The 115,343-nt window shown below is 61.4% G+C and carries 92 protein-coding genes, 1 tRNA gene and 1 other annotated feature (2 of these 94 running past the window's edge); of the genes, 71 read left to right on the top strand and 22 right to left on the bottom strand.

Annotation, left to right across the window (positions count from 1 at the left end):
- The 8 genes from ACOX7T_RS02085 to rpoD all read left to right on the top strand — a co-directional run.
- A protein-coding gene (locus ACOX7T_RS02085; protein ID WP_433439429.1) for a flavin reductase family protein crosses the window boundary here: on the top strand, positions 1–4 show its 3' end. Its footprint begins 503 nt before the window's first position; the window shows 4 of its 507 coding nt (coding positions 504–507); its start codon lies beyond the left edge, outside the window; the stop codon is at positions 2–4.
- A 40-nt stretch (positions 5–44) separates the two neighbouring features.
- Entirely contained in the window at positions 45–1,337 is a 1,293-nt protein-coding gene (hflX, locus tag ACOX7T_RS02080) for a GTPase HflX (RefSeq protein WP_433439426.1), read from the top strand.
- 4 nt (positions 1,338–1,341) lie between these two features.
- Entirely contained in the window at positions 1,342–2,112 is a 771-nt protein-coding gene (locus tag ACOX7T_RS02075; protein WP_433439423.1) for an AAA family ATPase, read from the top strand.
- On the top strand, positions 2,109–2,642 hold the full coding sequence (locus ACOX7T_RS02070) for a GNAT family N-acetyltransferase (protein WP_433439421.1): 534 nt from the start codon (positions 2,109–2,111) through the stop codon (positions 2,640–2,642). The genes ACOX7T_RS02075 and ACOX7T_RS02070 overlap by 4 nt, the downstream gene beginning before the upstream one ends.
- Positions 2,639–3,271 carry a YigZ family protein gene (locus ACOX7T_RS02065; RefSeq protein WP_433439418.1) on the top strand — a complete coding sequence of 211 codons (633 nt, stop codon included), beginning with the start codon at positions 2,639–2,641 and terminating at the stop codon, positions 3,269–3,271. The genes ACOX7T_RS02070 and ACOX7T_RS02065 overlap by 4 nt, the downstream gene beginning before the upstream one ends.
- Positions 3,272–3,447: 176 nt before the next feature.
- Positions 3,448–4,452 carry a deoxyguanosinetriphosphate triphosphohydrolase gene (locus ACOX7T_RS02060; RefSeq protein ID WP_433439416.1) on the top strand — a complete coding sequence of 335 codons (1,005 nt, stop codon included), beginning with the start codon at positions 3,448–3,450 and terminating at the stop codon, positions 4,450–4,452.
- A gap of 58 nt (positions 4,453–4,510) precedes the next feature.
- Positions 4,511–6,301 (top strand): DNA primase, encoded by a 1,791-nt coding sequence (gene dnaG, locus ACOX7T_RS02055; RefSeq protein ID WP_433439413.1) that lies wholly within the window; start codon positions 4,511–4,513, stop codon positions 6,299–6,301.
- Positions 6,302–6,336: 35 nt separating this feature from the next.
- Positions 6,337–7,662, top strand: a complete 1,326-nt coding sequence (gene rpoD, locus ACOX7T_RS02050) for an RNA polymerase sigma factor RpoD (RefSeq protein ID WP_433439410.1) — start codon at positions 6,337–6,339, stop codon at positions 7,660–7,662.
- A 53-nt stretch (positions 7,663–7,715) separates the two neighbouring features.
- On the opposite strand, the gene ACOX7T_RS02045 is transcribed toward rpoD, so the two are convergent.
- Together ACOX7T_RS02045 and ACOX7T_RS02040 are read right to left on the bottom strand one after the other, a co-directional pair.
- Positions 7,716–8,603, bottom strand: coding sequence for a DMT family transporter (locus tag ACOX7T_RS02045; protein ID WP_433439408.1), 888 nt, complete (start codon positions 8,601–8,603; stop codon positions 7,716–7,718).
- Between the two features lie 50 nt (positions 8,604–8,653).
- Complete coding sequence (locus ACOX7T_RS02040; RefSeq protein ID WP_433439405.1) at positions 8,654–9,538, bottom strand: glycosyltransferase family 2 protein; 885 nt, start codon at positions 9,536–9,538, stop codon at positions 8,654–8,656.
- A 129-nt stretch (positions 9,539–9,667) separates the two neighbouring features.
- On the opposite strand from ACOX7T_RS02040, the gene ACOX7T_RS02035 reads away from it, so the two are divergent.
- The 11 genes from ACOX7T_RS02035 to ACOX7T_RS01985 all read left to right on the top strand — a co-directional run bounded on the left by ACOX7T_RS02035 (position 9,668) and on the right by ACOX7T_RS01985 (position 19,883).
- Entirely contained in the window at positions 9,668–10,249 is a 582-nt protein-coding gene (locus ACOX7T_RS02035) for a sugar O-acetyltransferase (protein WP_433439403.1), read from the top strand.
- Between the two features lie 144 nt (positions 10,250–10,393).
- On the top strand, positions 10,394–10,705 hold the full coding sequence (locus tag ACOX7T_RS02030) for an ArsR/SmtB family transcription factor (protein ID WP_433439401.1): 312 nt from the start codon (positions 10,394–10,396) through the stop codon (positions 10,703–10,705).
- On the top strand, positions 10,695–11,561 hold the full coding sequence (locus ACOX7T_RS02025) for an NAD(P)/FAD-dependent oxidoreductase (protein ID WP_433439398.1): 867 nt from the start codon (positions 10,695–10,697) through the stop codon (positions 11,559–11,561). Before ACOX7T_RS02030 ends, ACOX7T_RS02025 begins: the two co-directional genes overlap by 11 nt.
- A 54-nt stretch (positions 11,562–11,615) precedes the next feature.
- Positions 11,616–11,933, top strand: coding sequence for a thioredoxin (gene trxA, locus ACOX7T_RS02020; protein WP_433439395.1), 318 nt, complete (start codon positions 11,616–11,618; stop codon positions 11,931–11,933).
- A gap of 150 nt (positions 11,934–12,083) precedes the next feature.
- Positions 12,084–12,169 (top strand) — tRNA-Leu (locus tag ACOX7T_RS02015).
- Between the two features lie 415 nt (positions 12,170–12,584).
- Positions 12,585–14,492, top strand: a complete 1,908-nt coding sequence (locus tag ACOX7T_RS02010; RefSeq protein WP_433439392.1) for a heavy metal translocating P-type ATPase — start codon at positions 12,585–12,587, stop codon at positions 14,490–14,492.
- A gap of 166 nt (positions 14,493–14,658) precedes the next feature.
- Positions 14,659–15,996 carry a type I glutamate--ammonia ligase gene (gene glnA / locus ACOX7T_RS02005; RefSeq protein ID WP_433439389.1) on the top strand — a complete coding sequence of 446 codons (1,338 nt, stop codon included), beginning with the start codon at positions 14,659–14,661 and terminating at the stop codon, positions 15,994–15,996.
- Positions 15,997–16,106: 110 nt separating this feature from the next.
- On the top strand, positions 16,107–16,649 hold the full coding sequence (locus tag ACOX7T_RS02000; RefSeq protein ID WP_433439387.1) for an ANTAR domain-containing response regulator: 543 nt from the start codon (positions 16,107–16,109) through the stop codon (positions 16,647–16,649).
- A gap of 86 nt (positions 16,650–16,735) precedes the next feature.
- The gene (gene dapF / locus ACOX7T_RS01995; RefSeq protein ID WP_433439384.1) at positions 16,736–17,539 is read left to right on the top strand and encodes a diaminopimelate epimerase; all 804 of its coding nucleotides are present in this window, start codon (positions 16,736–16,738) and stop codon (positions 17,537–17,539) included.
- 115 nt (positions 17,540–17,654) lie between these two features.
- Positions 17,655–18,872 carry an LL-diaminopimelate aminotransferase gene (locus ACOX7T_RS01990; protein WP_433439381.1) on the top strand — a complete coding sequence of 406 codons (1,218 nt, stop codon included), beginning with the start codon at positions 17,655–17,657 and terminating at the stop codon, positions 18,870–18,872.
- 396 nt (positions 18,873–19,268) lie between these two features.
- Positions 19,269–19,883: an NUDIX hydrolase N-terminal domain-containing protein gene (locus tag ACOX7T_RS01985; RefSeq protein ID WP_433439378.1), complete on the top strand. Its 615-nt coding sequence runs from the start codon at positions 19,269–19,271 to the stop codon at positions 19,881–19,883.
- Positions 19,884–19,937: 54 nt separating this feature from the next.
- Here ACOX7T_RS01985 and ACOX7T_RS01980 read toward each other — a convergent pair whose 3' ends face one another.
- The 4 genes from ACOX7T_RS01980 to ACOX7T_RS01965 form a co-directional block, all read right to left on the bottom strand.
- The gene (locus ACOX7T_RS01980; protein ID WP_433439376.1) at positions 19,938–21,320 is read right to left on the bottom strand and encodes a TrpB-like pyridoxal phosphate-dependent enzyme; all 1,383 of its coding nucleotides are present in this window, start codon (positions 21,318–21,320) and stop codon (positions 19,938–19,940) included.
- Positions 21,321–21,759: 439 nt separating this feature from the next.
- Positions 21,760–23,037: a helix-turn-helix domain-containing protein gene (locus tag ACOX7T_RS01975; protein ID WP_433439373.1), complete on the bottom strand. Its 1,278-nt coding sequence runs from the start codon at positions 23,035–23,037 to the stop codon at positions 21,760–21,762.
- A gap of 176 nt (positions 23,038–23,213) precedes the next feature.
- The gene (alr, locus tag ACOX7T_RS01970) at positions 23,214–24,362 is read right to left on the bottom strand and encodes an alanine racemase (protein WP_433439371.1); all 1,149 of its coding nucleotides are present in this window, start codon (positions 24,360–24,362) and stop codon (positions 23,214–23,216) included.
- Between the two features lies 1 nt (position 24,363).
- On the bottom strand, positions 24,364–24,894 hold the full coding sequence (locus tag ACOX7T_RS01965; RefSeq protein ID WP_433439368.1) for a MarR family transcriptional regulator: 531 nt from the start codon (positions 24,892–24,894) through the stop codon (positions 24,364–24,366).
- 315 nt (positions 24,895–25,209) lie between these two features.
- Between ACOX7T_RS01965 and ACOX7T_RS01960 the strand changes: the two genes are divergently transcribed.
- The 6 genes from ACOX7T_RS01960 to ACOX7T_RS01935 all read left to right on the top strand — a co-directional run bounded on the left by ACOX7T_RS01960 (position 25,210) and on the right by ACOX7T_RS01935 (position 33,221).
- Complete coding sequence (locus ACOX7T_RS01960; protein WP_433439366.1) at positions 25,210–25,908, top strand: isochorismatase family protein; 699 nt, start codon at positions 25,210–25,212, stop codon at positions 25,906–25,908.
- A 5-nt stretch (positions 25,909–25,913) separates the two neighbouring features.
- Positions 25,914–26,630: an isochorismatase family cysteine hydrolase gene (locus ACOX7T_RS01955; RefSeq protein WP_433439364.1), complete on the top strand. Its 717-nt coding sequence runs from the start codon at positions 25,914–25,916 to the stop codon at positions 26,628–26,630.
- 5 nt (positions 26,631–26,635) lie between these two features.
- A complete protein-coding gene (locus ACOX7T_RS01950; protein WP_433439362.1) occupies positions 26,636–27,796 on the top strand; it encodes a mandelate racemase/muconate lactonizing enzyme family protein in 1,161 nt (386 codons plus the stop codon).
- A gap of 106 nt (positions 27,797–27,902) precedes the next feature.
- On the top strand, positions 27,903–29,345 hold the full coding sequence (locus ACOX7T_RS01945; protein ID WP_433439359.1) for a Na+/H+ antiporter NhaC family protein: 1,443 nt from the start codon (positions 27,903–27,905) through the stop codon (positions 29,343–29,345).
- A 112-nt stretch (positions 29,346–29,457) separates the two neighbouring features.
- Complete coding sequence (locus ACOX7T_RS01940; protein WP_433439358.1) at positions 29,458–32,193, top strand: molybdopterin-dependent oxidoreductase; 2,736 nt, start codon at positions 29,458–29,460, stop codon at positions 32,191–32,193.
- 161 nt (positions 32,194–32,354) lie between these two features.
- Positions 32,355–33,221: a DMT family transporter gene (locus tag ACOX7T_RS01935; protein ID WP_433439356.1), complete on the top strand. Its 867-nt coding sequence runs from the start codon at positions 32,355–32,357 to the stop codon at positions 33,219–33,221.
- Between the two features lie 94 nt (positions 33,222–33,315).
- Here the strand turns inward: ACOX7T_RS01935 and clpB are convergent, their stop codons facing one another.
- Both clpB and ACOX7T_RS01925 read right to left on the bottom strand, forming a co-directional pair.
- Positions 33,316–35,946, bottom strand: coding sequence for an ATP-dependent chaperone ClpB (gene clpB / locus ACOX7T_RS01930; RefSeq protein ID WP_433439353.1), 2,631 nt, complete (start codon positions 35,944–35,946; stop codon positions 33,316–33,318).
- 183 nt (positions 35,947–36,129) lie between these two features.
- The gene (locus ACOX7T_RS01925) at positions 36,130–36,558 is read right to left on the bottom strand and encodes an Hsp20/alpha crystallin family protein (protein WP_433439350.1); all 429 of its coding nucleotides are present in this window, start codon (positions 36,556–36,558) and stop codon (positions 36,130–36,132) included.
- Positions 36,559–36,963: 405 nt separating this feature from the next.
- Between ACOX7T_RS01925 and ACOX7T_RS01920 the strand changes: the two genes are divergently transcribed.
- Together ACOX7T_RS01920 and ACOX7T_RS01915 are read left to right on the top strand one after the other, a co-directional pair.
- Positions 36,964–38,355, top strand: coding sequence for an MATE family efflux transporter (locus ACOX7T_RS01920; RefSeq protein WP_433439347.1), 1,392 nt, complete (start codon positions 36,964–36,966; stop codon positions 38,353–38,355).
- A gap of 84 nt (positions 38,356–38,439) precedes the next feature.
- Positions 38,440–38,742 (top strand): hypothetical protein, encoded by a 303-nt coding sequence (locus ACOX7T_RS01915; protein WP_433439344.1) that lies wholly within the window; start codon positions 38,440–38,442, stop codon positions 38,740–38,742.
- A 76-nt stretch (positions 38,743–38,818) separates the two neighbouring features.
- Here ACOX7T_RS01915 and ACOX7T_RS01910 read toward each other — a convergent pair whose 3' ends face one another.
- Positions 38,819–40,126: a sensor histidine kinase gene (locus ACOX7T_RS01910; protein ID WP_433439342.1), complete on the bottom strand. Its 1,308-nt coding sequence runs from the start codon at positions 40,124–40,126 to the stop codon at positions 38,819–38,821.
- Positions 40,127–40,178: 52 nt separating this feature from the next.
- Positions 40,179–40,856, bottom strand: coding sequence for a response regulator transcription factor (locus ACOX7T_RS01905; RefSeq protein ID WP_433439340.1), 678 nt, complete (start codon positions 40,854–40,856; stop codon positions 40,179–40,181).
- A gap of 242 nt (positions 40,857–41,098) precedes the next feature.
- On the opposite strand from ACOX7T_RS01905, the gene ACOX7T_RS01900 reads away from it, so the two are divergent.
- The 17 genes from ACOX7T_RS01900 to ACOX7T_RS01820 all read left to right on the top strand — a co-directional run bounded on the left by ACOX7T_RS01900 (position 41,099) and on the right by ACOX7T_RS01820 (position 63,248).
- Entirely contained in the window at positions 41,099–42,925 is a 1,827-nt protein-coding gene (locus ACOX7T_RS01900; protein ID WP_433439338.1) for an efflux RND transporter periplasmic adaptor subunit, read from the top strand.
- A 19-nt stretch (positions 42,926–42,944) separates the two neighbouring features.
- Positions 42,945–43,688, top strand: coding sequence for an ABC transporter ATP-binding protein (locus ACOX7T_RS01895; RefSeq protein WP_433439335.1), 744 nt, complete (start codon positions 42,945–42,947; stop codon positions 43,686–43,688).
- Positions 43,685–44,866, top strand: coding sequence for an ABC transporter permease (locus tag ACOX7T_RS01890; RefSeq protein WP_433439333.1), 1,182 nt, complete (start codon positions 43,685–43,687; stop codon positions 44,864–44,866). The genes ACOX7T_RS01895 and ACOX7T_RS01890 overlap by 4 nt, the downstream gene beginning before the upstream one ends.
- Before the next feature lie 28 nt (positions 44,867–44,894).
- Positions 44,895–46,940 (top strand): S-layer homology domain-containing protein, encoded by a 2,046-nt coding sequence (locus ACOX7T_RS01885; RefSeq protein WP_433439330.1) that lies wholly within the window; start codon positions 44,895–44,897, stop codon positions 46,938–46,940.
- 153 nt (positions 46,941–47,093) lie between these two features.
- Positions 47,094–47,588, top strand: a complete 495-nt coding sequence (locus tag ACOX7T_RS01880; protein ID WP_433439579.1) for a COG2426 family protein — start codon at positions 47,094–47,096, stop codon at positions 47,586–47,588.
- Between the two features lie 85 nt (positions 47,589–47,673).
- Positions 47,674–48,009 carry a hypothetical protein gene (locus ACOX7T_RS01875; RefSeq protein ID WP_433439577.1) on the top strand — a complete coding sequence of 112 codons (336 nt, stop codon included), beginning with the start codon at positions 47,674–47,676 and terminating at the stop codon, positions 48,007–48,009.
- Between the two features lie 47 nt (positions 48,010–48,056).
- Positions 48,057–50,273 (top strand): SF1B family DNA helicase RecD2, encoded by a 2,217-nt coding sequence (gene recD2 / locus ACOX7T_RS01870; RefSeq protein ID WP_433439328.1) that lies wholly within the window; start codon positions 48,057–48,059, stop codon positions 50,271–50,273.
- Positions 50,274–50,362: 89 nt separating this feature from the next.
- Entirely contained in the window at positions 50,363–50,536 is a 174-nt protein-coding gene (locus ACOX7T_RS01865) for a hypothetical protein (RefSeq protein ID WP_198286291.1), read from the top strand.
- Complete coding sequence (locus ACOX7T_RS01860; RefSeq protein ID WP_433439325.1) at positions 50,533–51,195, top strand: ComF family protein; 663 nt, start codon at positions 50,533–50,535, stop codon at positions 51,193–51,195. The genes ACOX7T_RS01865 and ACOX7T_RS01860 overlap by 4 nt, the downstream gene beginning before the upstream one ends.
- Before the next feature lie 180 nt (positions 51,196–51,375).
- Positions 51,376–52,398, top strand: coding sequence for a rod shape-determining protein (locus tag ACOX7T_RS01855; RefSeq protein WP_040647421.1), 1,023 nt, complete (start codon positions 51,376–51,378; stop codon positions 52,396–52,398).
- Positions 52,399–52,622: 224 nt separating this feature from the next.
- On the top strand, positions 52,623–53,540 hold the full coding sequence (gene murB / locus ACOX7T_RS01850) for a UDP-N-acetylmuramate dehydrogenase (RefSeq protein ID WP_433439322.1): 918 nt from the start codon (positions 52,623–52,625) through the stop codon (positions 53,538–53,540).
- A 31-nt stretch (positions 53,541–53,571) separates the two neighbouring features.
- Positions 53,572–54,432, top strand: coding sequence for an RNase adapter RapZ (gene rapZ, locus ACOX7T_RS01845; protein ID WP_433439319.1), 861 nt, complete (start codon positions 53,572–53,574; stop codon positions 54,430–54,432).
- A 12-nt stretch (positions 54,433–54,444) separates the two neighbouring features.
- On the top strand, positions 54,445–55,464 hold the full coding sequence (locus ACOX7T_RS01840) for a gluconeogenesis factor YvcK family protein (RefSeq protein WP_433439317.1): 1,020 nt from the start codon (positions 54,445–54,447) through the stop codon (positions 55,462–55,464).
- Between the two features lie 42 nt (positions 55,465–55,506).
- A complete protein-coding gene (whiA, locus tag ACOX7T_RS01835) occupies positions 55,507–56,436 on the top strand; it encodes a DNA-binding protein WhiA (RefSeq protein WP_433439314.1) in 930 nt (309 codons plus the stop codon).
- A gap of 208 nt (positions 56,437–56,644) precedes the next feature.
- A complete protein-coding gene (locus ACOX7T_RS01830; protein ID WP_433439311.1) occupies positions 56,645–60,130 on the top strand; it encodes a DNA polymerase III subunit alpha in 3,486 nt (1,161 codons plus the stop codon).
- 46 nt (positions 60,131–60,176) lie between these two features.
- Positions 60,177–61,715 (top strand): cardiolipin synthase, encoded by a 1,539-nt coding sequence (gene cls, locus ACOX7T_RS01825; RefSeq protein WP_433439575.1) that lies wholly within the window; start codon positions 60,177–60,179, stop codon positions 61,713–61,715.
- Between the two features lie 69 nt (positions 61,716–61,784).
- Entirely contained in the window at positions 61,785–63,248 is a 1,464-nt protein-coding gene (locus tag ACOX7T_RS01820; RefSeq protein WP_433439309.1) for an aldehyde dehydrogenase family protein, read from the top strand.
- Positions 63,249–63,312: 64 nt separating this feature from the next.
- Here the strand turns inward: ACOX7T_RS01820 and ACOX7T_RS01815 are convergent, their stop codons facing one another.
- Positions 63,313–64,638, bottom strand: a complete 1,326-nt coding sequence (locus tag ACOX7T_RS01815) for a sodium-dependent transporter (protein ID WP_433439307.1) — start codon at positions 64,636–64,638, stop codon at positions 63,313–63,315.
- A gap of 296 nt (positions 64,639–64,934) precedes the next feature.
- On the opposite strand from ACOX7T_RS01815, the gene ACOX7T_RS01810 reads away from it, so the two are divergent.
- Positions 64,935–66,164 carry a helix-turn-helix transcriptional regulator gene (locus tag ACOX7T_RS01810; protein ID WP_433439305.1) on the top strand — a complete coding sequence of 410 codons (1,230 nt, stop codon included), beginning with the start codon at positions 64,935–64,937 and terminating at the stop codon, positions 66,162–66,164.
- Between the two features lie 121 nt (positions 66,165–66,285).
- On the top strand, positions 66,286–68,745 hold the full coding sequence (locus ACOX7T_RS01805; RefSeq protein WP_433439303.1) for an ATP-dependent helicase: 2,460 nt from the start codon (positions 66,286–66,288) through the stop codon (positions 68,743–68,745).
- Between the two features lie 77 nt (positions 68,746–68,822).
- Here the strand turns inward: ACOX7T_RS01805 and ACOX7T_RS01800 are convergent, their stop codons facing one another.
- The gene (locus tag ACOX7T_RS01800; RefSeq protein WP_433439300.1) at positions 68,823–69,452 is read right to left on the bottom strand and encodes an HAD family hydrolase; all 630 of its coding nucleotides are present in this window, start codon (positions 69,450–69,452) and stop codon (positions 68,823–68,825) included.
- 59 nt (positions 69,453–69,511) lie between these two features.
- Here ACOX7T_RS01800 and ACOX7T_RS01795 point away from each other — a divergent pair, with 59 nt between their 5' ends.
- The 4 genes from ACOX7T_RS01795 (at position 69,512) to ACOX7T_RS01780 (ending at position 73,759) form a co-directional block, all read left to right on the top strand.
- Complete coding sequence (locus ACOX7T_RS01795; RefSeq protein WP_433439297.1) at positions 69,512–70,435, top strand: DMT family transporter; 924 nt, start codon at positions 69,512–69,514, stop codon at positions 70,433–70,435.
- 499 nt (positions 70,436–70,934) lie between these two features.
- On the top strand, positions 70,935–71,969 hold the full coding sequence (locus ACOX7T_RS01790; RefSeq protein WP_433439295.1) for an ABC transporter substrate-binding protein: 1,035 nt from the start codon (positions 70,935–70,937) through the stop codon (positions 71,967–71,969).
- 40 nt (positions 71,970–72,009) lie between these two features.
- A complete protein-coding gene (locus tag ACOX7T_RS01785) occupies positions 72,010–72,957 on the top strand; it encodes an ABC transporter permease (RefSeq protein WP_433439293.1) in 948 nt (315 codons plus the stop codon).
- A gap of 1 nt (position 72,958) precedes the next feature.
- Entirely contained in the window at positions 72,959–73,759 is an 801-nt protein-coding gene (locus tag ACOX7T_RS01780; RefSeq protein WP_006574012.1) for an ABC transporter ATP-binding protein, read from the top strand.
- Positions 73,760–73,806: 47 nt separating this feature from the next.
- Here ACOX7T_RS01780 and ACOX7T_RS01775 read toward each other — a convergent pair whose 3' ends face one another.
- The 3 genes from ACOX7T_RS01775 to ACOX7T_RS01765 form a co-directional block, all read right to left on the bottom strand.
- A complete protein-coding gene (locus ACOX7T_RS01775) occupies positions 73,807–74,922 on the bottom strand; it encodes an SLC13 family permease (protein ID WP_433439291.1) in 1,116 nt (371 codons plus the stop codon).
- An 80-nt stretch (positions 74,923–75,002) separates the two neighbouring features.
- The gene (locus tag ACOX7T_RS01770; protein ID WP_433439288.1) at positions 75,003–75,251 is read right to left on the bottom strand and encodes a TIGR03905 family TSCPD domain-containing protein; all 249 of its coding nucleotides are present in this window, start codon (positions 75,249–75,251) and stop codon (positions 75,003–75,005) included.
- A 119-nt stretch (positions 75,252–75,370) separates the two neighbouring features.
- Complete coding sequence (locus tag ACOX7T_RS01765) at positions 75,371–75,751, bottom strand: hypothetical protein (RefSeq protein ID WP_433439285.1); 381 nt, start codon at positions 75,749–75,751, stop codon at positions 75,371–75,373.
- Between the two features lie 153 nt (positions 75,752–75,904).
- Positions 75,905–76,119 (top strand) — a binding site (T-box leader).
- A gap of 69 nt (positions 76,120–76,188) precedes the next feature.
- Here ACOX7T_RS01765 and ACOX7T_RS01760 point away from each other — a divergent pair.
- The 5 genes from ACOX7T_RS01760 to ACOX7T_RS01740 all read left to right on the top strand — a co-directional run bounded on the left by ACOX7T_RS01760 (position 76,189) and on the right by ACOX7T_RS01740 (position 82,236).
- Complete coding sequence (locus ACOX7T_RS01760) at positions 76,189–78,879, top strand: valine--tRNA ligase (protein WP_433439282.1); 2,691 nt, start codon at positions 76,189–76,191, stop codon at positions 78,877–78,879.
- Between the two features lie 446 nt (positions 78,880–79,325).
- Positions 79,326–80,576 (top strand): hypothetical protein, encoded by a 1,251-nt coding sequence (locus tag ACOX7T_RS01755; protein ID WP_433439279.1) that lies wholly within the window; start codon positions 79,326–79,328, stop codon positions 80,574–80,576.
- A gap of 128 nt (positions 80,577–80,704) precedes the next feature.
- Positions 80,705–81,010, top strand: a complete 306-nt coding sequence (locus tag ACOX7T_RS01750) for an anti-sigma factor antagonist (protein WP_433439276.1) — start codon at positions 80,705–80,707, stop codon at positions 81,008–81,010.
- A 72-nt stretch (positions 81,011–81,082) separates the two neighbouring features.
- Positions 81,083–81,529 carry an anti-sigma F factor gene (gene spoIIAB / locus ACOX7T_RS01745; RefSeq protein ID WP_433439274.1) on the top strand — a complete coding sequence of 149 codons (447 nt, stop codon included), beginning with the start codon at positions 81,083–81,085 and terminating at the stop codon, positions 81,527–81,529.
- Complete coding sequence (locus ACOX7T_RS01740) at positions 81,529–82,236, top strand: sigma-70 family RNA polymerase sigma factor (protein ID WP_433439271.1); 708 nt, start codon at positions 81,529–81,531, stop codon at positions 82,234–82,236. Before spoIIAB ends, ACOX7T_RS01740 begins: the two co-directional genes overlap by 1 nt.
- On the opposite strand, the gene ACOX7T_RS01735 is transcribed toward ACOX7T_RS01740, so the two are convergent.
- Complete coding sequence (locus ACOX7T_RS01735; RefSeq protein ID WP_433439268.1) at positions 82,166–82,513, bottom strand: hypothetical protein; 348 nt, start codon at positions 82,511–82,513, stop codon at positions 82,166–82,168. The two genes, ACOX7T_RS01740 and ACOX7T_RS01735, sit on opposite strands and share 71 nt — an antisense overlap.
- 121 nt (positions 82,514–82,634) lie before the next feature.
- Here ACOX7T_RS01735 and ACOX7T_RS01730 point away from each other — a divergent pair, with 121 nt between their 5' ends.
- The 8 genes from ACOX7T_RS01730 (at position 82,635) to ACOX7T_RS01695 (ending at position 94,328) form a co-directional block, all read left to right on the top strand.
- Positions 82,635–82,838, top strand: a complete 204-nt coding sequence (locus ACOX7T_RS01730; RefSeq protein ID WP_006574002.1) for a helix-turn-helix domain-containing protein — start codon at positions 82,635–82,637, stop codon at positions 82,836–82,838.
- Positions 82,831–83,793 (top strand): glycosyltransferase family 2 protein, encoded by a 963-nt coding sequence (locus ACOX7T_RS01725; protein WP_433439266.1) that lies wholly within the window; start codon positions 82,831–82,833, stop codon positions 83,791–83,793. The genes ACOX7T_RS01730 and ACOX7T_RS01725 overlap by 8 nt, the downstream gene beginning before the upstream one ends.
- Before the next feature lie 85 nt (positions 83,794–83,878).
- The gene (locus ACOX7T_RS01720) at positions 83,879–84,595 is read left to right on the top strand and encodes a LytR/AlgR family response regulator transcription factor (RefSeq protein ID WP_040647402.1); all 717 of its coding nucleotides are present in this window, start codon (positions 83,879–83,881) and stop codon (positions 84,593–84,595) included.
- 2 nt (positions 84,596–84,597) lie between these two features.
- Positions 84,598–85,962 carry a GHKL domain-containing protein gene (locus ACOX7T_RS01715; RefSeq protein WP_433439263.1) on the top strand — a complete coding sequence of 455 codons (1,365 nt, stop codon included), beginning with the start codon at positions 84,598–84,600 and terminating at the stop codon, positions 85,960–85,962.
- A gap of 168 nt (positions 85,963–86,130) precedes the next feature.
- Positions 86,131–87,006 (top strand): glycoside hydrolase family 16 protein, encoded by an 876-nt coding sequence (locus ACOX7T_RS01710; RefSeq protein WP_433439260.1) that lies wholly within the window; start codon positions 86,131–86,133, stop codon positions 87,004–87,006.
- Between the two features lie 23 nt (positions 87,007–87,029).
- Entirely contained in the window at positions 87,030–90,119 is a 3,090-nt protein-coding gene (locus tag ACOX7T_RS01705) for a glycoside hydrolase family 3 N-terminal domain-containing protein (protein ID WP_433439257.1), read from the top strand.
- A 205-nt stretch (positions 90,120–90,324) separates the two neighbouring features.
- Positions 90,325–93,012: an NYN domain-containing protein gene (locus ACOX7T_RS01700; RefSeq protein ID WP_433439254.1), complete on the top strand. Its 2,688-nt coding sequence runs from the start codon at positions 90,325–90,327 to the stop codon at positions 93,010–93,012.
- A gap of 944 nt (positions 93,013–93,956) precedes the next feature.
- Positions 93,957–94,328, top strand: a complete 372-nt coding sequence (locus ACOX7T_RS01695) for a serine proteinase (protein WP_433439252.1) — start codon at positions 93,957–93,959, stop codon at positions 94,326–94,328.
- Between the two features lie 80 nt (positions 94,329–94,408).
- Here ACOX7T_RS01695 and ACOX7T_RS01690 read toward each other — a convergent pair whose 3' ends face one another.
- Together ACOX7T_RS01690 and ACOX7T_RS01685 are read right to left on the bottom strand one after the other, a co-directional pair.
- A complete protein-coding gene (locus tag ACOX7T_RS01690) occupies positions 94,409–95,323 on the bottom strand; it encodes an SH3 domain-containing protein (RefSeq protein ID WP_433439249.1) in 915 nt (304 codons plus the stop codon).
- Between the two features lie 82 nt (positions 95,324–95,405).
- Positions 95,406–95,696, bottom strand: a complete 291-nt coding sequence (locus tag ACOX7T_RS01685) for a hypothetical protein (protein WP_433439247.1) — start codon at positions 95,694–95,696, stop codon at positions 95,406–95,408.
- A 223-nt stretch (positions 95,697–95,919) separates the two neighbouring features.
- Here ACOX7T_RS01685 and ACOX7T_RS01680 point away from each other — a divergent pair, with 223 nt between their 5' ends.
- Positions 95,920–96,354, top strand: a complete 435-nt coding sequence (locus ACOX7T_RS01680; protein WP_433439244.1) for a DUF3842 family protein — start codon at positions 95,920–95,922, stop codon at positions 96,352–96,354.
- A gap of 3 nt (positions 96,355–96,357) precedes the next feature.
- Here ACOX7T_RS01680 and ACOX7T_RS01675 read toward each other — a convergent pair whose 3' ends face one another.
- The 3 genes from ACOX7T_RS01675 to ACOX7T_RS01665 all read right to left on the bottom strand — a co-directional run bounded on the left by ACOX7T_RS01675 (position 96,358) and on the right by ACOX7T_RS01665 (position 99,813).
- A complete protein-coding gene (locus tag ACOX7T_RS01675) occupies positions 96,358–97,752 on the bottom strand; it encodes a conjugal transfer protein TraL (RefSeq protein ID WP_433439242.1) in 1,395 nt (464 codons plus the stop codon).
- Positions 97,753–97,894: 142 nt separating this feature from the next.
- A complete protein-coding gene (locus tag ACOX7T_RS01670; RefSeq protein WP_433439239.1) occupies positions 97,895–99,292 on the bottom strand; it encodes a DUF4179 domain-containing protein in 1,398 nt (465 codons plus the stop codon).
- Entirely contained in the window at positions 99,289–99,813 is a 525-nt protein-coding gene (locus ACOX7T_RS01665; RefSeq protein ID WP_433439237.1) for an RNA polymerase sigma factor, read from the bottom strand. The genes ACOX7T_RS01670 and ACOX7T_RS01665 overlap by 4 nt, the downstream gene beginning before the upstream one ends.
- 270 nt (positions 99,814–100,083) lie before the next feature.
- Here ACOX7T_RS01665 and ACOX7T_RS01660 point away from each other — a divergent pair, with 270 nt between their 5' ends.
- Together ACOX7T_RS01660 and ACOX7T_RS01655 are read left to right on the top strand one after the other, a co-directional pair.
- Positions 100,084–100,461 (top strand): metal-dependent transcriptional regulator, encoded by a 378-nt coding sequence (locus ACOX7T_RS01660; protein ID WP_433439235.1) that lies wholly within the window; start codon positions 100,084–100,086, stop codon positions 100,459–100,461.
- A 78-nt stretch (positions 100,462–100,539) separates the two neighbouring features.
- Entirely contained in the window at positions 100,540–103,704 is a 3,165-nt protein-coding gene (locus tag ACOX7T_RS01655; RefSeq protein ID WP_433439233.1) for a UvrD-helicase domain-containing protein, read from the top strand.
- Here ACOX7T_RS01655 and ytvI read toward each other — a convergent pair.
- A complete protein-coding gene (ytvI, locus tag ACOX7T_RS01650) occupies positions 103,701–104,780 on the bottom strand; it encodes a sporulation integral membrane protein YtvI (RefSeq protein WP_433439231.1) in 1,080 nt (359 codons plus the stop codon). The two genes, ACOX7T_RS01655 and ytvI, sit on opposite strands and share 4 nt — an antisense overlap.
- 172 nt (positions 104,781–104,952) lie before the next feature.
- Between ytvI and ACOX7T_RS01645 the strand changes: the two genes are divergently transcribed.
- The 5 genes from ACOX7T_RS01645 to rpoC all read left to right on the top strand — a co-directional run.
- Entirely contained in the window at positions 104,953–105,393 is a 441-nt protein-coding gene (locus tag ACOX7T_RS01645; protein WP_433439229.1) for an ACT domain-containing protein, read from the top strand.
- A 45-nt stretch (positions 105,394–105,438) separates the two neighbouring features.
- Positions 105,439–106,653: a homoserine dehydrogenase gene (locus ACOX7T_RS01640; RefSeq protein WP_433439227.1), complete on the top strand. Its 1,215-nt coding sequence runs from the start codon at positions 105,439–105,441 to the stop codon at positions 106,651–106,653.
- Positions 106,654–106,774: 121 nt separating this feature from the next.
- Positions 106,775–108,001 carry an aspartate kinase gene (locus ACOX7T_RS01635; protein WP_433439225.1) on the top strand — a complete coding sequence of 409 codons (1,227 nt, stop codon included), beginning with the start codon at positions 106,775–106,777 and terminating at the stop codon, positions 107,999–108,001.
- 501 nt (positions 108,002–108,502) lie between these two features.
- On the top strand, positions 108,503–112,219 hold the full coding sequence (rpoB, locus tag ACOX7T_RS01630) for a DNA-directed RNA polymerase subunit beta (RefSeq protein WP_433439573.1): 3,717 nt from the start codon (positions 108,503–108,505) through the stop codon (positions 112,217–112,219).
- A gap of 21 nt (positions 112,220–112,240) precedes the next feature.
- Positions 112,241–115,343, top strand: the 5' portion of a protein-coding gene (gene rpoC, locus ACOX7T_RS01625) for a DNA-directed RNA polymerase subunit beta' (protein ID WP_433439223.1). The gene runs 647 nt beyond the window's last position; the window shows 3,103 of its 3,750 coding nt (coding positions 1–3,103); the start codon lies at positions 112,241–112,243; its stop codon lies beyond the right edge, outside the window.

Genomic DNA, 115,343 nt, shown 5'->3' with positions numbered 1-115,343 from the left:
ATAAGAGAAAAACGCCGGACTGACGTTCCGGCGGCGGAGGTTCTATGACGGAACATACCACAGAGGAAAAGCGGAACCGGGCGGTGCTGGTGGGCCTCAACGCCTCCTGCCTGAGCCGGACGGAGAATGCCGACGAGGAGTCCATGGCGGAGCTTGCCGCCCTGCTGGAGACGGCGGGAGGCCAGTGCGTGGGCGAGGTGCTCCAGAACAAGGACGCCCCCGACCCCCGCACCTTTATCGGCGAGGGCAAGGTGCGTGAGGTCAAGGAGCTGGTGCAGAGCATGGAGGCGGACATGGTGGTCTTTGACAACGCCCTGTCCCCCTCCCAGCAGCGGGCCCTGACCGACGATCTGGGCGTGTCGGTGCTGGACCGGTCCGCCCTGATTCTGGACATCTTCGCCCAGCGGGCCCGGACCAAGGAGGGCCGTCTCCAGGTGGAGCTGGCCCAGTACAAGTACCTGCTGCCCCGTCTGCTGGGCATGTGGACCCACCTGGAGCGGCAGGAGGGTGCCATCGGCACCCGCGGCCCCGGTGAGACCCAGCTGGAGACCGACCGGCGGCACATCCGCAAGAAGATTGCCAAGCTGGAGGAGGACCTGGAGCAGGTGCGCCGGGTGCGCGCCACCCAGCGGGAGCGGAGAATCAAGAACGAGGTACCGGTGGTGGCCATCGTGGGCTACACCAACGCGGGCAAGTCCACCCTGCTCAACAAGCTGACCGGGGCGGACATCCCCGCCAACAACCGTCTGTTCGACACTCTGGACACCACCACCCGCACCCTGGAGATTTCCGATACCTGCACCGTCCTCATCTCGGACACGGTGGGCTTTATCTCCAAGCTGCCCCACCACCTGGTGGAGGCCTTCAAGGCCACCCTGGAGGAGCTGAGCTTTGCCGATTTGCTGCTCCACGTCATCGACGCATCCAACCCGGAGTGGCGGGAGCAGGCGGCGGTGGTGGAGAAGCTGATTGTGGAGCTGGGCGCAGCCCAGACGCCCCGCATCGACGTGTTCAACAAGTCCGACCTGTACGTGGGTGACATCGTGCCCCACGGAGAGGACATCGTGTCCATCTCCGCCAAAACCGGCGCGGGGCTGGACGAGCTGCTGAAGAAGATCGGCGACCGGCTGGACACCGGCGCTCACCGGGTGGTGCTGCGCATCCCCTACGACCAGGGGGGCGTGCTGGACATGCTCCACCGGGAGGCCAAGGTGGAGCGGGTGGACTACGGCGAGGCCATTGAGGTGGAGGCGGTGTGCACCCCCATCCAGCTGGGCCGGCTGAAGGACTTCATCGTCTCCGGCTGGACGCCGCCCAAGGAGTTCTGGGAGGACTGAGCATATGGAAGCGGGAAAGGGCGTGCTGTACCTGCGGGGCGTGGAGAAGCGTTCTGTGGAGGGGGAAGTGGAGGACTACGCCTTTTGCATCCCGGCCATCGCCCGGCTGAAGCGGCTGGAGTTCCGCCGACCCGTCACCTTTTTCGTGGGGGAGAACGGCAGCGGCAAGTCCACGCTGCTGGAGGCCATCGCCGTAGCTTGGGGCTTCAACCCGGAGGGCGGTTCCCGCAATTTCCGCTTTGCCAGCCGGGATACCCATTCCGGCCTGTACAGGGCCCTGCGGCTGGTGCGCAGCCCGGAAATCCCCGAGGATGGGTATTTTCTCCGGGCGGAGAGCCTGTACAACATGGCCAGCTATGTGGACGAGATGGAGGACGACCCCCTGACGCCGTCCTATCTCCAGTATGTGGGCGGGAAATCCCTCCACGGCCAGTCCCACGGGGAGAGCCTGCTGGCCTTGGCCAAGAACCGCTTCTGGGGAAGGGGGCTCTACCTGCTGGACGAGCCGGAGTCCGCCCTGTCGCCCATGCGGCAGCTCTCCTTTCTGACGCTGATGCACGACCTGGTGTCCCGGGGCGGCCAGCTGCTCATCGCCACCCATTCCCCCATCCTGATGGCCTATCCCCAGGCGGATATCCTGCGGTTTGACGGTCCGGACGGGGTGGAGCGGGTGGACTACCGGGACACGGAGCACTACCGGATTACCAGAGAATTTCTCAATGCGCCGGAGCGGATGCTGGACATTCTCCTGGCGCAGGAGGAGGGAGAGAAATGAGACAGCTTGAGACCCGGCGGCTGATTCTGCGGCCCTTCCGTGACAGCGACGCGGCGGATGTCTTTGATTACGCCAGGGACCCCCGGGTAGGCCCGGCAGCGGGCTGGCCGCCTCATAAGAGCCCGGCGGAGAGCTTGGAGATTATCCGAACCGTGTTTGCCGCGCCGGGCACGGCGGCGGTGGTGCTGAAGGAGACCGGCCGCGTGGTGGGCTCCGCCGGGTTTGTGGGCCGGCACCGCACCGAGCTGCCCGGCCCGGACGATGAGATTGGCTACGCCCTCCACCCCGGCTGCTGGGGCAGGGGGTTGATGCCTGAGGCGGTGGAGGAGCTGCTGCGGTACGGCTTTGAGGAGCTGGACCTGCGCACCATCTGGTGCGGGCACTACGACTTCAATGACAGGTCCCGCCGGGTGGTTGAGAAGTGCGGTTTCCGCTGGCGGCTGACCGACCGGACCTGGGTGGAGCTGATGGGAGAGGAGCGCACCGAGCTCCACTACGCCCTGACAAAAGAGGAGTGGCAGGCGAGATGACGGAATATTTCATTCCCACCGCACCCGCCGAGGCGGAGCTGGTGGAGAAGCGGTCCCGGTTTATCGGGCAGGTAAAGCCGGTGGAGACCGAGGAAGAGGCACGGGCCTTTGTGGAGCAGGTGAAGAAGAAGCACTACGACGCCCGGCACAACTGCTGGTGCTACCGTCTGCGGGACGGGGGCGTGGAGCGGTACTCCGACGACGGAGAGCCCCAGGGCACGGCGGGACAGCCCATGCTCAACGTGTTCCAGCGGGAGGAGGTCACCAACGTGGTGTGCGTGGTGACCCGGTACTTCGGCGGCGTGCTGCTGGGTGCGGGCGGACTGGTACGGGCCTATACCCAGAGCGCCAAGGACGCCCTGGACGCAGCCGGCATCTCCGTGGTGCGCCGCTGGGTGGAGGCAGCGGTGCCCTGCCCCTACTCCTTCTTTGACCGGGTGCGGCTGGAGGTGGAGGCCCACGGGGGCGTGCTGGGGGAGACCGAGTACGCCGCCGACGTGACCGTCCACGCCCTGCTGCCCGAGGGGCAGGTGGAGGCCTTCTCCGCCCGCATGACCGAGCTGACTGCCGGCGGTACGGCGGTACAGATTCTGGGCGAGGCTTTCAAGGCCGTGCCCATGGCCCGATAACAGGACATACCGGGGCTTGCCCCGCCGGTTTCCGGCAGGACAGGCCCCGATTTCTGCCCGGCAGAAAGAGCCTGGGGAGGAAGAAAAATTTTTTTGTTTTTTTGAAGGGTTTTTGAAAGGAACGGCGTATACAGTATACAGGCAGAATTCATCGGCGGATGAAGGAGGCGGCGGCTATGACGGTAAGAGAACAGACCGAGGCCATGGAGCGTCAGTTCCTCTCGCCCCACGCCTGTCTGGCGGCGGAGTCCAGAGGACGGGCACGGCCCATTGAGGAGTGCCCCATCCGCACCTGCTTCCAGCGGGATATGGACCGGATTGTCCACTCCAAGGCCTTCCGGCGTCTGATGCACAAGACCCAGGTTTTCCTCCAGCCCGAGGGAGACCACTACCGCACCCGTATGACCCACACCATCGAGGTGGCCCGGATTGCCCGGACCATCGCCCGGGGCCTGCGGCTCAACGAGGATTTGACCGAGGCGGCCGCCTTTGGCCATGACCTGGGCCACACCCCCTTCGGCCACGCCGGGGAGCGGGCCCTCAACGAGCTGATGCCCGGCGGCTTTGAGCACAATGTCCAGTCCCTCCGGGTGGTGGACGTGCTGGAGAAGGACGGCGAGGGGCTGAACCTGACCTGGGAGGTGCGCCGGGCCATCCTGTGCCACACCGGCCCCGACCGGGCCGAGACCCTGGAGGGGCGGATCATCCGCCTGGCCGACAAGATTGCCTACATCAACCACGACATTGACGACGCCATGCGGGGACAGATTATCTTCCCCACCGATATCCCCATCCACATCTCCCAGGTGCTGGGGTTTACCCACTCTGAGCGCATCAACACCCTGACCACCGACGTGATTGCCCAAAGTATGGGGAAGAATGAGATTGTCCAGTCTCCCGCCTGCGGCGAGGCCATGGCGGAGCTGCGTGCTTTCATGTTCGACTCTGTGTACACCAACCCCCGTGCCAAGGGGGAGGAGACCAAGGCCCAGGACATGCTCCGGCGGATGTTTGAGTACTATGTCCGACAGCCGGATGAGCTGCCGGCGGAGTATCAGGACATCCGGGTGAAGGAGGGCGTGGAGAGGGGCGTCTGCGATTACATATCGGGTATGACCGACAAGTACGCCGTGGAGAAGTTCGGGGCGCTGTTTATCCCGGCGTCCTGGAGCGTGAAATAGGGCAGATTCCGTATGACAGCAGAAAACTCTGGCAATCATAGGGGAAAGGAGGGCTACCGTGCCGATTCCGGAACAATTCATTGACGAGCTGGTGGCCCGGAGCGAAATCTCCGACGTGGTGTCCTCCTACGTGACCCTGAATAAAAAGGGGAGCAACCTGTGGGGGCTGTGCCCCTTCCACAACGAGAAAACACCCTCCTTTTCCGTCAATCAGGACAAGCAGATCTACCACTGCTTCGGCTGCGGCAAGGGCGGCGGGGTCATCTCCTTTATCATGGAGATAGAGAACCTCTCCTTTCCCGACGCGGTGCGGTTCCTGGCCAAGCGGGCAGGGCTGGAGGTGCCCGACACGGGCAGCGACGACGCCGGGCGGAAAAAGCGTGCCAGGGCCCTGGAGGCCAACAAGGACGCCGCCCGGTTCTACCACGACTATCTGAAGGGTCCCGGGGGCCAGCGGGTGCGGGAGTACATCGCCCAGCGGCAGATTTCACCCCGGACGGCCACCCGCTTCGGTCTGGGCGCCGCCCCCGACCAGTGGGATGCCCTCACCAAAGCCCTCACCGCCAAGGGGTACAGCAAGATGGAGCTCATCGACGCGGGCCTGGCGGTGGCGGGCAAGAACGGCGGCATTTACGACAAGTTCCGCGCCCGGCTCATGCTCCCCGTCATCGACGTGCGGGGGGATGTGGCCGGATTTACCAGCCGCATCCTGCCGGGGGAGGAGGGAGCCAAGTACCTCAACACCCCGGAGACCGTGGTGTTCAAGAAGGGACGGCTCATCTACGCCCTCAACTTCGCCAAGAACACCAAGCGGCCCAATCTGATTCTGGTGGAGGGAAATATCGACGTCATCACCCTTCATCAGGCCGGGTTTGACAACGTGGTGGCCACCATGGGTACCGCCCTCACCGAGGAGCACGCCCGCATCCTGGCCCGGTACACCAAGGAGCTGGTGCTCTGCTACGACAACGACCCGGCGGGCAAAAAGTCCACCGACCGGGTGCTGGGCATCCTGAAGAACGCGGATTTGAATGTCCGGGTGCTCCAGCTGCCCAACGCCTACGACAGCGAGGGCAAGCCCCTCAAGCAGGACCCGGACGACTTCATCAAGCGCTTCGGCGCGGCTGCCTTTGAGAAGTGCCTCAATGGCAGCGCAGGGCAGAATGACTACCGGCTGGAGTCCCTGCTCCAGAAGCACAGCCTGGCCGACGAGGAGGGGCGCATGGCTTTCCTCCGGGAGGCGGTGGAGACGGTGGCGTCTTTGCAGAGCCCCATTGAGCGGGAGATCTATGGCAACAAGGCCGCCGCTGCCGGGGGCATTTCAGCCGCCGCCTTCGCCCAAGAGGTGGAGCGGTACCGGAAGAACCGGGCCTGGCAGGCCAAAAAGAAGCAGACCCGGAAGGACCTGACCCCAGCCGCCCAGCTCCAACCCAGAGAGCGGGAGCTGCGGTATGAGAACATCCGCTCCGCCCGTGCGGAGGAGGGGGTGCTCCGGCTGATGCTGCTGGAGCCGGGACTGTTCCAGAGCGCGGGCGCCCTGGAGCCGGAGCAGTTCTCCTCGCCCCTGCTGGGCCGGGTGTACGGCATGCTGCGCAAGCGCTGGCAGGAGGGGAGAAGCACCCAGCTTCCTGCCCTGACCGGAGAACTGACCGCCGATGAGATGAGCCATCTGGTGCACGTGTTGGACCAGCCTGAATCCCTGGCCCACAGCCAGAAGGCACTGGCGGATTACATAGAGATTATCGCCACCGAGTACGCCAAGCGCTCCGGCGGGACCCAGGCGGACCCGCTTATGGCCGCCCGTGAAAAATTCCGGGAGAAAAAGGCGTATAACGGACAGAATACCTGAGATACAGAAAGAAAAAGCATATGGAGGATGACCGCATGAGCGAGAAAAAGAAGAACGACGCCAAGGGCAATATGGTGGAAGGAAAGACTGTCCTTACCGGCGCTGACAAGATGGAGCAGGTCAAGGCTGAGATCCTGAAGATTGTGGAGGGCGTCCAGGGATCTGAAAAGCTCAACGAGCTGTTTGAGAAGGGCAAGAAGAAGGGTAGTCTGTCCGTCAATGAGCTGATGGACGTCCTGGAGAGCATGGAGCTGGAGTCCGAGCAGATGGACAAGATCTACGATGTCCTGGAGAACCTGGGCATCGAGACGGTGAGTGAGTACTACCTGCCCGAGCTGGACGCCGACATTGTACCTCCCATGGAGGAGCTGGAGGAGATCCCCGAGGAGGAGATCGTAGACCCCAACACCCTGGTGGACTCCTTCGGCATCGACGACCCGGTGCGTATGTATCTGAAGGAGATCGGCAAGGTCAACCTCCTGAGCCCCGATGAAGAAGTCCAGCTGGCCCAGGACATGGGCGCGGGCGACGCGGCCAAGGCACGGATGGCCGAGATTGAGGAGGCGGAGAAGCGGGGCGAGCCCATCACCCTCACTCCTGAGGAGGAGAAGGCCCTGAAGAAGGACATCAAGCGGGGCGAGGCCGCCAAGCAGCGTCTGGCCGAGGCCAACCTCCGTCTGGTGGTGTCCATTGCCAAGCGGTACGTGGGCCGGGGCATGCTGTTCCTGGACCTGATCCAGGAGGGCAACCTGGGCCTTATCAAGGCCGTGGAGAAGTTCGACTACACCAAGGGCTACAAGTTCTCCACCTACGCCACCTGGTGGATCCGCCAGGCCATCACCCGTGCCATTGCCGACCAGGCCCGTACCATCCGTATCCCCGTCCATATGGTGGAGACCATCAACAAGGTCATCCGCGTCTCCCGCCAGCTGCTCCAGGAGCTGGGCCACGACCCCAGCCCCGAGGAGATTGCCGAGGAGATGAACATGCCCGTGGACAAGGTGCGGGAGATCCTGAAGATTGCCCAAGAGCCCGTCAGCCTGGAGACCCCCATCGGCGAGGAGGAGGACTCCCACCTGGGCGACTTCATCCCCGACGAGGACGCCTCCGAGCCCTCCGAGGCCGCCAGCTTCACCCTGCTCAAGGAGCAGCTGGTGGACGTGCTGGGCACCCTGACTCCCAGAGAGGAGAAGGTGCTCAAGCTGCGCTTCGGCATTGAGGACGGCCGCACCCGCACTCTGGAAGAGGTGGGCAAGGAGTTCAACGTGACCCGTGAGCGCATCCGCCAGATTGAGGCTAAGGCCCTCAGAAAGCTGCGTCACCCCAGTCGCAGCAAGAAGCTGAAGGACTTCCTGAACTAATATAAAAAAGCCCCGGCGCACTACGGTGCGCTGGGGCTTTTTTATGTAGACAGTCAGGCGCCTGCCTGCTTCAGCTTGGTGAGGAACAGTCCGCCGATGATGAGCACTGCGCCCAGCAGGGCAATCCAGGTGATGGAGTCGCCCAGCATGGCGGCGGCCACCGCCATGGTGACCAGGGGCTCCAGGTAGATGTAGGTGGTGGCCCGTACCGAGCCCAGCCGGTGAATGGCGTAGTTCCACAGCAGGTAGGACACCGTGGAGCCCAGAAGGCCCAGATAGGCCACGGAGCCCAGCACATCCCACCGCACCAGCTGCTCCGGCTGAACCTGTACACCCTGGAACAGCAGCAGGACCACCGAGAAGAGCAGGGCGTACACAAACATTTTCCGCACCGAGGGGATGAGCGGGTGGCCGAAGGAGCTGATTTTCTTGCTGACGATGGCGTACAGGCCCCACACCACCGCGTTGAGCAGGGCCAGCACATCTCCCCGCGGGTTGAGCTGAAGCACGGCGCTGCCGTTGTACACGGTCAGGGCGGACCCGGCGGCGGCCAGCAGGCAGCCGAAGTAGAACAGGCCGTGAGGCCGGGGCGTGCGGAGCAGGAGCGGCGCGGCCAGAGCGGTGACGATGGGCGCCAGGGCGCACAACACCGACACATTGGAGGCGCTGGTGTAGGTCAGGGCGGCGTTTTGGAGGTAGTAGTAGAAGAAGATGCCCAGCAGTCCGCCCAGAACATAATACCCTTCGGTCTTCCAGCCCAGCCAGCCCAGCGGCCGGGGATGGATGATGGTGGTGGCGATAACGGCAATGGTGATGCGCAGGAACATCAGCACGGTGGGGCTCATGGCCTCCAGTGCTATCTGTGCAGCCACAAAGGCGCCGCCCCAGATGGTGATGGCGCACAGGGCCGCCAGGTGTCCGGAACCATTCTGTTTGGACATACAGCATACCTCCTGTCAGTTCGCCGTTTTCCCGGCGGCTGGGGGGAAACTCAATCCAACTTTTTCTCCTTGCGCCGGACAGGGGGCTTTTCCTTGGGCGGCAGGGAGAGGGGGCGGCCCAGAGGCCCCACGGAGCCGTCCACAGCGGAGGAGATGAGATAGCGGTAGACCCGGACCTTCCGGCGCTCATAGAGGTCCAGCTGCTGGTAGAAGTCCTTGTATTCGTTGAAGGTGAGCCGCTTGGTCTGGATGGTCTTGCGCAGGGTGGCCTGGGTACTCACCAGGCTGCCCTCCCGCTTGCGGTAGTAGTACACCGGCCTGGGCACCGCCGCAATGAGGCGGCAGCAGGCGATATAGTCCAGATTGAACAGGAAGTCCTCGCACCAGGCCACGTCTGCGGGACACTCCAGATGATTTGCCTCCACAATGGCCCGGCGGTAGAGCTTGTTCCACATAACGCCGTAGTAGAAGTTGGCGGGGGCCTTGACCATGTGGTCGGCGTACTCTGTCCGGGTCATGACGCACGCTTCACGGATATGTCCCCGGGCGGCGCAGCGCTCCCCGGCTACCCGGTAGAAGTGGGCCACCGTCAGGTCGGCGCCGGTGGACTCGGCGGTGTGGAGGAGAATCTCCACGCTGTCGGTGGGAAGCCAGTCGTCCCCGTCCACAAACTGGAGATACCGCCCGGCGGCCTGGGTCATGCCCAGGTTCCGGGCTGCTGACGCGCCGGCGTTGGCCTGCTCCAGCAGGCGGAAGCGGCTGTCCAGTGCCACATACGACCGGCAGATATCCGCGCTGCCGTCGGTGCAGCCGTCGTCCACCAGCAGGACCTCAAAGTCCCGGCAGGTCTGGAACCGGATGCTGGACAGGCATTTCTCCAGATAGGGCTTTACGTTGTAGACCGGGATGACGATGCTGACTGCGGGACCTTCCATGGGCGCACCTCGCTGAGATGGTATTTATATCATTATAGCAGGCAGCAGTCTTTTCGCCAAGAGTGGGGTTGACAAATACCGGGAAAACCGGTATGTTGGACCGGAGAAAACCGGAACGGAGGCGTGACTATGACGGAAAAGGAAAAGATGCAGAGCGGCCAGCTCTATGCGGCGGACACCGACCCGGAGCTGATTGCCGACCGGGCGGCCTGCAAGGACAAGTGCTGGGCCTACAACCAGATGCGGTACACCGACTGGGACAGCCGGAACGCCCTTCTGCGGGAGCTGCTGGGCAGCACGGGGGAGAAGTTCTGCATTGAGCAGCCCTTCTGGTGCGACTACGGCTATGGCATCTCCATCGGAGAGAATTTTTATATGAACCACGGCTGTGTCATTCTGGACGGCGGCGGCATCACCTTCGGGGACAACGTGTTCATTGCCCCCCAGTGCGGCTTCCACACCGCCGGGCACCCCATCGACGCGGACACCCGCAACAGCGGCCTGGAGTACGCCAAGCCCATCAAGGTGGGAAACAACGTGTGGATTGGCGCCGGGGTGACGGTGGTGCCCGGCGTGACCATCGGGGACAACGTGGTCATCGGCGCGGGCAGCCTGGTCAACCGTGACATCCCTTCCGGGGTGGTGGCTGCGGGCAACCCCTGCCGGGTGATCCGGCCCATCACCGAGGAAGACAAGAAAAAGCCTGTCTGATAATAAAAATGTGAGCCGCCGCGCACACTGCGCGGCGACTTTTGTTTTGCCGTGACAGGACAAAAAATTTTTTCAAAAACCTGTTGACAAATTAGAATATTAGAATATAATAATATTAGAAAAAATGAATATGAGGTGAACGACATGACGGACGCAACCGGGCTCTACGAGGAGAAGGCGGCCCTGCTGAAAGCCCTTTCCCATCCGGTACGGCTGCAGATCGTCCGGGGGCTGCTGCGGTGCGGCTGCCGCAACGTGGGCTGTATGGAGGCCAATGTGGGCCAGTCCCAGTCCTGCATCTCTCAGCATCTTATGCGCCTGAAGGCGGCAGGGATTGTCAAGGCATCCCGCTCCGGCAATGAGGTCTATTACGAGATTGACGATCGGGCGGGGGTCACGGCAATAATCGCGGCGCTCTTCGGCGACAGGGAGGAGGATTACCGGCATGATTTATGATATCGCGGTCATCGGCGGCGGCCCGGCGGGGCTGTCCGCGGCGGTGCAGGCCAGACAGCGGAACCGGACGGCAGTGGTCATCAGCGGCGACGACCGGGACGGCCCCCTCAGCAAGACCGAGCAGGTGGACAACTACCTGGGCATCCACGGCGTCACCGGACCGGAGCTGCTGAAGCGGTTCAAGGACCACGCTGAGACGATGGGCGTGGAACGAGTCACCGGCCGGGCGCTGAATATCATGTCCCTGAGCGGTACATTCTACATCAGTGCAGGCAGTGAGCTGGTCCAGGCCCGGGCGGTAGTGCTGGCGCCCGGAGTAGTCCGCCGGGCCAAGTTCCCCGGCGAGGCGGAGCATATGGGCGCAGGCGTCAGCTACTGCGCTACCTGCGACGGCATGCTCTACCGGGGCCGTGACGTAGTGGTGGCAGGCCGGTCTGCTGAGGCACCCGAGGAGGCCAACTACCTCCACGGCCTGGGGTGCCGGGTGACCTATACCGCTCCCGTCAGACCGGAGGAGCTGAATCCGGAGATCCCCTTTGTCAAGGCGGCAAAAATTGAGGTCTGCGGCGACGGAAAGGTGACCTCCGTAAAGGCGGACGGCCGGGAGATTCCCTGTGACGGCGTCTTTATCCTGCGCTCGGCGGTGGCGCCCAACGACCTGCTCCCTGCACTGGAACTGAAGGACGGGTATATCGGGGTGGACCGGGACATGGCCACCAATATTCCCGGCGTGTTCGCCGCCGGAGACTGCACCGGCCAGCCCCTCCAGATTTCCAAAGCGGTAGGGGAGGGCCAGGTGGCGGGACACCGGGCAGCAGAGTATCTGGACCGGCTGGACCGGGAACAGAAGGCATAAACAAATCCATTTTTAATAGAAAAATAACCAGACGAAAGAAAGGAAGTATTGATTATGGCGACCATTCACTTCAACAAGGAAGGCTTTGACAAGGCGATTACCTCCGGCGGCATTACCATGGTGGATTTCTGGGCCTCCTGGTGCGGTCCCTGCCGTATGCTGGCTCCCGTGATTGACGATCTGGCCGGCAAGTACGAGGGCAAGGCCATTATCGGCAAGGTGAACGTGGACGAGGAGCAGGCCCTGGCCATGCAGTACGGCGTGATGAGCATCCCCACCGTCATCTTCTTCAAGGACGGCAAGGAGCTGGATCGGAAGGTGGGCGTCATGCCCGCTGAGGCCTATACCGCTATTCTGGACGCTAACATCTGATTGATGCAGTGAAACAAGCGGGCGGAGCACTCTGCTCCGCCCGCTTGTTTACATAATCGCAAAATGAAAAAATATAAAAAATTTGGTTGACAAAACGGGAGGCAGTGGATATAATAAGCAAGTGACCTCCAGTGAGGCACTGATAAATATGCGGATGTGCTGGAATTGGTAGACTGGCTAGCTTGAGGTGCTAGTGGCCCACGGCCGTGCGGGTTCGAGTCCCGCCATCCGCACCAGCTCGTCGCAAGCGGTTATCGCTTGCGACGAGCTTTTTTATTTCATTGCAAAGCTCATTCTGCTGCTCCTCTCTTCCAAACCACAACCGCTGTGCCGGGTTGCGATTTGGTTTTGGGTGTGAACCTGAAGACTGGGGCGCCTATATTGTTGCGATGTTCTGCGTCGGAGCAAAGTTTGCTTTGCTCCGACGTTTTTTATACTCAGTTGGTTTTCTGCTGGCCGAAAACCATGGTTGATATCGATACCGATTGGATATTTCAGATCACCCCAAGTGGCTTGCCGCTTGGGGTGAGCACTTAATATTTTGGCCCGGCCTCTGGCGGAGGTTCTCTCCGTAACTCTCTTGACAGCATATACCCCTATGGGTATAATATACCTATACCCCAATAGGTATAAACGAGAGAGGTGTGGAGCATGATAAAGGGATTGGAGGCATTTTTGGAGTGGGGCGGCACGAAGCGGGAGATCGTGCTGCTGGTGCTCTCAGGTGCGGCGCTGCTGGTCAGCATTTTTTTGCCCGATGTATTGCCGGTAGACCCGGCATGGCTGGCCATCGTGCTGTGCGGGGTGCCCATTCTGCTGGAGGCATTCATTGGACTGGTTACCGCCTTTGACATCAAGGCGGACGTACTGGTATCTATCGCGCTTATCGCCTCGGTGCTAATCGGGGAGATCTTCGCCGCCGGTGAGGTGGCCTTTATCATGCAGCTGGGCGCGCTGCTGGAGGACCTGACCGTGGCCCGTGCCCGTGCAGGTATTGAGAAGCTGGTCCGCCTGACGCCCCGCACTGCCCGGGTGGTAACGGAGGCTGGAGAGCGAACTGTACCTGCAGAAGAGGTGCGGGTGGGGGATCTGGTGCGGGTGCTGCCCGGAGAGACCATCCCGGTGGACGGGGTCATACGGACCGGACAGACCTCTGTGAACCAGGCGGTAATGACAGGAGAGTCCCTCCCGGTGGACAAGGGGCCGGGGGACCAGGTATCCAGCGGAACAGTGAACCAGTTCGGCTCCTTTGATATGGAGGCATCCCGGGTGGGGGAGGACAGCACCTTCCAGCGCCTGGTCCGCCTGGTGCAGTCCGCCGATGCGGGCAAGGCCAAAATTGTGGGCTTGGCCGACCGGTGGGCCACCTGGGTGGTGGTGGCCGCCCTGACGGCGGCGATAATTACCTTCCTGATTACCGGGGAGATCATCCGCTCGGTGACCATCCTGGTGGTGTTCTGTCCCTGCGCTCTGGTGCTGGCCACCCCCACGGCCGTCATGGCCGCCATCGGCAACGCCACACGCCACGGCTTTCTGGTCCGGGAGGGGGACGCCCTGGAGCGGCTGGCTTCTGTGCGTCGGGTGGCTTTTGACAAGACTGGTACCCTCACCAGCGGCATGCCCCAGGTCACAGCGGTGGAGCCGCTGGCAGCGGACTTTGACGGGTCCACACTCTACACCCTGGCCGCCGGAGCGGAGCTGCGGTCAGAGCACCCGCTGGGCAAGGCGGTGGTGAACGGCTTCCGGGCCGGGGGTGGGGAAGTGCCCCCGGCGGAGAAGTTCACCATGCTCCCCGGTTTGGGCGTGGAGGCAGTGGTGTCCGGCCACCGGGTGACGGCGGGAAACCTGTCTCTGATGGCCCGGAATGGGATTGCGGCGGAACATGGAGAACAGGCCGCAGCCCGCTATCTGGACCAGGGCTGTACGGTTATCTACCTGGCAGTGGACGGCGTGCTGGCCGGACTGGTGGCTCTGGCGGATACCCTGCGGACCGACGCCGCCCGTATGATTGCGGAAATCCGGGCCCAGGGGGCTGAGCCTGTGCTTCTCACCGGTGACAACCGCAACGCCGCCCGGCATATCGCCGGACAGCTGGGCATCACGGAGATAAAGGCCGGATGCCTGCCGCAGGACAAGCTGGACTACATGGACCGCTGCCGGGAGGAGAAACAGCCTGTCTGTATGGTGGGTGACGGCGTCAACGACGCCCCCGCCCTAAAGCGGGCCTGGGTGAGCATTGCCATGGGCGGCATGGGCAGCGATATCGCGGTGGATGCCGCCGACATCGCTCTGGTCAGTGACGACCTGGGGGAGCTGCCTCACCTGATGGCGCTGTCCAAGCGGATGATGCTGACCATCCGGTGTAACCTGGCGTTCTCCATGGGACTGAACTTCCTGGCGGTGGCCCTGGCCATTGGGGGAGCACTGAATCCTGTGGCAGGTGCCCTTGTTCACAACGCGGGATCGGTGCTGGTGATCGTCAGCTCGGCGCTTCTGCTGGGGTGGCGGAGCAGAAAGCGGGGGAGCTTGTCAACAAAAACGGAAAATTCAGACATTTGACGGAAAAACCAGATGATTTTGCCGATTGACAACCGGTCCGGAAGTAAGTATACTCAAAACAATGGCTGAGAACAAAGGCGTTCCGCCCCTCAGGGGATCGGAGCGCCTTTTTTCGACGGAACACAGAGAAAACGATTTTTTTGGAGAATGAAAGGGGACGCACGCCATGACCCACCTTCACACGAAGGAAGACATCATTCGCATCGTCAGGGAAGACGACATCGAGTTTATCCGCCTCCAGTTCACGGACATCTTCGGCCAGCTGAAGAACGTGGCCATCACCGCCTCTCAGATTGAGAAGGCGGTCAACAACCAGTGCATGTTCGACGGCTCCTCCATTGACGGCTTTGTCCGTATCGACGAGTCCGACCAGTATCTCTACCCCGACCTGCGGACCTTCCGCGTGTTCCCCTGGCGGCCCGGCCACGGCAAGGTGGCCCGACTCATCTGCGACGTGTACAACACCGACGGCACTCCCTTTGTGGGCGACCCCCGGGACGTGCTGAAGCGGGCCATCCAGAAGGCCCACGACATGGGCTTTGACACCTTCAACGTGGGTCCTGAGGCGGAGTTCTTCCTGTTCCAGACCGACGACGAGGGCAAGCCCACCACCAAGACCAACGACGAGGCGGGCTACTTCGACCTGGGTCCCCTGGACCATGGCGAGTCCACCCGCCGGGAGATCTGCATGGCCCTGGAGCAGATGGACTTTGAGATCGAGGCCAGCCACCACGAGTGCGCCCAGGGCCAGCACGAGATCGACTTTAAGTACGCCGAGGCACTCCACGCCGCCGACAACATCATGACCTTCAAGCTGGCGGTCAAGACCCTGGCCCAGAAGAACGGCCTCCACGCCACCTTCATGCCCAAGCCCATCTTCGGCGTGGCCGGCTCCGGCATGCACACCAACATGTCCCTGTTCCGGGATGGCAAGAACGTGTTCTACGATCCCAACGACGAGCGGGGCCTGTCCCGTGAGGCGTACAGCTTCATCGCCGGCCTGCTGCGCCATGTGCCCGGCATGGCTGCCATCACCAACCCTCTGGTCAACTCCTACAAGCGGCTGGTGCCCGGCTACGAGGCCCCCTGCTATCTGGCCTGGTCTGCCTCCAACCGCTCCGCGCTCATCCGCATCCCCGCCTCCCGCGGCCAGTCCACCCGGGTGGAGCTGCGCTCCCCCGACCCGGCCTGCAACCCCTATCTGGCCTTCGCCGTGTGCCTGGCCGCCGGCCTGGACGGCATCGAGAAGGGGCTGACTCCGCCCGCGGAGATCACCAAGAACATCTACGCCATGGACGAGGAGACCCGGAAGGCCCACGGCATCACCAGCCTGCCCAACTCTCTGGAGGAGGCCATCCGCCTGATGGAGGCGGACACTCTGGTGCTGGAAACCCTGGGCGAGCACGTTGCCCACAACTACATTGAGGGCAAGAAAAAAGAGTGGGATGAATATCGTACCCGTGTGTCCTCCTGGGAGCGGGAGAAGTATATTATTAACTACTAAGCAAAACCAAATGACAGCTCCGGCACTGTCGGCAAAACCGGGGGGACGGGGCGGAACAGACGCGCCGTCCCCCCGGCGCATACTCCTCACAGGAAGGAGCAGAGCGGAAGATGGAAAAGATTATCGTGGCCTTTGCCAAAGAGGAGAGCGGCCGGCGCATCCGGGAGATTCTGGAGAGCTCCGGCACTGCCTCCTGCATAGTCTGCCACAGCGCCGCTGAGGTCAAGCGGGTGGTGAGCAAACAGCGCATCTCCGCTGTGGTCTGCGGGTATAAATTCCATGACGAGTCCGCCGAGCACCTGTTTGAGGACCTGCCTCCGGCCTGCGCCATGCTGATGATAGCCGCTCAGAGTATGCTGGAGATGTGTGAGAGCGACGATATCTTCAAGCTGGCCTCCCCGGTGTCCCGTGGGGACCTGATTGCCTCGGTGCGGCTACTGCTCCAGGTGGGGCACCGGCTGGAGAAGATGAGCCGTCCCCGCCGCAGCGAGGAGGAGAAGGCGGTGGTGGAGCAGGCCAAAGCTGTTCTGATGTCCAGCCGGGGCATCTCGGAGGAGGAGGCCCACCGCTATCTCCAGAAGCGGAGCATGGACAGCGGGTCCCGATTGCTGGATACCGCCCGGCAGGTTCTCAGCGAGGACTGCGGCGCATAGGGATAAGGGGAACGGCCCCGCTCCGGGGGACAGCCCCCGCAGGGTGTCCCGCCGGAAATCCGGCGGGGCGGCGGGGGAGAAGAGCCATGCGCTTTACCAAAATGCAGGGTCTGGGCAATGATTATGTGTATCTCAACTGTACCGGCGGCTTGCCGGACAATCTGCCTGAGCTGGCGGTCCGGCTGTCTGACCGCCACTTCGGCGTAGGAGCAGACGGACTGATCTGCATCTGCCCGTCGGAGCGGGCGGACTTCGGCATGCGGATTTTCAACGCCGATGGGTCGGAAGGAGCCATGTGCGGCAACGGCATCCGCTGTCTGGGCAAGTATGTGTACGACAAGGGGCTGACCAGAAAGACCTCCCTTCTGACGGTGGAGACCGCCTCCGGGGTGCGCTACCTGGAGCTCTTCCTCCGGGACGGGCTGGTGCAGTCGGTGCTGGTGGATATGGGGCGGCCGGAGCTGTCGCCGCCGGTGAAGCTGATGGCGGTAGGAAGAACGTGGCAGGCCGTCCCTGTGTCGGTGGGCAATCCCCACGCCGTGGTGTTCTCCGACAGGCTGGACACTCTGAATCTGGCGGAGCTGGGCCCTGCGCTGGAGCATCACCCGGCCTTCCCCGACCGGGTGAACGTGGAGTTCGTCCAGCCGGATGACCGGGGCGGCCTGAAGGTGCGTGTGTGGGAGCGGGGGAGCGGCGAGACCCTGGCCTGCGGCACGGGCGCCTGCGCTGCTCTGACTGCCGCCACCCAAGCCGGTCTGGTGTCCCGCCATACCACCGTCCGCCTGCCCGGCGGCGAACTGGAGATCCGCTGGGCGGAGGAGAATCGTCACCTGTACATGACCGGTCCGGCGGTGACGGTGTTTGAAGGAGAAATTTCCCTGGAACCGTAAAATTACCGTTGTGCCGTGGAGAAAAAAGCGATACAATAGAGTCTGCCAAACTAGCGCTTTACAGCAGAAAATTTCCGCCCGGGTTCCCGGAGCGGAGCAGATACGGAGGATGCATATGACCACCATTAACCGCAACTACCTTAAGCTGCCCGGCAGCTACCTGTTTTCCGAGATCGCCCGCCGGGTGTCTGTGTACGCCGACGCCAACCCGGACAAGAAGCTCATTCGCCTGGGCATTGGCGACGTGACCCGTCCTCTGGTGCCCGCTGTCACCGCCGCCATGCACGCCGCTGTGGACGAGATGGCCACCGCCGAGGGCTTCCACGGCTACGGGCCCGAGCAGGGCTACGACTTCCTCCGGGAGGCCATTGCCGCCCACGACTACCACGCCCGGGGCGTGGAGATCGACCCCTCCGAGATTTTCGTCTCCGATGGCGCCAAGAGCGACTGCGGCAACATCGGCGATATCTTCGGCACCGACAATGTGGTGGCGGTGTGCGACCCGGTGTACCCTGTCTATGTGGACACCAACGCCATGGCCGGCCGGGCCGGTGACTTCAGCGAGGCCACCGGTATGTGGAACCACCTGGTTTACATGCCCTGCGTGGCGGAGAACGGCTTTGCTCCCGCCATCCCTGAGGAGAAGGCCGACCTGGTCTACCTCTGCTTCCCCAACAACCCCACCGGCGCCGTGGCTACCCGTGCCCAGCTCCAGGCCTGGGTGGACTGGGCCAACGCCAACGGCAGCGTGATTCTTTTCGACTCCGCCTATGAAGCCTTCATCTCCGACCCGGATATCCCTCACACCATCTTCGAGATCCCCGGCGCCAAGACCTGCGCCATCGAGTTCCGCTCCTTCTCCAAGACTGCCGGCTTCACCGGCACCCGCTGCGCCTACACCGTGGTGCCCAAGGCTCTGGAGCGGGACGGCGCCAGTCTGAACGCCCTGTGGAACCGCCGCCAGTGCACCAAGTTCAACGGCGTGCCCTACGTAGTCCAGCGGGGTGCCGCGGCCATCTACACCCCCGAGGGACACGCTCAGGTCATGGAGAACATTGCCTTCTACAAGCGCAACGCCAAGGTCATCTTTGACGGCCTGAAGGCCGCTGGCCTCACCGTGTCCGGCGGCGAGAACTCCCCCTATGTCTGGGCCAAGACCCCCGACGGCATGGGTTCTTGGGAGTTCTTCGACAAGCTGCTCCACCAGGCCAACGTGGTCACTACCCCCGGCGCCGGCTTCGGCCCCAGCGGCGAGGGATACATCCGCCTGACCGCCTTCGGCGGCGCGGACGCCACCGTGGAGGCTGTGGAGCGGATCCGCAAGGTGCTTTAAACTTTCGGCTCAGAGAGGCCGGCGCATTCAGCGCCGGCCTCTTTTTTGTTATGCTCATAATCCCGGTATTTAGGCTGTTCCGGTCTTTGCACACAAAAAATTCATGTTCGTTAGCCCCGACTATCATCGCGGAGCACTCCATACCTGTGAAATTTTATGCCTGTGGGATAGATATTGCGACGAAATACCAAAATTAAGACGATTTTTACATAGATATTTCGAGAAGATTGTATTATCATAGAATAAGAAAAAGTTGGTATAGAAATATCGTCTAAGATAGAGCATGCCCCTTGCCCCTTTGGGACAGCTGGCAATGGCGGCAGAAGGACTTCCCGCGCACTGCGGGGGATATTGATTCTATTGATGCCGCGTATTGCGGCGGAATGGGGGATTTTTATGAACGAACCATGGATTGACTGGGCACGGGAACTGCAATTTCTGGCCCAGGCTGGTCTGACTTATTCCAAGGACCCCTACGATCTGGAACGGTTTCAGCGCATTCGTGAGATTGCCGCCGAGATGGTGAGCCATCAGACTGATATTCCGCTCAGCAAAGTGACGGAGCTGTTCTGCTGTGAGACAGGCTTCCAGACCCCCAAGCTGGAGACCCGGGCGGCTGTGTTCCAGGAGGGAAAGATTCTCTTGGTGCAGGAGAACAATGGCCTGTGGTCGCTGCCGGGCGGATGGGTGGACGTGGATCAGAGTATCCGGGACAACACGGAAAAGGAGGTCCGGGAGGAGGCCGGTCTGGCCGTCATGGCGGAGCGGATTATCGCTCTTCAGGACCGCAACCGGCACAATACACCCGCCTTCCTCAACGGCATCTGCAAGGTGTTTGTCCTCTGCCAGCTGGTGGGAGGCGAGTTCCAGGCCAATCTGGAGACCGTGGCCAGCGGCTGGTTTGACCAGGACAGCCTGCCGCCTCTGTGTGAGGACAAGACAACGGCGGAGCAGATTGCCATGTGCTACCGGGCTGCCGAGGACGAGTGCTGGCAGCCGGAATTTGACTGACATGATACATAAAAAGCCCCCGGGCCGCAAAGCGGCCCGGGGGCTTTTCTGTGCTCAGATGTTTTTGTTCTGGGGAATGTCGGGCAGGGTATCGAAGCCCTTCTGGAGCTCTTCATCGGTGGGGACGTGGTCGTTCATGGAGCCGCTGAGGTAGGACTCATAGGCGGTCATGTCGAAGTAGCCGGTGCCGGTGAGACCGAAGAGAATGGTCCTTTCTTCGCCGGTCTCCCTGCACTTCATAGCCTCGACCAGAGCGCCCTTGATAGCGTGGGCCGACTCGGGGGCGGGGAGGATGGTCTCCAGCTTGGCAAAGAGAACAGCAGCCTCGAAGACCTCGGTCTGCCTATAGCTCACTGCCTCCATATACCCGTCGTGGTAGAGCTTGGACAGGATGGGACTCATGCCGTGGTAGCGCAGGCCGCCGGCGTGGCTGGCGGAGGGGATGAAGCCACTGCCCAGGGTGTACATCCGGGCCATGGGGGTGACCCTGCCGGTGTCGCAGAAATCATAGGCGTACTTGCCGCGGGTAAAGGAGGGGCAGGAGGCAGGTTCCACCGCCACAATACGGGGGTTCTTCACGCCGGTCAGCTTATCCCGCATGAAGGGGGCGATGAGGCCGCCCAGGTTGGAGCCGCCGCCGGCGCAGCCTACTACCACGTCGGGGTACTCGCCCAGCTGCTCCATGGCCAGGGCGCTCTCCAGACCGATAATGGACTGGTGGAGGAGCACCTGGTTGAGCACGCTGCCCAGCACATACCGGGAGTTGGGGGTGGAGACGGCGGACTCCACCGCCTCAGAGATGGCGCAGCCCAGGCTGCCGGTGGTGCCCGGGTTCTCGGCCAGGATTTTCCGGCCCGCCTCGGTGGTCATGGAGGGGGAGGGAGTCACATTGGCGTCAAAGACCCCCATTACCGCCTTGCGGAAGGGCTTCTGCTCGTAGGAGCACTTGACCATGAATACGTCCAGGTCAATACCGAAGTAGCTGCACGCCTCGGCCAGGGCGGTGCCCCACTGGCCGGCGCCGGTCTCGGTGGTGAGCCGGGTGATGCCCTGCTCCTTGGCGTAGTAGGCCTGGGCCACGGCGGAGTTGAGCTTGTGGGAGCCGGAGGTGTTGTTGCCTTCGAACTTGTAGTAGATTTTCGCGGGGGTGCCCAGAGCCTTCTCCAGGTTATAGGCCCGGATGAGGGGAGAGGGGCGGTACATCTTGTAGACCTCCCGGACCGGCTCGGGAATATCAAAGTAGCGGGTCTGGCCGTCCATCTCCTGCCTGGCCAGGGCTTCACAGAAGATGGGGTAGAGTTCCTCGGTTTTGAGGGGCTCCAGGGTACCCGGGTTCAGAAGGGGATCGGGCTGTTCCTTCATGTCAGCCCGGAGATTGTACCACTGGCGGGGCATCTGGTCTTCGGTGAGGTACAGGCGGTGAGGAATCTTTGTCATGGTAATCGCTCCTTCTCAGTATTTTTGCTGGTGCTGTTCTGGGAGAAGGCAACAAAAAAGACCCTCGTCCCAGAACTTCTGTTCTCTGGGACAAAGGCCGAAGACCTCTGCGGTACCACCCGGATTGACATACGGTGCGCCGTATGCCCGCTCACTTTCCCACGTCCAAAAACGCAGGCTCCCCTGATAACGGGTGGAGTCCCCGTCGCGCTACTGAGGCCTCGGCCCGTTCGCTGTGCCCTCGGAAGTCCATTCACCCGGCGTCCGCCTGCCGCGATTCCACCATCCGCGGCTCTCTGGGAGGCTTTCTCTCCGGGCTACTCCTCTTCGTCATTGGTTTATCGATTTGCTTTGCTAAATTATAAGCGCAGATGGAGGAAAATGTCAAGCAGAAATTTCAGGGCGGGCGGAAAAATTTTTCCGCCCGCCCATGAGCATTTCAGTTATCAGCGGTGCGCTGACGGACCGGCACTGCCGCGCCCGCCAGATGCCGGAGGGTGAGGGCGGCAGCCAGGAACAGGTCGAACAGACCGATTACCACGACAAAAAGGAAGGTGGTGGAATCAGTGCCGTTCCAGGTTTCGTTCCACGCGCTGTAAAAGGGAGCCAACTTGAACCAAAAGTCAAAGCAGCCAAGCACCAGACCGGGGATAGCCAGATTGGACAGGCCACACACCACGCTGCGCAGGTCCCGCCGCCGGACCATCCAGAACAGGTTGAGCAGAGCACAGACCCCGATGCCGCCGAAGAGTGTGGGAGCCACGCCGGGCAGACCGTACTGAAGGCCGGACACCAGATATTTGAGGTAGTCGAATCCACCATACTGGGGGCTGTCCTCGCCCAGGTCGGGCAGAGGCGGCCGCTGATAAAGCCCCTGCTCCACTGCGTCCCACAGAAAACGGATTAGCAGAAGGGCGGCCACCACAGTCACAAGAGTAGTCAGAAGGGTAACAGCCATCTCCAGCTTGTCCGGACGGTCAGGCCGCCGGTCACCCCAACGGCGGATGGCCAGGTTGGCGGCGGCCAGTACACAGGCGGACACAATGGAGAGATTGATGGTGCTGGATTTGAGAACCACTAGGCTGTCACTCTTAGCATTGAGCACGCTGCTGCCTACCATGGCGTCCAGAGTCAGGCTGGACAGCAGGAACAGCGCGGTGAGGGCGAAGAGCAGAATATAGGGGGAGAGGGTGCGGCTGTCGGTGAGGCCGGACATGGCGTGGTACTGCCGCCGGGAGGCGGAGAACTGTCCGGAGGCCAGGAAGAGGAGCACCGCGCCGCCGATGCCCAGCAGGGCGGCGGCCCCGGGGGCCAGCCAGGGGAAGAGTGCGCCTTCGCTGAGGCTGTTGCCGGAGAAAGCATACTTGACCAAAAAGCCAAATACCACCAGCAGCCAGGCCAGCAGGGCGCTGCGGGCTGCCTTCTCCCGGACATTGTCCATCAGGAGGGGATAAAGGGCCTGCTCGGGGACGCGGACTGGTTCGGGGGCTTCTGCGGGAGCCTGAGGGCGGCGTTCCCCTGCCATCAATTCATCGGCAGTAACACCCAAAATTGCGCCCAGAGCGGGGAACAAGGTAACCTCGGGATAACTCTCGCCGCGTTCCCATTTGCTGACTGCCTTGTCGCTGACGCCTAACAGAGAGGCCAGCTCCTTCTGAGTCATGCCCTTCTCCCGACGGAGGAAGGCGATAAAGCTGCCGGTTCGGATACTGTCCATATGTGGCACCTCCTTCTTTCTGTCTCCAGCATAGCGGAGCGGAGGAAATTTGGCAACCGCTTTGTGGTGGGAGGAGGTAAACCAACGGTAGAATCCCTGTATTTCCAATAGTTTGCGGGGTTAAAAGGGTCAAAACTCTGAGTAATTTTCGACTGGAGACCGAGCCGCAAGAACGCTTATTCTTGTTGGATATATTTCTTGGGAATGCGATCCTTTAGCATGGTAAGTACTTCACAGGGGTGTCCCCCATACAAATCAGCATAGTCCCAAACGGTGGGGCAGTCATCCCCAGAGCCAAAAACTGTTACAACATCCCCAACCTTGGCCTCGGGTACGGATGTAATATCAATTGCGGCAAAGGTCATAGAGAGTTTTCCTACCACCGGGACGCGTTTTCCGCATATGCTCATCTCTGCACCTGACACAAGAGAGCGAATGAGTCCATCACCATAGCCGATGCCTACGATGCCGACCTGCATATCCTGTTGGGCAACATAGCTCATCCAGTACCCGATGCTTGTACCCTTTGGAACGTGTTTGATCTGCAGAAGTCTTGCTTTTAATGCAGCAACACATTGGAGATGGGGACTGGAGGCACCCTTCTGGATACCGAGGAATACAGATGTGAGGCGCACATAATCCATGTGATACTCAGGATGACGAAGGAAGAGCAGACTGCTGGCGCAGTGCTTTTTCAGGTGTCTGCCTTCGTCTCCCAGGCATTGAATAAACCTTTGGAAGAGCTCGACTTGGCTGACATTTAAGTAGTCGAGTTCTGGATCCATCATACCGGAGATATGTGTAAAGATTCCTTCGTTGGTAATGGCGGGAAGAGCCAGTATGCTGCGCACCTCGGATGCTGCATCCGTTTCTCTTCCGGGTACTGGAATGCCCAGCCTGGTAAGGCCGACATCGACTTTTATATGTGTCCGGAGACGCAAACCATGGGATACTGCTGCTGCAGATAAGGCGCGTCCGTGTGGAACATCCACAATGGGGACAATGACGTTTTTCTCTGCGGCAATAGCTACATCAGAGGGCGCAATTGGACCCAGGAGGAAGAGCGGCGAGCAGATGCCTGCCTGGCGTAGTTCGAGAGCTTCTTCCAGATCGGCGACAGCAAAAATAGTACAGCCTGCGGCTTCCAACTCCTGTGCGATTCGTACCGCACCAAGACCGTACCCGTTACATTTTACCACGGCCATGGGTTCGCAGCCTTTGGTACAGAAGGAACGGACGGCTTCCCAATTTTTTCGCAGGCGATTCAGGTCGATTTCCAGCCAGCAGCGGTTTTGCGGACATAATGCTGTCTCGTGTCTGTACATATCAATCTACTCCCTCATCTGTGCACCCTTCCGGTAAGTCCTGGGGCTCCAAATCGTTCAAAGACTTGTTGGCTTGTTCAGATAACTCTGCAACTTTCATCTCCAGGTATCCATTATAGATATTCATGAATTGAAGTGCCGTATCCAACATCTCGCTGCTCAGACTCTGAAAGAACATGCGGTCGCGATCCTCCCAGTTCTGGTGGCGCAGCCGATGCTGCTTAAAGATTTCCTGGCCATAGGGCGTCAAACAGTAATAAATCTCTTTCTGATTGCTGGGCATCTGATAAGACTGTATTGCCCCTTTGGAAACCAGCCTCCGCAGCACCTTGGAAATACCGCTGCGTGTAATGTCCATTTCTTTGGAGATACTGGAGGCGGTGGGGCGTTTTGCGCGACCGATACAGTCAATACAGTTTAACTCTGAGTTGCCATACCCGTTGAGTATTTCAGTGGAGTGAGCTCGGGTAATTAAATCCACGTTGTTGGCATATCGTCGAAACTGCTGGATAAGCAACTGATGCTTTGTCATTTCAACACTTCCTCTATCGTTTTTTTTATCATATCATTCTACTCTGTTGTTTACAAGAAGAAAAGATAATGTAATTTTTAATATTTTCAAGGAAACAAAAAAGAAAGGAATAAAATATAATATAACCAATAAATAATAAATTAAAAACCTTAATATATACATTATACACAAAACATAAAAGAGTGGTTTGTATATAATAAGACATTTTTGAGTCCTAGTTTATAAAATAGTTAACATTTATATAAAGGCGATAGTATATTGGTGTCGGTAAAAGGGCCCTATTCCACGTTCGACTGAAAAAGGAGACAACCGACTATGCCAAAGACAAATTTAACAGCAAAATTTATTCGTGTCCCGGTAGAAGGTGGCCGGATCAAGGTATCTCCAAAGTTTGACGATTTCTTGGATGTGTCACAAATGGTCGTACTAGAACTTGGAATGCAGAAAGGAAACCTGGAAGCAGACTATTTTGACGAAACAACCAGCAGCGAGCTAATTCAAGGTGTCAATCATTTTGAGTCTGAGTGTCGAAAAGATGGAATCCCTATCATTCACGCGGGCTTCTCCTTCCGCAGAGATGGTCTCGACCTGCGCAATGCACAATATCTTCGCATTACGCCCCTGTCAGGGAAGAAGGCATTCCCCAACCCGGCGCTGGAGGCGGGCAGTCCGCTATGCGAGTTTGCCACAGAGGTAGCAGAGGGGGATCTGACGCTCCTTTCTCCAAAGCGGCACAACGCGTTTGAGGGAACAGAACTGGAATTCCTGCTCAAGGTTTTGGGACGAAAGATTATCATTTTGGTTGGCGCGGGTCTGGACTGCCTCGGTATGGGAACCGGCTTTGTGGGTATGTGCAAGGACTTTAAGTGCCTGGTAGTGGAAGACCTGTTCGCCCCCTACTTTGCAGATTTGGGCGAGGAGTGTGCCAAAGCCTGTACAATGTTCATCGGCCTGGTTGTGAAGAGCGGTGAACTGGCCGCGGAAATCTGCGCCAATGTTACAGGAAAGGAGTAAAGGACATGTCCCTTACCGGTATGAAGATTAATATCAACGGAAATATGGTTCCTCTGCCCGAAGGGTTTGAGGATTACATCGACTGGAACTGCGCTGCCATTGTAGAGCTGGATATGCATGGCGGACACCTGGACCCTGAGGCTGACTGTCCGGCGCCCAGCGCCCGCGGCCGGGATATTATTGATGATGTGAATCGATTCAATGCAGCCTGTCGGAAACTGGGGATTCCCGTTATCCATATCGTCAATACCTATCGTGCGGGTGATTTTGAAGGCGTAGAATCTGGCTGGCGGCGGATTACCGAGGGCCACTATTCCATGTTGGGCATGTCCGAGAGCACGAAATACTACGGCAACCTGGGGCTTGAGGGTACAAAGTGGAGTGCTCTTGTGGTGGAAAACAAGCCGGAGGACATTGTAGTCAATACCAAGAAGCGAGTGACTGCATTTGAAACCACTGACCTGCAGATGGTCATGAGTGCGCTGAATAAGGATGTTATGGTTATCACTGGAATTATGACAAACTGTTGTGACCTGTGCACTGCCTATTATGCAGGAAGCAAGGATTACAAAGTGATACTTTGTGCTGATATGACGCGCGGCTCCAACCCCAGCGATGAAGCGGCTGCCGGACTGATGGTATCCCGCTACATTGGACTCAACACAAATGCTGAGGAGCTGCTCCGCGAGTGGCGCGCACAGAAGGCTGCCGGGGAGGCGTGACGGCAATGAAGATAGCAGGGATCAAAACATACTGGCTGAAAGTCCCGTATGAAAAGCCTTTCGAGCCGACTTGGTACCCCGGGAAACTGGAGACGCATCAGCACATCCTGTTGGTTCGGGTTACAACTGATGAGGGGCTGGAGGGGTATGGCTGCGGCGAGTTCCCCTTCGGACTGACTCCCACCTATATGCAGTTTATTCAGGATATGATTGCACCCTGGCTGATTGGGCAAGATCCCATGATGATTGAGCGCCTTGCAAACCGCATGAAAGGGGACGGACGTCTTGCTCCGCGGCCTTGGATTGTGGAGAACGCACTCTGGGACTTGCTTGGCAAGATTTGCGGCCAGCCTACCTACAAGGTCATGGGCGGTTACCGTGATCACATCCCGGTCTATGCCGCCATGTGCGAGATGCGGAGCGATGAGCAGCGGCAGGAGGATGCGCTTCGCCTGCTGGAAGAGGGATTCCGCGCGGTCAAGCTGCGCCTGTTCAAGCCTACGCTCAAAGAGGACATCCACATTGTGGAGAATATCCGCAAGGCTGTGGGCGACAGAATGACCATCATCTGTGACGCCAACCAGGGGCCGGTACGGGATCGGAACTTTGAGGGTGGAGTTCCGTTCTGGACCTATGAGCGTGCACTGGAAACTGCGAAGGAGCTGCATGCGCTTGGTGTCCTGTGGCTGGAGGAACCGCTGGACCACTATGATATCCATGGCATCCGCCGCCTGACCGAGCACACGGATATCGCCATTGCCGGCGGCGAGATTATGAATGGAATTCAGGACATTGCAACGTTGATTGACAATGACTGCTATGACATTTATATGCCCAATATCACACTCTGCTGCGGTATCAGTCAGGTGCGGAAGGTCGCTGCAATGGCAGAAAAACACGGCAATAAGCTGTGCAATATTCACGGGTGGGTTCCCGGCACAGGCGTCGCCGCGGCGTTGACGACCATCTGCTCCTATCCCAATGCAACCTGGCTTGAGCTGCCCCATGATCCGCCTTCCATTGGGCCGGAGAGTTTTCAGGGAATTGTGAAGGAGCCCCTCCGCATCAACAGGGAGGATGGGTGCATGTACTGCCCGGATCGACCTGGCTTCGGTGTCGAACTGGACGAGGACAAGGTCAAAGCATTTACCGTACTGGAAAAATAATGTTTGCTGTCTACCAATGTAATTCTTCTCTGTGGCGTTTTTGAGAAGAGACTTTGGGGACAAATCCAAACGAAGCTGTATCTATTTTGAGAGGAAGGTAGAGCTGATGAAAAAAGAGAAAACTCAAAGGGAAGTTAGGCAAGCTAGCCTTGGCTTCGCTATTCTCACACTTGTGGTTCTTGTCGCAGTCATCGCGGTGCTGCTGACCGCTGCAAATGCGCCGATTGTAGTCGTGATGATGCTTTCCTGGCTGGTTCTGGTTCCTTTTGCACTCTACTTAGGATACAATCTGGATCAGGTGGAAAAATTTGCCCTGGAAATGATTCGCCCCGCAGTCGGCGTCATGGCCCTTATGGTCGCCATTGGCGGTATGATCTCCATCTGGCTGTGCGCCGGTACCGTTCCGTCTATCATCTATTGGGGACTGAAGATTATCTCTCCGAGTGTCTTCCTGCTGGTTGCGTTCATCCTGACTTCCGTTGTCTCCCTTCCCATTGGTACATCCTGGGGAGCGGTGGCCACAATCGGTGTTGCGATGATGGGTGTCGGCCTGGGACTTGGTCTTCCTCCCGGACTGGTAGCCGGTTCTGTCATCTCCGGCGCATATTTCGGCAACGGCCTGTCTCCTGTGTCTGACGCCCCTCTGTTCATGGCTACCGTCACCCATGTCAAGCTTTGGGATCACATTAAGCACATGAGCATCACCGCCATTCTGACGTGGATTATTTCTGCTGTTCTGTATGCGGTCATCGGCATGAACTTTACAGGGCACACCATTGACATGGCCAGTATCAATGATATCCTCACCAGCCTGGAGGCTATTTTCAACATCAGCTGGGTCTCTCTGATCCCCATGGCTGTTGTAATTGTCATGATGGTTCTGCGGTATTCTGCCCTGATGTCCATCCTCTGCGGCAGCGTAGTGGGTATTCTTGTGGCCGTGTTCTTCCAGGGCTTCAGTCTTGCTGAGGTCATTAATTACATGAATAGCGGCTTCACCGCCACAAGTGACAACGCTCTGGTATCTTCCCTTTTGAACCGCGGCGGGTTTACCAGCATGTATGATCTGGTGGCGATTATTATAGGCTCTCTCGGTGTCGGCGGTATCCTGAAGGGCACCGGCGTTTTGGATGTTGTCATCTCTGCGCTGAGCAAGCATATGAAGAGTGTCCGCAGCCTGACGGGTACTACGTGTGTATCCAGCATCATCACGACCATGATGGTAGGCACCTACTACTTCTGCATGACGATTGTCAGCACCATGATGTGCCCCCTTTACAAAAAAGCCGGCTATAAGCCTGAGAACGCAGGCCGCATCATTAACAATATTGCCAATTGCCTTGTGGCGTTCCTGCCCTGGAATGTGGGCTGCCAGTACATGGCCACGCAGACCGGTGTGGATGTGGGCGTCTTTGCGCCGTTCGTTTTCTTCAATATCCTGGTGATTGTGCTCGACTTTATCTTCGGCTTCTTTAATATTAAGGCCAAGATGTATACCGAGGAAGAGATGGAGAAATTTGCGGCAGAAGAAGTTGCGACAAGCCAGTAATCTAGGCTGAGTTTATCCTGTCGCTCCGGCACGAGGATGCGTCTGCTTTCTCGTGCCGGAGCGACAGAGAGTTTTTGAAATATTCTAAATGTGTCAATAAGGACGAATCCACATGAAAAAAGTAACGTTTGAACTGAATGGAAGCATTGTGACAGCAGAAGCAGAAGGGATGACATTGCTGCAGTATCTGCGGGGTGTCGCCTGCATGAAGGGCGCCAAAGAAGGGTGCGGTACCGGACACTGCGGGGCCTGCACTGTTGTCATTGACGGCAAGGCGGAACGCGCCTGTGTTACACGCCTTGACAGGACGGACGGGAAAAAGGTATTAACAATCGAAGGACTTCACGGGGAAAATGGTGCGCTGCATCCCATTCAACAATCGTTCCTGGATATTGGAGCCGTACAGTGTGGATTCTGCACACCTGGCATGATTATGGCGACCAAGGCCCTGCTGGACAGAAATCCGGACCCGACAGATGAAGAGATCTGCGAAGGGCTGAAGAATAATTATTGTCGCTGCACTGGCTATGTGAAGATCATTGAGGCTGTACATCTGGCTGCGGCCAGACTGCGGGGGGAAGACCCCGACCTTGAGAGCATGCGTACCCTGGAACGCATTGAACTTGTCACCTACTCCGACCCTGCTGACGCCACTGCCATCGGCTTGACGGGACGACATGTTGGAAAAAGCAGGACCGACTGTGATGGCGCGCAGAAAGTGCGCGGAACGCTGCCATATACCTGTGACCGCGGTGATGACAGTACACTTTATGGCGCGTTCGTGTGGTCGAAGTATCCCCACGCAAGAATACTGTCCATCGACTGTGGAGAGGCGGAGAATGCCCCCGGCGTGGTCCGGGTGCTTACTTACAAGGATGTACCCGGCCGCAATTCCTATGGCACCTTCAATCCGGAACAGCCTGTTTTTTGTCAGACAGAAGTCAAGTTCCTTGGAGACATCATCGCCATGGTGATTGCGGAGACGGAGTCCGCCGCTCGGGCAGCGGCCAGGCTGGTTAAAACAGAGTATGAGGTCCTGCCTGGTATTTTTGAAATTGAGGAGAGCCGCGCTGTTGGCGGAGAACAGATTATCCGTACCATTGACTTTTCTTCCGGAGACTTCGATGGGGAGATGGGGCGGAATGACCTGATCTCGGTAACGGGAGATTACTACTTTGAGCGGCAAGAGCATGGCTGCCTGGAGCCGGAATGCTGCATTGGAGAATTGGATCCGCTGACAGGCGGCGTGGTGGTTACCAGCTGTACACAGTCGCCTTTTGAGATTCAGCGCATGCTGCTGCCTATTTTGAATCTGCCGACAGAGCGCGTTCGCGTCATTGCCGCACCGCTGGGGGGAGGCTTTGGAAAGAAATGTGACTCCTATCTGGAGCCCCACGCGGCCATTGCAGCAATGGTCACCGGCCGCAGGGTTCAGATTACGCTGAAACGCAGCGAGTCCCTTTTGCTTACGGCCAAACGGCACCGTTATCACAACAAGTACAGCTTCTGGGTGGATAAGGACGGACACTTCAGCGCGCTGAGGGCGGAGATTGCCTCGGATGCGGGACCCTATGCCGGTCTGAGCGGCGGAGTTCTGGAACAGGGGTGCATTTTCGCTTTAGGTCCTTACCGGATTAATGCATCGCAAATCCATGCCTGTACGGTACGGACCAACACGGCCCAGGGCGGTGCTTTCCGGGGGTTTGGTATCAATCAAAGTGCAAATTGTATTGAGACAATGATTGATGAGGCCGCGGAAAAGTTGGGACTGGACCCGTTTGAGATTCGCCTGCGCAACGCGCTTGTTCCCGGCGACAAGACCATAACAACGGAGACTGTGATAGAGAGTGTGGGCATTCTGCGGACCATTCAGGCCTGCCAGGAGAAAGCAAAGCCCATCATTGCACACTACCGGGAAATGTATCGTGAGAAGAACGATCCGGACCTGGTGCTTGGCGTCGGCGTGGCCAGCGGCTTTAAAAATGTTGGCGTCGGAAAGGGCAATCCGGACAACGGCGGATGTATCCTGACCAAACTGCCGGATGGGCGTTATAAAATGGCGCTTTCTGGCATTGATATGGGGCAGGGATTCCGTACAGCAATGGTTCAGATTGCCGCGGAAACGCTGGATGAAGATGAAGATGCCTTTGACCTTGTCAGCGGTGATACTGCTCATACGCTTCCGCACCGCCAGGCTGTCAGTGAGCGGCAGACGCTGGATACGGGCTGTGCTGTGTACAAGGCGGCAGAGCAAATGCGGGACAGCCTTGCAGCAAATCCCTGGCAAGCGGGGGAGAGCAGAGAGACACGATATTATTATGAGGCGCCGAAAACCTATGGCATTACGGGGCAGGAGCAAGCCAAGAAGGACGGAAACCCATATCAGAATTATCGGGGCTATGCATTTCTTACAGGCTGCGTCATTCTTGAAGTGAATAAAAAGACGGGTAATGTACGGATTTTGCATATCATATGTGCCAATGATGTGGGCCGCGCCATTAATCCGCAGATAATTGCCGGGCAAGTAGAGGGCGGCAATTCCATGGGTATCGGCTATGCGCTGTCGGAAGGCTTCTCCTACACAGACGGGAAACCGGATCAGAAGACCTTTGGAAAGTTGGGGCTGCCGAGGATTCATGAGACTCCCAAATACGACATTGTCATTGTGGAAGACCCGCATATTGAAGGCCCTTACGGTGCAAAAGGGTGCTCGGAAGTAGCAACAGTTCCTTCGACGCCTGCGGTACTGAATGCGTTGTATGATGCCATTGGGGTCCGCTTCTACAAGACGCCTGTGCGTCCGGAAGATATCCTTTCCGCTCTCAAAGAAAAGAATGAAAAATCATAAATACAGGCCCTGCCGCCAAATGATTGCGGCAGGGCCTGCGATTCCAAAATAAAGAAGTGTAACCAGGTATTTTACAAACTTGTTCAAACCGATCAACGACGTGATATGCTGGGTACGGGAGAGCTTTCGCCTGCTATCCTTTAATGGAGGGAGGAAAAAGTATGGAACGATATACATTGGCGGCGATTGCATCCGGCCTGCTCATGGGACTTGCCGGTCCGCTGTCCAGAATACTCAACAGCGGAGGCATGAGTGCTGAGGAGATTGCTGTGATGCGCTTTGGCATTGCAGCTTTAATTTTGGGCCTGATGATGGCACGGAGGAGAACAGAACTGCGCATACGCATCAGGGATCTCTGGATATTTTTAGGAGGCGGAGTCCTTGGTCAGTTCTGCTTTGCGTTCTTTTATTTTCGTGCGGTGACGCTTGCACCGCTGGCCGTGGTATCGACGCTGAGCTCTACATATCCATTCTTTGTGCTTGTTTTTTCCTGTGTGTTCTGGAAAGAAAAACTAACAAAAACGAAAGCAGCGGCGCTGTTCCTGGCCCTTTTGGGCAGCGCACTTGTCTCCGGCGCATTTAAAGAAAGCGGTATATCGATTGACGGGATTATGATGGCGGCTATCTCCGGCGTGGCGTATGCGCTTTTCTGTATCTTCAGCCGGATTGCTGTCGGGCGAGGTTATTCCCCCAAAACGGTTAATTTTTACACGTGGGTCGGCGCGTTCCTGTGTGCGCTGATTGTCTGGCCGGATTTGCGGCCTCTTTCCAGCGCGTTTGCTGTGTGGCAAAACATCGTGGCATGTCTTCTTTTGGGCGGGGTAGTGGGATGCGGCGCAAGCTATCTCTTCTCCTGGAGCCTGAAGGTTCTCCCGGCCGGCCGGGCCGCTATCCTGGCATCTTCCTCACCGCTGGTTGCCATGGTGAGCGGCGCGGTTCTGTTTGATGAACAGATTACGATTGACAGACTGCTGGGCGTGATGATTCTGCTGCTTGCCATTTTCCTGTTAAATTACAAGATAAAATGAGAAAGCGGTCTGGCGCATAAGCGCCAGACCGCTTGGAGTTTCAACATCCTTTTTGGGTGGAAACTGTAAATGGGGAAATCTGTTGGCTTGTGGTTTAACCGTCCACAACCTCGCCGGTGAGCACCTGATGGGTGTCCACGGTGAGCTCACCGTTCCGGCAGTCCACGGTGATGGTGTCGCCGGGGGAGACCTGGTCGGCAATGATCTTGCGGCTGATGAGGGTCTCCACGGTGTGCTGCACGAAGCGGCGCAGGGGACGGGCACCGTAGATGGGGTCGTAGGAGCTGTCGATGACAAAGTCCTTGGCGGCCTGGGTCAGCTCCACGGTGAGCTGCTTGTCGGCCAGGCGGCGGTTCAGGTCGGCCACCAGCAGGTCGATGATGTGGGTGATGTTGCTCTTGGTCAGAGGCTTGTAGAACACGATCTCGTCCAGCCGGTTGAGGAACTCGGGCCGGAAGGAGTGCTTGAGCAGGTCGTTGACCTGGTCACGGGCGGTCTGACTGATTTCGCCGTCGGCGTCAATGCCGTCCAGCAGGAACTGGCTGCCCAGGTTGGAGGTGAGGATGATGATGGTGTTCTTGAAGTCCACGGTGCGGCCCTGGCTGTCGGTGATGCGGCCGTCGTCCAGCACCTGGAGGAGCACGTTGAACACATCGGGATGGGCCTTCTCCACCTCGTCGAAGAGGACCACGGAGTAGGGGTGGCGGCGGACGGCCTCGGTGAGCTGACCGCCCTCCTCATAGCCCACATATCCCGGAGGGGCACCGATGAGCCGGGAGACCGAGAACTTCTCCATGTACTCGCTCATGTCGATGCGCACCAGGTTTTTCTCGCTGTCGAACAGGGCCTCGGCCAGGGTCTTGGCCAGCTCGGTCTTGCCCACGCCGGTGGGGCCCAGGAACAGGAAGGAGCCGATGGGCTTGTTGGGGTCGGCGATGCCGGCACGGCTGCGGAGGATGGCCTCAGACACCAGTCGCACGGCCTCGTCCTGGCCGATAACCCGCTTGTGGAGGATGTCCTCCAGGTGGAGCAGCTTCTCACGCTCGCCCTCCATCAGCTTGGCCACGGGGATGCCGGTCCAGCGCTCGATGATGCGGGCGATCTCCTCCTCGGTGACCTTGTCCCGCAGGAGGGAGTTCTCCTTCCCCTGCTGGGCCAGGGCCTCCTCGGCCTCCAGCTGCTTGTGCAGCTCGGGGATGCGGCCGTACTGGAGCTCGGCGGCCTTGTTCAGGTCATAGGTCCGCTGGGCCTTCTCCAGCTCGGCGTTGGCCTTTTCCAGCTCCTCGCGGAGCTTCTGGACCTTGCCGATGGCGTTCTTCTCGTTCTCCCACTGAGCCTTCCGGGCCTTGAAGTCCTCCCGCATGTCGGAGAGCTCCTTCTGAATCTCGGCCAGATGCTCCAGGGAGATCTTGTCGGTCTCCTTCTTCAGGGCGGCCTCCTCGATCTCGTGCTGGGTGATCTTCCGCTGGATGATGTCCAGTTCGGTGGGCATGGAGTCGATCTCGGTGCGGATCATGGCGCAGGCCTCGTCGATGAGGTCGATGGCCTTGTCGGGCAGGAACCGGTCGGTAATATAGCGGTTGGACAGGGTGGCGGCGGCGATGATGGCACTGTCGGTGATCTTCACGCCGTGGTACACCTCGTACCGCTCCTTCAGGCCGCGGAGGATGGCGATGGTGTCCTCCACAGTGGGCTCATTGACCAGCACGGGCTGGAAACGGCGCTCCAGAGCGGCGTCCTTCTCGATGTACTGGCGGTACTCGTTGAGGGTGGTGGCGCCGATGCAGTGGAGCTCGCCGCGGGCCAGCAGAGGCTTGAGCAGATTGCCGGCGTCCATGGCGCCCTCAGTCTTGCCGGTGCCTACGATGGTGTGCAACTCGTCGATGAAGAGGATGATTTTACCCTCGCTCTTCTTCACCTCGTTGAGGACGGCCTTCAGCCGCTCCTCAAACTCGCCCCGGTACTTGGCGCCGGCAATCAGGGCGCCCATGTCCAGGGCGAAAATGGTCTTGTCCTTCAGGCTGCCGGGCACGTCGCCCTTGACGATACGCTGGGCCAGACCCTCGGCGATGGCGGTTTTGCCCACGCCGGGCTCACCGATGAGGACGGGGTTGTTCTTGGTCTTGCGGCTGAGGATACGGATCACGTTGCGGATCTCGTCGTCACGGCCAATGACCGGGTCCAGCTTGTTCTGGCGGGCACGCTCCACCAGGTCGGAGCCGTACTTCTTCAGGGCGTCATAGGTCTCCTCGGGGTTGTCGCTGGTGACCCGCTGGTTGCCCCGGATGGAGGACAGGGCCTGAAGGATGCCCTCTCTGGTGATGCGGTAGGTCTGGAAGAGGTGCTTCAGGCTGCTGTTGGCGCAGTCCACCAGGGCCAGCAGCAGGTGCTCCACGGAGATGAACTCGTCCTTCATGGACTCGGCAATGGACTCAGCGGTGTTGAGGGCCCTGTCCACGTCCTGGGCCACGTAGATCTTGCCCTGCTCCCGACCGGAGCCGGACACACGGGGCAGCTTCTGAACCTCGTTCTTCACAGCGGCGGCAAAGGAGGGCACGGTCAGGCCCATCTTGGTCAGCAGCTGGGGAATCAGACCGTTTTCGGTCTCCAGCAGGGCCAGCAGCAGGTGGGCCTGCTCAATCTGCTGGTTGCCGTATTCGGTGGCCACGGCCTGGGCCTCCTGGATGGCCTCCAGGGATTTCTGCGTATACTTGTTGGCGTTCATATGGTAAGTCACATCCTCTCAGGGTGTAAAACAGATTCTGAATTGGGGTGGGGGAGGGGGAAATTCCCATCCCGCCAATAATCTACTATCTTTTGGACGGAAAGTCCATACCTTTTTTCTAGGAATAATGAAAAGGGAAAGGGAGCCGGTCAGCCAAGGCTGACCGGCTCCCGCAGCGTTCCCTTACTCGATGGCGATTCTCCGCGCCTCGGGGACCACGGGCTGGGCCTTGGGCAGGTTCAGCTCCAGCACCCCGTTGTTGTAGGCGGCGGTGATGCCGGCCTCGTCGATGCCGGTGATGTCAAAGGAACGGGAGAAGGAACCGTAGCGGCGCTCACGACGCAGGTAGTTACCCTTTTCGTCCTTCTGATCGCTGTTCTCCTTGTGCTCGGCGGTGATGGTGAGGATACCATCCTTTACATCCAGGGTGATGTCCTCCTTGTTGAAGCCGGGCAGCTCAGCCTCCAGCACGTACTTGTCGTTGACCTCACGGATGTCGGTACGGAAGGCGGGCAGGGAGGTGTTGCTGCTGCGGAAGAAGTCACGGGCGAAATTATCAAATGTATCGAACATATTGTCATTGCTGCGCTCAAAAGGAAGCATACCAAACATAGAAATCTCTCCTTTGGATTTGGTTTTAAAATTGTGTTTTTGGGAACTGTAGGACTCTGGCAGTCGAACTATCACTCTGCTAATCATGGCGACCACGCATGTTGCAAATCCCCTTTCAGAGGGCTGAACTCTGTTCCGCTCAACCTCTCTATCTCTTTTTCTGTGCTTAGTATACTTCTGGACTGTGAACAAATATACAATAAATTATGTCTAAATTGTAAACGTTAGCACTCGTAAAAATAGAGTGCTAAAAATGAAAGAAAAATAGCAGAGTGATGCCAGAGAGAAAAAGACGGCGGAACAGGGAATAAAATAATAAGGAATTACCCCCTTTACGGCAGGAAAAGGATCGGCTATAATGGGCCGGAATGAGTCTGTCTGACAGACAAAAAGGAGAGAGATAGTGTGCGACATAAGAACGATTTGGGGAAGGATCCCATTGGTCCCCTGATCCTTCGTCTGGCCATCCCCACCATGCTGGCCCAGCTGGTCAGCGTGCTGTACAGTATCGTGGACCGGATGTACATCGGCAATATTCCCGATATCGGCACCGTAGCCCTGGCGGGGGTAGGCGTATGCGGGCCCATTGTGACCCTGCTGTCCTCCTTTGCCACCCTGGTGGGCCTGGGCGGCGCGCCCAACCTGGCCATGCGCATGGGCGAGGGCAACCGGGATGAGGCCCAGCGGGTACTCAACAACGGCTTTCTCATGCTGCTGGTGCTCTCGGGAGTGCTCACCGCCCTGTTCCTGCTGCTGCGGGAGCCGCTGCTCATGTGCTTCGGCGCCAGTGAGGCCACCTTTCCCTACGCCAACACCTATCTGACCATCTATACCGCCGGAACCTTCTTCGCCCTCATGGCCACGGGCATGAACAGCTTCCTCATCTGCCAGGGCCGCTCCGGGCTGGGTATGGCCACTGTCCTGGTGGGCGCGGTGATGAACATTGTCCTGGACCCCATCTTTATCTACCTGCTGGGGCTGGATGTGGCGGGCGCTGCCATCGCCACCGTCATCTCCCAGATGTGCTCCTGCGTCCTTGTGCTTCTCCTCCTGCGGCGGAAGTCCATGCCGGTGCGGCTGGGCTGGGGCGGCTTCCAGTGGCGTGTGGTGGGGCGTATTGCCAGCTTCGGTCTGACCCCCTTCCTGATTATCGCCACCGACAGCGTGCTCCTCATTGTCCTCAACGCCATGCTCCAGCGGTACGGTGGGCCGGGGGAGGGAGACATCCTGGTCACCTGCGCCACCATTGTCCAGAGCTACATGTGCATCATCACCATGCCAATGGGCGGCATCACCGGCGGCTGCCAGAGCGTGGTCAGCTTCAACTACGGCGCCGGGCAGCCTGACCGGATTAAGAAGGCCATCCGGTGCATCTGTGCCCTGTGTCTGGCCTTCACCGCCCTGATGACCGTCTTTACCTACACCCTCTCGCCACTGTTCGTCCGCCTCTTCACGGCAGACGCCGCCCTGATGGCCCGGACGGTGGCCTATATTAAGGTGTATACCTTCGGTATTATCCCCCTGGCGGTGCAGTACACCCTGGTGGACGAGACCACTGCCATGGGTCATCTGCGCCTGTCTCTGTTCTGCTCCCTGTTCCGCAAGGCCACCTTCCTCACCGGAACGGTACTCTTCCCCATATTGCTGACTGCCGACGCGGCATTCTACGCCGAGCCGGTGTGTGACGTGTTCTGCGCCATTGTGACCACTGTGCTGTTCCTGCTCTTCTTCCCCAAGATGATTGCCGGAAGAATGGAGGATCTGCGCCGGCTGCGGGGCGCCAAAGCCGATGGTTGATTTCAATTTGAAAATGTGTTAAAATACACGGCGAATCCGGTCGCAAATCTTTCTTCTGTGTCCGGAACGGGGCAGGAGGCAGATTTGCTGATTCAGGAATGGAGGACGAGCGCGATGGAGGAAACAGAGCGCGTATGCGAAGAACTGCTGGATTATCTGTCGGACAGAAGCGGTTGCGCATATCTCTCTGATTTGCGCCTTCCATCAGTGGCGGTCAAACTGGAACAGGTGATACGGGATGCCCCCCAGGGCGTCTGGTCTGCAGAGGCCTGGCAGGAGGCCGCGAGCTACATTACTGGAGAAGGCAGCGGAACCAGCGAGACAGAGGCACGGAACATTCTGGTCGCCTGGTGCAGAAACTGCGGAAGCCAGTATAGAAAACACTGAGAAAAGGGACATGAAAACAGCGTTCTGAACGCGGCATTGCCGGTTCAGAACGCTGTTTTGCTGTATGGAGAAAAGTTTACCCCAAAAAGGAAGGGTAGAATTGACGCCTGCCCTGGGGCAGCAGAACGGTGAAAACCGTACCCTCCGCTTCGCTGCTGGTGACAGATATCTGTCCCCGGTGGGACTGGACAATGGCCTTGGCGATGGCCAGACCCAGACCGTAGCCGCCCGCCTCCCGGGTACGGGCGCTGTCGGAGCGGTAGAAGCGCTCAAAGAGGTGCTCCAGGTGCTCCGGCGGGATAGCAGGCCCGGTGTTGCGCACGGTGAGCTTCAGACGGTCGGAGGGGCGGCTGAGGGACACCGACACGGTGCCGTCTGTTCCGGCGTATTTGCAGGCATTGTCCAGCAGAATGTATACCAGGCGGCGCAGCTGACCCTCGTCGCCGCTGACGCACAGACCGGGACGGATATCGCTCTCCAGGGTGACACCCGCCTCAAAGGCCACCGACTCAAAGGGCAGCAGACAGCCCTCGGTCAGCTCGCTCATGTCCACCGGCAGCCGGGTGGTGGGCAGCCGGGCGGCGTCGCTCTTGGCCAGAAAGAGCATGTCCTCCACCAGGCCCTTCATCCGCCGGGCCTCCTCCTGGATATATTCAATCCACTTGGCCTGGGCGGCCACCGTGTCCTCCTTGTGGGATAGCAGGATGCCGGAGTTGGCCAGGATGACGGTGAGCGGGGTTTTCAGCTCGTGGGAGGCGTCAGCCACAAACTGGCGCTGCTGCTCCCAGGCCTTGGCCACCGGCCTGGTGGCCAGCTTGGAGAGGAACAGGCTGATGAGGAAGAAGCCCAGCAGAGCCCCTGCGCCCACCAGCAGGGAGGTGAGAAGCAGGCCCTGGAGGTTCTGCCGCTCCCAGCTCCGGTCGGCAAAGGCGATACGGGTCTCACCTTCCCGGTTGATCTCCACCAGGTAGCGCAGACCCAGCTTGTTCAGGACGCCCTCCCGGGTGCCGGATTCCAAAGCCTGGGAGACCGCCTCCTCCAGCACCTCGTCAGACACGGACACGCTCTCCTGGGAGTAGACGGCTTCCACCTGTCCGTCCTCCGTCAGGGAGACGCAGAAGACGGGGATCATCATCACCTGCTGGACAGAGCCGCCGCCCTTGTCCGCCCACTTGTCCGGAATCATGTCGTTGGAGGGGGAGAACTCAAAACGGGGTGGGTCCCGGTCATCGCTCCACTCCAGGGACATGCGCATGGCGGTCATGCTCTGGCCGGCCAGACGCTGGGAAGTGGAGCCCATCAGCGCGGCGAATACCACAAGGAGCACCAGGCTGACCAGAACCATATTGGTGAGGATAAATTTTATTCTCAGCTTGCGGATCAAAATCCCATCACGCTCCCGACGGCGAAGAGCAGCCGCTCCGATTCAGTATCTGTCATGCGGCCGGGTACTCCAGAAAGTATCCCACCTTCCGCATGGTGCGGATCTGGACCACCGAGTCCAGGAAGGCCAGCTTCTTCCGCAGAAAGGATACATAGACCTCCACGTTGTTGTCCTCTGCATCGGACTCCAGACCCCAGACACGGGTGATGATGTCGTCCTTGGGCACCACGGCGCTGGCGTTGGCCAGCAGCAGCTTCATCACCTCGAACTCCTTGAAGCCCAGCCGTACCGACTTCTCGCCCCGGCTCAGGCAGCGGGTGGACAAGGTCAGGGTCAGGTCGGCCACCGACATGGTCTCACCCAGTACCTCGCCCTGGCGGCGGGTAAGGGCCCGGATGCGGGCCATCAGCTCCTCCGGGTCAAAGGGCTTGGTCATGTAGTCGTCCGCGCCGCAGTCCAGCCCGGTGACCTTGTCGGCCGTCTCGTCCTTGGCGGTGAGCATAAGTACAGGGGTGGAGTTGTGGGCGGCGCGGAGCCGCCGAACCACCTCAAAGCCGTTGAGGCCGGGGAGCATCACGTCCAATACAATGACATCATACTGACTGGTGAGGGCGTAGTCCAGCCCGTCGGAGCCGGTGTATACCACGTCGGTCTGATAGCGCTGCTCAGCCATGATCTGAGAGAGGGCCTCCGCCAGCCGCACCTCGTCCTCTACAATTAAAATCCGCATAGGGGTCACACCTTTCTCGCGCCGGAAGCCTGTGACGGCTCCGGCATACTCTGTATTCAGGCACATTGTAAGGCGGGAACCTTTAGATTACCTGAAATTATATCAGGGACGAAGGAAAAATCCAGTTTTGGGCAAAACGTTTACAGAGTGTTCATATTTCCGGTTTGGAAGTTTCAGAGCGATTTCAGCTTTTTCCAGTATACTTGCCCCTGTCAAAAATTTGCTGCAGGGAGGAATGGAATGTGCAGCTTCTGAAACAACGGCCTGCCGTGGAGAGCGGCGGGGACAGCGGGGAAAAACCCCGGAAAAAAGGCCGGTTCCCCATCCGGCGGGTGGTGGCCCTGGTTATCGTGGTGGGCGTGGTGGCCGCCGCAGCGGTGGGGGCCCGGGCTCTCTTTTTCACGGAAGAGGAGCAGGTGGCACTGACTGAGACCACCACCTACGGGACCTTGTCCACCGCCATTGAGGGCACCGCCACAACGATGCCCAATGACAGCGTCACCGTGACCACCGCCTCCACAGCGGAGATTCTGGAGGTGTATGTCTCAGCGGGTGACACCGTAGAGGCGGGCGACCTGCTCTACGTCCAGGATGACGCCCAGCTGGACGAGGAGATCGAGACCTATCAGGACGAGATGGCCGAGCTGGAGGAGGAGCTGGACGGCTACTACGGCCAGCTCTCCGACCTCCAGGAGAGCCTGTCCGCCCTGAGCGTCACCGCGCCCTTTGCCGGACGTCTTACGGAAGTGGATGCCGAGGAGGGGGACACCGTCCAGAACGGCGGTAAGCTGGCCGTTCTGGTGGACGACAGCCGGATGACCCTCACTCAGTATTTCAGCTACGCTTATGCCGATCAGGTCTACGTGGGCATGAACGCCGGCGTGTCGGTGGCGTCTCTGATGCTGAACCTGGAGGGTACGGTGACCGAGGTCCAGATGGTGGAGCGGCTCACCGCTGAGGGTACCAAATGCTTTGCTGTCACTGTGACAGTGGACAATCCGGGCGCCCTCACCGAGGGAATGACCGGCGCGGGCTATCTCATCGCTGACAGCGGCGAGAAGATCTACCCCGCCGTGGAGGGCAGCCTGGAGTACGGCGACCAGGAGACCATTCAGGCCCAGGTGGCCGGCAAGATCACCTACGCCGATGCGGTGCCCTATCAGACGGTGTCTGCCGGACAGACTCTGTTCACCATTGACGGCAGCGACTATGAGGAGCAGCTGGAGACCGTCAACAAGCGCATTACCCAGACTGAGGAGAAGATCGCCTCCACACAGGAAAAGATCGATGAGGCGGAGGAGTCCCGGTCTGATTACAGCGTGACAGCTGAGATCTCCGGCAAGGTCATCTCCGTGGGTGTCCGGGCGGGGGAGAGCCCCCGGATGGAGGGGACCACCGCTGTGACCATCTACAACATGGACACCATGACCATCACCGCCAACATCGACGAGCTGGACATTGACAAGATTGAGATGGGTATGGACGTGACCATCGTGGCCTCTTCCGGTGAGGCCACCTACCAGGGCACGGTGACGGAGATCAGCTATGAGGCCACCAACTCCAGCGGCGTGGCCTATTTTCCCATCACCATTGAGATCGACTCCGCCGGGGAGCTGTCGGCGGGCGTCAATGTGTCCTACTACATCTCCACTGGAGACGACGAGGAGGGCGTCCTGGTCCCCCTGGCGGCCCTGAAGAGTACTGACGAGGGCACCTGTGTCTTTGTCAAGGCGGACACCCGGCCGGACAACGCAATCGACCTGGAGGACGGCGTGGTGCCCGATGGGTTCTACGCGGTACCCGTTGAGGTGGGCGCCACCAACAGCCAGTACGCCCGGATTGTCTCCGGCGTGGAGGCGGACACCGAGGTGTTCACCCGCTACCAGAACGCGGCACCGTCTGGCGGAGACACCACCAGCCAGGGCGTGGACGGCGAGATACAGGAGGGCTTCCCCGGCGGCGACTTCTCCGGCGGAGAGTTCCCCGGCGGCGGTCAGATGCCCGACTTCTCGGGCGGCGGCACAAGCGGCGGCGGTATGAGCAGCGGCATGGGCGGACCCAGAGGCTGAGGGCCGGAAAGGAGATACCATGAGTCTGATTCGACTGGACAACGTCTATAAAATCTACAACGAGGGCAGGGACAATCAGGTCAACGCCCTGGACGGGGTCACCCTGGAAATTGACCGGGGGGAGTTCGTGGCCATCATCGGCACCTCCGGATCGGGCAAGTCCACCATGATGAACATTCTAGGCTGCCTGGACGTGCCCACCCGGGGGGAGTACTACCTGGACGGCGTGCCCATCTCTCAGCGGCGGGAGCGGGAGCTGTCCGCCATCCGCTCCCGGCAGATCGGGTTTGTTTTTCAGGGCTACAACCTGATCCCCGCCCTCGGCGTGTGGCAGAACGTGGCGCTGCCCCTGACCTACCAGCACGTCCGGGCGGAGGAACGGCGGAAACGGGCCATGGAGGCTCTGGAACGGGTGGAGATCGCCCAAAAGGCGGACGCAAAACCCGGCCAGCTTTCCGGCGGCCAGCAGCAGCGCGTGGCCATCGCCCGTGCCATGGCCACACGGTCCCCCATCCTCATGGCCGACGAGCCCACCGGCGCCCTGGACTCCAAGACCGGCGCCCAGGTGCTCGCCCTCATGCGGGAGCTGAACCGGGAGCAGGGCACCACCGTCATCCTCATCACCCATGACAACTCCATTGCGGCCCAGGCCGACCGCACCGTCCGGGTCATGGACGGAAAGATCGTCCACGACAGTCTGTGGGATGGGGTGCTGATTCCCGAGACGGCGGCCTTCCGGGGAGGGCGGGTGGCCGCCCGATGAACGCCATCATTATGGCCCTGGACTCCATCCGGGAGAAGAAGGGGCGCTCCTTTCTCACCATGCTGGGCATCATCATCGGCGTCACCGCTGTGCTGGTGCTGGTGGCGCTGGTGAGCGGATACAACGCCGACATCACCGCCTACTACGAGAAGCTGGGCGTCAACAAGGTGACGGTGGACCTGACCTGGTACGACACCACCCGGGCGGAGGACATTGGTACCCTGCTCTATGAGTACGGAAACGGGGAACTCTCCGACATGGTCACCGGCGTGTCCCCCAGCCTGAGCACCAGCAAGACCGTCAAGCACGGCAGCAGCACCGCCGAGGGTGTGACGGTCTACTTCGGCAGCGACCAGTTCGCCACCTGCAATAACTACACCCTGGACACAGGCCGGGACATCCTCAGCTACGACATTGAAAACCGCAGCCAGGTCTGCGTCCTGGGCTCCTACGTGGCGGATACCCTCTTTGAGTATGCCGACCCCATCGGCCAGACCGTCTATCTCAACGGCGACCCCTTCCTGGTGGTGGGCACCTACTACCAGAAGGACGGCGGGGAGGAGGACTCCATGGACAACATGCTGGTGGTGCCCAGCTCTCTGACCCGCTCCCTCCTGACCAGCGACTACATCACCAGCTACACCGTCAAGGTGGACACCTCCGACCAGGTGGACACAGTCATGGACCAACTGGACAGCTACCTCAGCGAGAACATCTCCTCCAGCGTGGGAACCTACACGCTTACCGACGGCAACGCCGCCATGACCGAGAGCACCGAGGAGACCACATCCATGAGCGTGGTGCTGGGCGGCATTGCGGGCATTGCCCTGCTGGTGGGGGGCATCGGCATTATGAACATCATGCTGGTCACTGTCACCGAGCGCACCCGGGAGATCGGCATCAAAAAGTCCATCGGCGCGCCAAGAAGGGAGATTGTCACCCAGTTCCTGGTGGAGGCCGCCATTCTCAGCGGCCTGGGGGGCCTCATCGGCATCGGCCTGGGCTTTGTGCTCTCGGCGGTGCTGGGCAAGCTGATGTACGATTTAACCCTGTTTCCAAACGCCCTCGTCACCATGGGGGCGGCGGGCTTCTCGGTTGTCATCGGCATTGTGTTCGGCATCTATCCGGCCGCCAAGGCCTCCAGCCTCCAGCCTGTGGACGCCCTGCGGGCGGAGTGAGGCGGAGCATAGAAAGGGAGTATCAACCATGAAAAAACGATTTGTGGCGGCTGCGCTGGCCGCACTTCTGTGCGCCGGGCTGGTGCCCTCCGCCTCGGCGGCCTTCACCGACGTGACCGACCCGGAGATGGCCCAGGCAGTGGAGGTGCTCTCCGGGCTTGGTATTGTGTCCGGCGACGGCACCGGCGCCTACTACCCCGACAGCGGGCTGACCCGGTCCCAGTTCTGCAAGCTGATTGTCCTGGCTGAGGGCCACGGGGACAGTGTGGCCTCCTCGGCCTACAAGACCCTGTTCTCCGATGTGCTCGCCGGCCGCTGGGACGCGCCCTATGTGAACCTGGCCTACTCTGAGGGCCTGGTGGCGGGGTACGGCAACGGCAGCTTCGGCCCGGATGACGGCGTCACCGTGTCCCAGGCGGTGACCATTGCCCTGCGGCTGTTGGGTTACACCGATGCTGATATCGGTCCCTTCTGGCCGGAGGACTATCTGTCCCGGGCGGAGGAACTGGGCCTGCTGGAGGGTATTTCCTCCGACGGGGACCACCTGCTGACCCGGGGGGAGGCCGCCATACTGCTGTATACGCTCCTCACCATGGACACCGTCCAGGGCACGCCCCTCTATGAGGGCCTGGCGGCCCAAACCGTGTCCTCTGCCCTTCTGACGGGCGTGGATGTGACCGCCGACGATGGTACCGCCCACACTGTGGAAGTTTGGACGGCCTCCGGCGGCGTGAAATATTACTCCTATGTCAATGCCCTTTCCGAGGAACTCATTGGCACACGCGGCACCCTGCTGCTGGATGAATCCGGCAGGGCGGCGGGCTTTATCCCCGACGGCACCGTCACCCGCACCGTCACCCTGGCCTCTGCCGACGGCTCCGGCCTTACGGACGGGGACGGGAATACCTTCTCCGTACCCAACAGCGTCTCCGTCCTGCTGAAGGGGGAGACCCTGACCTGGAGCGACAGCTGGTACGACCTGCGCACGGGGGATGCGGTGGTCCTCTGCTACAGCGCCGCCGGCAGTATCGAGGCCCTGTGGGTCAGAGAACGGGAGACTGCCGCCGGGACAGTGCTCACCGGATGGTATGAAGACGCCAGCCCCAACACTGCGGCCCCTGACACCATTACGGTGCTGGGGGCTCAGCTGCCTGTGGCGGAGGAGGGGCAGGACAGTCTGCGGGACTTCTCCATCGGGGATAAAATCTCCGTCACCCTCAGCGGCGACGGGGAGGTAATTGCTGCGGAGGCGGCTTCCTCCGACGCTCCCGTTATGGCGGGTATTCTGACCAGCGGAACCAGCGATACAGTTTCCGTGACCCTGAGCAGCGGCATCACCGTGTCCGGTGAGCTGTACTCTGGCAGCGTCTCCGCCCTGAACGGCTGCCTGGTGCGGGTCACCAGCCCGGCCAGGGGCAAGCTGTCAGTCTCCGCCCTGGGAAATTCTTCTGTCCCGGGCAGCCTGAACGTGGCGGCGGGCACCCTGGGGGAACTGACGCTGTCCACGGACGTGGTGATCTATGACCAGGTCAACGGCAGCGGCGCGGTGGAGGTGGCCCTGAGCGATATTTTGGTGGATACCGTTTCCGCCTCCTCCATCGCCTACGTGGGCACTGACAGCGCCGGGCAGGTGAATCTGCTGGTGCTGGAGGACGTGACGGGCAGCTGCTATGCCTACGGTTTTCTGGAGAAGGGGGAGCAGACCGGCGGCAGCGGCACCATGCAGTATACCAACACCACCGTCACCGTGGACAACGAGGAGAACAATACCGCCTATATCACCGGCCTGAACTTTACGGACGGCGCCGTGGGCGGCGTGGTGGGCACCGGCGAGGGCAAGGTGGCCGCCCTTATGACGCTCACCGCTGTGGAGGACCTGACCCGGGCGGACTTTGACGGCAGCGATACTGCGGCGGGCATCCCTATTGCCGCCGACGTAAAGGTGTACAACGCCGTTACGGAGACCTGGGTTACCCTGTCCCAGGCAAAGGCATTTACCGATACCTTTACCGCCTGGTACGACCGGGACCCCGCAGACGGCGGACAGATCCGGGTGATTGTAGCGGGAGAGTAGGCGGATGGCCGTGCTTTTTTAAAACCGCAAATTTAATAAAAACTTTATTGCCACGCCCTGTCGTTGGATGATAGAATAGCATCTGCGTGGTCGGGCCCTTCGGAGCCCGCCCCGGTATCAACGAAAAAGCAGGGTGATTTGATTTTGGATATCATGCAGTGGCTGACCAGCGTGCCTGCGGGCGAATTTGTGTTCACGGTGCTGGTCTCCATGATTCCCATTGTAGAGCTGCGGGGCGGTATTCCCTTCGGCGTGGCGACTCTGGGCCTGCCCTACGGGGCGGCCTTCACAGCGGCCATCATCGGCAATATGATCCCAGTTCCTTTTATTGTGGTGTATATCCGGCGGGTTTTCCTCTGGATGCGCCGCCGCCTGCCCTGGCTCAACAACCTGGTGGACAAGCTGGAGAAGAAGGCTCACCTGAAAGGACAGAAGGTAACAAAGTATAAATACCTGGGCCTGATGATCTTCGTGGCCATCCCGCTGCCCGGCACCGGGGCATGGACAGGCGCCCTGGTGGCAGCCTTTTTGGATATGCCCCTGCGCAAGGCCCTGCCCAGCATCTTTGCCGGCGTACTGCTGGCTGGATGCATCATGAGCCTGCTCACCGTCTTTGGAGTCAATCTGTTTTCCGCTGTTCTGGCCTGAAAGGACGGAAAAAACGGCCTTTTCTTCCGAACGCCCTTCATCTTCCGCGCATAGGATATGGCGGAGGTGAGGGGCGTTGTTATTCGTGATTGGCAAGACTGTGTTGGCCCTTCTGGCGGCGGCTGGATTGCTGGCCATCGGCTGGCTGTTGCTGGGGGCCATGGTGGCCCCGGTGGGGCGTGGGAGCGTGTACGCCGTGGTGCCCGCCAGCGGGGACGGGGAGCGCTTGGAGCAGGACCTGGCCGGGTTGCGCTGGCTGAGGAAGGGGGGAATGGCCCGGTTTACCGTGGTCATTACCGACTGCGGCCTGAGCGAGCAGGGGCGGCGTCTGGCCGCTCTGCTGGCCGGGCGGGACGGCGGGACGATTCTCTGCGCCATAGAGGACCTTCCCGCTTGCCTTGGGGGAGAAAAACAGGTATAGTATAACATATGTACGAATGAGACCGACAGAATAGGGGAAGAGACGCCATGGAAGAAGAACAGCTCAACTGTATCGAGGGCACCGTTGAGGCCGTCATCTACCAGAACGAGGAGAACGGCTACACGGTTCTTCGGCTGGACGCGGGGGACCAGGGAGGCATTACCGTGGTGGGGTGCATCCCCGGGGCCGCGCCGGGGGAGAGCATCACCGTCCGGGGCAGCTGGATGCGCCACGCCTCCTACGGCGAGCAGTTCAAGGCCGAGACGGTGGACCGGCGGATGCCCGCCGGCGAGCGGGCCATCTTCGACTATCTGGCCTCGGGGGCGGTGCGGGGCATCGGCGCGGCCACGGCCCGGAAGATTGTGGAGGAGTTCGGCGGCGAGGCCCTCACCGTGCTGGAGGAGCACCCGGAGCAGCTGACCAAAATCCACGGCATCACCCGCAAGCGGGCTCTGGCCATGGGGGAGAACTTCCGCCTTCAGCTGGGCATGCGCCGTCTGCTGGAGTTTCTGGGGGACCACGGTCTGCCCCTCCAGCTGGCCATGCCCCTCTACCGGCGGTACGGGGACCGGACCCTGGAGGTGCTGCGGTCCAACCCCTACCTGCTGGTGGACGAGGAGCTGGGAGTGCGGTTTGACCAGGCCGACGAGCTGGCTCTGGACCAGGGCATGGAGGGGGACGATCCCCAGCGGCTGGAGGCTGGCTTGCTCTTTGAGCTGAGCCACAACCTGAACAACGGCCACACCTTCCTGCCCCGGCGGAAGCTGCTTGCCGCCACCGCTCAGCTGCTGGGGCTGGAGGACCTGGACACCCTGGGGGACGGTCTGGAGGCCCTCATTGAGCGGGGCGAGGTCATCCAGGAGGAGACGGCGGGGGAGGAGGCGGTCTACCTCTTCGACCTGTACGAGGCGGAGTGCTTTGTGGCCCAGCGGCTGGCCGAGATGAGCCGGGAGGAGCTGCTGCCCCCGGAGGACATGGACAGGGTGATTGACCGCATCCAGCGTGACCAGGGCATCACATACGCGCCCCAGCAGCGCTCCGCCGTGGAACTGGCGGCCCGGTCCCAGGTGATGCTGCTCACCGGTGGCCCTGGTACCGGCAAGACCACCTCTCTCCGGGGCGTGCTGGCCCTCTTCGATCACATGGGGCTGGACACCGCCCTGGCTGCCCCCACCGGCCGGGCGGCCAAGCGGCTGGGGGAGCTGTGCGGCATGGAGGCCTACACCATCCACCGCCTGCTGGAGACCCAGTTTGACCCGGGCACCGGCAAGCTGGTGTTCGCCCATGACGAGTCCGAACCCCTGAAGGCGGACGCGGTGATTGTGGACGAGACCTCCATGGTGGACGTCACCCTGATGCGGGCGCTGCTGTCCGCCCTGCGGGGGGAGTGCCGACTGGTGCTGGTGGGGGACCCGGACCAGCTGCCCTCGGTGGGGCCGGGCAACGTGCTCTCCGACCTTATCCGCAGCGGGCGGGTGCCCACGGTGCGGCTCACTGAGATTTTCCGCCAGGCCGCCCAGAGTGCCATCGTCATGAACGCCCACAGCGTCAACCGGGGCGAGCTGCCCGACCTGCACAACAGCGCCGCCAAGGACTTCTTCTTCCTCCGCCGCACCGACCCGGTGCGGGTGGCGGACACCATCGTGGAGCTGTGCAAGACCCGGCTTCCGGAGAAGATGGGCATCCCCGCCGACCAGATTCAGGTGCTCTCGCCCACCCGACGGCATACCACCGGCACCGCCTCCCTCAACCGGAGCATCCAGGAGGCGGTGAACCCGGCCCAGCCCGGCAAGGCGGAGCGCCGCTTTGGGGAGTACATCTTCCGGGAGGGCGACCGGGTGATGCAGGTGCGCAACAACTACGACATCATGTGGCGGGGCAAGGACAACACCGATACGGGCATGGGCATCTTCAACGGGGACATCGGCGTCATCGTCAAGGTGGACAACCGGGACGAGGTCATCACGGTGGACTTTGAGGGCCGGACGGTGGAGTACACGCCGGATATGCTCATGGAGCTGGAGCCTGCCTATGCCGTCACGGTACATAAGGCCCAGGGCAGCGAGTACCGGGCGGTGATTCTGGCGGCCCTGGACGGCGCGCCCATGCTGCTCACCCGGGGCGTGCTCTATACCGCCATCACCCGGGCCAGAGAGCTGTTCATCGTGGTGGGGGACGAGGGCAAGGTGGCCCAGATGGTGGCCAACAACCGCCAGCAGCGGCGGTATTCCGGCCTGCGTGCCCGGCTGGCGTCCATTGAATAATGGAAATTTTAAGCCGTAAAAATGCCGTAAGAATTAACTAAGAATTTGTGCAAAAGATATGCTTTGTCTACCGAAAGGAGACGAGGCATATGGAAAAGAATCATCTCAGTATTCGGACAGACAAGGCCATCCACGACAAGCTCCAGTATATTGCGGCCTATGAGGGGCGCTCTATGAGCGGACAGATCCTGTACCTCATCAACACCTGTATCCGTGATTTTGAGAAGGAACACGGGCCTATCCGGCCGGAGGACCTGAAATGAAGGCGGGGCAGATTCTACTGGACCTGCTGTTTCCGCCTCGCTGTGTGTTCTGCGGCCGGGTGCTGGGCACTGGAGAGCGGGAGATCTGCTCCCAGTGCCAGAGCACGCTGCCCTGGCTGTTGGAGGAGACAGCGGAGCGGTCCGGCGAGTTTTTTGACAAGTGCGTCTCGCCCCTGCGCTACGAGAACTTTGTGCGTGACTCCATTCACCGCTACAAGTTCAAGGGCATGAGCCGGTACGCGGGCATCTACGGCATCCTGGTGGCCCAGTGCGTCCATGACCACCTGGCGGGGGAGTACGACCTCATCTCCTGGGTGCCCCTGTCGGACAAGCGCAAGAAGGAGCGTGGCTATGACCAGGCCTTTCTGCTGGCCCAGTCGGCGGCGGTGAACCTGAACGACGCGGCGGTGGAGACCCTGCGCAAGCTGCGGGACACAGAGGCCCAGTCCGGCCTGGAGCACGATGAGCGCCGCAGGGCCAACGTGCTGGGCGCCTACGCCTGCACCGACCCCGAGCTGGTGGCGGGGAAGCGGATTCTCCTCATCGACGATGTGATTACCACCGGTGCCACCATCTCCGAGTGCGCCCGCACCCTGCTGACCGCCGGAGCAGAGCAGGTGGTCTGTGCCACCCTGGCCCAGGCCCGGCGGGGACGCTGACTGGGCAATCTGCCCTATGTGAGCGAAAAATTTCCAATTCCCCCCGGGAAAATGTGAAATATATATAAACTTTGTGAAAAGCGTTGAAAAAACACATCCGCGACAGTATAATGTAGAGGTTAAAGTATGGGATTTTGGTCCAAACTAAAAGAAATGCTAAAAAAGCTTAGAGGTGCGGGTATGTTCAGTAAAGATATCGGAATCGACCTGGGTACAGCGTCGATCCTCGTTTACGTAAAAGGCAAGGGCGTGGTGCTGCGGGAGCCCTCCGTGGTTGCCATGGACAAGGACACGGGCAAGCTCCTGAAGGTGGGCACCGAGGCGCAGCAGATGCTGGGCCGTACCCCCGGCAATATTGTGGCCATCCGTCCCCTCCGTGAGGGCGTGATCTCCGACTTCGACATGACCGAGCGGATGCTCAAGGAGTTCATCCGCAAGGCCGCTGCCTTCCGGTTCTTCAAGCCCCGTGTGGTCATCTGCGTGCCCTCCGGTATCACCGAGGTGGAGGAGCGCGCCGTGGTGGACGCGGGCATCCAGGCCGGCGCCCGCCGTGTGTTCCTGATTGAGGAGCCTCTGGCCGCCGCCATCGGCGCCGGCATCGACATCACCAAGCCCGACGGTCACATGGTGGTGGATATCGGCGGCGGTACCACCGACGTGGCGGTCATCTCCCTGGGCGGCATCGTGGAGTCCACCTCCATCAAGATCGCCGGCGACCAGTTCGATGAGGCCATCATCAAGTACATCCGCCGCAAGCACAACGTGCTCATCGGCGACCGGACCGCCGAGGAGATCAAGATGCAGATCGGCTGCGTGTTCCCCCGGCCTGAGGAGCAGAGCTACGAGGTCAAGGGCCGCTGCCTGATGACCGGCCTGCCCCGCACCTTCACCGTCACCTCCAGCGAGATGATCGAGGCCTTTGAGGAGGTCTCCACCCGTATTCTGGAGGCGGTTCACGGCGTGCTGGAGCGCACTCCCCCCGAGCTGGTGGCCGATATCTCCACCAACGGCATTGTCATGACCGGCGGCGGCAGCCTGGTCTGGGGCTTTGACAAGCTGATTGAGTCCCACACCGGCATCGAGACCCACGTGGCGGACGACGCCATCTCCTGCGTGGCCTACGGCACCGGCAAGACTCTGGACTCTGTGGGCGACATGCAGGACGGCACCATGAACCTGTCCCGCCGCAAGCAGATGAACTGAATTTGTGCGCCCTCTGGGCGAGGCGAACGCCGGAATGCAGCTGCATTCCGGCGTTTCTGCACATTTCCGGGCACTGTCCCTTTTCTGACTTCTGACTATTCTAATCGGCCGGTGTTTCTGCTATAATATATCCATTGGACGGCGTATGCCGTCTGTCGAAAGCTGAAATATTTTGCCGGTACTTTGGCCGGTATTGCCTATAAACTCAACTATTGGAGGTCAAAATGGACATTTTTTCTGCTGTGCGCATGGTGCTGGAGGGGGAGTGCCCGGAGCTGGAGCTGCGTACTCAGGAGCCCATGGCCCGGCACACCACCTTCCGGGTGGGCGGCCCTGCCCGGCTGATGGCATTTCCTAAGGATAAAAAAGAGATCAAGGCGGCTGTCCGTGCCGCCGATCAGATGGGGATCGTCCCCTTTTTCCTGGGCAAAGGCAGCAATCTGCTGGTGGCCGATGAGGGGGTAGAGGCCTTTGTCATCAAGACCGGCGGTCTGGACCAGACCCGGGAGGTCAACCGCCGCCTGCGGGCCGAGTGCGGCATCCCCCTGTCCCGGCTGGCCGTGGCCGCTCTGGGCCGGGGCCTGACCGGCCTGGAGTTTGCCCACGGTATTCCCGGCAGCCTGGGGGGCGCGGTGGTGATGAACGCCGGCGCCTACGGCGGGGAGATGGTTCAGGTCCTCACCGCCGTCACCTACCTGGATAAGCACGGCCAGGAGCACACCGTACCCGCGTCGGAGTGCAGTCTCACCTACCGCCACAGCATGTTCACCGACCACCCGGAGTGGCTGGTGCTGGAGGCAGAGATGGAGCTGGAGCAGGGAGACGCAGAGGAAATCCGGGCCAAAATGGAGGACCTGGCCCAGCGGCGCAAGAGCAAACAGCCTCTGGAGTACCCCAGCGCGGGAAGCACCTTCAAGCGGCCTGAGGGTTACTTCGCCGCCGCTCTCATCGAGCAGTGCGGCCTGAAGGGGCTGACTGTGGGCGGTGCCCAGGTGTCGGAGAAGCACGCCGGGTTCGTCATCAACCGTGGCGGGGCCACCTGCGCCGACATTCTGAAGCTGACAGAGCAGATCAAGGAGACCGTCCTCCGGGAGACCGGGGTCACCCTAGAGCTGGAGGTCCGGACCCTGGGCTGCGGATAAGAGAGAAAAGCATTGGCAGAGGTGTGGAGTTATGGAATTTGTGATTATTTCCGGCCTTTCCGGCGCGGGAAAGAGTAAAGCGGCCTCCTTTATGGAGGATACGGGATTCTATGTGGTGGACAACATGCCTGCGGCGCTGATTCCCAAGTTTGCCGAGCTGTGCATGGCAAGCCCGGGGAAGTACGAGCGGGTGACTCTGGTCACCGACATCCGGGGCGGCCAGACCTTTGACGGCCTGTTCGACGCCCTGGATACCCTCCAGAGTATGGGCTGCGCCTACAAGATCCTCTTTGTGGAGGCCACTACCGAGACCATTATCAAGCGCTACAAGGAGACCCGCCGCATTCACCCCCTGCTCCGGCCCGGCGAGACCCTGGCCGACGCGGTGAGCCAGGAGCGGAAGGATCTGGAGCCGGTGCGCCGCCGGGCGGAGTATATCATCGACACCTCCACGCTCTCCACGTCCAAGCTGCGGGGCGAGGTGCTCCGCCTCTTCGGCGGGGACAGCGCCGTCCCCGCCATGAGCGTCAACGTCATCTCCTTCGGGTTCAAGTACGGCATCCCCCTGGAGGCCGACTTGGTGTTTGACGTGCGCTTTCTCCCCAACCCCTACTACATCGCCGAGCTGCGGCACCAGACCGGGCTGGATAAGCCGGTGTACGACTTTGTGTTCGGCTACCAGGAGACCCGGGACTTTATGACCCATCTGGAGAATCTTATCAGCTTCCTGCTCCCCAAATACGTGGAGGAGGGAAAGACTATGCTGGTCATCGGCATCGGCTGTACCGGCGGCCAGCACCGGAGCGTGGCCATCACAAAGGCCCTGGCGGACTTTATCCAGCAGAAGGGCTACCAGGCCACGGACAACCACAGGGATATGACAAGAGCGTAGGAGGTACGCTGTATGACCGAGCCTTATACCGCCGACCGCCGGTGGGAGTATGAGCCGCGGATCGTCGCCATTGGCGGCGGCACCGGACTGTCCACTATGCTGCGGGGCCTGAAGAGCTATACCCACAATCTGACCGCCATCGTCACCGTGGCCGACGACGGCGGTGGGTCCGGCGTGCTGCGCCAGGACCTGGGCATGCCCCCGCCGGGGGATATCCGCCACTGCATGGAGGCCCTGGCCAACGTGGAGCCCGTAATGGGGGAGCTGCTGTCCTACCGCTTCCCCAAGGACTCAGGCAGCCTGGCCGGCCAGTCCTTCGGCAACCTGATTCTGGCCGCCCTCAACGGCATTTCAGGTTCCTTCGACCAGGCCGTGGCCCGGATGAGTCAGGTTCTGGCCATCACCGGCCGGGTACTGCCGGTGACCAACGCCGACGTGCAGCTGGAGGCCACCTTTGAAAACGGCACCGCCGTGGTGGGTGAGTCCAAAATCAGCGCCTTCAAGAAGGAGCAGGACTGCCGCATCAAGCAGGTGCGGCTGCTGCCCGAGCGGCCTGCCGCCCTGCCAGAGAGCCTGAAGGCCATCGGCGAGGCGGACATGATCCTCCTGGGCCCGGGCAGCCTGTACACCAGCGTTATTCCCAACCTGCTGGTGGAGGGCATCGCCGACGCGGTGTGTCAGGCAAAGACCCTGAAGATGTATATCTGCAACATCATGACCCAGGACGGCGAGACCGAGGGCATGACCGCCTCCGACCATGTGAAGGCCCTGCTGGCCCACTCGGGCCCGGGGCTCATCGACCTGTGCCTGTGCAACTCCGCGCCGGTGCGGCCCCGCCTGGTGGAGCGCTACAAGGAGGAGGACGCGGCCCCCATCGTAGTGGACGCGCCCGCCATCGAGGCCCTGGGGGTGGAGGTCATCACCCGACCCCTGGCCTCCGAGACCTCCAACTATGCCCGCCACTCCATCGCCCGGCTGGCCGCCGCCATCATGGAGATTTACGAGGACCGGGCCCAGACCAGAGTGTTCTGAGCCGCCGGGACGGATATCATACAACAAGCGAGGGAATGTTTCATGTCCTTTTCCAGCCAGACCAAGGAGGAGCTGTGCCGCACCCCCCTGGCCCGGAAGTGCTGCGCCCAGGCTGAGGCCTACGGTGTGCTCCTCTTCTGCAACGCCTTTTCCAACCGGGAAATCCGCATCATCACCGAGAGCGGCAGCTTTGCCGCCCGGCTGCCCCAGCTGTTCCGCAAAGCCTTTCAGCTGGACTTTGACAGCCTGCCGGAGAACGAGGGCGGCAAACGGGTGTTTGCCATCACCGACGCCGGCAAGCTCCGGCGGATTTTTACCGCCTTCGGCTTTGACCCGGCGGACAGCCTGGCCCATCATATCAACTTCGCCGTTCTGGAGGAGGACCACTGCCGTACCGCCTTCTTCCGGGGCGCTTTCCTGGCGGGAGGCTCGGTTACAGACCCGGCCAAGCGCTACCACCTGGAGCTGGTCACCTCCCATTACAGTGTCAGCCGGGAGCTGACCGCCCTGTTGCTGGAGGCGGGCTTCTCACCCAAGGAGACCACCCGCAAATCCAACTACATGACATACTTCAAGCAGAGCGAGTACATCGCCGACTTCCTCACCGCCATTGGCGCGCCGGTGGCGGCCATGGAGCTGATGAACGCCAAGCTGGAGAAAAACCTGCGGGGCAGCGTGAACCGCCGGGTGAACTGCGACGCGGCCAACCTGGACAAGGCGGTGGACGCGGCCATGGAGCAGATCGAGGCCATCCGCCGTCTGGAGGCGCGGATGGACCTGACCGAGCTGGGGGACAAGCTGTATGAGACCGCCCGGCTGCGGCTGGAGAACCCGGAGCTGACCTTGTCCCAGCTGGCGGAGCTGTGCGACCCGCCTGTCACCAAGAGCTGCCTGAATCACCGGCTGCGCAAGCTGCTGGCCCTCTCCCAGGCGGGGGAGGAAGAGCAGGGGAAGCAGGACACACAGCAGTGAGTGGTGCTTGACAAAATTTTTTCGTGCTGTATGATAAACGGTAAGAACACGCGTTCTATAGGGTGAGGCCCTATGGAGCGACCTGCCTGCGGCAGGGCCGGCGGTTTGTGAGAGCTGCTGACCCTGCCGCAGGCGGAATCAGAGACACGGGGCACGACAAGAAGACGGACAGACACAAGATAAGAGAAACGAAAAGGAGAAGTGCCTCATGAGCTTTGTTCACCTGCATGTCCATACCGAATTTAGCCTGCTGGACGGCGCCTGCCGTATCCCCGCCCTGGCCGCCCGGGTCAAGGAGCTGGGGCAGAGCGCGGTGGCCATCACCGACCACGGGGTGATGTACGGCGCAGTGGACTTTTACCGGGCCTGCAAGGCCGAGGGGGTCAAGCCTATCATCGGCTGCGAGGTGTATGTGGCGCCCCGGGGCATGACCGACCGGGTCCACGAGCTGGACGCCGAGGCCCGCCACCTGGTGCTCCTGTGCAAGAACGAGACCGGCTACCGCAACCTGTGCTATCTGGTGTCCCGGGCCTTTCTGGACGGATTCTACATCAAGCCCCGCATCGACAAGGAGCTCCTCTGGCAGCATACAGAGGGGCTGATCGCCATGTCCGCCTGCCTGGCAGGCGAGGTGCCCAGGCTCATCCTGGGTGGCAATTACGAGGGAGCCAAGCGGGCCGCGCTGGAGATGAAGGAGCACTTCGGTGAGGACTACTACCTGGAGATTCAGGACCACAACCTGCCTGAGGACGCCGAGGTGGTGCGGGGCATCATCCGCATCCACGAGGAGACGGGCATCCCCCTGGTGGCCACCAACGACGCCCACTACACCCGGCGGGAGGATGCCGCCATGCAGGACACCCTCATGTGTATCCAGATGGGGCGCACGGTGGACGACCCGGGCCGCATGAAGTTTGAGACCGAGGAGTTCTACATCAAGTCGGAGGAGGAGATGGCTGCACTGTTCCCCGACTGGCCGGAGGCCATTGAGAACACGGCCAAGGTGGCGGAGAAGTGCAATCTGGAGTTTGAGTTCGGCAAGTACCACCTGCCCGAGTTCAAGCTGCCCGAGGGCTGGACCGACCCCGACGCCTACTTTGAGCACCTGTGCTGGGAGGGCTTTGCCCGCCGCTACCCGGAGGGTAGCGAGAAGAACAGGGAGCAGCTGGAGTACGAGATGGGGGTCATCCGGCAGATGGGGTTTGTGGACTACTTCCTCATCGTGTCCGACTTCATCGGCTACGCCAAGAGCCACAACATCCCCGTGGGTCCTGGCCGCGGCTCCGCCGCCGGGTCCATGGTGTCCTACTGCATGAACATCACCGATGTGGACCCGGTGAAGTACGACCTGTTCTTCGAACGCTTCCTCAACCCGGAGCGGGTCACCATGCCCGATATTGACATTGACTTCTGCATCCGCCGCCGCCAGGAGGTCATCGAGTATGTCCAGCGGAAGTACGGCGAGGACCACGTGGCCCAGATTGTCACCTTTGGTACCATGGCCGCCCGGGGCGCCATCCGGGACGTAGGCCGGGCACTGAACATCCCCTACGCCGACGTGGATGCCGTGGCCAAGCAGGTGCCCAGCGGCCCCGGCGCGCTGCACATCACCCTGGACGAGTCCCTCAAGCTGTCCAAGCCCCTGCGGGACGCCTACGAGGGGGACGAGCGGATTCACAACCTCATCGACACCGCCAAGGCCATCGAGGGCATGCCCCGCCACGCCTCCACCCACGCCGCCGGCGTGGTCATCACCAAGCGGCCGGTGTACGAGTACGTCCCCCTGGCGAAAAACGACGAATCCGTGGTGACCCAGTACGTCATGACTACCCTGGAGGAGCTGGGCCTCTTAAAAATGGACTTCCTGGGCCTGCGGAACCTGACCGTGCTGGACGACGCGGTGCAGCTGGTGCGCCGCCGCATCCCCGACTTTGACCTCCATTCCATCCCCGACCACGACCCGGCGGTGTTCAAGATGCTCTCCGATGGCAAGACCTCCGGCGTGTTCCAGATGGAGTCGGCGGGCATGACCGGCGTGTGCGTGGGCCTGAAGCCCCAGAACATCGAGGACATCACCGCTATCATTGCCCTCTACCGCCCCGGCCCCATGGAATCCATTCCCCGGTTCATCGCCTGCAAGCAGAACCCGGACAAGGTCAAGTACAAGCACCCCATGCTGGAGCCTATCCTCAAAGTCACCTACGGCTGCATCGTCTACCAGGAGCAGGTCATCCGCATCTTCCAGGAGCTGGGCGGCTACTCCCTGGGCCAGGCCGACATGGTGCGCCGGGCCATCTCCAAAAAGAAGAAGGCCCAGATTGAGAAGGAGCGTCAGACCTTCATCTACGGCGACAGCGAGCGGGGCATTGAGGGCTGCATCGCCCGTGGCGTGCCCGAGCAGACCGGCAAGGACATCTACGACGAGATCTACGACTTCGCCAACTACGCCTTCAACAAGGCCCACGCCGTGTCCTACGCCATTGTGGCCTATCAGACCGCGTATTTTAAGTGCCATTACACGAGAGAATATATGGCAGCCCTCCTCACCTCCGTGCTGGACTCCAGCGAGAAGGTGGCCGAGTACATCGCCGAGTGCAAGGAGTGCGGCATCTCTCTGCTGCCCCCCGACATCAACGAGTCGGGAGCCAGCTTCACCGTCACCGGGGAGAATATTCGCTTCGGTCTGGCGGCGGTGAAGGGAGTGGGCTGGGGCTTCATCCAGTCCGTCCTGGACGAGCGGGAGCGGGGCGGCGCCTTCCAGTCCCTGTCCGACTTCTGCGCCCGCATGATGGACGCCGACCTGAACAAGCGGGTGCTGGAGAACCTCATCAAGTGCGGCGCCTTTGACAGCACCGGCGCACGCCGCTCCCAGCTGCTGAAGGTGTTCCCCCAGGTGGTGGACTCCATCGCCCAGACCAGGCGGAAGAACCTGGAGGGGCAGTTCGACCTGTTCGGCGGCGGCGGGGACCAGCCCCAGGCCGCTCCGGAGATGGAACTGCCCGATATCCCCGAGTTCTCCCGCCGGGAGCTGATGACCATGGAGAAGGAGACCACCGGCCTCTACCTCACCGGCCACCCCATGGACGAGTACCGGGAGACTGCCCGGCGGTACCACGCCGCCCCCATCGGAGCCATCCTGTCCGACTTCGCCAAGGAGGAAGGCAACATCGACTTCCAGGACGGGCAGAAGGTGAACATCGCCGGCGTCATCTCCTCGGCCAAGACCAAGACCACCCGGAACAACTCTCTCATGGCCTATGTCACTCTGGAGGACGACACCGGCTCCATGGAGCTGCTGGTGTTCTCCCGGGTGCTGGGAGAGAGCGGCAGCTACATCAAGGAGAACATGCCCGTGCTGGCCACGGGCCGCATCTCCGTCCGGGACGAGAAGGCCCCCCAGCTGATGGTGGACTCGGTGCGGCCCCTCCTTCAGGACGGAGCCGCGCCCGCAGAGGCGCCCGACGAGCCCAAAGGGAAGAAGCGGCAGAAGCTCTTTGTCCGTCTGCCCAGCGCCCACGACCCCCGCTGGCGGAAGATCCAGCTGATTCTGGAGCTCTTCCCCGGGGACGAGCCCTTCAAGGCCAAGTTTATGGACACCGAGCAGTGGGCGCCCACCATGCCCTGCGTGGTCCACCCCTCTCTGGTGAAGGAGCTGCGGGAGCTGCTGGGGGAGGAGAACGTGGTCATTCAGTAGGTGCCGTCACAGCGGGAAACAGAATGGAGGAAACACTACGGGATTTCTGAAAAAAGCAGCGTCCATCCTCTTCCACCGCACCGCCCTGGTGGGGCTCCTTCTGGTGCTCCAGGTGGTAATCCTGGCGGTGGTAATGGTGCAGTTTGCCAGCTACTTTATCTATTTTTATCTCTTCTGCGTGGTGGTCTCCATCCTGGTGGTGCTGTGGATTGTCAATGCCCGCACCGACCCAGGATATAAAATCGCGTGGATTGTGCCGATACTTCTGGCCCCTGTGTTCGGCGGACTGGTATACCTCCTCTCGGGCGGCAACCAGCTCTCCGTCCGAATGCGCCGGAAGATGGAGGGCATGGACCGCCGCCTGACTGAGGTGCTCAGCGACGAGTACAAAGCGGATATCCTGGAGGAGCAGTACGGCACCGATGCGGTCAATCAGTCCCACTACCTGGAGAGCTACGCCCACTGCCCCCTCTGCGTCAATACCGACGCCAAGTACTACCCCCTGGGGGACGACGTGCTCGCCGACATGCTGGAGGCCCTGCGGGGGGCGAAGCAGTATATCTTTCTGGAGTACTTCATCATCGACCGGGGCGTGTTCTGGGACTCCATCCTGGAGATTCTGGAGAAGAAGGCCAGGGCCGGGGTGGACGTGCGTGTCATCTACGACGACGTGGGCTGCCTCTACACCCTGCCCAAGAATTACTGGCGGGAACTGGAAGAGAAGGGCATCCGCTGCCGGGTGTTCAACCGGTTTATCCCTGTGCTGTCCGTGCGGCTGAATAACCGGGACCACCGGAAGTTCTGCATTGTGGACGGCCATACCGCCTTCACCGGCGGCATCAACCTGGCCGACGAGTATATCAACCAGCGAGAGCGGTACGGTCACTGGAAGGACAGCGCCATCCGGGTCACCGGCGAGGGAGCCTGGAGCATGACGGTCATGTTCCTCACCATGTGGGAGTATATCTGCGGCGGCGAGGAGGACTACAACAGCTACCGTCCCACCGCCCTGCCGCCCCTTCCCACAGACCGAAACCCGGGGTACGTCCAGCCCTACACCGACAGCCCCCTGGACGGGGAGCCGGTGGGTGAGACGGTGTATCTCAACCTCATCAGCAAGGCCCGGCGCTACGTGTATATCACCACGCCCTATCTCATCATCAGCGACAGCGTGAATACGGCACTGTGCAACGCCGCCAAGTCGGGCGTGGACGTGCGCATCATGACGCCCCACATTCCGGACAAGAAGATTATCTTTGAGGTCACCCGCGCCCACTACGAGCCTCTGCTGGAGACTGGGGTGCGGATTTATGAGTACACCCCCGGTTTTGTCCACGGAAAGAATTTCGCCGTAGACGATAAATACGCCACTGTGGGTTCCATCAACATGGACTACCGCAGCATGTTCCTCCACTTTGAGGACGGCGTCTGGCTGTGCGGTGCCCCCGCCGTGCTGGACGTGAAGCGGGACTTTCTGGACACCCTGGCCGTCTGTCAGGAGATCACTCTGGCCCAGTGCCGGGAGCGGTCCATGCTCCGGCGTCTGCTGCGGGCGGTGCTGCGTGTGTTTGCGCCCCTGATGTAACCTTTGCGGGCAGCTGCCCGCTCTGATACAGTACCACATACGGCGCTTATGCCGGGAAGGAGAGAGACGATGAGAGGACAACAGCCATACTTCAGAGAACACCTGCTCTATATCAACGGGGAATGGGTGCCCCAGACCGACGGCGAGGTGATGGAGGACCGGAATCCGGCCGACGGGTCTGTGATGGCCATGGTCCACATGGGCGGCCGACAGGACGCGGAGAAGGCTCTGGCGGCGGCCTATGCCGCCCGGGGTAAGTGGGCGGCCACAGCCCCCGATGTCCGGGAGCGGATACTGCTCCGGGCTGCCGACGAGATGGAGGCCAGAGCGGAGGGACTGACCCAGCTGATGATCGCGGAGAGCGGCTCCGCCCGGTACAAGGCCTGGGGCGAGGTCATGGGCAGCGCGGGCATCCTGCGGGTGGCTGCGGGAGAGTGCCGTCGGCTCCACGGCGAGGTGCTCCAGCCCGGCGGGCCGGGACAGATGTCCATGGCCGTCCGGTCGCCCCTGGGTGTGGTGCTGGGCATCACCCCCTTCAATTACCCCATGATTCTGGCCATAAAAAAGCTGGCCTACGCCCTGGCGGCAGGCAATACCTTCATCCTCAAGCCGTCCCCCCTCACGCCTGCCACCGGCCTGGCCATCGCGGGAGTCTTTGAGGCGGCGGGCCTGCCTGCCGGTGTGCTCAACGTGGTGCCCGGCCGCAGTGAGGTCATCGGCGATATGCTGGTGGACGACCCCCGTGTGCGGATGGTCACCTTTACCGGCTCCAGCGCTGTGGGGCGGTCCATCGCTGTCCGGGCGGCCCGTGACCTGAAAAAAGTGGCCATGGAGCTGGGCGGCAAGAATCCCCTCATCGTCCTGAAGGACTTTGACCCGGTTCAGGCGGCGGATATCGCGGCCTACGGCGCCTTCTGCCACCAGGGGCAGGTGTGCATGGCCACCTCCCGCATCATCGTGGAGGGGGACGGCTACCAGCCCTTCTGCGACGCCCTAGTCCGCCGGGCGGAGGGTCTGAAGGTGGGCGACCCCAGTGAGGAGGACACCATCATCGGTCCCCTCATCCAGCCGGAGAAGTGGAAGTTTATCGACGGGCAGATTGAGGACGCCCTGTCCAAGGGGGCAAAGCTCCTCACCGGCGGCCGCCATGAGGGGCCCTGGTACTGGCCCACAGTGATCGCCGGCGTGACCCCCGAGATGCGGATTTTCCACGAGGAGACCTTCGGCCCGGTGACGTCGGTGGTGCGGGCCAAGGACCCGGAGGAGGCCCTGGCGCTGTGCAACGACAACGAGTACGGCCTCTCCGCCGCCCTGCTGACCCACAACCTGGAGCTGGCCTGGTCCATGGGGCTGCGGATGGAGGCGGGCATGGTGCACATCAACGACACCACCTTCCTCAGTGGCACCACTGCCCCCTCCGGCGGCGTGAAATTCAGCGGCTTCGGCCGTGAGGGCGGCCGCTACTCCATGGAGGACTTTACCGAGCTCAAGTGGTTGACCATGCAGGTGGAGCCCAAGAAGATGCCCTTCTGAGTATCAGAACATACAAAAGCGCGCCCTGCGGGAACTCCCGCAGGGCGCGTTTTTGCTTTCCAGGTCAACCGATACCGCCGTAAATGATGCCGAAGATGACCACAGCGGCGGAGAGAATGACGTAGACGTATTTCGCAATAAAGTCGAAGGCCTTGCCGATGGGCTTGTCCCGTCCCAGCAGGAGCTCCTTCTTGATGGGGTCCAGGCCCAGCACCCAGTAGATGAACACAGCGCCCAGCACCGCGCCGAAGGGGGCCACATAGATGGTGATGAGGTCCAACCAGCTGCCCATGCCGGACAGGGATTCCAGGAACACGGACACGCCGAAGACCACCACGCCCACGATGGTGGTGGACAGCCACCGGGGCAGCTTCAGGTTGGACTCCAGGGCGGCGCCGCAGGCCTCGAGCATGTTCATCAGGGAGGTGATACCGGCGAAGAACACGGACACAAAGAACAGCAGGGCAAAGAGCTGTCCGCCGGGCATCAGCTGGAACACCTTGGGCAGGGTCACAAACATGAGGGAGGGGCCGGAGGCGGGCTCAATGCCGAAGGCGAACACTGCCGGGATGATGGCAAAGCCGGCCAGCAGGGCGGCCATGGTGTCCAGCAGGGCGGTCACCACCGAGTGATGGATGATATCCTCCGACTTCTTCATGTAGCTGCCGTAGATGAGCATACCGGCGCCGTTGATGGACAGGGAGAAGAAGGCCTGTCCCATGGCCATAATCCAGGTCTCGGGATTGAGCAGGTAGCTCCAGTCCGGCTTGAGCAGGTAGAGGTACCCGTCCACCGCGCCGGGGAGGAAGGCCACCCGCACGGCGATGATGAGGAAGAGCACAAAGAAGGCGGGCATCATGAACTTGCTGATCTTCTCGATGCCGGAGGAGACTCCCAGCACCAGAATGAGCACGGTAAGGGCCACAGCGATGAGGTGCCAGGGCACGGAGCCGAAGTCCACCGCCAGGGCGTCAAAGAAGGCGGCGGAGTCCCCAGACAGGACGGAGCCGGTCACCGACCCGGCAATATACCGCAGCACCCAGCCCACCACCACCGAATAGCCGATGGCGATGCCCAGCACGCCCAGCAGGGGCATGATGCCGATGATTTTTCCGCCCCGCCTGCCCCGGGTCTTGAGGGCGTAGTCAAAGGAGCCGATGGTACCTGTACCGGTGAGGCGGCCCAGGGCGAATTCGCCGGACAGTCCGGCATAGCTGAACAGGGCGACAAAGATGAAGTAGGGGATGAGAAACGCGCCGCCCCCGTACTGGCCAACCCGGTAGGGAAAGAGCCAGATGTTGCCCATGCCGACGGCGGAGCCCACAGCAGCCAGAATAAAGCCGGCGGAGCTGCGGAATTTTCCGCTGTGGGCGGAATGGTGATGCGCCATGCGTAGTACCTCCAGTAAAAAATACCGCCTGGCAGGCAGCTTGTTTGGTCTGCCGTCCCGGCGGAGACTAATGCTCTTTAAAGTGCAAAAGTCAGCCTTAATAGTATACATGCTTTTGATGGAAAACACAAGCAGAAGAAAAGAATGGTGTGTACAGGCGATATATGGTATGCTGAAGGCGGGAATTTTAGTGAAAAACACCGGATGGAAGCTCCGGTTGACAAAAGGGAAAGCATATTTGGTGGACGGCGGGAGAGAAAACCGGGTATGCTGGAGGCGGAAGGAGGGAGTGGACCATGACACTGGGACAGCGGATTGCCGCCCTGAGAAAAGAAAAAGGCCTCTCACAGGAGGGGCTGGGGGAGCTGGTGGGGGTGTCCCGCCAGGCCGTCAGCAAGTGGGAGGCGGACAAGACCGTGCCCGACGTGAACAACTGCATCGCCATGAGCCGGGTCTTCGGCATCTCCCTGGCCGGCCTGCTGGAGGTGGAGGAGCCCCTGGGCGATGGGGCGGAGCGCACCGGCGGCGAACAGCTCAGCGAGGAGCAGCTGGCCATGGTGGAGGCGGTGGTGACCCGCTATCTGGAGCAGCGGAAGCGGCGTATCCGGCCCGGTCCGCTGATTTTGGGCGGTATTCTGGTGCTGACGGTGGTACTGCTGCCTGCATGGGAGTGGCTCACCCAGCTGGAACGGAGAATGTCAAGCATAAGCCAGGAGATGGAGGAACTGGAGTGGAAGATCGTCTCCGGCGTGGGGGACAAGGTCACAGCCACCCTGGAGGCGGAGAGCAGCCTGGTCACGGACTGGAACTGTATCCTGTCGGCAGTGGATCCGGCGGCCAATACCGCCGCCTATGACATCGCCGTCACCATGAAAGAGGTGGGGGAGGATACGACTGTGTCCTTCCTGGCCCGCAGCGGCGGGGAGCAGGTCACAGTCACCGGAGCGAGAGAGGAGCAGGTCTTTACCGCCCAATTGATTTGCCCCCTCAGTGATGATATCCAGATCTATCTGGTGGCAGAGACCGCAGGTGTGAGCCGCACCCAGCAGCTCTATACCGTCATGAGGCTGGCGGAGCGATACTCCGTGCGCCTGGGCGGTACGGTAACCAGCACCTGGCTGTCAGAGAACGGCCTGACTGAAGATGCGTCAGTGATGGCGAATGTGACGGTGGACTGCAGCGATTCCTACGGCGTGGGCACCAGGCCTGAGGTGGTCCGGCTGGAGGTGGGCGTGCTCGTGGGGGAGAAGCTGGTGAAAACCATACCGGTGGACACAGAGGAAGGCGGAATCGTGGTGGAGCCCAACTGGAGCCTGTCCACCTATGTCAATGTGCCGCTGGGAGACGTGTCCGCCAAGGCGGGGGACACCCTGGCCATCGTGCTGTTCAGCGAGGACAACGTAGGCCGCCGGACCTCCCATATCCTGGGTTACTACCGGATTGGGGAGGAGGGCGCGGCAGAGCCTGATCTGCTGAAGATCAGCGAGCTGGATGATGGTACATGGGGCCTGGAGGCGTGGGAGTAGCGCGAAAAAAGACCGCCGCCATGCCTTGACCTGACCGCCATTTTCCGATAAAATAGAACACACAAAACTGGCGGAAGCCGTCCACACCGTGGACGGCTTCCGTATTGCCGAGGAGAAGAACATGCTGAATCGAGAAGAAGAACTGCGCTTCTGCAAGGCCCGCAGAGCCGCCATAGAGCTGGATTATCAGAATCTGAACCCCGAGCAGCGTAAGGCCGCGCTGGCCACCGAGGGCCCCCTGCTGCTGCTGGCGGGTGCGGGCAGCGGCAAGACCACCGTACTCATCCACCGCATCGCCAACCTGATGAAGTACGGCCGGGGCTCCGACTGCGATGAGGTGCCCGAGTGGGTTACCGCCGAGGACCTGGCCTTCCTGGAGGGCTACGTGGCCCATCCCGACCCGGAGAAGAAGGCGGAGCAGGAGCGGCTGTGCCGGGTGGACCCGGCGGTGCCCTGGTCCATCATCGCCATCACCTTCACCAATAAGGCCGCCGGGGAGCTGAAGGAGCGGCTGGAGAGGATGCTGGGCCCCTCGGCAAACGACATCTGGGCCTCCACCTTCCACTCCGCCTGCGTGCGCATCCTCCGGCGGGATATCGACCGGCTGGGCTTCTCCAAGTCCTTCACCATCTATGACACCGCCGACGCCGAGCGGGTCATCAAGGACATCATCAAGGACTTCAACCTGGACGACAAGGCCTTCCCTGCCAAGAGCATCGTGGGCTACATCTCCCGGGCCAAGGACGCCATGAAGCTGGGGGCGGACTACCTGGCCGAGTGCGAGAAGTCCGGGGACTACCGACTCATCAAGATTGCCAAGGTGTACGTGGAGTACGAGAAGCGGCTGCGTGACGCCAACGCCCTGGACTTTGACGACATCATCCTCCATACCGTCCGACTGCTCAAGGAGTTTGACGAGGTGCGGGAGTACTACCAGCGGAAGTTCCGCTATGTGCTCATCGACGAGTACCAGGACACCAACAACCTCCAGTACCTGCTCTCCTCCACTCTGGCGGGCGGGTATGAGAACATCTGCGTGGTGGGCGACGACGACCAGTCCATCTACCGCTTCCGGGGCGCCACCATTGAGAACATCCTCTCCTTCGAGAAGCAGTACAAGGGCGCCCGGGTCATCCGCCTGGAGCAGAACTACCGTTCTACCAAGAACATCCTGGAGGCCTCCAACGCGGTCATCCGCAACAACGAGGGCCGCAAGGGCAAGGAGCTGTGGACCGACCACGGCGAGGGCGACAAGGTCCAGTGTTACACCGCCATGAACGAACACGACGAGGCCCAGTATGTGGCGGCCCAGATTCTGGGCAGCTTTTCCGCCGGACGGCACTGGAAGGACCACGCTGTCCTCTACCGGATGAACGCCCAGTCCAACCAGATCGAGCAGGCCTTCAAGCGCAACGGCGTGCCCTACCGCATCATCGGCGGCATCCGCTTCTTCGACCGGGCCGAGGTCAAGGACATGCTGGCCTATCTGTGCGTCATCAACAACCCCGGCGACGATCTGCGTCTCCAGCGCATCATCAACAACCCGCCCCGGGGCATCGGTGCCACCACCATCGAGCGGGCTCAGAACATCGCCGCCCAGGAGGGCCGTTCCCTGTGGGAGATCATCTCCAACGCCCGGGGCTACCCCGAGCTGCAGAAGGCGGCGGCCAAGCTGGCCTCCTTCACCGACATGATTGCCGAGCTGCGCAAGCTCTCCGGCGAGATGGAGCTGCCCGCCTTCTATGAGGAGCTGGTGGCCCGCACCGGATACGCCGTCATGCTGGAGCAGAAGAACACCATTGAGGACCGCACCCGGCTGGAGAACGTGCAGGAGCTGCTGACCTCCATCAACGGCTACCTGGAGAACGCGGTGGAGCCCAGCCTGTCCGGCTTCCTGGATGAAATCGCCCTGTACACCGACCTGGACAGCCACGACCCGGAGGAGGACTGCGTGGTCATGATGACCATGCACTCGGCCAAGGGCCTGGAGTTCCCGGTGGTCTTTGTGGTGGGCGTGGAAGAGGGCATCTTCCCCGGCATCCGGGCCATCGGCGAGGCCGAGGAGATGGAGGAGGAGCGCCGCCTGTGCTACGTGGCCATGACCCGGGCCAAGGAAAAGCTGTACATGACCTGCGCATCTCAGCGTATGCTCTTCGGCCGGACCAACAACAACCGGCCCTCCCGTTTCCTGGGTGAAATCCCGGAGGAGTATGTGGAGAAGTCGGGCCGCCTGCCCCGCAGCGAGCGGACGGAGGAGCACCAGGACGGGGAGCAGCCCAAGAAGAAGGCGCCCGCCTGGCGCAAGCCCGCCGAGCGCGGATACTCCCTGGGCGGCGGCTACACCACCTACCCCAAGGGCACGGCAGTGGAGCCCAAGATTGGCGGCGGTGCTGCCAAGTCCGCCGCCGGGCTGGCCGACTTCCGTAAGGGCGATATGGTCCAGCACAAGGCATTCGGCAAGGGCATGGTGGTCAACCTGATGCCCATGGGCGGCGATGCCCTTATCGAGATTGCCTTTGACAACGTGGGCACCAAAAAGCTGATGCTCAAGTCGGCCTCCCAGCACATGACCAAGCTGTAAAGAACGCAAAAAGGCGCGCACCCCATGTAAAGGGTGCGCGCCATACAGTGACTGGAACAAAAGGGATGGAGAGAAAATCAGGCCAGAAGCTCTGTAAAGCTGTAAACATAACAGTCGCAGAGCCGGCGCATTTTCTCCTCGTGGGCGGCGTAGAAGCGGTCGTAGACCCCTACCACCGTCAGACCGGCGATTTTGGCCGCTTCACAGGCACCGGGGGAGTCCTCGTACATGGTGCAGGCGCTGCCCGGAACCCCCAGCTGCTCTAGGGCCAGCCGGAAGGATTCGGGGTTGCGCTTCTCCAGCCCCATCTCCTGGACATAGATAACCCGGGAAAAGTATTTGGTCAGGCCGTGGCGGTCCAGAGCCGCCCGGCACAGCTCAGGCACGCAGGCGGTAAAGAGTGCCATGGGCGTCCCCTCAGCGGCGCACTGGGCTAGATACTCCGCCGCACCCGGCTTCAGGGGCACCTGGTGCTCATAGGCGTCCCGGGCCATGGAGAGCCACTCGTCCATGATGGCCTGAGGCTCCATGTCCAGGTGATAGTATTCCCGGGTGAACTGGGCGGCGATAGGGAAGATGGAGTGGCCCACCGTCTCGCAGTACTCCCGGGTGGGGGTCAGCCCGCGGCGCTGGAGAAAGCGGACGTCGATCTCCTCCCAGACGCCGTTGGAGTCCACCAGCGTGCCGTCAAAATCAAAGAGTTTCATAGAGACCTCCAAAGTGAGATTCCCATCTATATTACCACAATCAAAGGAGCAGGACAACCGTGCAGGAACAGAACAGGGAACGGGCACTGGCCCGGTTTGCAACACCTCTTATTATTCTGGCTACCATCATCTGGGGCAGCTCGTTCGTGGTCATGAAGAGCAGCGTGGACGTGCTACCCACCTTCTGGCTGCTGGCCATCCGATTCACAGCCTCGGCCATTGTGCTGGCGCTGGTGTTCTGGAAACGGTGGAAGATAGCAGATAAGCAGTATTTCATCGGCGGCGGCATCATGGGCTTTTTCCTCTTCCTGGCGTACACCTTCCAGACCTTCGGCCTGGAGGGTACAACAGCGGGCAAGAACGCCTTTCTCACTGCTGTCTACTGCGTCATCGTCCCCTTCCTGTATTGGATGGTATCCCATCAGCGGCCCGACCGGTACAATATCATCGCGGCCGTGCTGTGCATCGCGGGCATCGGCCTGGTATCGGTCACCGGCGATAACGCCGCGGCTATCAGCGTGGGCGATGGCCTGACCCTGGTGGGCGGCTTTTTCTTCGCGGCCCACATCGTGGCAGTGTCCCGCTTCTCCAGAGGACGGGATGTGTTTCTCCTCACTGCCATTCAGTTCGGCTCCTTCGCCCTGTTCTCCTGGCTGGGGGTGCTGGTGACCCGGCCCGCCCTGCCTGTGGAGGCCATGGACGGCAGCTTACTGCTCTCCCTGGCTTACCTGGTGATCTTCGCCTCCTGTGGGGCCCTGCTGTTCCAGAACATCGGCCAGAAGTACACTGCCCCCGCCACGGCGGCGGTGCTCCTGTCCCTGGAGGCCCCCTTCGGCGTGGTGTTCTCCATGATCTTTGCCGATGAGCGCCCCACGGCCCTGATGATGCTGGGCTTTGCCCTCATCTTTGTGGCGGTCATCTGCTCGGAGACCAAGTTCTCCTTCCTCCGTCGGGAGAGAGGGAAGAAGGTCCACGCGGAATAACTTTACATGCCCCGGCGGAACACCTCCGCCGGGGCATCCTGCTTTGAAGACGAAAAAAGAGCAGACAGGGGGTTGACAAATGTCCGCTTCCTGCGTATAATGCATTACAACAAAGCAATAAAGCAGAGAAACCTATGACGGAGAGTAGTAGCCGCTGCGGCTGATGCAAAGCGATTCCCGGGCAGTGTGAGCGGGATCTGAGGCGGGCGCGTGAATGGACTCCGGAGGGCGGCTTGAACGGGGCAACCCAAGTAGATGCCGACGGGCTCCCACCCGTTACCCATCGGGCGCGCATGATGGTGCGCGAAGCGAGCGGACGCGCAAGCGTCAATTTGGGTGGTATCGCAGAAGCAGAAGCTTTTGTCCCATGTGGGGACAGAAGCTTTTTTTGTTTCTCAAATCAAGGCCGCTTGGCAGACGGCCCCTCCATCAACCATCCAAACACATTACAGTCCACCGGGGCAGAGACCGCCGGGGACGAGAATTTGGAGGAACTACCATGAAGAAGCTGAATCTGAAGTCCATCGCCGCCCTGACCGCCGCAACCGCCATGACCCTCTCCCTCACCGCCTGCACGCAGTCGACCGGCGGCGACACCGGCGGAGCGGAGAACACCCAGCAGCAGTCCGGCGACACCACCTATAACGTGGCTGTGGTCAAGCAGATGGACCACGCCTCCCTGGACGAGATCGCCAACGCCATCACCGCCCGGCTGGACGAGATTGCCGCCGAGCAGGGCGTGACCATCAACTACCAGGTGTCCTCCGGCCAGAACGACCAGAGCGTGCTGCGGCAGCTGGGTGACCAGACTGTTGCCGACGGCGTGGACGTCATCATCCCCATCGCCACCACCGCCGCCCAGGTCATGGCCGTGTGCGCCGAGGAGACCCAGACCCCGGTGGTCTTCGCCGCCATCTCCTATCCTGAGACAGCCGACCTGACCGGCATCGACTATGTCACCGGCACCAGCGACGCCCTGGACACCAACCTGATTCTGGACATGATGCTGGCCCAGAACCCGGACGTGGACAAGGTTGGCCTGCTCTACTCCCTGTCCGAGCCCAACTCCCAGGTGCCCATCGCCGAGGCCAAAGCGTATCTGGACGGCAAGGGCATCGCCTATGAGGAGGCCACCGCCAACACCAACGACGAGGTCATCACCGCCGCCAGCACCCTTATCGCCGACGGCGTGGACGCGGTGTTCACCCCCACCGACAATGTGATTATGTCCGCCGAGCTGGCTATCTATGAGGACTTTATCGAGGCCGGCATCCCCCACTACACCGGCGCCGACTCCTTTGTCCGCAACGGCGCCTTCGCCACCTGCGGCGTGAACTACACCGACCTGGGCGCTCAGACTGCCGACCTGGCCTACAAGGCCATCACCGAGGGCATGGACGCCATGGAGGAGTGCTACCAGGTCTCCGGCGGCATCATCACCGTCAACTCCGAGACCGCTGAGGCCATGGGCATTGACTACTCCGTGTTCGACAGCATGGGCCAGGTCACCACGGTCACCACCACCCAGGACTAAATTAATCTCACACAGGCTGTCCCCCGGCTGAGGCTGGGGGATGGCCTTGCCTTTGGAAAGGAGCGGATTCCCCGTGCTCTACGTTGCGCAAACGGCCCTGGAGCTGGGCTTTCAGTATGCCCTGGTGGCCATGGCCCTGTTCCTCAGCTACCGGGTGCTGGATATCGCCGATATGACCACCGACGGCTGCTTTGTGCTGGGCTGTGCCGTGTCGGTCACCCTCACCGCCGCCGGCCACCCCTTCCTGGCCATCCCCGCCGCCATGCTGGCAGGTGCCTGCGCCGGATTTGTCACCGCCTTCCTCCAGACCAAGCTGGGGGTGCCCTCCATCCTGGCGGGCATCATCACCAACACGGGCCTGTACACCATCAACCTGATGGCCATGGGCTGGAAGGCCAACCAGAGCCTGCTCAAGCAGGACACCATCTTCACCCTCTTCCGCTCCACCGGCATCGGCGGCGACTGGTACGCCATCATCCTCTCCGGCGGCATCACGGTACTCATGGGTGTGCTGCTGGTGCTCTTCCTGAACACCCGGCTGGGCCTGTCCATCCGGGCCACAGGAGACAACCGGGACATGGTGCGGGCCTCCTCCATCAACCCCACCTTTACCATCACCACGGGGCTGTGCCTGGCCAACGCCCTCACCGGCCTGTCCGGCGCGGTGGTGGGTCAGGCCCAGAAGACCGCCGACATCAACGGCGGCACCGGCATCGTGGTCATCGGTCTGGCCTGCCTCATCATCGGTGAGACCATCGTGGGCCGTGGTGCCATGTTCCGCGGGGCAATTGCCGTGATTCTGGGCAGCATTCTCTACCGTTTTATCTATGCCATCGTGCTCTATACCAAGGTGGTGCCCGTCGACTGCCTCAAGCTGGTCACCGCCATCGTGGTGGCCCTGGCCATCGCCATGCCCTCTCTGAAGCAGTGGGCCGCCCTTCAGAACAGAAAGCGCCGTGCCATGGCGGCAAGAAAGGGGGCGCGCTGACATGCTGGAGCTGAACAACCTGTCCAAGACCTTCAACCCGGGCACCGTCAACGAGAAGAAGGCCCTGAACAACCTGTCCCTGAAGCTGGAGCCGGGTGACTTTGCCGCCATTGTGGGCTCCAACGGCGCCGGCAAGTCCACCATGTTCAACGCCATCGCCGGCGACTTCTTCCCCGACGAGGGGTACATCACCCTGGACGGGAAGGACATCACCTATCTGCCCGGCTACCGCCGCAGCCGGGAGCTGGGCCGCCTGTTCCAGGACCCCATGCGGGGCACCGCGCCCCACATGACCATTGAGGAGAACATGGCCCTGGCCTACCTGCGGGCGGGCAAGAGCCAGCGGGCCTATTTCAGCCGTGTGAGCCGGAAGGATAAAGAGCTGTTCCGGGAGCAGCTCTCCCGGCTGGACATGGGGCTGGAGGACCGGATGAAGCAGCCGGTTGGCCTGCTCTCGGGCGGCCAGCGCCAGGCCCTCACCCTGCTGATGGCCACCATGGTGCCCCCCAAGCTGCTGCTGCTGGACGAGCACACCGCAGCCCTTGACCCGGCCACGGCGGAGAAGGTGCTCCGCCTGACCCGGGAGATTGTGGAGCGGGACCACCTGACCTGCCTGATGATCACCCACAACATGCACCAGGCCCTGGAACTGGGCAACCGGACCCTGATGATGGATTCCGGCCGCATTGTACTGGACGTGAAGGGGGAGGAGCGCAAAGGCATGACCGTGGACGACCTGCTCCGCCGCTTCCGGGAGAACGTGGGCAAGGGTCTGGACAACGACCGCATCCTGCTCTCCTGAACAAGTACATAAAAAACGGCTCACACCGGAGTGTGAGCCGTTTTTTGTTACAGCAGGAAGAACAGGGACACGGCAATCAGAATTACCAGTCCCACCAGATTGGCCAGGGTGAACACACCCAGATAGCGCAGGGGCTTGGCGCCGGGGGACTTGAGGTACAGCCGGAAGGAGATGAGGCTGGCCAGGGAGGCGATGAGGGTGCCCAGGCCGCCTACGTCGGTACCCAGCAGCAGACCCTTCCAGTCCTCGGTGAAGCCGGAGAGGAGCACCGCCGCGGGCACGTTGCTGATGATCTGGCTGGCGCACAGGGAGGTGAGGAAGGTGTTCTCCGCCATGACGGCGGAGAGGAAGTCCTTCACCGCCGGGATATTGCCGATGTTGCCGGCGAAGATGAAGAAGCAGACAAAGGTGAAGAGCAGTCCGTAGTCCACACGGGGGAAGAGGTGCCGGGCGAAGAGGAGCAGGCACACCACCACGATGGCCAGCAACACGGCATAGTGGAGCACGTGGAACACGGACAGCAGGCACAGCAGGAAGAGAACCACCATCAGCCACAGCTGCTGGGGCCGCCGGATAGTCTGCTTCTCGGGGAAGCGGACCTCAATGCCCTCCGGCTTGACGCACAGGGCGGCCACGGACAGGCCCACCAGGCTTACCAGGGTCAGGGGCGCCATGACGGCGAAGAACTCCCCGGCGGGGATGCCGAAGGCGGAGTAGAGGTACAGGTTCTGGGGGTTGCCCACCGGGGTGGCCATGCTGCCCAGATTGGCCGCCAGAGTCTGGAGTACCACCAGGTAGAGGGCACGCTCCAGCCGTCCCACCAGTCCCAGCACCAGCAGGGTGAAGGGGACAAAGGTGATAAGGGCCACGTCGTTGGTGATGAGCATGGAGACGAAGAAGGGGAGGAGCACCAGCACCAGGGAGATGAAGCGCATCCGCTTCTTGCCGGTGAGCAGCTTCTGGGCCAGCACGGCGAAAAGGCCGCAGTCCTGGAGTCCTGCCACCACCGCCATCAGGCAGAACAGCAGCGCCAGCACCCGGAAGTCGATGTATCCCAGGTAAGCCGCCGAAGGCGGGACGAAAATCATGGAAACCAGGGCGCACAGCAGGGCGATGCAGCCCACGGCCTCTCGCTTGACAAAGGAAATAATGGATGAAGCCATAGACAATCTCTCCTCACGGAAAGCGGCCCCACCGGCGCAAAGGCCGTTGGGACCGCTCTTTGGTTATGTACTGTGGCCGGTCAGGCGTTGACGGCCTGCTTGAGGGCCTGGGCCAGCTGGTCGGGGCAGGAGGTGGCTTTGTGACCGCAGCGGATGCCCTCCAGCTTGGAGATGGCGTCGGTGACCTTCATGCCCTCCACCAGACGGGAGATGCCCTGGAGGTTGCCGTCGCAGCCGTTGAAAATCTTTACGGACTGAATCGTGTCGTCCTCCACGTCGATTACCATCCGGGTGGAGCAGACGCCTCTGGTTCTGTAATCAATGGTCATGAAAAAATGCCTCCGCATGCAGCCCCTGAGTGGGGCTCAAAATATCGGGAGATATTATACAGGACCAGACGGAAAAACGCAACAGCTGAATGGAACTTTTTGGGGAAGTGGGTCGGGAATTATTCGCCATACACAATCAGGCAGGTGACGCCGCTGCCGTTGAGATACACGTCCTGGCAGCCCCCCAGGACCCCTGCTGTAAAAAAGCTGACGTCCCACATGTCGGCCTCGCTGTCATAGCGGCAGGTGACGGAGTCGTAGGAGATGGTACACTCCGATGTGGCCCGCTGAACGGCCTCCTCCGCGCTGCTGACTGCAAGGGGAGAGGTGTTTTGAAAACCGTCCCGCAGGACGCCTGGAGCGTTTTCACCATAGGTGTCCTGCACCTCGGCGTAGGAGAAGGAGGGAATTTCGGCGGACGGCGCAGCGGCGTCCTGTCCGCAGCCGGCCGGCAGCAGGGTCAGCGCCAGTGCCAGACCCAACAGAGCAGATTTTTTCATCCTGTCAGCCTCCGTTCCTGTGGCGTTGTGTACCTTTTAGACGCAGGAACGCCGGAGAAGTTCCGGGTATTTCCGGCGGCGAAAAAGCAGGGAAAACCATCTGTTCTCCTTGACAATGTTTTGAAAAATGAATATACTAGAGAGCGTTCATAGTAAAAAGCCGCGAAGGGAAGGAGTACGCATTTTCCAGGGTGCAGAGAGGAGCCGGTTGGTGCAAGGCTCTCCGTTGGGAATGCGGAAGGTGGTCCCGGAGCTCCGCTCCTGAAGCAAGTAGGGGGCGGCGGGTTCTCCCGTTACCGAGACAATGAGTGTTCTCCCACGGGAGAAAATTCAGGTGGTACCACGGACTGCATCGGTTCGTCCTGAGCAAAACGCTTGGGGCGGACTTTTTTGTTGCGCAAAAAAGTTGTTTGCCCCGAAAAGGAGTGTCAGAAAGAATGAAGAAAGAACTTCCCAAGGTTTACGAACCCCAGGAGGTAGAAGGCCGCGTCTACGAGATGTGGGAGAAGAACGGCTGCTTTGAGGGCCACCGTGACCCCGATAAGAAGCCCTTCACCATCGTCATGCCGCCCCCCAACGTCACCGGCCAGCTCCACATGGGCCACGCCATGGACTCCACCCTCCAGGACATCCTCATCCGCTTCAAGCGGATGGAGGGATACGCCGCCCTGTGGGTTCCCGGCACCGACCACGCCGGCATCGCCACCCAGATCAAGGTGGAGGAGGAGCTGCGCAAGAACGAGGGTCTGACCCGCTATGACCTGGGCCGGGACAAGTTCCTGGAGCGGGTGTGGGACTGGAAGCACAAGTATGGCGACCGCATCGTCCAGCAGCAGAAGAAGCTGGGCGCCTCCTGCGACTGGAGCCGGGCCCGGTTCACCATGGACGAGGGCCTGTCCAACGCCGTGCGCCACGTGTTCGTCTCCCTCTATAAGAAGGGCCTCATCTACAAGGGCAGCCGCATCATCAACTGGTGCCCCCACTGCGTCACCGCCCTGTCCGACGCCGAGGTGGAGTACAAGGACAAGCCCGGCAACCTGTGGCACCTGAAGTACCCCATCAAGGGCGAGGAGGGCCGCTATGTTATCGTGGCCACCACCCGTCCCGAGACCATGATGGGCGACACCGGCGTGGCCGTCAACCCCAACGACGACCGCTACAAGGACCTCATCGGCAAGACCTGCGTCCTGCCCCTCATGGACCGTGAGATTCCCATCGTGGCCGACGAGTATGTGGACATGGAGTTCGGCACCGGCTGCGTGAAGATGACCCCTGCCCACGACCCCAACGACTTCGAGGTGGGCCTGCGGCACAACCTGGAGTCCATCCGTGTGCTGGACGACGAGGGCAAGGTCAACGCCAACGGCGGCAAGTACGAGGGCATGGACCGCTACGAGGCCCGCAAGGCCGTTGTGGCCGACCTGGAGGCCCTTGGCCTGCTGGAGAAGGTGGAGCCCCACGCCCACAACGTGGGCACCTGCTACCGCTGCGGCACCGACGTGGAGCCCATCATTTCCGCCCAGTGGTTCGTGAAGATGGGCCCCCTGGCTGAGGAGGCCCTGCGGGTGGTCAACGACGGGGAGGTCAAGTTCGTCCCCGACCGCTTCTCCAAGACCTACACCAACTGGATGGAGAACGTCCACGACTGGTGTATCTCCCGCCAGCTGTGGTGGGGCCACCGCATCCCCGCCTGGACCTGCGAGGAGTGCGGCCACATCACCGTCAGCGAGACCGACCCCACCGAGTGCGAGCACTGCCACTCCAAGCACATCAAGCAGGAGGACGACGTGCTGGACACCTGGTTCTCCTCCGCCCTGTGGCCCTTCTCTACCCTGGGCTGGCCCGATGAGAACAGCGAGGACTACAAGTACTTCTATCCCACCGACGTGCTGGTCACCGGCTACGACATCATCTTCTTCTGGGTGGCCCGCATGATCCTCTCCGCCTGCGAGCACACCGGCAAGCCCCCCTTCCACACCGTGTTCATCCACGGCCTGGTCCGGGACGACAAGGGCCGCAAGATGTCCAAGAGCCTGGGCAACGGCATCGACCCCCTGGAGATCGCCGAGAAGTACGGCGCCGACGCCCTGCGCTTCAACCTGGTTACCGGCAACTCTCCCGGAAACGACATGCGCTTCTACACCGAGCGGTGTGAGGCCATGCGCAACTTCGCCAACAAGATCTGGAACGCCAGCCGCTTCCTGATGATGAACCTGACCATCGACAAGTGCGAGCTGCCCGAGAAGCTGGAGATGGAGGACCGCTGGATTCTCTCCAAGCTCAACAGCCTGATCCCCGAGATGACGGAGAACATGGACAAGTATGAGCTGGGCGTGGCGGCGCAGAAGATCTACGACTTCATCTGGGACTCCTACTGCGACTGGTATATTGAGCTGACCAAGGCCCGCCTCCAGGGCGACGACGAGGAGGCCAAGGTCAACGCCCAGAAGGTGCTCTGCTATGTGCTGACCCAGATTCTCAAGCTGCTGCACCCCTTCATGCCCTTCATCACCGAGGAGATCTGGCAGGCCCTGCCCCACGTCGAAGTGTCCGGTGGACACTTCGATGGAGAACAAGCGAAGCAACCTCATAAATCGGGCGACTACCTGATGCTCCAGAAGTGGCCGGAGCACAGCGTGGAGCTGGACTTCCCCGACGAGGAGCGGGCCATGGAGATGATCATGGACGCCATCGGCGCTATTCGTACCCGCCGCTCCGAGATGAACGTGCCCCCCAGCAAGAAGGCCCACGTCACCGTGGCCACCCTGCACCGGGACGTGTTCGAGCTGGGCATCCCCTTCCTCAAGCGCCTGGGCTACGCCAGTGATGTGACTATCACCGGCGTCACCGATGCTGACCAGGACACCAAGGGCATGGTCACCGTCATCACCCATGCCGCCCGTATCTCCATTCCTCTGGCCGAGCTGGTGGACATGGAGAAGGAGAAGGCCCGCATGGAGAAGGAGCTCAAGAAGAACCAGGCTGAGCTGGACAAGCTGGACACCAAGCTGAACAATCCCGGCTTTGTGAACAAGGCCCCTGCCAACGTGGTGGAGGCCGAGCGGGAGCGGGCCGTCAAGCTCCGTGAGCTGGTGGCCAAGCTTCAGGAAGAGCTCTCCAATATGTAATGCCAACCCCATAAGACCCTTGCCGCCGGAGACGTGAGTTGTCTCCGGCGGTATTTTTATCGCTTGCCGAAGGCAAACGATAAAAACGTCCATAAGGCGCGCTCCGCCGCGCCTTGGACGAGAAATCTCAGCGCGCGGGCGCTGTGCGCCCGCATGCGCAAAAAACAGCGCCAAGCGCTGTTTTTTCATCTGTATGCAGAAAAATATTTATTTTGTTCCAAACGGGCGAAAAAGCGAGAACGAGGGACTTCCCTGGGGCAGAATAGGCTTTGCGGTACCTCACGCCCAAAAAAGTTTACAAATTAGCGTTGATAGAAGCAGGGAAAAAAGGTATGATAACATACCATATAGCAGGGTATGTGTTTTTGCGCTCTTTGGGGCTGTGAAAATATGAAAAGTTGGATACACTGTAACCAGAAAATCAACCGCTGTGGGGAGGGTTCGGCATGAGAAAGCGGGCCGCTTTGCTTACCATATTGCTGCTTGTGCTGCTGGCCGGATGCCGGACACAGCCGGCGGGAGAGACAGGACAGCCTGAGCCGCCGGAGAGCGCAAAGCCTGCCGGCACGCCGGAGCAGACGGCCTCCCCCATGCCCACAGAGGAGCCGGAGGAGACCTCTTCCGTTGAGGAGACAGCCTCTCCCGCGCCCACGGAGAGCCAGCCGCCTGCCGAGACCGGTACGCCGGACTGCCGCGCCCTGGCAGAGGAGCTGTGGGACAAGTATCCCGACAGCCTGTCCAACGGCCAGTGGTATGCCATGGACCGCAGCTACTGGTTTGCCGACTATGTCCCCGGCGAGCCGGTGGACGACCAGGGGGAGGGGACGGACAGTTCTCCGCTCTCCCAGCCTGACGTCTATTTTTATGAGGACACCACCGGAGCTATGGCCCCCGAGGACGTGGCAGCTGAGCTGGTGAACGTGATGCTCCAGTCCGCCGACCCGGAGGGGGAATGGACAGTGGCCACCCAGTCCCTGCTGGACCGGGACGGGCTGTTGGACCTGTGTGCAGACCACATGGCGGCCTATGGCGGCGGCTGGGAGGACCAGAACCGGCTGAAGAGCTGGTTTGATACCTGGGCCGCCGGAATTCCCGGCATCGGGGCGGATATGTGGGTTCTCCACCCCAGCTACACCGGCTCCACCGTAGCCCAGGAGAGCAGCGGCTGGTTTGTCATCATGCGGGAGGGGAATGTGTACCGCATGCAGCGGGACGACGCCTTCGGCGAGTATGTCCGCCAGCCCGAGGTGGAGGTCCGGATTCAGTTCACCCGGGCGCTGGAGGCCTGGGGCTGGTTCAACGGCGCACCCCCGGAGACAACTGCCGACGCCAAGACAGCGGAGGACGGCAGCACCTGGTATCCGGTGAAGGACAGCCGGTTCTCCACGGTGCTGGATCTGCGGATGTACCTGAAGGGCATCTTCTCCGACGAGATTGCGGAGGAGCTGCTGGGCCTGGGGCTGTACCGGGACGTGGACGGCGTGCTCTGCTGTGCCCAGAACAGCAGCACTACCCCCACACTCACCGACGCCCGGGTTCAGGTGGTGCGGGAGAGCGACGTGAAGATCATCTGCAGTCTGGAGGGCGCCCTGACCTGGTCCGACGGCTCCCGCCCGGCACAGGCCATATCCGCCTCCTTCCCCTACGAAAAGGTGGGGGAGAAGTGGCTGTTTACGGATTTCTCGTGGCCTGGATAGGAAATTCGACGGAAAGCGCGGCTCATATGAATTATAATCGCCATATACCAGAAAATGGTATATGGCGATTTTTTTCTGTCCCGCTTTGGGAACGGACGGATATTTTCAACGCACAGGAGGGACAAGCTATGTCAGTGACCTGTACCGGGGAGGACCGGAATCTGCGGCTGACCGTGTCTGGGGAGGTGGACCACCACGGCGCCCGGGCTGTCATGCAGGAGCTGGACCGACAGGTGGACGCGGGGCTGCCTCGACGACTCACCCTGGATTTGAGCGGCGTGACCTTTATGGACAGCTCAGGTATCGCGGTGCTGCTGCGGGCCTACCGCCGGATGGCGGAGCTGGGGGGCGCCCTGACGGTGGCCAACGTGCCGCCTCAGGCCCTCAAGGTGCTGCGGGCGGCAGGGCTGGAGCGGATCATCCGCTTTGAATAGGGAACGGACCGCCGGAGCGCCTCAGGCGCTCCGGCGGCGGGGAACCACCCAATACGGAAGGAGTCTTTACATATGAAACCAATCAACGAGGCGGCCATTTCCTTTCTCAGCCGCTCCGCCAACGAGGGCTTTGCCCGCACCACGGCGGCCTGCTTTGCCGCCCAGCTGGACCCCACCCTGGACGAGGTCAACGACATTAAGACCGCCGTCAGTGAGGCGGTGACCAACGCCATTGTCCACGCCTACCCGGACCGGCTGGGCAAGGTGGCACTGCGTCTGCGGCTGTTTGAGGACGGGGTACTGGAGATTGTGGTGAAGGACTGGGGCGTGGGCATCGAGGACGTGGAGAAGGCCCAGCAGCCCCTGTACACCACCGGCAACGAGGAGCGCTCCGGCATGGGCTTTACCATCATGGAGAGCTTCATGGACGCCCTGCGGGTGCGCTCCACCCCGGGGAAGGGCACCACCGTCACCATGAGGCGCCGGATTTCCCGCCGGTACAGCGGCGGCCTGCGCTGATGGCGGCGGACACCCTGTCCCTGCTGGAGGCTGCCCGCCAGGGGGACAACGACGCCTGTGCCCGGATGATGGAGGAGAACAGCGGCCTCATCTGGAGCATCGTCCGCCGGTACTACGGCCGGGGCGTGGACCCGGAGGACCTGTACCAGCTGGGGTGCATGGGTTTTCTCAAGGCGGTGCGGGGCTTTGACCCGGCCTTTGGCTGCCAGTTCTCCACCTATGCCGTACCCAAAATTGCCGGGGAAATCCGCCGTTTTCTCCGGGACGACGGCGCGGTGAAGGTGAGCCGAGGTTTGAAGGAACGGGCGGGGAGCATCCGCACCGCACGGGACCGGCTTCAGGCCGATTTGGGCCGGGAGCCCACTCTCAGCGAGCTGGCCGAGGAGACCGGCCTGGAGCCGGAGGAGATTGCCGCCGCCGAGGAGGCCAACGCGCCGGTAGCCTCCCTCCAGATGGAGACGGGGGAGGGCTTTACCCTGGAGAGCGTGCTGGGCACCGAGGGCATGGAGGAGGGCATTGTGGAGCGGGAGGCCCTGCGTTCGGCGGTGAGCAGCCTGCCCGACCGGGAGCGGCAGGTGATCGTCCTGCGCTACTTCCGGGGGCTGACCCAGGACAGGACGGCCAGAATCATGGGGGTCAGTCAGGTTCAGATCTCCCGGGTGGAGAAGAAGGCCATGGAGTATCTCCGCCGCAGACTGGAGGAATAGGGGGCATATCCCTGGGCAGACAGTCCAACCCGCCCAGCTCCAGACCCATCTGGAGCCCGGTCAGAAAGAGCTGTTCTCCCTCCATGTCGGAGACAGCCAGACAGGCATCCAGAATTTGCAGCACCCGGGCGCACAGCGCGTCCGGGTGCTCTTTTCGGAATTGGGCCCGGAGAGCTTCTGCCTCCGCTGTCATGGCCCGATACTCCGGGTCACCGGAGAGCGCCCGGCGGCACAGCGTCCGGGCGGTATTCTGCATCAGTTCCACGGTGGGGGTCATATACATCCCTCCGATATAGCTTATGGCTATATTAACGCGAATCGTACAAAAAGTCAATAGCTGAAAGCTATGAGTGCAAAGGGTATTGCTGTGAGCTATAATAAGAAGGCGAGGTGAGAGAATGAAGGACTATCGAACCATAATCCGACAAAAACGCACGGAAAAAGGAATTAGCCAGGGAAAACTGGCGGAATTAGTGCATGTCTCACAGCCTTTTATTGCCGAGATTGAGAGCGGAAGAAAGAAACCGTCACTGGATGTACTGATGCGGATCTGCGACGCACTGGAAATTTCGATGTTTGGTGAGGACAAAGAAGATGAATGATACCCTCTATATCGTAGTCCCCTGCTACAACGAGGAGGAGGTGCTCCCCGAGACCTCCAGGCGGCTCAAGGCCAAGGTGGAGGCCCTGAAGGGGGCGGGAAAGATTGGCACGGACAGCCGCATCCTCTTCGTCAACGACGGCTCCAGAGACCGGACCTGGGAGATGATTTCCGACCTCCACAAGGCCGATCCTGTGTTCTCCGGGGTGAACCTGTCCCGAAACCGGGGCCACCAGAACGCCCTGCTGGCCGGGCTGATGACCGCCAAGGACCGCTGCGACATGGCCATCTCCATGGACGCCGACCTTCAGGATGACATCGACGCCGTGGACGCCATGGTAGACAAGTTCCACGAGGGCTGCGACATTGTCTACGGCGTCCGCTCCTCCCGGAAAAAGGACACCTTTTTCAAGCGCTTCACCGCTGAGGGCTTTTACCGGGTGATGAACTTCCTGGGGGCTGAGACCGTGTTCAACCACGCCGACTACCGGCTCCTCTCCCGCCGTGCCCTGGAGGGTCTGGCACAGTTCAGGGAGGTCAACCTGTTCCTCCGGGGCATCGTGCCCATGATTGGCTACACCTCCGCCACTGTGGAGTACGAGCGGGGAGAGCGCTTCGCCGGCGAGAGCAAGTACCCCCTGAAAAAGATGCTCTCCTTCGCCATGGAGGGCATCACCAGCCTGTCCACCAAGCCCATCCGGTATATCACCGGCCTGGGCTTCCTGGTGTTTCTGGTGTCCATCATCATGCTCATTTACAGCGTGGTCCGCTGGGCCATGGGGGAGACCATCCTGGGCTGGGCCAGCCTGATTTGCTCCGTCTGGGCCATCGGCGGTCTGATTCTGCTGTCTCTGGGCGTCATTGGTGAGTATATCGGCAAAATCTATCTGGAGACCAAGGAACGCCCCCGGTTCATCATCCGGGACGTGCTGGACGGAGAGGATAAGAAGGGCTGAGAGAGAAAGCAAGACCCCCTTTTTTTCAAACCGGGCGTTTCCCGCTCGACGTGTGTGTGCTGCTGATATAAGGGGAGGGGAAGACGTGCGAAACATTGCTATTGTGGAGGACCAGGACAACGCTGCTCAGCGGCTGGCCGGATACATCGACAAATACGCCGCTGAGACCGGGCAGGAATTCCGCGTGACCCGGTTTTGCAATGGGGAGGAGTTCCTGAAGGACTACAAATGCGTCTTTGCCGTGGTGTTCATGGACATCCAGATGCCCAAAAAGGACGGCATGGAGGCCGCGGTGGAGCTGCGCAGAAAAGACAAGAACGTATCCATTATTTTCATCACCAACCTGGTCCAGTACGCCCTGAAGGGCTACGAGGTGGACGCGGTCAGCTTCCTGGTCAAGCCGGTGAGCTACTGCGACTTCTCGCTGAAATTCAGAAAGGCTCTGGACATCTACATCATGAATGAGGACCGGAGCTTTACGGTGAACGCTCCCGGCGGCCTGTGCCGCATCTCTACCGACAAGCTGATGTACGTTGAGATTTCCAATCACCGCCTGTGCTACCACCTCATCGACGACGTGATTGAGATGACCGGCGTGCTCTCCGGCGTGGAGCAGGAGCTGCGGGGCTTCGGCTTCCTGCGATGCAACAAGTGCTATCTGGTCAATCCCAAATTTGTGGTGCGGGTCAAGGGCTGCACCGTGCAGGTGGGGGACTCCGAGCTCCAGATCAGCCGTCCCAGACGGGCGTCCTTTTTGGCGGAGCTGTCCAACTGGTATGCCGGTTCCATGGGAGGGCAGTGAAGATGGATGAGGTCCTCCTGATTTACAGAAACATCATCCTGGAGTTCCTGTTCGAGCTCTATGTGTTCTATGTCCTCACCACCTGGAAGCTGAACCGGGCGCCCCGGTTCTGGCTGAAAGCGGTTGGAGGCCTGTGCGCGGTGCTGGCCGTGGCCCTGGGGACTGCCGGGGTCTACCAGCTCTGCGGGCATACGGTGCTGGGACGGAGCGCGGTGTATCTCTTCCTGTTCGCGGTGACCATCGCCCATATGAAGCTGTGCTTTGCCGAATCCTTCTCCGCCATCCTGTTCTGCTGCAGCGTGGCCTACGCCGCCCAGAACCTGTGCTACAAGCTGTATCTGCTGGTGTGGTGCGGCTGGCTGGTGGAGGTGAGCGACAGCTGGGGGATGCGCTTTAACCTCTATTACCGCCTGACCTACTATCTCATCTTCGCCATTGCGGTGGCGGCGGTGTATGTCTTTTTCATCCGCCGGGTGGTGTGGCACGTGGACAGCTGGCAGCTGGACAAGCAGCTGCTGGCCATCTCCCTGCTTATCCTGGTCATCACCGCCATTCTGTGCTCGGTGGAGGACATCTACTTCGCCCGGCTGAGCGTGGGACGGGAAAATCAGTTTGACATGGTGGAGTACTTTGTCCTGCGGCAGTCGGGCAACCTGATCTCCGTTATGTGCTGCATGATTGTGCTGCTGCTGGCCTCCCGTACCGTGGAGCAGCGGGAGCTGAAGCAGGAGGTGGCCTATCTCCAGCATGCCGTCCGCCAGAGCCAGCGGCAGTATGAGATCTCCCGGGACACCATCGAGCTTATCAACGTCAAGTGCCACGACATCCGCTACCGGCTGTCCTCGCTGGCCGCCCAGGGCGGTCAGGTGCCGCCGGGCGCCATGGAGGATATCCAGAAGAGCGTGGCAATCTACGACGCGAAGATTGAGACGGGCAACCGGCTGCTGGACGTGCTGCTGACGGAGAAGAGCCTCTACTGTGAACAGAACGGCATCACCCTTTCCTGCATGGCGGACGGGGAGAAGCTGTCCTTTCTGGAGGACAGCGACCTCTACTGTCTCTTTGGAAACGTGGTGGACAACGCCCTGGAGGCGGTGAAGCAGCTGGAGGAGCGGGAGCGCCGGGTGATCAACCTGGTGGTGAAGGCCAGAGGGGGCATGCTCATCATCCAGGAGGAGAACTACTACGCCGGAGACTTGACCTTCCGGGACGGCCTGCCGGTGACCACAAAGGCGGACAAGGACTACCACGGCTTCGGCATGCAGAGCATCCGCATGATTGTCCGCAAGTACGAGGGTGAGCTGAACACCTACACCAGCGACGGCGTTTTCCACCTGAACATCCTCTTCACCACAGGGGATTTTTAGGGCCGGAAATACAGAATACGAAAAAATATGATAGTTAAAGGAACACCCATTATCAACGGGTGTTCCTTTTGCTATATTGTGGTCAGCAAGCCGGGGGCGTGGAAATTACCGGGATTCGTGCTCGGACACGCGCACCGCGGCCACATATTTGAGAAGGAGAGAGAACCCATGAAAAAGAACGTTCCTGTACTGGTCCTGTCCGCGGCGCTGGCGCTGACCCTGACCGCCTGCGGCGAAACCCCTTCTGCCAGCGGCACCCCCTCCGGTGAGCCCAGCGCCCCTGCTGTGACCACCCCCGCAGCGACTGCTCCTGCCGCAACCGTGCCCGCTGTCCTCGATGAGGAGCCTCTGGGCGGCGATATGCTGGCCGACTTCTCCAACGGCGCTGTGGAGGCCATGTTCCCCTCTGACGGCTGGTCCAACGGCAGTGTATTCAATGTGTGGTGGACCGGAAGCAACGTCACTTATTCCGACGGCCAGCTGCATCTGGGTATCACTCCCGCCGGGGATGAGGTGGAGCAGGATTACTATGGCAGCGAGATGCGCACCGGCCTCTACTATGGCTACGGCGACTACTCCGTCAGCATGAAGCCCTCCAAGGATGCGGGCACTGCCAGCACCTTCTTCACCTGCACCGGCCCTTATGACGTTGTCGACGGCGAACCCAACCCCTGGGACGAGATCGACATCGAATTTCTGGGCAAGGACACCACCGGCGTGCAGTTCAACTACTATGTGGATGGCCAGGGCGGCCACGAGTACTGGTATGAGCTGGGCTTTGATGCCTCCGAGGAGTTCCACGAGTACGGCTTCCGCTGGGAGGAGGATTCCATCACCTGGTTTGTGGACGGCGAGGCTGTTTACAGCGTGAACACAGAGGATAACGGCCCCATGCCTTCCACCCCCGGCCGCATCCTGATGAACTTCTGGTGCGGGACTGAGGACGCCGAGGGCTGGATGGGCGAGTACACTGCTGAGAGCAGCCAGGCGGACTACCAGTGGGTCAAGACCTCTGCCCAGGGCGCGGAACTGGGCGCAGAGTGAGCTGTTAATCTGGAGGGAATTTCATGGAAAAGAAAAAGAGAAAAAAGCTGAACGCCAAGAAGTTTACTGCCGTTCTTACGCCGCTGCTGGCCGTGCTGCTGGTGTTCTCTGTGGTGCTCACTGTGGTGACCACATCCTCGTTTGATCTGGTGCTCCGGGACATCTTTGGTGAGACCAAGCTCCAGACCAGCGGCGCCCCTGAGGGGGTGGACGCGGAGTACTACACCCGGGACATCACCGACTCCGCCGAGCTTCAGGCCACCGAGCAGGCCTATACCCGCAAGGCCGGCGCCGAGGGCTTTGTACTTCTCTATAACAACACGGAAAGCGGCAAGGGTCTGCCCGTGGCGGCGGGCTCCAAGCTGAGCCTGTTTTCCGCCTCTTCCGTGGACCTGCTGGCCGGCGGCACCGGCTCGGGCGTGAGCACCATTTCCAGCGATATGCGCACCGCCCTCACCGAGCAGGGCTTCTCAGTCAACGAGTCCCTGTGGAAGTTCTACAGCGACAACCACAGTATCTACACCCGCGGCGGCGGCGCCATCATGTACGGCGGCGCTGAGGACTGGTCCATCAACGAGGCACCCATCTCCGCAATCCCCGATGCGGCCAAGCGGGAGGCGGAGGGCACCATCCCCGTCTTCTTCATTGCCCGCACTGGCGGCGAGGGCCGCGACCTGGGCCGCTACATGGGAGACTGGACCGACATTGAAGAGGACAAGGACAAGCACTATCTGGAGCCCGACTCCGTGGAGCTTGGCGTTATTCAGTACCTGAACGACAACTTCGACAACGTCATCCTGGTGGTCAACACCAACAACGCCTTTGAGCTGGGCTGGGTCAAGGACTATGAGAACATCACCGCCGTCCTGTGGGCCCCCGGCGCCGGCGGCGACACCTGCCGCTCCATCGCCGATGTGCTCAGCGGCAATGTGAATCCCTCCGGCCACCTGGTGGACACCTTCGCCTACGATGCCTTCTCCTCTCCCGCCATGCAGAACATGGGCGACATGATGCTGGTGAACAACGGCCAGGACGTGGAGGCCGGCGTGTTCTACGACGAGGGTATCTACGTGGGCTACAAGTACTACGAGACCCGCTATTTTGACAAGATGCTGGACCAGGGCAACGCCGGAGACTATGATTACGGCCAGGTGGTGCAGTATCCCTTCGGCTACGGCCTGTCCTACACCACCTTTGCGTGGTCCGACTTTACCATGAGCGACATGGATGACAACGGCGATATCCAGATCCAGGTCACCGTCACCAACACCGGCGACGTGACCGGCCGGGACGTGGTGCAGGTCTACCTCAACGCCCCCTACACCGAGTACGACAAGACCAACCACATTGAAAAGTCCTCCGTCTCCCTGGTGGGCTTTGAAAAGACTGATGACCTGGAGCCCGGAGCTTCCGAGACCGTGACCATCACCGTGAACCAGAAGGACTTCATCTCCTACGACGACGTGATGGCCAAGACCTACATCCTGGAGGCGGGCGACTACCTGCTGACCGCCGCGGCCAACGCCCACGCCGCCAACAACAACTTCCTGGCCTATGCCGGCCATGAGACCGACGGCCTCTTCGGCCAGCCCGACCCGGACTTTGTGGGCAAGTGGACCTACACCTATCTGGACAACAACGGTGTGGACAACGAGACCTACTCCATTTCCCAGACGGGCGTGACCATCACCAACCAGTTCGACCACGCCAGCTATGACGAGCTGACCCCCAGAGACCAGTACCTGACCCGTCAGGACTGGGTGGGCACCTTCCCCACCACCCACGGCAATCAGGACAGCCAGCGGAAGAGCCCGTACAGCGAGAAGAACGGCTACACCTGGGAGGTGGAGGTGTCCGACACCATCCGGGACGCCATCAAGGCCAAGGGTGCCAGTGCCTCCCTCAACCCCATGACCGAGGAGGAGGCCGCCTCCATGGCCGGTGTGTACGGCCAGGACGGGGACCTGGAGCTTATCGACTTCCGCGGCAGGGACTTTGACGAGGTAGAGGCCGAGGGCGGCTGGGACGCCCTCATCGACCAGATGGAGGCCGCCGAGCTGGAGACCATCATCCGCAACGGCGGCTACCAGACCCTGATGTCCGTCAACATGGGCAAGCCCAGAGCCATTGACTTCGACGGCCCCTCCGGCCTGAATGAGGGCGGCGTCACCCACGAGCCCTACTCCATCACCTACCCCTGCGCCACCAACCTGGCCGCCAGCTGGGACCGGGAGAACTCCTACCTCCACGGCTACTATGTGGGTGAGGACGCCCTGGCCGCCGACGGCAACTGGGGTGACCACGCCTACATCGGCATCATCTCCGGCTGGTACGCCCCTGCCATGAACATCCACCGCACCCCCTTCGCCGGCCGTAACTTCGAGTATTACTCCGAGGATGGCTTCATGTCCGGCGAGCTGGCCCTCCAGGCCGCCACCGCCTGCGCCGAGAAGGGCGTGTACGCCTACATCAAGCACTTCGCCCTCAACGACCAGGAGGACCACCGCAGCCACGTGGCCACCTTCGCCAACGAGCAGGCCATCCGGGAGATCTATCTCAAGCCCTTCCAGACCTGCATTGAGGATCGGCCCATGACCACCATTATGGTCCAGCAGTACGACGAGACTACCGGTTCCTTCACCCAGACGGAGGCGGAAATCCCGGCTGTCATGGCGGTCATGTCCTCCTTCAACCGGGTAGGCTGCACCTGGGCGGGCGGCAACTACAACCTGCTCACCGGCGTGCTGCGCAACGAGTGGGGCTTTGACGGTACCATCATCACCGACTACGACGGCGGCGGTGTCATGGACACCGAGCAGTGCATCCGGGCTGGCGGCGACCTGAAGCTGACCGGCTTCGAGGTGGACGCACCGATGGATCCGAACAATCCCGCCACCCAGTACTTCGCCCGTCAGGCCATCAAGCACATCCTCTACACCACCGTCAACTCCAATGCCATGAACGGCATTGTCCACGGCGTGGCCGTGGAGGCGCTGCCCTTCGCCAATTACTACATCATCCTCATCGTGGAGAACGTTGTAGCCGCGGCCCTCATCATCTGGGGCGTGGTGGCCATCGTGCGCCGCTGGAAGAAGGAGAAGAAGGCTGCCTGAGTAAAGCCAATTTTCCGCATGTACTGACGCAAAAAGAGCGCCCGGAGCCGGAATTTCCCGGCTCCGGGCGTTCTGTCTGCTGAAGAAGGGAAGGGCGTCTCGACTGGGGACGGTTCCTGTGTTATAATGGTGCGTGCCGGGCAGTCCCTGCCCGGCGAAATTTTGAAAACAACGGAGACAGTGTCTCCGTGAGAGGCGGTTTTTTATGGGCCAACAGGCGGAAGAATCAAAAGCGAAGAGAAGGCTCTGTACAGGCCTGTTTGCCCACGTGGACGCGGGCAAGACCACCCTGTCCGAAGGACTGCTCTACACCTGCGGCTGCCTGAAGCGCCTGGGGCGTGTGGACCACCGGGACGCCTTCCTGGACACCGATGCCCTGGAGCGGGAGCGGGGTATCACCATCTTCTCCAAGCAGGCGGTGCTGCCCCTGGAGGATATGGTCATCACCCTGCTGGACACCCCGGGACACGTGGACTTCTCCGCTGAGATGGAGCGCACCCTCCAGGTGCTGGACTGTGCCATCCTGGTCATCAGCGGCACCGACGGCGTCCAGGGCCACACCATGACCCTCTGGCGGCTGCTGGAGCGGTACGGCGTGCCGGTATTCCTCTTTGTCAACAAGATGGACCTGGCGGGAGCGGACCGGGCCGCTCTGCTTGCTGGCCTCAAGGCTCGGCTTGACGAGGGCTGCGTGGACTTCGGGCCGGGACAGGACCGGGACAGCTGGCTGGAGAACGTGGCCGTGTGCGGCGAGGATGTGCTGGAGCGCTACCTGGAGACCGGCGAGGTGGCGGATGAGGACATCGCCGACCTCATCCGGGCGCGGAAGCTGTTCCCCTGCTACTTCGGCTCCGCCCTGCGGCTGGAGGGGGTGGAAGAGCTGCTCACCGGTCTGAGCAAATACGGCAGCAGCCCGGATTACCCGCCTGAGTTCGGCGCACGGGTGTACAAGATCGCTCGGGACCCCCAGGGCAACCGGCTGACCTATCTGAAGGTGACAGGGGGCAGCCTGAAGGTGAAGGCTCTGCTCACCAACCGCCGTGCCGCCTTGGCGGAGGACAAGGTGTGGGAGGAGAAGGCGGACCAGATCCGCATCTACTCCGGCGCCAAATTCACCACAGTAGACGAGGCTCCGGCGGGAACGGTGTGCGCCGTCACCGGTCTGAGCCGTACCGTACCCGGCGAGGGTCTGGGGTGGGAGGCGGAGGGGGAGACGCCGGTGCTGGAGCCGGTGCTCACCTACCGTGTGGTGCTGCCCGAGGGCTGCGACCCCCACACTGCACTCCTCAAGCTGGGGGAGCTGGCCGAGGAGGACCCCCAGCTCCACATTGTCTGGAACGAGCAGCTGCGGGAGATTCACATCCAGCTCATGGGCGAGGTCCAGCTGGAGGTGCTCCGGCGGCTGATTGCGGAGCGGTTCGGCATGGACGTCACCTTTGACGCGGGCAGCATCGTCTACCGGGAGACCATCGCCGAGCCGGTAGAGGGCGTGGGCCACTTCGAGCCCCTGCGGCACTATGCGGAGGTCCACCTTCTGCTGGAGCCGGGAGAGCGGGGCAGCGGCCTCCACTTTGCCTCCGCCTGCGGGGAGGACATGCTGGACCGGAACTGGCAGCGGCTCATCCTCACCCATCTGGAGGAGAAGCAGCACCTGGGCGTGCTTACCGGCTCGCCCATCACCGATATGCGCATCACCCTGGTGGCGGGACGAGCCCACGTCAAGCACACTGAGGGTGGCGACTTCCGTCAGGCCACTTACCGGGCCGTGCGGCAGGGCCTGATGCAGGCCAGGAGCATTCTGTTGGAGCCCTGGTACAGCTTCCGGCTGGAGATTCCCCCTGAGTGCGTGGGCCGTGCCATGACGGATTTGCAGCGCATGGGCGGCGAGACGGACACCCCCGAGACCCTGGGGGAGGAGACCGTGCTCACCGGCTCGGCGCCGGTGGCAGGTTTAAGAGACTACGCCGCCGAGGTCATGTCCTACACCAAGGGCCGCGGCCGGCTCTTCTGCACCCTGAAGGGCTACGAGCCCTGCCACAACCAGGACGAGGTGGTGGCGGCTATTGGCTATGAGTGTGAACGGGATACGGACAACCCGGCCGACTCGGTGTTCTGCTCCCACGGCGCGGGCGTGGTGGTCAAGTGGAATGAGGTGCGGGAGCACATGCACGTGGACAGCGGCCTGCGCTTTGACGACGGGGAGGAGCCGGAGGAGGAAACACCGGTCTACCGTCCCAGCACCACCTATTTCGACGGCGTGGCACAGGACAAGGAGCTCCAGGCTATCTTTGAGCGGACCTACGGCCCTATCAAGCGGCGGGATTTCCTTCCCCAGGAGCCTGTCCGCAAGAAGCACGCCGAGCTGCCCGAGCGGCGGGAGGTGACGCTCCGGGACTCCGGTCCGGAGTACCTGCTGGTGGACGGGTACAACATCATCTTCGCCTGGGACGAGCTCAAGGCAGTGGCCCGCACCAGTCTGGACGCCGCCCGGCAGCTGCTGATGGACATTCTGAGCAATTACCAGGGGTTCCGCAAGTGCGTGGTGATTCTGGTCTTTGACGCCTACAAGGTGCCCCGCAACACGGGAGACGTGAGCAAGTACCACAACATCTATGTGGTTTACACCAAGGAGGCAGAGACCGCCGACGCCTACATTGAGCGGGCTACCTACGAGCTGGGCAAGCACCACCATGTGCGGGTGGCCACCTCGGACAGCGCCGAGCAGCTCATTATCCTGGGCCACGGCGCCCTCCGTGTCTCCGCCCGCATCTTCAAGGCGGAGGTGGAGCAGGCGGAGGGGCAGATTTCCGACATCCTGGCTCGGAACAACCGGCAGGAGAAGTCGAAACCGGTCCGTGCCGCCATGGAGAAGGCGAAGAAACAGAAGAATTGAAGAACAGCAAAGCGCCCCGGGTAGTGATGCCCGGGGCGCTTTGTGTATCAGGACTTGGAAATGACGCCGGCAGAACGCAGAGAGGCCAGCAGGCTGTTGTAAGACTGAATAAGAGTTTGCAGGCTGGCGCTGGTGGAGACGTCCGCTACCGCGGGGCCGGGGGTCAGAGTTCCGGTAGGACCAGTAGGACCGGTGGGGCCGGTGAGACCAGTAGGGCCAGTAGGGCCAGTAGGACCAGTGAGACCGGTAGGACCAGTAGGACCGGTGGGGCCGGTGAGACCAGTAGGGCCAGTAGGGCCAGTAGGGCCAGTAGGGCCAGTAGGGCCAGTAGGACCAGTGAAACCGGTAGGACCAGTGGGGCCAGTGGGGCCGGTAGACCCGGTAGGCCCAGTAGGGCCAGTGGGGCCGGTAGACCCGGTAGGCCCAGTAGGCCCAGTGGGACCGATAGGGCCAGCGGCACCGTCAACGCCGGTAGGACCGGTGGGGCCGGTAGGGCCAGCAGCACCGTCAGAACCAGTAGCACCGGTGGGGCCGGTAGGACCCTGCATCCCCATGGGCCCCATAGGACCGGTAGCACCGGTAGGGCCGGCGGGTCCGGTTGCGCCCGTAGGTCCGGGAATGGGGCAGATTCGGACGGTCTGACAGGGGGGAGGGCAGGAGGAACAGGGACAATCGGGATACAGCGCTTCGGCGGGAATGGAACCGCCTGCGCCGCAGAAGCCTTTTTGATGATACATAAGCATAACCTCCATTCCCAGGATATGCGTTAGCTGGGACGGTGGTGCAGGAAAAGGAATTTCTGAATGAGGGATTAAAAAAGACTTAAATCATAATGCGGCCTCTTGCGCAGGCGGGGAAAAGAGGTTAAAATAAGGCCAGATTCCGAAGAAGCGTCCCATTGAATCGGATGAAGAAGCTGGGAAGACATAAGGAGGTCGTATCCTGTGGCATTTTTTGATGAACTGAAGGATAAAGCGATGGATCTGGGTCGTGCGGGCGTGGCTAAGTCCCGGCAACTGGCCGAGATTGCCAAGCTGAATCTGGCCAACTCCGCCGAGGAGGACGCGATCAAGAAGGCATATATTGAGATCGGAAAGCTCTACTATGCCGAGCGCGGCATGGCCCCTGAGGCGGCCTATGTGGCTCTGTGCGAAAAGATCACCGCCTCCAAGGTGACCATTGAGGAGAACAAGAGCCGCATCGCAGAGCTGAAGGCGGAGGGTGACCTGGTGGACGCGGATGTGCCTCCCATGGCCACCGACATTCCCCCTGAGGAGCCCGGCTTTGGCGGGGATGACACAAACAGCACTTTCTGAGCAACAAGAAACAGCGCCGCTGTCCTTAAGGACAACGGCGCTGTTTGTTCTGTTATGTATGGAGGTTGGAGAGCTGACGCTCAGACAATACGGCGGCCGTACACGTAGACGCGGGAGTAATAGCCGCTGGACAGGTCGTCAATCTGGACCACATAGGCATTGGTGGAGGCGTGGATGAACTTGCCGCCGCCGATGTAGATGCCCACGTGGGAGACGGGCTTGGAGGTGTAACCGCTGTTGAAGAACACCAGGTCGCCAGGCTGGAGCTGGTCCTTGGTCACGGCCACGCCGTTGGCCAGCTGGTCGGTGGCGGTACGGTTCAGAGTGTAGCCGAACTGGGCGTACACATACTTGGTGAAGCCGGAGCAGTCGAAGGAGGTGGGACCGTTGCCGCCCCACACATAGGCGCAGCCCAGGAAGTTCTGAGCGTAGTCGGCGATCTGCTGACCCAGGCTGGAGGTAGAGGAGGCAACGGCGGTGCCGTCGCCGCGGGAACCGGCAGAGTCCTTCACGGTGATCATGTAGTCGCTGCTGACATAGCCGGTGGTGCCGTTATATGTAACCTTGTACCAGCCGTTGTCGATGCCCACGATGTCCACCACAGTGCCGTCGCTCAGGGTGGCCACCCGGTCGTAGCTGGTGCCGGGGCCGCTGCGCATGTTCAGCGTGGAGCCGCCGGCATTTACCTTGCCGTAGCCAATTTTCACATCAGCGGTTTTCTGCACGTCCAGATATTCACCGGACATATAGCCCTCAATGGACTTGTAGTCCACCTTATACCAGCCGTTGCCCGCATCCTCCAGGATGACGACGGTGTCGCCGCTGGGAGCGGTGGCCAGGATGGTGGAGTCGGTGCTGGCGCTCTCGCGAAGGCGGAGGGCGTCGGCGGTAACGGTGCCCACACCCACGCTGGCGGCGGAAGCGCCGACGACGGTGATGGCGGAGAGGGCAGCGCCGAGAACTGCGACGCGCAGGAACTTTCCGGCAGGTATCATTGGTATCAGCCTCCATAACAGATTCGGTCCGGCTTGCGCCGGGAAGGTTTTCTCTTTCGTAATGGTTGCGGGGCAGCGGCTCTTACTTGGAAGAGAGGCTGCGCTCCAGCCAGACGGAAGCCACGTCCATGGCGTTGTACAGGCTGTCCTTCTCGGTCTTCTTCACCACCCGGTCCCGGCTCTTCAGGTCGGGGTCGGTGAGCTGCAGCTGGACGGACACGCGGGAGGCCACATCCAGGTCATCCACCTTTTTGGTGTCCATAATCTGCATCATAATGATGTATTTGTCGGCCATGCTGCCGTAGTAAATCAGATTGTCCTTGCGGCGGAGCGGGTGTCCCTTATAAACCAGAGGAATCTTTTCTTCAGCCATGAGGCCCTCCTTGTAACAACTAAAATCAAACTGTAACCAAATTGTAACACATTGTAGTCGCCATGTCAAACTTTTTCCGGCAGAAAATCCTGCCAAAACAATTATTATGTCAATCAAAATGACGAACCGATTTTTTCGTAAAAATTGTTTGCAATTTTGCATAGCATAGGGTAAAATTGCGGAGATAGAGCGAAAAAGGGATAACGAACGGAGTTGGTAGGAATTGAAGCGGGAAGATATTATTGTAGCCGTGGTGGACGGACTGGGCGGCGGAATCGGGAAGAGCCTGGTGGAGAAGCTGAAGAAAAGCTACCCTTGGCTCCATGTCCGTGCTCTGGGGACCAATTCCGGGGCTACTGCCCGCATGCTGAAGGCGGGAGCCGACGATGGCGCCACCGGTGAGAACGCCATTGTGGTCAACGCGGGAAAGGCACAGATAATTCTGGGCGTGGTCACCATCCTGGCGGCCAACGGCCTGCTGGGGGAGATCACCCCCGCCATGGCGCTGGCCATCGGCGAGAGTGAAGCGGTGAAGATTCTCGTCCCCATGGAGCGCTGCCACATCCGGGTGGCGGCGGAGCCCGGCACGGTGACCCAGAGTCTGGACCGTGCCATGGAACTGGTGGGTGAGGAGCTTTCACGGCTGACCCAGGCGTAAGCATCATCTGACACGCCCCTGTCTGTGCTGCGGACGGGGGCGTTTTTGTATTTCCCGGGTGATGTCTGCTGGGGGACATAGGGCACGAAACAACCCATGAGCAGCCCAGACCAGAGCAGCCAGCGTCAGCAGCGCGCCCAGCGCCATAGGGAAGGCGTATTCCAGCTTCAGGTAGGCGTAGTAGGCCCCCAGGGAGGCTATCTGCACCAGCGCCGCCTGAGGGATGCGTCGCCGGTCCATGCAGGCTAGAATCAGGGTGAGGACGTCGGCCAGGAAGAAGTAGCGGTCGTGCATGTGGGGGAGGAGAAAGGGAATCCCGATAGCCAGTACAGCGCCGCCCGCCAACAGGGCCCGGTCGGTGACCTGCTGCCGGTTGAGAAAGAGGGCCAGCAGCACCCCTGCCGTCAGCAGTCCGGCGGCGGCGATGCCCAGCGGGGCCAGGAGGGATACATGCTCCGACAGTGCTTCCGGGAGCAGGGCATAGACCGAGGGGGCGTTGAGGGTGAGGTAATCCCCATAAGCCTCCGTCTGACCGATGTAGACCCCCAGAATGTCAGGCAGCGGCTTTCCTGCCAGGAGCGCCGGAAAAATGGCGGCCAGAAAGGCGGCGGGGAAGAGGGGCAGGTGCCTGGTTTTGACCCGTCCTGTAAACCAAAGGGCCGCCCACAGGGGCAGGAGGAACACGGTCTGAAGCTTGACGGAGAAGGCCAGACCGGCCAGCGCCAGAGAGGCGGCGCCCCGCTTCTCCAGGCCGCAGGCCAGGGCGTGGAGAATGAGGGCGGCGTAGATGGCGTCACACTGGGACCAGCAGGCGCCGTTGAGTACCACAGTGGGCAGCAGCAGGAGCAGACAGAATACGGCAGCAGGCCGGGGACTATCATCCGGACAGAAGAGACGGCACAGCCGAAATCCACCCCAGGCCAGCACCACGTCAAAGAGCACGGAAAAGAGTTTAATAAGGTAAAAATCGGGTACATCCAGATAGGAGAGGGCGGCGAGAAAATAGAGGTAGGGGACATTGTAGTTTCCCACGCTGTCCTTCAGGGCTGCGAAGCCGCCGTTGTCCCGGAAATAGGCCGCCCAGGGGCCCAGGAAATCGTAATAATCGTAGGAACAGTAATCCAGACACAGCACCCGGTAGAAGAGGGCTGTCCCCACCGGCAGCAGACAGAACAGACACAACTGCCAGCCGCAGCCCTCCAGGGCCAGCAGGGCCAGAGACAAGGCCGCCAGCGCGAGCAACAACATAAAAATCAGCCACCGGTCCGGCAGGTTGGCATATTGCAGCCCCATGACCCGGGCCAGGGCCAGCATCAGCAGCGCCGTTCCCGCCGCTCCGCACGGAATCGCCAGCCAGGCTCCGCAGGTGCGGGGAGAGCGCCAGAGCGTGTCAGACATAAAATCCCCTCTTTCAGGAAGAATCTTCCATAAGTCTACCATTGGAAGGGGGGAAAATCTCGGGAAACCGGGCGAAAGGGGCGGCGGAGCAAAAAAGAGCCTCTCCCAGTGGGGGAGAGGCGTGAAAAGGGGAGAAATATGGTTATGGTGCGGTCCAGATGGTCTGTCCGGCCAGGGAGACGGAGACAATGTCCGCAGTGTCAGGGAAAATGCGGCTTCCGTCCTTGTCCACGGGCTGGAAGTGGGCGGAGGAGGGGCCTCTGGAAGAGCCGGAGCCACCCTGCCACACAGTGGCAATCTGACTGCCGTCCGCCATGGTGAGCACCGGGGACAGGCTCTTATCAGAGAGAGGGCTCAGGTCTCCGATGCCGTTGCCCGCAGTAAAGGAGACGTCCAGCGCGGAGAGCCGCAGGCTGGTGAGCTGGAGGGCTGTGCCGTTCAGGTCCACAGCGGTTTGGATATCAAGCGTCAGGGCGGCGCTCTGGTCGGCGGTAAAGGTGAGGGAGAAGGGAGCGTCGGACAGGACCTTGTCCATCTGATAGGAGACCATCAACTCCAGCCAGGGCAGGTCGGCGGCGGTGAGGGGGCAGTCCCGGAAGGTGTAAAGTGCGCCTCTGGTGCCGTCGGACAGGGTGACGCCGTCGCCGCCGAACAGAGAATAGGTCTCACCGGTCCTGGTGTCCACCAGAGCCTCGGGGAGGATGCCGCCGCACACCAGGTCGCCGTTTTGGACTGTGCCGTCGCTGAGAAGGATACCCAGCCCGTTTTCGGTGACAGCCGCGCCCAGTATCCGGTACTGGGGGAATGTCTCGTCCAGCGGCAGAGGGATGGAGACCTGCTCCAGACCAGCTGCGTCCTGTCCGGCGCTGTATTCCGGAATATCCAGCTCCCCAAGGACCGCCAGGGATACGGCCTCTTCCGGCTGATAGCCCAGGGCGTTGTCTGAATAGAGCGGAATGGCCACGCCGTCAGCGGTAAAGGTGAGCTGCTTGCCGGACAGCATCTCTCCGGCGGAGAGACGGTGGTCCTCCAGCTCACAGCAGAAGAAGAGGGCGGTTCCATCCTCCGAGAGGACGGGGGTGTCCATGCCTCCTCCGCCGAAGGACTCTCCGTCGGCCAGAAGGTCGGCGTGCATGGTGTGGGCGCTGAGGCGGGCGTCCGGGTCTATGGGACCTCCGTCCGCACGAGAGAGGGACAGCAGCAGGATGATGCCGCTGTCGTCGGCCATTACGTCCTCCAGGGTGAGGGTGTAGTCTCCGGCGGTCTGGCTGATGCCGGGGGAGGTGACCGCGCTGGAGGGAATGTGGGCGCCGGGCCAGAAGTACTGCCACAGGCCGGAGACGCCGGCAGCTGCCGCGCTAATCACAAGGAAGAGGGCCAGGGCGGCGGCCAGCAGGAGTGTGCGCCGGGGGAGGGCGCGGCGCTGACGGCTGCTGGCCGCAGCCAGCCGCAGGCGGACACCGCGCTCAATGTCACAGGAGGGTGTGTCCACCTGGGAGAGCGCGTCGTATATCAGTTGTTCGTCTGAGGTTCGGTTCATAAACAATCCTCCTTTGCGTGGGACGGGTGAGACGGGGCCAGGGCCTTGGCCAGCTTCTTTTTGGAACGGAGGTAGCGCTGCCGCGCGGTGGCGGCGGACACACCCTGCCGCTGGGCCAGCACTTCAAAGGATTCCTCCTCCATGACCCGGCCGAAGACAAGAGCGCGCTCCTCCGGCTTGAGGGTGAGCAGAGCGCGGCGCAGGTCCTCGCCGATGTAATCCGGGTCAGATGGAGTCTGGGGAGGGGGCGGGAAAAGCTGCCGCTTTCTTCGCCGTATCTGGTCGATACAGGCGGTATAGGCCAGCCGGTACAGCCAGGGCTGGAGCGGCGCGGCCTTGAGCCGTTCCCGGTAGCGCCAGGCTTTGAAAAAGGTGTCCTGCACCACATCCTGGGCCTCATGGTAGTCACAGAGAATATGGTGGCAGTAGCGCAGCAGGGACTGCCCATAGCGGTCAATAGCGGCGGAGAGGGCGGCCTCATCTCCGGCGGAAAAGGCGGCCTGAAGCTGCTGTTCGTCCATGGTGTCCCTCCTTTCATTTTGAGGATGTCGAAAACCGGTTTCACCCATAATAACGGCGGAGCGGCCGTTTTTGTGACAAAGGAAAGAAAAAAGTGATGGTTTGCCGTCCGGACAGAAGCGGGGAGAATTCGCTCCTTGCCTTTCAGGGCACACTATGCTAAAATTGACAAAAATGGATGCCGTGCCGGAGGCGTCCTGAACCAGATGATATCCCGCCGCCTGAATGGGGAGCGGCGGTTTCCAACGGCGAAGTAAACCGGAGGTGTATCCATGAAAATTCAGGAATCCGCAGAGAACTATCTGGAGACCATCCTGATGCTCAAAGAGGAAAAGGGCGCTGTGCGCTCCATTGATATTGCCCGCAAGATGGATTTTTCCAAGCCCAGCATCAGCCGGGCCATGAGCCTGCTGCGGGAGAACGGCTACATTACCATGGACAAGGAGGGGCTCATTGACCTGACCGACGCAGGCATGGAGATTGCCTCCCGCATCTATGAGCGGCACCGCCTGCTGAGCAAATGGCTGATGGCCCTGGGGGTCTCGCCGGAGACGGCCTCTGAGGACGCCTGCCGCATTGAGCACGATGTGTCGGACGAGACGTTCCAGAAGATTAAGGAGCATATTGCCGGTCGCGTTCCGGAGGAATAAGAGAACAGACTTTCACCCCCCCGGCCAGAAGGCCGGGGGGGTTTTTGTGCCGCGCAGCGGCGGGAAAGGAGCGGCAGCATGATAGCAGACCTGCACATTCATTCAAAATATTCCGGGGCCACCAGCGCCCAGTGCGTGCCAGAGTACCTGGACCTGTGGGCCAGAAGGAAGGGCATCGGATTGGTGGGCACCGGCGACTTCACCCACCCGGCCTGGCGGGCGGAGCTGGCGGACAAGCTGGAGCGGGACGGGGACGGCCTGTACGTGCTGAAGGAGGAGTTCCGTCTGCCGGAGGAAATTCCCGGCGCAGGCACACCCCGCTTTGTGGTCACCGGGGAGATCAGCACCATCTACAAGAAGGACGGTAAAGTGCGGAAGGTTCACAGCCTTATCCTTCTGCCCGACCTGGAGGCGGCGGAGGAGCTGTCCCGCAGGCTGGAGGCCATCGGCAATATCCGCTCCGACGGACGGCCCATTCTGGGCCTGGACTGCCGGGACCTGCTGGAGATCACCCTGGAGGCCTGTCCCGAGGCGGTGTTCATCCCAGCTCATATCTGGACGCCCCATTTCTCCGTCTTTGGGGCCTTTTCCGGCTTTGACTCTCTGGAGGACTGCTTCGGGGACCTGACCGGGGAGATTCACGCCCTGGAGACCGGTCTGTCCTCCGACCCGCCCATGAACTGGCGGCTCTCCGCTCTGGACAGCTATCAGCTGGTGTCCCACTCGGACGCCCACTCCCCGGCCAAATTGGGCCGTGAAGCGGATTTACTTGACATCAATCCCGACTATGCCAGCCTGCGCCGTGCCCTGTGTACCGGAGAGGGCCTGCTGGGTACCCTGGAGTTTTTCCCCGAGGAGGGAAAGTACCATCTGGACGGCCACCGGACCTGCAATCAGTGCCTGACGCCGGTGGAGACGGTGGCGGCAGGGGGCAAGTGCCCGGTGTGTGGGAAAAAGCTGACCATCGGGGTGCTCCACCGGGTGGAGGAGCTGGCCGACCGGCCGGAGGGTTTCCGCCCCCAGGGGGCAAAGGACTTCCAGAGCCTGGTGCCCCTGCCCGAAGTCATCGCCGCCTCCCTGGGCGGCAGTCCGGAGAGCAAGAAGAACACCGCCCTCTATGAGCATATGCTTACCCAGCTGGGCACGGAATTTCAGATTCTGCGGGACGTGCCCACCGAGGACATTGAGCGCACCGCCGGTCCCTGTGTGGCCGAGGGCATCCGCCGCCTGCGCAGCGGGCAGGTGGAGCGGACGGCGGGCTACGACGGAGTGTACGGCAAAATCGGCCTGCTGACCGACGCCGAGCGGCAGGCCTTCAGCGGCCAGGCGAGCCTGTTCGGCGGCGCCGCTCCCGCCAGAAAGAAGGCCAAGGAGACCAAATCCCTGTCCGTAAAAAAGATGGCAGGGGAGACAGAACAGAAGCACACGGCAGCCGCTGCCGGGCTCAATGAGGCCCAGCGGGCGGCCGTGGAGGCGGACGGCCGGGCGGTGGCGGTGTCCGCCGGGCCGGGCACCGGAAAGACCCGTACCCTGGCCTACCGGATTGCCCATCTGATTGAGGATTGTGGTGTAAAGGCTGGTAACATTACAACGGTTACCTTCACCAACCGGGCCGCCGAGGAGCTGCGGCAGCGGCTGGAGTATGTACTGGGGGGCAAGCGGGCCCTGCGTGGCCTGACGGTGGGCACCTTCCACGCCATCAGCCTGAAAAATCAGCCCGGCGTGTGCCTGCTGGACCAGTCCGAGGCCCTGGCCCTGGCGGAAGAGGCGGCGGGAGAAATTATGTCCCCCGAGGGACTGCTCCGGGCGGTGTCCATGGCGAAGAACGGCCTGCCCGTGGAGCTGAGCGAGGCGGAGCAGAAGGCCTGCGGCGCCTATCAGGCCATGCTGTCGGAGCGGGGAGCCATGGACTTTGACGACCTGCTGCTTGCCGAGCTGGCCAGGGCGGAGGGAGCGCCGGACAAGGACCTGCGGCCCTTCACCCACCTGCTGGTGGACGAGTTCCAGGACTGCGACCCCATCCAGTACCGCCTGCTGCGGGCCTGGAACAGGGCGGGGGAGAGCCTGTTTGTCATCGGCGACCCGGACCAGTCTATCTACGGCTTCCGGGGCGGCGACGGGGCCAGCTGGCAGCGGCTGGCGGAGGACTGGCCGGAGGTGCGCACCGTCCGCCTGACGGAGAACTACCGCTCCCGGGCGGAGATTCTCCGCTGTGCCCTGCCGGTTATTGAGAAGAACGGCGGCGGACCCCGGGGGCTCCACAGCGTCCCGGGTGACGGCGGCAGGGTGCGGCTGGTGACGGCGGACACCCCGCTGTCCCAGGGGATTTTTGTGGCCCGGGAGATTGGCCGCCAGGTGGGCGGCATGGACATGGTGTCCGCCCATGGGGAGGCGGCCCGCACCTTCTCCGACTTTGCGGTGTGCTGCCGTACCCGCCGTCAGCTGGAGCTGCTGGAGGAGTGCCTGCGGAAGGAGGGCATCCCCTGCGCGGTGGTGGGGAAGGGCGGCTTCCTGACCCACCGGACGGTCCGTGGAGCCCTGGCCTTTTTCCGGGCGCTTGCGTGGCCGGAGCGGGAGGACCCGTCCCTGGCCCTGATGCTGGGCTTCGACTGCCCGTCGGACACGGCCCACGCCGCGGCGGAGGTCTGGGGACAGGAGACGGGCAGCCCTGTGGAGCGTGCCAGAGCCGCCGAGGCGGCCTGTCCTGAGGCGGATGGCCTGTCCCGCTTCCGGGCGCTGATGGAGCAGCTGGCGCCCCTCATGGGCCGGGACAAGCCGGTCCGGCTGCTGGAGGCCTACGGCCGGGCGGTGGACCGGGCGGGGACGGAGCCGCTGGAGCGGCTGATGAATATGGCGGTGTTCCACCGCCGGATGGAGGATTTTCTTCTCAGCCTGACCGTGGGCCGGGAGGCCGACCTGCTGCGCAGTGCCGGGCAGGGGTACAGGGCCGGATATGTGACGCTGACCACCCTCCACGCCGCCAAGGGCCTGGAGTTCCCGGTGGTGTTTCTCTGCGGGGTGGAGAAGGGGCTGCTGCCCTACTGTTCCCGCCGCAGGGCGTCCGACCCGGCGGAGGAACGGAGGCTGTTCTACGTGGGCATGACCCGGGCCATGGAGGAGCTGATTCTGCTTGCCGGGCCTGAGCCGTCCCCCTTCCTGGCGGATATCCCGCCGGAGGCGCTGGGCACGGAGCAGGCGGCCAGGCCCGCCCGGAGGGAGGACGGCCAGCTGAGCCTGTTTTAAGGGCTGTCCCGCCAGAGACGAAAGACGCCGCTGTCGTGGAGCTGTTTGAGGAAGATGGCGGCCAAAGGGGAGAGGAGCATGCCCCACACGCCCAGGGCTCGGAAGCCCACATACATGGCGAAGAGGGCGGCCAGGGGCGGCAGCCCCGCTTTCTGGCCCACCAGCCTGGGCTCCAGCAGACTACGCACGGCGGACACAAGGCCGTACAGCACGGCCAGCCCCAGGGCCAGCTTCCAGTCCCCGGACAGCAGGGAGAACAGGGCCCAGGGGAGGAGTACCGTCCCCGTACCGAAGACGGGCAGTGCGTCCACCAGAGCCACCAGAGCGGCCAGCAGCAGGGCCAAATCCACCTGCAGGATGAGAAAGCCCACCGTCAGCTCGCCGAAGGTGACGAGCATCAGCAGGCCCTGAGCACGCAGCCAGCCGCCCAGGGCAGTCTTAAGCACGGGGACAGCCTTCCCCAACCTGTCCCGCCAGGACGCCGGCATCTGCCGTGAGAGGAAGGAGAGCACCTGGGGCCGGGCGGCGCTGGTGAAGTAGGCGGCCAGGGCGGTGGTAAAGAGGAAGAGCATGGCGTCGGGCACGGCGGCAGCCGCCCCGGCGGCAATCCCCGCCAGGACGTCATAGAGCTTGGCGGGCAGGGAGATGCCCTGGCGGATAAAGCCGTCCAGGGCGTCCTTTGCGAAGTCCTGGAGCTGAACAGGCAGGGCCACAATAAAGCGGTAGGCCCAGTCTTCCACCTGATTGCCCAGGGCGGGCAGGCCGGAGAGCAGCACGGGCAGGCGGCCCAGCAGCAGTGCCAGCTCGTACCCCATCCGCCACAGAACAAGGCCCAGGGCGCCGCAGAGCAGGAGGGCCAGTCCGGCAGTGGTGAGGGCGGCTGCCAGCCCCCGCTTGAGCCGGAAACGGCCCATCAGCATCTTCACAGCGGGCTCCATCAGCCAGGCCAGCCCCAGGGCCAGCAGAAAGGGGAGTACCCAGGGCAGCAGCACAGTGAAAGCCAGCCACACTCCGGCAGCGGCCAGAGCGGCGCAGAGCAGGGTCAGCAGGACACGGACAAGGCGTTTTTCGGCCACGGACAGGACCTCCTGTGAAAAATGACGGAATATAGGGGTTCCCGACTGGTAAATCTGTGGGAATCTGCCCGGTGTTTTAGACTTGCGTCTGATCCTTTACTGTGCTAAAATGAAGTCCATACACAGACAAATGACCTTGTCGCAGAGACAAGGGGCCAGGAGGCTGCATACAATGGCGAAGAAACCCAAATACTTCATCGTAGATGCCGAGGCGCTGCCCGAGGTGTTCCTCAAGGTGGCGGAGGCCAAGCGGATGCTGGAGACCGGCGAGGCAGACACCGTCAACCGTGCCACTAAGGTGGCGGGCATCAGCCGCAGCGCTTTCTATAAGTATAAGGACGCGGTCCGGCCCTTCAACGACATGCTCAACGGACGGATTGTCACCTTCCAGATCATGATGAAGGATGAGCCGGGGGTACTCTCCGCGGTCCTGAATATCTTTGCCCGGACGGGCGGGAATATTCTCACCATCAACCAGGGCATTCCGGTAAGCGGCTGCGCGGCGGTGACCATCGGCGCGGAGACCTCCGGGCTGGAGGAGCCGGTGGAGGAGCTGATGAACCGGGTAGCCGCCCAGGAGGGCGTGATCCGATGCGAGATTCTGGCGGGGTAAGACCTGCCGGCGGCCCATTACAGCGATACAGAGAGGAAGAATGATATGACAGTGAATGTAGCGATTCTGGGCTTTGGCACAGTGGGCTCCGGCGTGGCCGAGGTGCTGACCAAGAACCACACCCACATTGACGAAAAGGTCCACAATCCCGTCAACCTGAAATATATTCTGGACGTGCGGGACTTCCCTGACAGTCCCTTTGCCGACAAGATTGTTCACGATTTCAGTGTGATTGAGAACGACCCCGAGGTGGACATCGTGGTGGAGACCATCGGCGGAGCCAAAATTGCCCGGGACTTCACTGAGCGGGCCCTGAAGGCGGGCAAGAGTGTGGTGACCTCCAACAAGGAGCTGGTGGCTACCTGCGGATACGACCTGCTGAGCCTGGCCAAGGCCAATGGCGTGAGCTATCTCTTTGAGGCCAGCGTGGGCGGCGGCATTCCCATCATCCGTCCCCTGAGCCGCTGCCTGGCGGCCAACGAGATTGAGGAGATCTGCGGTATCCTCAACGGCACCACCAACTATATTCTCACCAAGATGATCAAGGCGGGGCTGTCCTTTGAGGCGGCGCTGGCGGAGGCGCAGCAGAACGGTTATGCTGAGAAGGACCCCACCGCCGACATTGAGGGTGCCGACGCCTGCCGGAAGATCTGCATTCTGGGCGCCCTGGCCTTTGGCCGGCACATCTACCCCGACCAGGTGCCCACCGAGGGCATCACCAAGGTGACCCTGGCCGACGTGGCCTATGCCGACGCCTGCGGGCGGAAGATAAAGCTGCTGGGCCGGGCCATCCGCCAGGCGGACGGCCGGGTGTGCGCCTATGTGGCGCCCCATCTGGTCAGCAGCGAGAACCCGCTGGGCGGTGTGGAGGACGTGTTCAACGCCATCACAGTCCGGGGCGACGCGGTGGGCGACGTGATGTTCTACGGCCGGGGTGCCGGTAAGCTGCCCACCGCCAGCGCGGTGGTGGCCGACGTGATGGATGCCGCCCGGCACATCAAGTCCCTGAAGTATATGGCCTGGGGCCCCGGCGGGGACGATGTGGTGGCATCCACCGACAGCCTGGAGAGTGCCTGGTATGCCCGTGCCGCCGCAGATGCGGATGCGGTGCGGGTCACCTTTGGAGACGTCAACTTCCTGGCCCGGGCGGGCGCGCCGGCAAAGGAGACCGCCTTCCTGACCGGTCCCATGACACGGGCCGAGGTGGAGAAAAAGCTGGAGGGGATGGAGCGGCTCTCCCTGTTCCGGGTTCTGGATTGACAGCGGCCGCCCCGGCGGCATAGGATAGGGCAGGCGGAACAGGGCCTGTGCCGGACGTATCCGGTCAGGCCCCCGTTTCCGGCGTGCCGCCGAGAAACACACTCATTGGGGGTACATAGAAATGGGACTCATTGTACAGAAGTTTGGCGGAAGTTCGGTGGCGGACGCGGATAAAATCCGCAATGTGGCCCGCATCATCACCGAGACCTACCGCCGTGGACATAGCGTGGTAGCGGTGCTGTCCGCCCAGGGCGACACCACCGACGACCTGATTGCCAAGGCCGCGGAAATCAATCCCAATGGCTCCAAGCGGGAGATGGATATGCTCCTGTCCACCGGCGAGCAGATCTCCTGCTCCCTGTGTGCCATGGCCATTGAGGCCATGGGCTATCCGGTCATCTCTCTCACCGGCTGGCAGGCCGGTGTGCGTACCAACTCGTCCTATTCCAACGCCCGTATCAAGCGGGTGGCACCGGAGCGGATTCTGGCCGAGCTGGACAAGAAGTGCATCGTGATTGTCACCGGCTTCCAGGGCATCAACAAATACGACGACATCACCACCCTGGGCCGCGGCGGTTCGGACACCTCCGCCGTGGCGCTGGCGGCCAGCCTGCACGCGGACCTGTGCCAGATCTACACCGACGTGGACGGCGTCTATACCGCCGACCCCCGCCATGTGGAGGGCGCGAAAAAACTGGACGAGATTACCTTCGACGAGATGCTGGAGCTGGCCACGCTGGGTGCCCAGGTGCTCCACAACCGGTCCGTTGAAATGGCAAAGCGGTACAATGTCAATCTGGAGGTGCTCTCCAGCTTCTCGGGCAACCCCGGGACCAAAGTCAAGGAGGTCGTGAAGAACGTGGAAAAGACGCATGTGAGCGGTGTAGCCAAGGATAAGGACGTGGCCCGGCTGGCCCTGGTGGGCCTGGACGATACCCCGGGTATTGCCTTCAAGATTTTCTCCCTGCTGGCCAAGGCCAAGATCAACGTGGATATCATTCTCCAGTCCATCGGCCGCGGCGACACCAAGGACATCAGCTTTACCGTCAACAAGAGCGACAAGGACGAGGCCAAGCGCCTGCTGGAGGAGAACAAGACCTACCTGGGCTTTGACCACATCGACGTCAGCGACAACATTGCCAAGGTGTCCATTGTGGGCGCGGGCATGATCAACAATCCCGGCGTGGCCTCCCTCATGTTTGAGGCGCTGTACAACGCGGGCATCAACATCAACATGATCTCCACCAGCGAGATCAAGGTCTCCGTCCTGGTGGACGCGGATGACGCGGACCGAGCCGTGCAGGCCATCCACAACAAGTTCTTCTCCGAGTTCGGCGGAAACGTGTAAGCAGCCGGAAGAGAGCGCCGCCTGAACTTGGAAACAGGCGGAAGACAGAACAAAAAGCCGGGGCGGGATTCTGAAAAATCCCGCCCCGGCTTTGCTGTGCAGCCTGAAGCAGATATAAGGTTTTGTGACCGGACCGGCCGGAGAGGGGAAGGGATGTGGCCGACCGTGAAGCAGAAAAATAAAAAAATCTGGATTTCTCCAGATTTCACCTGCCAAAGGGATTGACTTGTGCGAATACCCATGGTATACTTAAATGCTCTCATAGCCGGAAAAGTCTTATCCCGATTCTTCCCCAGTGTGGATACAGTTTAACACGGACATGAGAAAAGCGCAATAGGAAACCTAAATATCGTTTCAACGCATGCGGGCGTATCAAAACGTTCGCGGCGTACCCCTTTGTAGGATTTGACGAAGAAGAGGACAGAGAAAGCGGTTTTTGACCTGCGGGAACAGGGAAAAAATCGCGGCAGTATCAGAAAACGAGGTGTTATTTCTACGATGATGGTCAAGGACGTGTACTACGGCAAGACCCTGCGCAAGAGCTACGCCCGTCACGAGGAAATCCTGAGCATGCCCAACCTGCTGGAGGTTCAGAAGAACTCCTACCAGTGGTTCCTGGACACAGGTCTCCGTGAGGTATTCAAGGACGTGGCCTCCATCACCGACTACGCGGGCAACCTGGAGCTCTCCTTTATTGATTACTCCATGGACGAGCCGCCCAAGTACAGCATTGAGGAGTGCAAGGCGCGGGACGCCACGTATGCCGCCCCCATCAAGGTGCGGGTCCGTCTGCGCAACAAGGAGACCGAGGAGATCAAGGAGCAGGAGATCTTCATGGGCGACTTCCCCCTGATGACCGACTCCGGTTCCTTTGTTATTAACGGCGCTGAGCGCGTTATCGTCTCCCAGATCGTCCGTTCTCCCGGCGTGTACTACGCCCGCACCGAGGACAAGGCCGGCAACGTGACCTACGCCACCACTGTTATCCCTTACCGTGGCGCCTGGCTGGAGTATGAGACCGACCTGAGCGACGTGTTCTATGTCCGTATCGACAAGAACCGCAAGCTGCCCATCACCTGCTTCATCCGCGCCGTGGGTCCCCGGACCGACGCCGAGATCATCGACATGTTCGGTGAGGACCCCCGCATCGTGGCCACTCTGGAGAAGGACGCCTGCAAGACCTACGAGGACGCCCTGCTGGAGGTCTACCGCAAGCTCCGTCCCGGCGAGCCCCCCACGGTGGACTCTGCCGAGAGCCTGCTCAACGCCCTGTTCTTTGACCCCCGCCGGTACGACCTGTCCGCCGTGGGCCGCTACAAGTTCAACAAGAAGCTGGCCCTGTGGCACCGCCTGGTGAACCAGAAGCTGGCCCTGCCCATCGCCGATCCCATGACCGGTGAGCTGTTGGCTGAGGCCGGCGAGGTCATCACCCGTGAGAAGGCCCATGAGCTGGACGACCACGGCGTCAACGAGGCCGTCATCGAGCTGGAAAACGGCACCCTGGTGAAGATGTTCTCCAACAACATGGTGGACATGTCCAAGTTCGTGGACTTCGATCCCGCTGAGTGCGGCATCACCGAGCGCGTCCGCTTCTCCGTCCTCCAGGACCTGATGAACCAGTACTCCGGCGAGGAGCTGAAGGAGGCTGTGGCCGACCACGCCGACGACCTGGTGCCCAAGCACATCATCGTGGACGACATGATGGCCTCCATCAACTACCTCAACTGCCTGGCCAACGGCGCCGGCACCCCCGATGATATCGACCACCTGGGCAACCGCCGCCTGCGCTGTGTGGGCGAGCTGCTGCAGAACCAGTTCCGCATCGGCTTCAGCCGCATGGAGCGTGTCATCCGGGAGCGCATGACCATTCAGGACCTGGATATCGTCACCCCCCAGAGCCTGATCAACATCCGTCCCGTTACCGCCGCCATCAAGGAGTTCTTCGGCTCCTCCCCCCTGAGCCAGTTCATGGACCAGACCAACCCCCTGGCCGAGCTGACTCACAAGCGCCGTATGTCCGCTCTGGGCCCCGGCGGTCTGTCCCGTGACCGCGCCTCCTTCGATGTGCGAGACGTCCACTACTCCCACTACGGCCGTCTGTGCCCCATTGAGACGCCCGAAGGTCCCAACATCGGCCTGATCTCCTACCTGGCCTCCTATGCCCGCATCAACCGGTACGGCTTCATCGAGGCTCCCTACCGCAAGGTGGACAAGGCCACCGGCTGCCTCACCGACCAGGTGGACTACATGACCGCCGACATTGAGGATCAGTTCATCATCGCCCAGGCCACCGAGCCCGTGGACGAGGACAAGCGCCTGATCAATGACCGTATCACCTGCCGCCACCGCAACGAGATCATCGAGGTGGACCGCGACCAGGTGGACTATATCGATATCTCTCCCCAGATGATGTTCTCCATCGCTACCGCCCAGATCCCCTTCCTGGAGAACGACGACGCCAACCGTGCTCTGATGGGTGCTAACATGCAGCGTCAGGCCGTGCCTCTGCTCCGTCCCGAGGCCCCCATCGTGGCCACCGGCCAGGAGCACAAGAACTGCATCGACTCCGGCGTGGCCATCCTGGCTGAGGAGGACGGCGAGGTCCTCAAGTCTTCCGCCCAGTACATCACGGTCCGTTATGACAGCGGCCGCGTGGTGGACTACAAGCTGACCAAGTTCATGCGTTCCAACCACACCACCTGCATCAACCAGCGTCCTATTGTCAACGCCGGCCAGCGGGTGGAGAAGGGCGAGGTCATCGCCGACGGCCCCTCCACCTCCAACGGCGAGATCGCCCTGGGCAAGAACATCCTCATGGGCTTCATGACCTGGGAAGGTTACAACTACGAGGACGCCATCCTGCTCAACGAGCGCATGGTGAAGGACGACGTCTTTACCTCTATTCATATTGAGGAGTACGAGACCGAGAGCCGCGACACCAAGCTGGGCCCCGAGGAGATCACCCGGGACATCCCCAACGTGGGCGAGGACGCCCTGAAGGACCTGGACGAGCGCGGTATCATCCGCGTGGGCGCCGAGGTCCGCTCCGGCGACATCCTGGTGGGCAAGGTCACCCCCAAGGGCGAGACCGATCTGACCGCCGAGGAGCGCCTGCTCCGCGCCATCTTTGGTGAGAAGGCCCGCGAGGTCCGTGACACCTCCCTGAAGGTGCCCCACGGCGAGAGCGGCATCATCGTGGACGTGAAGGTCTTCACCCGCGAGGGCGGCGACGAGCTGTCCCCCGGCGTAAACCAGGTGGTCCGTGTCTACATCGCCCAGAAGCGTAAGATCTCCGTGGGCGACAAGATGGCCGGCCGCCATGGTAACAAGGGTGTCGTGTCCCGCATCCTGCCCCAGGAGGATATGCCCTTCCTGCCCGACGGCACCCCCCTGGATATCGTGCTGAACCCCCTGGGCGTGCCTTCCCGTATGAACATCGGACAGGTGCTGGAGGTCCACCTTGGCTACGCCGCCAAGACCCTGGGCTGGAAGGTGGCCACTCCCATCTTCAACGGCGCCGACGAGAAGGACATCGCCGAGACCCTGCAGATGGCCGGCCTGAGCCCCGACGGCAAGAGCTGGCTGTACGACGGCCGTACCGGCGAGCGGTTCGACAACCGCGTCACCGTGGGCTACGTCTACTTCCTCAAGCTGCACCACCTGGTGGACGATAAGATCCATGCCCGTTCCACCGGCCCCTACTCCCTGGTTACCCAGCAGCCTCTGGGCGGCAAGGCCCAGTTCGGCGGCCAGCGCTTCGGCGAGATGGAGGTGTGGGCTCTGGAGGCCTACGGCGCCGCCTACACCCTCCAGGAGATCCTCACCGTCAAGTCCGACGATACCACCGGCCGTGTCCGCACCTACGAGGCCATTGTCAAGGGCCACAACGTGCCCAAGCCCGGCGTGCCCGAGTCCTTCAAGGTTCTGGTCAAGGAGCTGCAGGCTCTGTGCCTGGACATCAAGGTCCTGGACGCCGAGGGCCAGGAGATCGAGCTCAAGGATGAGGACGAGGACAACTACACCCCCGACCACAGCCACGACGACGACTTCGGCTTTGGCTACGATCAGGGCGGCGAGGCTGAGTTCCAGGCCGCCGGCTACACCCTCAAGGAGGGCAGCGACGACGATGATCTGGCCATCTCCGACGGCGACGAGGATGATGATTTCTCCGACGGCGACGACATGGACTTCCTGTCCGATGACGGCGACGAGGAATAAGAAAGGGAGGACGACAGATTTATGAGTTACGCTGAGTTTGACGCCATCCGCATTGGCATCGCCTCCCCGGAGCAGATCCGCGAGTGGTCCTACGGTGAGGTCAAGAAGCCGGAGACCATCAACTACCGCACTCTGAAGCCTGAGCGGGACGGCCTGTTCTGCGAGCGCATCTTTGGCCCCACCAAGGACTGGGAGTGCCACTGCGGCAAGTACAAGAAGATCCGCTACAAGGGCAAGATCTGCGACCGCTGCGGCGTTGAGGTCACCCGGGCCAAGGTGCGCCGTGAGCGCATGGGCCACATCGAGCTGGCCGCCCCCGTGTCCCACATCTGGTACTTCAAGGGCATTCCCTCCCGGATGGGCCTGCTGCTGGACATCAGCCCCCGCATCCTGGAGAAGGTGCTCTATTTCGCCAGCTATATTGTCACCGACCCCGGCTTCTCCCCCCTGGCCAAGAACCAGATCCTCTCCGAGAAGGAGTACCGCGACATGCGGGAGAAGTACGAGGACGATTTCGAGGCCGGCATGGGCGCCGAGGCCGTGAAGAAGCTGCTGGACGACATCGACCTGGAGCAGCTCTCCGAGCAGCTCCGCGCCGAGCTGAAGGACGCCTCCGGCCAGAAGAAGGCCCGCATCGTCAAGCGTCTGGAGGTCGTGGACGCCTTCCGCGTCTCCGGCAACAAGCCCTCCTGGATGATCATTGACGTGCTGCCCGTCATCCCCCCCGAGCTGCGCCCCATGGTGCAGCTGGACGGTGGCCGCTTCGCCACCTCCGACCTGAACGACCTGTACCGCCGGGTCATCAACCGCAACAACCGCCTCAAGCGCCTCATCCAGCTCAACGCGCCCGACATCATCGTGCGCAACGAGAAGCGGATGCTCCAGGAGGCTGTGGACGCCCTCATCGACAACGGCCGCCGCGGCCGCGCTGTCACCGGCGCCAACAACCGCGCCCTCAAGTCCCTGAGCGACATGCTCAAGGGTAAGCAGGGCCGCTTCCGTCAGAACCTGCTGGGCAAGCGTGTCGACTACTCCGGCCGTTCCGTTATCGTGGTCGGCCCCGAGCTGAAGATTTATCAGTGCGGCCTGCCCAAGGAGATGGCCATCGAGCTGTTCCGCCCCTTCGTCATGAAGAAGCTGGTGGAGGACGGCCTGGCCAACAACATCAAGTCCGCCAAGAAGATGGTGGACAAGGGCAAGGCCGAGGTGTGGGACGCTCTGGAGTTCGTCATCAAGGAGCACCCCGTCATGCTCAACCGTGCGCCTACGCTGCACCGTCTGGGCATCCAGGCCTTCGAGCCCGTGCTGGTTGAGGGCCGCGCCATCAAGCTGCACCCCCTGGTGTGTACCGCCTTCAACGCCGACTTCGACGGCGACCAGATGGCCGTCCACGTGCCTCTGTCCGCCGAGGCTCAGACCGAGGCCCGGCTGCTGATGCTCTCCGCCAACAACCTGCTCCGTCCCCAGGACGGCGGCCCCGTCACCGTGCCTACTCAGGATATGGTGCTGGGTTCCTACTACCTGACCTACGAGAAGTACGCCGAGCACACCCCCGGCGAGACCTATGAGGATGTGGCCGCTGTCAAGGCCGCTCTGGCTGAGGGCGCCCTCCAGGCCGACGACTATGTCTGGGTCAAGAACCCCGGCAAGCCCGACGACATCCCCACCTATGCCGGCATCTGCGCCGAGACTCCCGACGGCGAGCTGCCCCGTGAGGTGCTCCACGCCTTCGGCAGCGACATCGAGGCCCGTCTGGCCTACGATGAGGGTGAGCTGGAGCTGCACATGCCCATCCTGGTCCGCCGCAGCCGCGAGGTCAACGGCGAGACCAAGACCAAGCTGGTCCGCACCACCGTGGGCCGCCTGATCTTCAACGAGGGCATCCCTCAGGACCTGGGCTTTGTGGATCGCAACGATCCCGAGACCATGTTCGACCCCGAGATCAACTTCGTCACCGGCAAGAAGCAGCTGGGCAAGATCATCGACAAGTGCATCACCAAGTACGGCTTCAACTACTCCGCCGGCGTGCTGGATACCATCAAGGCCCGTGGCTACAAGTTCTCCACCCGCGGCGCCCTGACCGTCTCCATCTACGACATGACGCTGCCTGAGGAGAAGCAGGGCCTCATCGCCGCCACTGAGAAGGAGATCGTGAAGATCGACCGTCAGTACAAGCGCGGCTTCCTGACCAACGACGAGCGTTATCGTCTGGTGGTTGAGGCCTGGGAGAAGACCACCAAGGACGTGACCGACGCCCTGATGGCCTGTCTGGACCGGTACAATCCTATCTGGATGATGGCCGACTCCGGCGCCCGTGGTAGCTCCGCTCAGATCCGTCAGCTGGCCGGCATGCGCGGCCTGATGGCCGACACCTCCGGCCGCACCATCGAGATCCCCATCAAGTCCAACTTCCGTGAGGGCCTGTCCGTCCTGGAGTACTTCATCTCCTCCCGAGGCGCCCGAAAGGGTATGGCCGATACCGCTCTGCGTACCGCCGACTCTGGTTACCTGACCCGCCGTCTGGTGGACGTGTCCCAGGAGGTCATCATCCGCGAGGAGGACTGCGGCACGCACGATGGCATCATCGTCTCCGAGATTTCCGAGAACGGCCAGGTCATCGAGACCTTCGGCGAGCGCCTGAAGGGCCGCTATCCCGTGGAGGACATCTGCGATCCCGTCACCGGTGAGGTGCTCATCGACCACCACACCATGATGACCGCCGACCACGCCAAGCTGCTGGAGGCCCACGGCATCTACGAGGCCAAGATCCGCTCCGTCCTCACCTGCGAGGCCCGCAGCGGCGTGTGCTCCAAGTGCTACGGCATCAACCTGGCCATCGGCGAGCCTGTGGGCGCCGGCGAGGCTGTCGGCATCATCGCCGCCCAGTCCATCGGTGAGCCCGGCACCCAGCTGACCATGCGTACCTTCCACACCGGCGGCGTCGCCGGCGGCGATATCACGCAGGGTCTTCCCCGAGTCGAAGAGCTGTTCGAGGCCCGCCGTCCCAAGAAGATGGCCCAGCTGGCCGAGATCTCCGGCCGCGTCTCCGTGGAGGAGGCCAAGCGTGCCACTCTGCTCAACGTCACCATTACCGCCGATGACGGCGAGGTGGTCACCTACGCCA

The sequence above is a fragment of the Pseudoflavonifractor sp. genome, from assembly GCF_050943825.1.
Classification (GTDB): Bacteria; Bacillota; Clostridia; order Oscillospirales; family Oscillospiraceae; genus Pseudoflavonifractor.
This window is presented reverse-complemented; position numbering and strand designations above follow the sequence as displayed.

What these genes read in the sequence shown, in the direction of transcription:
- hflX (WP_433439426.1), top strand. Translation starts at nt 45, where the DNA reads ATGACGGAACATACCACAGAGGAAAAGCGGAACCGGGCGGTGCTGGTG.
- ACOX7T_RS02075 (WP_433439423.1), top strand. Translation starts at nt 1,342, where the DNA reads ATGGAAGCGGGAAAGGGCGTGCTGTACCTGCGGGGCGTGGAGAAGCGT.
- ACOX7T_RS02070 (WP_433439421.1), top strand. Translation starts at nt 2,109, where the DNA reads ATGAGACAGCTTGAGACCCGGCGGCTGATTCTGCGGCCCTTCCGTGAC.
- ACOX7T_RS02065 (WP_433439418.1), top strand. Translation starts at nt 2,639, where the DNA reads ATGACGGAATATTTCATTCCCACCGCACCCGCCGAGGCGGAGCTGGTG.
- ACOX7T_RS02060 (WP_433439416.1), top strand. Translation starts at nt 3,448, where the DNA reads ATGACGGTAAGAGAACAGACCGAGGCCATGGAGCGTCAGTTCCTCTCG.
- rpoD (WP_433439410.1), top strand. Translation starts at nt 6,337, where the DNA reads ATGAGCGAGAAAAAGAAGAACGACGCCAAGGGCAATATGGTGGAAGGA.
- ACOX7T_RS02045 (WP_433439408.1), bottom strand. Translation starts at nt 8,603, where the DNA reads ATGTCCAAACAGAATGGTTCCGGACACCTGGCGGCCCTGTGCGCCATC.
- ACOX7T_RS02040 (WP_433439405.1), bottom strand. Translation starts at nt 9,538, where the DNA reads ATGGAAGGTCCCGCAGTCAGCATCGTCATCCCGGTCTACAACGTAAAG.
- ACOX7T_RS02035 (WP_433439403.1), top strand. Translation starts at nt 9,668, where the DNA reads ATGACGGAAAAGGAAAAGATGCAGAGCGGCCAGCTCTATGCGGCGGAC.
- ACOX7T_RS02030 (WP_433439401.1), top strand. Translation starts at nt 10,394, where the DNA reads ATGACGGACGCAACCGGGCTCTACGAGGAGAAGGCGGCCCTGCTGAAA.
- ACOX7T_RS02025 (WP_433439398.1), top strand. Translation starts at nt 10,695, where the DNA reads ATGATTTATGATATCGCGGTCATCGGCGGCGGCCCGGCGGGGCTGTCC.
- trxA (WP_433439395.1), top strand. Translation starts at nt 11,616, where the DNA reads ATGGCGACCATTCACTTCAACAAGGAAGGCTTTGACAAGGCGATTACC.
- ACOX7T_RS02010 (WP_433439392.1), top strand. Translation starts at nt 12,585, where the DNA reads ATGATAAAGGGATTGGAGGCATTTTTGGAGTGGGGCGGCACGAAGCGG.
- glnA (WP_433439389.1), top strand. Translation starts at nt 14,659, where the DNA reads ATGACCCACCTTCACACGAAGGAAGACATCATTCGCATCGTCAGGGAA.
- ACOX7T_RS02000 (WP_433439387.1), top strand. Translation starts at nt 16,107, where the DNA reads ATGGAAAAGATTATCGTGGCCTTTGCCAAAGAGGAGAGCGGCCGGCGC.
- dapF (WP_433439384.1), top strand. Translation starts at nt 16,736, where the DNA reads ATGCGCTTTACCAAAATGCAGGGTCTGGGCAATGATTATGTGTATCTC.
- ACOX7T_RS01990 (WP_433439381.1), top strand. Translation starts at nt 17,655, where the DNA reads ATGACCACCATTAACCGCAACTACCTTAAGCTGCCCGGCAGCTACCTG.
- ACOX7T_RS01985 (WP_433439378.1), top strand. Translation starts at nt 19,269, where the DNA reads ATGAACGAACCATGGATTGACTGGGCACGGGAACTGCAATTTCTGGCC.
- ACOX7T_RS01980 (WP_433439376.1), bottom strand. Translation starts at nt 21,320, where the DNA reads ATGACAAAGATTCCTCACCGCCTGTACCTCACCGAAGACCAGATGCCC.
- ACOX7T_RS01975 (WP_433439373.1), bottom strand. Translation starts at nt 23,037, where the DNA reads ATGGACAGTATCCGAACCGGCAGCTTTATCGCCTTCCTCCGTCGGGAG.
- alr (WP_433439371.1), bottom strand. Translation starts at nt 24,362, where the DNA reads ATGTACAGACACGAGACAGCATTATGTCCGCAAAACCGCTGCTGGCTG.
- ACOX7T_RS01965 (WP_433439368.1), bottom strand. Translation starts at nt 24,894, where the DNA reads ATGACAAAGCATCAGTTGCTTATCCAGCAGTTTCGACGATATGCCAAC.
- ACOX7T_RS01960 (WP_433439366.1), top strand. Translation starts at nt 25,210, where the DNA reads ATGCCAAAGACAAATTTAACAGCAAAATTTATTCGTGTCCCGGTAGAA.
- ACOX7T_RS01955 (WP_433439364.1), top strand. Translation starts at nt 25,914, where the DNA reads ATGTCCCTTACCGGTATGAAGATTAATATCAACGGAAATATGGTTCCT.
- ACOX7T_RS01950 (WP_433439362.1), top strand. Translation starts at nt 26,636, where the DNA reads ATGAAGATAGCAGGGATCAAAACATACTGGCTGAAAGTCCCGTATGAA.
- ACOX7T_RS01945 (WP_433439359.1), top strand. Translation starts at nt 27,903, where the DNA reads ATGAAAAAAGAGAAAACTCAAAGGGAAGTTAGGCAAGCTAGCCTTGGC.
- ACOX7T_RS01940 (WP_433439358.1), top strand. Translation starts at nt 29,458, where the DNA reads ATGAAAAAAGTAACGTTTGAACTGAATGGAAGCATTGTGACAGCAGAA.
- ACOX7T_RS01935 (WP_433439356.1), top strand. Translation starts at nt 32,355, where the DNA reads ATGGAACGATATACATTGGCGGCGATTGCATCCGGCCTGCTCATGGGA.
- clpB (WP_433439353.1), bottom strand. Translation starts at nt 35,946, where the DNA reads ATGAACGCCAACAAGTATACGCAGAAATCCCTGGAGGCCATCCAGGAG.
- ACOX7T_RS01925 (WP_433439350.1), bottom strand. Translation starts at nt 36,558, where the DNA reads ATGTTTGGTATGCTTCCTTTTGAGCGCAGCAATGACAATATGTTCGAT.
- ACOX7T_RS01905 (WP_433439340.1), bottom strand. Translation starts at nt 40,856, where the DNA reads ATGCGGATTTTAATTGTAGAGGACGAGGTGCGGCTGGCGGAGGCCCTC.
- ACOX7T_RS01895 (WP_433439335.1), top strand. Translation starts at nt 42,945, where the DNA reads ATGAGTCTGATTCGACTGGACAACGTCTATAAAATCTACAACGAGGGC.
- ACOX7T_RS01890 (WP_433439333.1), top strand. Translation starts at nt 43,685, where the DNA reads ATGAACGCCATCATTATGGCCCTGGACTCCATCCGGGAGAAGAAGGGG.
- ACOX7T_RS01885 (WP_433439330.1), top strand. Translation starts at nt 44,895, where the DNA reads ATGAAAAAACGATTTGTGGCGGCTGCGCTGGCCGCACTTCTGTGCGCC.
- ACOX7T_RS01880 (WP_433439579.1), top strand. Translation starts at nt 47,094, where the DNA reads ATGCAGTGGCTGACCAGCGTGCCTGCGGGCGAATTTGTGTTCACGGTG.
- recD2 (WP_433439328.1), top strand. Translation starts at nt 48,057, where the DNA reads ATGGAAGAAGAACAGCTCAACTGTATCGAGGGCACCGTTGAGGCCGTC.
- ACOX7T_RS01865 (WP_198286291.1), top strand. Translation starts at nt 50,363, where the DNA reads ATGGAAAAGAATCATCTCAGTATTCGGACAGACAAGGCCATCCACGAC.
- ACOX7T_RS01860 (WP_433439325.1), top strand. Translation starts at nt 50,533, where the DNA reads ATGAAGGCGGGGCAGATTCTACTGGACCTGCTGTTTCCGCCTCGCTGT.
- ACOX7T_RS01855 (WP_040647421.1), top strand. Translation starts at nt 51,376, where the DNA reads ATGTTCAGTAAAGATATCGGAATCGACCTGGGTACAGCGTCGATCCTC.
- murB (WP_433439322.1), top strand. Translation starts at nt 52,623, where the DNA reads ATGGACATTTTTTCTGCTGTGCGCATGGTGCTGGAGGGGGAGTGCCCG.
- rapZ (WP_433439319.1), top strand. Translation starts at nt 53,572, where the DNA reads ATGGAATTTGTGATTATTTCCGGCCTTTCCGGCGCGGGAAAGAGTAAA.
- ACOX7T_RS01840 (WP_433439317.1), top strand. Translation starts at nt 54,445, where the DNA reads ATGACCGAGCCTTATACCGCCGACCGCCGGTGGGAGTATGAGCCGCGG.
- whiA (WP_433439314.1), top strand. Translation starts at nt 55,507, where the DNA reads ATGTCCTTTTCCAGCCAGACCAAGGAGGAGCTGTGCCGCACCCCCCTG.
- ACOX7T_RS01830 (WP_433439311.1), top strand. Translation starts at nt 56,645, where the DNA reads ATGAGCTTTGTTCACCTGCATGTCCATACCGAATTTAGCCTGCTGGAC.
- ACOX7T_RS01820 (WP_433439309.1), top strand. Translation starts at nt 61,785, where the DNA reads ATGAGAGGACAACAGCCATACTTCAGAGAACACCTGCTCTATATCAAC.
- ACOX7T_RS01815 (WP_433439307.1), bottom strand. Translation starts at nt 64,638, where the DNA reads ATGGCGCATCACCATTCCGCCCACAGCGGAAAATTCCGCAGCTCCGCC.
- ACOX7T_RS01810 (WP_433439305.1), top strand. Translation starts at nt 64,935, where the DNA reads ATGACACTGGGACAGCGGATTGCCGCCCTGAGAAAAGAAAAAGGCCTC.
- ACOX7T_RS01805 (WP_433439303.1), top strand. Translation starts at nt 66,286, where the DNA reads ATGCTGAATCGAGAAGAAGAACTGCGCTTCTGCAAGGCCCGCAGAGCC.
- ACOX7T_RS01800 (WP_433439300.1), bottom strand. Translation starts at nt 69,452, where the DNA reads ATGAAACTCTTTGATTTTGACGGCACGCTGGTGGACTCCAACGGCGTC.
- ACOX7T_RS01790 (WP_433439295.1), top strand. Translation starts at nt 70,935, where the DNA reads ATGAAGAAGCTGAATCTGAAGTCCATCGCCGCCCTGACCGCCGCAACC.
- ACOX7T_RS01785 (WP_433439293.1), top strand. Translation starts at nt 72,010, where the DNA reads ATGGCCTTGCCTTTGGAAAGGAGCGGATTCCCCGTGCTCTACGTTGCG.
- ACOX7T_RS01780 (WP_006574012.1), top strand. Translation starts at nt 72,959, where the DNA reads ATGCTGGAGCTGAACAACCTGTCCAAGACCTTCAACCCGGGCACCGTC.
- ACOX7T_RS01775 (WP_433439291.1), bottom strand. Translation starts at nt 74,922, where the DNA reads ATGGCTTCATCCATTATTTCCTTTGTCAAGCGAGAGGCCGTGGGCTGC.
- ACOX7T_RS01770 (WP_433439288.1), bottom strand. Translation starts at nt 75,251, where the DNA reads ATGACCATTGATTACAGAACCAGAGGCGTCTGCTCCACCCGGATGGTA.
- ACOX7T_RS01765 (WP_433439285.1), bottom strand. Translation starts at nt 75,751, where the DNA reads ATGAAAAAATCTGCTCTGTTGGGTCTGGCACTGGCGCTGACCCTGCTG.
- ACOX7T_RS01760 (WP_433439282.1), top strand. Translation starts at nt 76,189, where the DNA reads ATGAAGAAAGAACTTCCCAAGGTTTACGAACCCCAGGAGGTAGAAGGC.
- ACOX7T_RS01755 (WP_433439279.1), top strand. Translation starts at nt 79,326, where the DNA reads ATGAGAAAGCGGGCCGCTTTGCTTACCATATTGCTGCTTGTGCTGCTG.
- ACOX7T_RS01750 (WP_433439276.1), top strand. Translation starts at nt 80,705, where the DNA reads ATGTCAGTGACCTGTACCGGGGAGGACCGGAATCTGCGGCTGACCGTG.
- spoIIAB (WP_433439274.1), top strand. Translation starts at nt 81,083, where the DNA reads ATGAAACCAATCAACGAGGCGGCCATTTCCTTTCTCAGCCGCTCCGCC.
- ACOX7T_RS01740 (WP_433439271.1), top strand. Translation starts at nt 81,529, where the DNA reads ATGGCGGCGGACACCCTGTCCCTGCTGGAGGCTGCCCGCCAGGGGGAC.
- ACOX7T_RS01735 (WP_433439268.1), bottom strand. Translation starts at nt 82,513, where the DNA reads ATGACCCCCACCGTGGAACTGATGCAGAATACCGCCCGGACGCTGTGC.
- ACOX7T_RS01730 (WP_006574002.1), top strand. Translation starts at nt 82,635, where the DNA reads ATGAAGGACTATCGAACCATAATCCGACAAAAACGCACGGAAAAAGGA.
- ACOX7T_RS01725 (WP_433439266.1), top strand. Translation starts at nt 82,831, where the DNA reads ATGAATGATACCCTCTATATCGTAGTCCCCTGCTACAACGAGGAGGAG.
- ACOX7T_RS01715 (WP_433439263.1), top strand. Translation starts at nt 84,598, where the DNA reads ATGGATGAGGTCCTCCTGATTTACAGAAACATCATCCTGGAGTTCCTG.
- ACOX7T_RS01710 (WP_433439260.1), top strand. Translation starts at nt 86,131, where the DNA reads ATGAAAAAGAACGTTCCTGTACTGGTCCTGTCCGCGGCGCTGGCGCTG.
- ACOX7T_RS01705 (WP_433439257.1), top strand. Translation starts at nt 87,030, where the DNA reads ATGGAAAAGAAAAAGAGAAAAAAGCTGAACGCCAAGAAGTTTACTGCC.
- ACOX7T_RS01700 (WP_433439254.1), top strand. Translation starts at nt 90,325, where the DNA reads ATGGGCCAACAGGCGGAAGAATCAAAAGCGAAGAGAAGGCTCTGTACA.
- ACOX7T_RS01690 (WP_433439249.1), bottom strand. Translation starts at nt 95,323, where the DNA reads ATGATACCTGCCGGAAAGTTCCTGCGCGTCGCAGTTCTCGGCGCTGCC.
- ACOX7T_RS01685 (WP_433439247.1), bottom strand. Translation starts at nt 95,696, where the DNA reads ATGGCTGAAGAAAAGATTCCTCTGGTTTATAAGGGACACCCGCTCCGC.
- ACOX7T_RS01675 (WP_433439242.1), bottom strand. Translation starts at nt 97,752, where the DNA reads ATGTCTGACACGCTCTGGCGCTCTCCCCGCACCTGCGGAGCCTGGCTG.
- ACOX7T_RS01670 (WP_433439239.1), bottom strand. Translation starts at nt 99,292, where the DNA reads ATGAACCGAACCTCAGACGAACAACTGATATACGACGCGCTCTCCCAG.
- ACOX7T_RS01665 (WP_433439237.1), bottom strand. Translation starts at nt 99,813, where the DNA reads ATGGACGAACAGCAGCTTCAGGCCGCCTTTTCCGCCGGAGATGAGGCC.
- ACOX7T_RS01660 (WP_433439235.1), top strand. Translation starts at nt 100,084, where the DNA reads ATGAAAATTCAGGAATCCGCAGAGAACTATCTGGAGACCATCCTGATG.
- ACOX7T_RS01655 (WP_433439233.1), top strand. Translation starts at nt 100,540, where the DNA reads ATGATAGCAGACCTGCACATTCATTCAAAATATTCCGGGGCCACCAGC.
- ACOX7T_RS01645 (WP_433439229.1), top strand. Translation starts at nt 104,953, where the DNA reads ATGGCGAAGAAACCCAAATACTTCATCGTAGATGCCGAGGCGCTGCCC.
- ACOX7T_RS01640 (WP_433439227.1), top strand. Translation starts at nt 105,439, where the DNA reads ATGACAGTGAATGTAGCGATTCTGGGCTTTGGCACAGTGGGCTCCGGC.
- ACOX7T_RS01635 (WP_433439225.1), top strand. Translation starts at nt 106,775, where the DNA reads ATGGGACTCATTGTACAGAAGTTTGGCGGAAGTTCGGTGGCGGACGCG.
- rpoB (WP_433439573.1), top strand. Translation starts at nt 108,503, where the DNA reads ATGGTCAAGGACGTGTACTACGGCAAGACCCTGCGCAAGAGCTACGCC.